At 62.3% G+C, this 115343-nt stretch carries 90 protein-coding genes, 2 tRNA genes and 1 riboswitch (2 of these 93 running past the window's edge); of the genes, 40 read left to right on the forward strand and 52 right to left on the reverse strand.

Annotated elements, in window-relative coordinates; translation table 11 throughout:
• Window positions 1–613 carry the 5' portion of a 23S rRNA (guanosine(2251)-2'-O)-methyltransferase RlmB gene (gene rlmB / locus H7995_RS00975; protein ID WP_095169564.1) on the reverse strand. It extends 155 nt beyond the left edge of the window, so 613 of the gene's 768 nt are visible here — the first part of the coding sequence; it begins with the start codon at window positions 611–613; its stop codon lies off the left edge, out of view.
• Window positions 610–3240, reverse strand: a complete 2631-nt coding sequence (gene rnr, locus H7995_RS00980; protein ID WP_166589839.1) for a ribonuclease R — start codon at window positions 3238–3240, stop codon at window positions 610–612. The genes rlmB and rnr overlap by 4 nt, the downstream gene beginning before the upstream one ends.
• 225 nt (window positions 3241–3465) lie before the next feature.
• On the opposite strand from rnr, the gene H7995_RS00985 reads away from it, so the two are divergent.
• The 4 genes from H7995_RS00985 to H7995_RS01000 all read left to right on the forward strand — a co-directional run bounded on the left by H7995_RS00985 (window position 3466) and on the right by H7995_RS01000 (window position 6601).
• A tRNA-Leu gene (locus H7995_RS00985) sits at window positions 3466–3552 on the forward strand.
• Window positions 3553–3717: 165 nt separating this feature from the next.
• Window positions 3718–3804: transfer RNA gene (locus H7995_RS00990), tRNA-Leu, on the forward strand.
• A gap of 221 nt (window positions 3805–4025) precedes the next feature.
• Entirely contained in the window at window positions 4026–5036 is a 1011-nt protein-coding gene (locus tag H7995_RS00995) for an extracellular solute-binding protein (RefSeq protein ID WP_166589838.1), read from the forward strand.
• A complete protein-coding gene (locus tag H7995_RS01000) occupies window positions 5036–6601 on the forward strand; it encodes an ABC transporter permease (protein ID WP_166589837.1) in 1566 nt (521 codons plus the stop codon). The genes H7995_RS00995 and H7995_RS01000 overlap by 1 nt, the downstream gene beginning before the upstream one ends.
• A 65-nt stretch (window positions 6602–6666) precedes the next feature.
• Here the strand turns inward: H7995_RS01000 and H7995_RS01005 are convergent, their stop codons facing one another.
• The 12 genes from H7995_RS01005 to H7995_RS01060 all read right to left on the reverse strand — a co-directional run bounded on the left by H7995_RS01005 (window position 6667) and on the right by H7995_RS01060 (window position 21029).
• Window positions 6667–8601: a methyl-accepting chemotaxis protein gene (locus tag H7995_RS01005; protein ID WP_166589836.1), complete on the reverse strand. Its 1935-nt coding sequence runs from the start codon at window positions 8599–8601 to the stop codon at window positions 6667–6669.
• Between the two features lie 138 nt (window positions 8602–8739).
• Window positions 8740–10029, reverse strand: coding sequence for an adenylosuccinate synthase (locus H7995_RS01010; protein WP_166589835.1), 1290 nt, complete (start codon window positions 10027–10029; stop codon window positions 8740–8742).
• 54 nt (window positions 10030–10083) lie between these two features.
• The gene (locus tag H7995_RS01015; RefSeq protein ID WP_185817832.1) at window positions 10084–11271 is read right to left on the reverse strand and encodes an ATP phosphoribosyltransferase regulatory subunit; all 1188 of its coding nucleotides are present in this window, start codon (window positions 11269–11271) and stop codon (window positions 10084–10086) included.
• 306 nt (window positions 11272–11577) lie between these two features.
• Entirely contained in the window at window positions 11578–12447 is an 870-nt protein-coding gene (gene hflC / locus H7995_RS01020; RefSeq protein ID WP_095169571.1) for a protease modulator HflC, read from the reverse strand.
• Window positions 12447–13613: an FtsH protease activity modulator HflK gene (gene hflK / locus H7995_RS01025; RefSeq protein ID WP_166589833.1), complete on the reverse strand. Its 1167-nt coding sequence runs from the start codon at window positions 13611–13613 to the stop codon at window positions 12447–12449. Before hflK ends, hflC begins: the two co-directional genes overlap by 1 nt.
• A gap of 96 nt (window positions 13614–13709) precedes the next feature.
• A complete protein-coding gene (gene hflX / locus H7995_RS01030) occupies window positions 13710–15011 on the reverse strand; it encodes a ribosome rescue GTPase HflX (RefSeq protein ID WP_166589832.1) in 1302 nt (433 codons plus the stop codon).
• Between the two features lie 12 nt (window positions 15012–15023).
• Window positions 15024–15284, reverse strand: a complete 261-nt coding sequence (gene hfq / locus H7995_RS01035) for an RNA chaperone Hfq (protein ID WP_010221594.1) — start codon at window positions 15282–15284, stop codon at window positions 15024–15026.
• Window positions 15285–15380: 96 nt separating this feature from the next.
• Window positions 15381–16352 carry a tRNA (adenosine(37)-N6)-dimethylallyltransferase MiaA gene (miaA, locus tag H7995_RS01040; protein WP_182344654.1) on the reverse strand — a complete coding sequence of 324 codons (972 nt, stop codon included), beginning with the start codon at window positions 16350–16352 and terminating at the stop codon, window positions 15381–15383.
• Window positions 16352–18274: a DNA mismatch repair endonuclease MutL gene (gene mutL, locus H7995_RS01045; RefSeq protein WP_206684434.1), complete on the reverse strand. Its 1923-nt coding sequence runs from the start codon at window positions 18272–18274 to the stop codon at window positions 16352–16354. Before mutL ends, miaA begins: the two co-directional genes overlap by 1 nt.
• Complete coding sequence (locus H7995_RS01050; RefSeq protein WP_198422822.1) at window positions 18271–19707, reverse strand: N-acetylmuramoyl-L-alanine amidase; 1437 nt, start codon at window positions 19705–19707, stop codon at window positions 18271–18273. Before H7995_RS01050 ends, mutL begins: the two co-directional genes overlap by 4 nt.
• Before the next feature lie 3 nt (window positions 19708–19710).
• Window positions 19711–20181, reverse strand: coding sequence for a tRNA (adenosine(37)-N6)-threonylcarbamoyltransferase complex ATPase subunit type 1 TsaE (gene tsaE / locus H7995_RS01055; protein ID WP_095169577.1), 471 nt, complete (start codon window positions 20179–20181; stop codon window positions 19711–19713).
• The gene (locus H7995_RS01060) at window positions 20169–21029 is read right to left on the reverse strand and encodes an NAD(P)H-hydrate dehydratase (RefSeq protein ID WP_182343266.1); all 861 of its coding nucleotides are present in this window, start codon (window positions 21027–21029) and stop codon (window positions 20169–20171) included. The genes tsaE and H7995_RS01060 overlap by 13 nt, the downstream gene beginning before the upstream one ends.
• Window positions 21030–21092: 63 nt before the next feature.
• On the opposite strand from H7995_RS01060, the gene queG reads away from it, so the two are divergent.
• A complete protein-coding gene (queG, locus tag H7995_RS01065; RefSeq protein WP_185817833.1) occupies window positions 21093–22163 on the forward strand; it encodes a tRNA epoxyqueuosine(34) reductase QueG in 1071 nt (356 codons plus the stop codon).
• Here queG and H7995_RS01070 read toward each other — a convergent pair.
• Both H7995_RS01070 and orn read right to left on the reverse strand, forming a co-directional pair.
• On the reverse strand, window positions 22145–22756 hold the full coding sequence (locus H7995_RS01070; RefSeq protein ID WP_166589826.1) for a trimeric intracellular cation channel family protein: 612 nt from the start codon (window positions 22754–22756) through the stop codon (window positions 22145–22147). The two genes, queG and H7995_RS01070, sit on opposite strands and share 19 nt — an antisense overlap.
• An 89-nt stretch (window positions 22757–22845) precedes the next feature.
• Window positions 22846–23388 (reverse strand): oligoribonuclease, encoded by a 543-nt coding sequence (gene orn, locus H7995_RS01075; protein ID WP_166589825.1) that lies wholly within the window; start codon window positions 23386–23388, stop codon window positions 22846–22848.
• Window positions 23389–23495: 107 nt separating this feature from the next.
• Here orn and rsgA point away from each other — a divergent pair, with 107 nt between their 5' ends.
• The 4 genes from rsgA to H7995_RS01095 all read left to right on the forward strand — a co-directional run bounded on the left by rsgA (window position 23496) and on the right by H7995_RS01095 (window position 26599).
• Window positions 23496–24527, forward strand: a complete 1032-nt coding sequence (gene rsgA / locus H7995_RS01080) for a small ribosomal subunit biogenesis GTPase RsgA (RefSeq protein ID WP_166589824.1) — start codon at window positions 23496–23498, stop codon at window positions 24525–24527.
• Window positions 24528–24738: 211 nt separating this feature from the next.
• Entirely contained in the window at window positions 24739–25146 is a 408-nt protein-coding gene (locus H7995_RS01085) for a TIR domain-containing protein (RefSeq protein ID WP_166589823.1), read from the forward strand.
• Between the two features lie 2 nt (window positions 25147–25148).
• Window positions 25149–26108, forward strand: a complete 960-nt coding sequence (locus H7995_RS01090; protein WP_166589822.1) for a caspase family protein — start codon at window positions 25149–25151, stop codon at window positions 26106–26108.
• Window positions 26108–26599, forward strand: coding sequence for a toll/interleukin-1 receptor domain-containing protein (locus tag H7995_RS01095; RefSeq protein ID WP_166589821.1), 492 nt, complete (start codon window positions 26108–26110; stop codon window positions 26597–26599). The genes H7995_RS01090 and H7995_RS01095 overlap by 1 nt, the downstream gene beginning before the upstream one ends.
• A gap of 51 nt (window positions 26600–26650) precedes the next feature.
• Here the strand turns inward: H7995_RS01095 and motB are convergent, their stop codons facing one another.
• Complete coding sequence (gene motB, locus H7995_RS01100) at window positions 26651–27679, reverse strand: flagellar motor protein MotB (RefSeq protein ID WP_166589820.1); 1029 nt, start codon at window positions 27677–27679, stop codon at window positions 26651–26653.
• 3 nt (window positions 27680–27682) lie between these two features.
• The gene (gene motA / locus H7995_RS01105; protein ID WP_166589819.1) at window positions 27683–28534 is read right to left on the reverse strand and encodes a flagellar motor stator protein MotA; all 852 of its coding nucleotides are present in this window, start codon (window positions 28532–28534) and stop codon (window positions 27683–27685) included.
• Between the two features lie 166 nt (window positions 28535–28700).
• On the opposite strand from motA, the gene H7995_RS01110 reads away from it, so the two are divergent.
• The 16 genes from H7995_RS01110 (at window position 28701) to asd (ending at window position 46889) form a co-directional block, all read left to right on the forward strand.
• A complete protein-coding gene (locus H7995_RS01110; protein ID WP_185817834.1) occupies window positions 28701–30230 on the forward strand; it encodes an HDOD domain-containing protein in 1530 nt (509 codons plus the stop codon).
• Window positions 30231–30378: 148 nt separating this feature from the next.
• The gene (locus H7995_RS01115) at window positions 30379–31665 is read left to right on the forward strand and encodes a lipopolysaccharide biosynthesis protein (RefSeq protein ID WP_182343263.1); all 1287 of its coding nucleotides are present in this window, start codon (window positions 30379–30381) and stop codon (window positions 31663–31665) included.
• A 172-nt stretch (window positions 31666–31837) separates the two neighbouring features.
• On the forward strand, window positions 31838–32893 hold the full coding sequence (locus tag H7995_RS01120; RefSeq protein ID WP_166589816.1) for a GDP-mannose 4,6-dehydratase: 1056 nt from the start codon (window positions 31838–31840) through the stop codon (window positions 32891–32893).
• Between the two features lie 43 nt (window positions 32894–32936).
• Window positions 32937–34400 carry an exopolysaccharide biosynthesis polyprenyl glycosylphosphotransferase gene (locus H7995_RS01125; protein WP_185817835.1) on the forward strand — a complete coding sequence of 488 codons (1464 nt, stop codon included), beginning with the start codon at window positions 32937–32939 and terminating at the stop codon, window positions 34398–34400.
• Window positions 34390–35361: a glycosyltransferase family 2 protein gene (locus tag H7995_RS01130; RefSeq protein WP_185817836.1), complete on the forward strand. Its 972-nt coding sequence runs from the start codon at window positions 34390–34392 to the stop codon at window positions 35359–35361. Before H7995_RS01125 ends, H7995_RS01130 begins: the two co-directional genes overlap by 11 nt.
• Entirely contained in the window at window positions 35358–36194 is an 837-nt protein-coding gene (locus H7995_RS01135; RefSeq protein ID WP_182343260.1) for an NAD-dependent epimerase/dehydratase family protein, read from the forward strand. Before H7995_RS01130 ends, H7995_RS01135 begins: the two co-directional genes overlap by 4 nt.
• Window positions 36194–37153: a glycosyltransferase family 2 protein gene (locus H7995_RS01140; protein ID WP_182343259.1), complete on the forward strand. Its 960-nt coding sequence runs from the start codon at window positions 36194–36196 to the stop codon at window positions 37151–37153. The genes H7995_RS01135 and H7995_RS01140 overlap by 1 nt, the downstream gene beginning before the upstream one ends.
• A complete protein-coding gene (locus H7995_RS01145) occupies window positions 37143–38618 on the forward strand; it encodes an O-antigen ligase family protein (RefSeq protein ID WP_166589811.1) in 1476 nt (491 codons plus the stop codon). Before H7995_RS01140 ends, H7995_RS01145 begins: the two co-directional genes overlap by 11 nt.
• Complete coding sequence (locus H7995_RS01150) at window positions 38615–39850, forward strand: glycosyltransferase family 4 protein (RefSeq protein ID WP_166589810.1); 1236 nt, start codon at window positions 38615–38617, stop codon at window positions 39848–39850. The genes H7995_RS01145 and H7995_RS01150 overlap by 4 nt, the downstream gene beginning before the upstream one ends.
• Complete coding sequence (locus H7995_RS01155) at window positions 39847–40968, forward strand: acyltransferase family protein (RefSeq protein ID WP_185817837.1); 1122 nt, start codon at window positions 39847–39849, stop codon at window positions 40966–40968. The genes H7995_RS01150 and H7995_RS01155 overlap by 4 nt, the downstream gene beginning before the upstream one ends.
• A gap of 21 nt (window positions 40969–40989) precedes the next feature.
• Window positions 40990–41610, forward strand: coding sequence for a P-loop NTPase family protein (locus H7995_RS01160; RefSeq protein ID WP_166589808.1), 621 nt, complete (start codon window positions 40990–40992; stop codon window positions 41608–41610).
• A gap of 148 nt (window positions 41611–41758) precedes the next feature.
• A complete protein-coding gene (locus H7995_RS01165) occupies window positions 41759–42433 on the forward strand; it encodes a polysaccharide biosynthesis/export family protein (RefSeq protein ID WP_166589807.1) in 675 nt (224 codons plus the stop codon).
• Complete coding sequence (locus H7995_RS01170; protein ID WP_166589806.1) at window positions 42420–43562, forward strand: glycoside hydrolase 5 family protein; 1143 nt, start codon at window positions 42420–42422, stop codon at window positions 43560–43562. The genes H7995_RS01165 and H7995_RS01170 overlap by 14 nt, the downstream gene beginning before the upstream one ends.
• Before the next feature lie 12 nt (window positions 43563–43574).
• Window positions 43575–45092 carry a GumC family protein gene (locus tag H7995_RS01175; RefSeq protein ID WP_166589805.1) on the forward strand — a complete coding sequence of 506 codons (1518 nt, stop codon included), beginning with the start codon at window positions 43575–43577 and terminating at the stop codon, window positions 45090–45092.
• 102 nt (window positions 45093–45194) lie between these two features.
• Window positions 45195–46010 carry a thiosulfate sulfurtransferase gene (gene rhdA / locus H7995_RS01180; protein ID WP_166589804.1) on the forward strand — a complete coding sequence of 272 codons (816 nt, stop codon included), beginning with the start codon at window positions 45195–45197 and terminating at the stop codon, window positions 46008–46010.
• An 18-nt stretch (window positions 46011–46028) separates the two neighbouring features.
• The gene (gene asd, locus H7995_RS01185) at window positions 46029–46889 is read left to right on the forward strand and encodes an archaetidylserine decarboxylase (protein ID WP_166589803.1); all 861 of its coding nucleotides are present in this window, start codon (window positions 46029–46031) and stop codon (window positions 46887–46889) included.
• A gap of 59 nt (window positions 46890–46948) precedes the next feature.
• On the opposite strand, the gene serB is transcribed toward asd, so the two are convergent.
• Window positions 46949–48163, reverse strand: coding sequence for a phosphoserine phosphatase SerB (serB, locus tag H7995_RS01190; protein WP_166589802.1), 1215 nt, complete (start codon window positions 48161–48163; stop codon window positions 46949–46951).
• A 134-nt stretch (window positions 48164–48297) separates the two neighbouring features.
• On the opposite strand from serB, the gene H7995_RS01195 reads away from it, so the two are divergent.
• Window positions 48298–49833 (forward strand): AhpA/YtjB family protein, encoded by a 1536-nt coding sequence (locus tag H7995_RS01195; protein WP_182343253.1) that lies wholly within the window; start codon window positions 48298–48300, stop codon window positions 49831–49833.
• Window positions 49834–50174: 341 nt separating this feature from the next.
• Here H7995_RS01195 and H7995_RS01200 read toward each other — a convergent pair whose 3' ends face one another.
• The 9 genes from H7995_RS01200 to H7995_RS01240 form a co-directional block, all read right to left on the reverse strand.
• The gene (locus H7995_RS01200) at window positions 50175–50888 is read right to left on the reverse strand and encodes a PqiC family protein (protein ID WP_166592036.1); all 714 of its coding nucleotides are present in this window, start codon (window positions 50886–50888) and stop codon (window positions 50175–50177) included.
• 175 nt (window positions 50889–51063) lie between these two features.
• Entirely contained in the window at window positions 51064–53328 is a 2265-nt protein-coding gene (parC, locus tag H7995_RS01205) for a DNA topoisomerase IV subunit A (protein ID WP_159993410.1), read from the reverse strand.
• Between the two features lie 10 nt (window positions 53329–53338).
• A complete protein-coding gene (locus tag H7995_RS01210) occupies window positions 53339–53860 on the reverse strand; it encodes a retropepsin-like aspartic protease family protein (protein WP_166592037.1) in 522 nt (173 codons plus the stop codon).
• Complete coding sequence (locus H7995_RS01215) at window positions 53857–54840, reverse strand: esterase-like activity of phytase family protein (RefSeq protein WP_185817838.1); 984 nt, start codon at window positions 54838–54840, stop codon at window positions 53857–53859. Before H7995_RS01215 ends, H7995_RS01210 begins: the two co-directional genes overlap by 4 nt.
• A complete protein-coding gene (gene parE / locus H7995_RS01220; RefSeq protein ID WP_166592039.1) occupies window positions 54840–56744 on the reverse strand; it encodes a DNA topoisomerase IV subunit B in 1905 nt (634 codons plus the stop codon). The genes H7995_RS01215 and parE overlap by 1 nt, the downstream gene beginning before the upstream one ends.
• Before the next feature lie 42 nt (window positions 56745–56786).
• Window positions 56787–57395: a YqiA/YcfP family alpha/beta fold hydrolase gene (locus H7995_RS01225; RefSeq protein ID WP_166592040.1), complete on the reverse strand. Its 609-nt coding sequence runs from the start codon at window positions 57393–57395 to the stop codon at window positions 56787–56789.
• Window positions 57396–57528: 133 nt separating this feature from the next.
• Window positions 57529–58344: a 3',5'-cyclic-AMP phosphodiesterase gene (gene cpdA / locus H7995_RS01230; RefSeq protein WP_185817839.1), complete on the reverse strand. Its 816-nt coding sequence runs from the start codon at window positions 58342–58344 to the stop codon at window positions 57529–57531.
• A 106-nt stretch (window positions 58345–58450) separates the two neighbouring features.
• Window positions 58451–58903 (reverse strand): DUF1249 domain-containing protein, encoded by a 453-nt coding sequence (locus tag H7995_RS01235; protein WP_159993402.1) that lies wholly within the window; start codon window positions 58901–58903, stop codon window positions 58451–58453.
• Window positions 58894–59511, reverse strand: a complete 618-nt coding sequence (locus tag H7995_RS01240; protein WP_166592042.1) for an NUDIX domain-containing protein — start codon at window positions 59509–59511, stop codon at window positions 58894–58896. Before H7995_RS01240 ends, H7995_RS01235 begins: the two co-directional genes overlap by 10 nt.
• 226 nt (window positions 59512–59737) lie before the next feature.
• On the opposite strand from H7995_RS01240, the gene H7995_RS01245 reads away from it, so the two are divergent.
• A complete protein-coding gene (locus H7995_RS01245; protein WP_185817840.1) occupies window positions 59738–60484 on the forward strand; it encodes an RsiV family protein in 747 nt (248 codons plus the stop codon).
• Here H7995_RS01245 and cytX read toward each other — a convergent pair.
• Together cytX and thiC are read right to left on the reverse strand one after the other, a co-directional pair.
• Window positions 60453–61745 carry a putative hydroxymethylpyrimidine transporter CytX gene (cytX, locus tag H7995_RS01250; RefSeq protein ID WP_185817841.1) on the reverse strand — a complete coding sequence of 431 codons (1293 nt, stop codon included), beginning with the start codon at window positions 61743–61745 and terminating at the stop codon, window positions 60453–60455. The two genes, H7995_RS01245 and cytX, sit on opposite strands and share 32 nt — an antisense overlap.
• A 115-nt stretch (window positions 61746–61860) precedes the next feature.
• Entirely contained in the window at window positions 61861–63750 is a 1890-nt protein-coding gene (gene thiC / locus H7995_RS01255) for a phosphomethylpyrimidine synthase ThiC (RefSeq protein ID WP_182343243.1), read from the reverse strand.
• 148 nt (window positions 63751–63898) lie between these two features.
• A riboswitch (TPP riboswitch) is annotated at window positions 63899–64004 on the reverse strand.
• Window positions 64005–64199: 195 nt separating this feature from the next.
• Between thiC and H7995_RS01260 the strand changes: the two genes are divergently transcribed.
• Entirely contained in the window at window positions 64200–65633 is a 1434-nt protein-coding gene (locus H7995_RS01260) for a TolC family outer membrane protein (RefSeq protein ID WP_166592046.1), read from the forward strand.
• A gap of 62 nt (window positions 65634–65695) precedes the next feature.
• On the opposite strand, the gene waaA is transcribed toward H7995_RS01260, so the two are convergent.
• Together waaA and H7995_RS01270 are read right to left on the reverse strand one after the other, a co-directional pair.
• Entirely contained in the window at window positions 65696–66976 is a 1281-nt protein-coding gene (waaA, locus tag H7995_RS01265) for a lipid IV(A) 3-deoxy-D-manno-octulosonic acid transferase (protein WP_166592047.1), read from the reverse strand.
• Between the two features lie 23 nt (window positions 66977–66999).
• Entirely contained in the window at window positions 67000–67890 is an 891-nt protein-coding gene (locus H7995_RS01270) for a LysR family transcriptional regulator (protein ID WP_166592048.1), read from the reverse strand.
• Between the two features lie 103 nt (window positions 67891–67993).
• On the opposite strand from H7995_RS01270, the gene H7995_RS01275 reads away from it, so the two are divergent.
• The 4 genes from H7995_RS01275 to H7995_RS01290 all read left to right on the forward strand — a co-directional run bounded on the left by H7995_RS01275 (window position 67994) and on the right by H7995_RS01290 (window position 71396).
• Window positions 67994–68326 (forward strand): DMT family transporter, encoded by a 333-nt coding sequence (locus tag H7995_RS01275; RefSeq protein ID WP_166592049.1) that lies wholly within the window; start codon window positions 67994–67996, stop codon window positions 68324–68326.
• A gap of 76 nt (window positions 68327–68402) precedes the next feature.
• Entirely contained in the window at window positions 68403–69578 is a 1176-nt protein-coding gene (locus H7995_RS01280) for an NAD(P)/FAD-dependent oxidoreductase (protein WP_166592050.1), read from the forward strand.
• Entirely contained in the window at window positions 69575–70387 is an 813-nt protein-coding gene (locus tag H7995_RS01285; RefSeq protein WP_166592051.1) for an aldo/keto reductase, read from the forward strand. The genes H7995_RS01280 and H7995_RS01285 overlap by 4 nt, the downstream gene beginning before the upstream one ends.
• 43 nt (window positions 70388–70430) lie before the next feature.
• Window positions 70431–71396, forward strand: coding sequence for a metal ABC transporter ATPase (locus H7995_RS01290; RefSeq protein ID WP_166592052.1), 966 nt, complete (start codon window positions 70431–70433; stop codon window positions 71394–71396).
• Between the two features lie 44 nt (window positions 71397–71440).
• On the opposite strand, the gene hldE is transcribed toward H7995_RS01290, so the two are convergent.
• The 3 genes from hldE to H7995_RS01305 all read right to left on the reverse strand — a co-directional run bounded on the left by hldE (window position 71441) and on the right by H7995_RS01305 (window position 76036).
• A complete protein-coding gene (gene hldE, locus H7995_RS01295; protein ID WP_166592053.1) occupies window positions 71441–72865 on the reverse strand; it encodes a bifunctional D-glycero-beta-D-manno-heptose-7-phosphate kinase/D-glycero-beta-D-manno-heptose 1-phosphate adenylyltransferase HldE in 1425 nt (474 codons plus the stop codon).
• 174 nt (window positions 72866–73039) lie between these two features.
• On the reverse strand, window positions 73040–74848 hold the full coding sequence (gene msbA / locus H7995_RS01300) for a lipid A export permease/ATP-binding protein MsbA (protein WP_166592054.1): 1809 nt from the start codon (window positions 74846–74848) through the stop codon (window positions 73040–73042).
• 15 nt (window positions 74849–74863) lie between these two features.
• Window positions 74864–76036, reverse strand: coding sequence for an O-antigen ligase family protein (locus tag H7995_RS01305; RefSeq protein ID WP_166592055.1), 1173 nt, complete (start codon window positions 76034–76036; stop codon window positions 74864–74866).
• 147 nt (window positions 76037–76183) lie between these two features.
• Here H7995_RS01305 and H7995_RS01310 point away from each other — a divergent pair, with 147 nt between their 5' ends.
• Window positions 76184–76750: a BUD32 family EKC/KEOPS complex subunit gene (locus H7995_RS01310; RefSeq protein ID WP_232534581.1), complete on the forward strand. Its 567-nt coding sequence runs from the start codon at window positions 76184–76186 to the stop codon at window positions 76748–76750.
• Here H7995_RS01310 and H7995_RS01315 read toward each other — a convergent pair.
• The 13 genes from H7995_RS01315 to glnE all read right to left on the reverse strand — a co-directional run bounded on the left by H7995_RS01315 (window position 76736) and on the right by glnE (window position 93888).
• Complete coding sequence (locus tag H7995_RS01315) at window positions 76736–77839, reverse strand: glycosyltransferase (protein ID WP_185817842.1); 1104 nt, start codon at window positions 77837–77839, stop codon at window positions 76736–76738. The two genes, H7995_RS01310 and H7995_RS01315, sit on opposite strands and share 15 nt — an antisense overlap.
• 109 nt (window positions 77840–77948) lie before the next feature.
• Window positions 77949–78905 carry a glycosyltransferase family protein gene (locus tag H7995_RS01320; RefSeq protein WP_166592058.1) on the reverse strand — a complete coding sequence of 319 codons (957 nt, stop codon included), beginning with the start codon at window positions 78903–78905 and terminating at the stop codon, window positions 77949–77951.
• A gap of 84 nt (window positions 78906–78989) precedes the next feature.
• A complete protein-coding gene (locus tag H7995_RS01325) occupies window positions 78990–80393 on the reverse strand; it encodes a PIG-L deacetylase family protein (protein ID WP_185817843.1) in 1404 nt (467 codons plus the stop codon).
• Between the two features lie 8 nt (window positions 80394–80401).
• Window positions 80402–81298, reverse strand: coding sequence for an antimicrobial resistance protein Mig-14 (locus H7995_RS01330; protein ID WP_166592060.1), 897 nt, complete (start codon window positions 81296–81298; stop codon window positions 80402–80404).
• Window positions 81298–82428: a glycosyltransferase gene (locus H7995_RS01335; protein ID WP_185817844.1), complete on the reverse strand. Its 1131-nt coding sequence runs from the start codon at window positions 82426–82428 to the stop codon at window positions 81298–81300. The genes H7995_RS01330 and H7995_RS01335 overlap by 1 nt, the downstream gene beginning before the upstream one ends.
• Window positions 82412–84169 (reverse strand): carbamoyltransferase family protein, encoded by a 1758-nt coding sequence (locus H7995_RS01340; protein WP_166592062.1) that lies wholly within the window; start codon window positions 84167–84169, stop codon window positions 82412–82414. The genes H7995_RS01335 and H7995_RS01340 overlap by 17 nt, the downstream gene beginning before the upstream one ends.
• 449 nt (window positions 84170–84618) lie before the next feature.
• Entirely contained in the window at window positions 84619–86061 is a 1443-nt protein-coding gene (locus H7995_RS01345; protein ID WP_185817845.1) for a lipopolysaccharide kinase InaA family protein, read from the reverse strand.
• Entirely contained in the window at window positions 86061–86813 is a 753-nt protein-coding gene (locus H7995_RS01350) for a lipopolysaccharide kinase InaA family protein (RefSeq protein WP_166592064.1), read from the reverse strand. The genes H7995_RS01345 and H7995_RS01350 overlap by 1 nt, the downstream gene beginning before the upstream one ends.
• Window positions 86813–87619 carry a lipopolysaccharide core heptose(I) kinase RfaP gene (gene rfaP / locus H7995_RS01355; protein ID WP_166592065.1) on the reverse strand — a complete coding sequence of 269 codons (807 nt, stop codon included), beginning with the start codon at window positions 87617–87619 and terminating at the stop codon, window positions 86813–86815. The genes H7995_RS01350 and rfaP overlap by 1 nt, the downstream gene beginning before the upstream one ends.
• Window positions 87619–88740: a glycosyltransferase family 4 protein gene (locus H7995_RS01360; RefSeq protein ID WP_166592066.1), complete on the reverse strand. Its 1122-nt coding sequence runs from the start codon at window positions 88738–88740 to the stop codon at window positions 87619–87621. Before H7995_RS01360 ends, rfaP begins: the two co-directional genes overlap by 1 nt.
• Window positions 88740–89801 carry a lipopolysaccharide heptosyltransferase I gene (gene waaC / locus H7995_RS01365; RefSeq protein WP_185817846.1) on the reverse strand — a complete coding sequence of 354 codons (1062 nt, stop codon included), beginning with the start codon at window positions 89799–89801 and terminating at the stop codon, window positions 88740–88742. Before waaC ends, H7995_RS01360 begins: the two co-directional genes overlap by 1 nt.
• Before the next feature lies 1 nt (window position 89802).
• The gene (gene waaF / locus H7995_RS01370; protein WP_166592068.1) at window positions 89803–90837 is read right to left on the reverse strand and encodes a lipopolysaccharide heptosyltransferase II; all 1035 of its coding nucleotides are present in this window, start codon (window positions 90835–90837) and stop codon (window positions 89803–89805) included.
• 111 nt (window positions 90838–90948) lie between these two features.
• Window positions 90949–93888, reverse strand: a complete 2940-nt coding sequence (gene glnE / locus H7995_RS01375) for a bifunctional [glutamate--ammonia ligase]-adenylyl-L-tyrosine phosphorylase/[glutamate--ammonia-ligase] adenylyltransferase (protein ID WP_185817847.1) — start codon at window positions 93886–93888, stop codon at window positions 90949–90951.
• Between the two features lie 382 nt (window positions 93889–94270).
• Here glnE and aceE point away from each other — a divergent pair, with 382 nt between their 5' ends.
• The 5 genes from aceE to msrA all read left to right on the forward strand — a co-directional run bounded on the left by aceE (window position 94271) and on the right by msrA (window position 103956).
• A complete protein-coding gene (gene aceE / locus H7995_RS01380; protein WP_166592070.1) occupies window positions 94271–96916 on the forward strand; it encodes a pyruvate dehydrogenase (acetyl-transferring), homodimeric type in 2646 nt (881 codons plus the stop codon).
• Window positions 96917–96927: 11 nt separating this feature from the next.
• The gene (gene aceF / locus H7995_RS01385) at window positions 96928–98571 is read left to right on the forward strand and encodes a dihydrolipoyllysine-residue acetyltransferase (RefSeq protein WP_182343227.1); all 1644 of its coding nucleotides are present in this window, start codon (window positions 96928–96930) and stop codon (window positions 98569–98571) included.
• Window positions 98572–98888: 317 nt separating this feature from the next.
• A complete protein-coding gene (locus H7995_RS01390) occupies window positions 98889–100313 on the forward strand; it encodes an alkaline phosphatase D family protein (protein WP_185817848.1) in 1425 nt (474 codons plus the stop codon).
• 191 nt (window positions 100314–100504) lie between these two features.
• On the forward strand, window positions 100505–103198 hold the full coding sequence (locus H7995_RS01395; RefSeq protein ID WP_185817849.1) for a sensor domain-containing phosphodiesterase: 2694 nt from the start codon (window positions 100505–100507) through the stop codon (window positions 103196–103198).
• 92 nt (window positions 103199–103290) lie between these two features.
• On the forward strand, window positions 103291–103956 hold the full coding sequence (gene msrA, locus H7995_RS01400) for a peptide-methionine (S)-S-oxide reductase MsrA (protein WP_166593086.1): 666 nt from the start codon (window positions 103291–103293) through the stop codon (window positions 103954–103956).
• A 73-nt stretch (window positions 103957–104029) separates the two neighbouring features.
• Here msrA and H7995_RS01405 read toward each other — a convergent pair whose 3' ends face one another.
• The 4 genes from H7995_RS01405 to putP all read right to left on the reverse strand — a co-directional run bounded on the left by H7995_RS01405 (window position 104030) and on the right by putP (window position 109026).
• Window positions 104030–104869, reverse strand: coding sequence for a 23S rRNA (adenine(2030)-N(6))-methyltransferase RlmJ (locus H7995_RS01405; RefSeq protein ID WP_182343221.1), 840 nt, complete (start codon window positions 104867–104869; stop codon window positions 104030–104032).
• A 68-nt stretch (window positions 104870–104937) separates the two neighbouring features.
• Entirely contained in the window at window positions 104938–105324 is a 387-nt protein-coding gene (locus H7995_RS01410; protein ID WP_166593087.1) for a hypothetical protein, read from the reverse strand.
• Between the two features lie 557 nt (window positions 105325–105881).
• Complete coding sequence (locus H7995_RS01415; protein ID WP_185817850.1) at window positions 105882–107294, reverse strand: PAAR domain-containing protein; 1413 nt, start codon at window positions 107292–107294, stop codon at window positions 105882–105884.
• A 247-nt stretch (window positions 107295–107541) separates the two neighbouring features.
• Complete coding sequence (putP, locus tag H7995_RS01420; protein ID WP_182343218.1) at window positions 107542–109026, reverse strand: sodium/proline symporter PutP; 1485 nt, start codon at window positions 109024–109026, stop codon at window positions 107542–107544.
• 460 nt (window positions 109027–109486) lie between these two features.
• Here putP and putA point away from each other — a divergent pair, with 460 nt between their 5' ends.
• Window positions 109487–113440 carry a trifunctional transcriptional regulator/proline dehydrogenase/L-glutamate gamma-semialdehyde dehydrogenase gene (gene putA, locus H7995_RS01425; protein WP_185817851.1) on the forward strand — a complete coding sequence of 1318 codons (3954 nt, stop codon included), beginning with the start codon at window positions 109487–109489 and terminating at the stop codon, window positions 113438–113440.
• A 261-nt stretch (window positions 113441–113701) separates the two neighbouring features.
• On the forward strand, window positions 113702–115343 hold the 5' portion of the coding sequence (locus H7995_RS01430; RefSeq protein ID WP_182343214.1) for an acyl-CoA dehydrogenase. The gene runs 161 nt beyond the window's last position; only the first 1642 of its 1803 coding nucleotides appear in the window; its start codon is at window positions 113702–113704; its stop codon lies beyond the right edge, outside the window.

Raw genomic sequence — 115343 nt, forward strand, 5'->3', positions numbered from 1 at the left:
GCATGCCACTGCCTTCGGCGCCCATGATCAGGATCGTCGGGCCGGTCATGTCCTGTTGGTACAGGCTCTGCTCGGCTTCGCCCGCCGTACCGACCACCCACAAGCCACGCTGCTTGAGTTTTTCCAGGGTGCGCGCCAGGTTGGTCACAGCCACCAACGGAATCACTTCCGCGGCGCCACAGGCTACTTTTCGTACAGTCGGGGTCAAGGTCGCTGACTTGTCCTTGGGCACGATCACCGCCAGCGCACCGGCCGCATCGGCCGAGCGCAGGCAGGCACCGAGGTTGTGCGGGTCGGTCACACCGTCGAGCACCAGCAACAGCGGCGCGCCTTCGGTACGGTCCAGCAGCTCGTCGAGCATGGCCTCGCCCCAGACCTGGCTCGGACTGACGTCCGCGACCACGCCCTGGTGCACGCCCTCGACCCAGGCATCCAGCTCACGACGCTCGGCCTGGCCGACCGCAACGCGGTTTTCGCTGGCCAGTTCGATCAGCGTCTGCACCCGCGGATCGCTGCGGCCTTCGGCCAGCCAGATCTGCTTGACGCGTTTCGGGTGGTGACGCAGCAATGCTTCTACCGCATGCACGCCGTAGATTTTTTCCAACTGACTCATGACTTGGCCTTAGGTTTACGTGCCCCGCCGCTTTTGGCTGGAGCCGAGCCCGCTTTTGGCGGACCCTTACGGTGTTTACTCGGTTTGGCTGGCTTGCCGCCGGTGGCCTTTTCAGGCGCCGACCGTCCGGTCTTTCCCCCAGACGCCGCTTTACCACCGCTTTTCGCTTCGGCCAGCAACGCCTGCTTCATTTCCCGGCTCTTGCGCACTTCGGCGTTTTTCGCCGCGGCATCGCTTGGGCGGTAGGCTTCGACGGCCTTTTCCTTGGCAGGACCACGACGACCGGTTTTCGCCGGTGCCGGCTCTGCGGCGGTCTTGGCAGCCGGAGCGGCGGTTTCGCTGCCACGCTTCTTGCGGCCGATCGGCGCGCTGATGGTTTTTTCCGCCATCTCGAAGTCGATCTTGCGCTCGTCCAGGTCAACCCGCATCACGCGCACTTCGACGGTGTCGCCGAGGCGGAAGCTGCGACCGGTACGCTCACCGGCCAGGCGGTGGTGCACGGGGTCGAAGTGGTAGTAGTCGCCCGGCAATGCGGTAACGTGGACCAGACCTTCGACATAGATATCGGTCAGCTCGACGAACAGGCCAAAACCGGTCACGGCAGTGATCACGCCCGGGAACGACTCACCTACGCGATCTTTCATGAACTCGCACTTGAGCCAGTTCACTACGTCACGAGTGGCTTCGTCGGCGCGGCGTTCGCTCATCGAGCACTGCTCGCCGAGCTGCTCCAGCGTCGCTTCGTCGTACGGATAGATCCGCGCTTTCGGAATGGTCATCGCGCCAGCACGCTTGACGTGCGGGGTGTTCATTTTCGAGTGGATGACACTGCGAATCGCCCGGTGCGTGAGCAGGTCCGGGTAACGGCGGATCGGCGAGGTGAAGTGGGTATAGGCTTCGTAATTCAGGCCGAAGTGGCCCTGATTGTCCGCGCTGTACACCGCCTGGCTCAACGAGCGCAGCATGACCGTCTGGATCAGGTGGAAATCCGGGCGATCCTTGATGCCGGCCAGCAAGGCCTGGTAATCCTTCGGCGATGGACCGTCCTTGCCTTTGTGCAGGGACAGGCCAAGCTCGCCGAGGAAGGCGCGCAGTTTTTCCAGGCGCTCCGGTGGCGGGCCATCGTGAACACGGTACAAGGCAGGAATCTCGTGCTTCTTGAGGAACTCGGCGGTGGCCACGTTGGCCGCCAGCATGCACTCCTCGATCAGCTTGTGCGCATCGTTACGCACAGTCGGGCGGATTTCCGCGATCTTGCGCTCGGAACCGAAGATGATTCGGGTTTCCTGGGTTTCGAAATCGATGGCGCCACGCACGTGACGAGCGGCCAGCAACACTTTGTACAGCGAGTAGAGCTGCTTGAGGTGCGGCAGGACGTCGTTGTACTCGCCGCGAAGCTGGCGCGCCTCGGAGAGTTTCGGCGTTTCCAGCATCGCGCTGACTTTGTTGTAGGTCAGGCGGGCATGGGAGTGGATCACCGCTTCGTAGAAGCAGTAGTCGGTCATTTCGCCGGACTTGGAGATGGTCATCTCGCAAACCATGGCCAGACGATCGACATGCGGGTTCAGGGAGCACAGGCCGTTGGACAGCTGCTCAGGCAGCATCGGGATCACGCGCTCGGGGAAGTACACCGAGTTGCCGCGAACCTGGGACTCGTTGTCCAGGGCCGAACCGATCTTCACGTAGCTGGAAACGTCGGCAATCGCCACGTACAACTTCCAGCCGCCGGAGAACAGACGCAGCTTGCCGGGCTTGGACTCGCAGTAGACGGCGTCATCGAAGTCGCGGGCATCTTCGCCGTCGATGGTGACGAACGGCAGATGGCGCAGGTCGATGCGCTTCTCTTTGTCCTTCTCCTCGACTTCTGGCTTGAGCTTGGCCGCTTCCTTGAGGACCGCCTCTGGCCAGACATGAGGAATGTCGTAGGTGCGCAGGGCGACATCGATTTCCATGCCCGGCGCCATGTAGTTACCCACGACCTCGACCACGTCGCCTTGCGGCTGGAAGCGTGGGGTTGGCCAGTGGGTGATCTTCACTTCAACGAATTGACCGATCTGGGCGTTGGCGTTGCGGCCCGGGGTCACCAGCACTTCCTGCTGGATCTTCGGATTGTCGGCGACGACAAAGCCAATGCCGCCTTCTTCGAAGTAGCGGCCGACGATGGTTTCGTGAGCACGCGACACCACCTCGACGATCATGCCTTCGCGACGCCCGCGACGATCCAGGCCGGACACGCGCGCCAGGGCACGGTCGCCGTCGAACACCAGGCGCATTTGCGCCGGGCTCATGAACAGGTCGTCACTGCCGTCATCCGGTACCAGGAAGCCGAAGCCGTCACGGTGACCGCTGATGCGGCCAAGGATCAGGTCTAGCTTGTCCACCGGTGCGTAGGTGCCACGACGGGTGTAGATCAGTTGAGCGTCGCGCTCCATGGCGCGCAAGCGGCGGCGCAGGGCTTCGATCTGGTCTTCCGTGGTCAGACCAAACTCTTCGACCAGTTGCTCGCGGTTAGCAGGCGAACCTCGATCAGCAAGGTGCTGAAGGATCAGTTCGCGGCTAGGAATAGGGTTTTCATATTTTTCCGCTTCACGAGCGGCCTCGGGATCGAGGGACTGCCAATCGGCCATTAGAGAGTTTTCACCTTGTCTATATGCGGGTTAGTTTGGCATAGGCGTAATGAAACGGGAAATTTCAGGCTACTGAACGCCGTAAATGCCCTTTCCTGCCGCCGGAATCCGACCACCCGGCAGTATTCGCAAAATTTTCCCTGTTTTTTTGATATCAGGGGTTTACAGTTAAAAGGACGCTCCGTATAGTGCGCGCCATCGACGACGTACAGCGTTGCCGATACTGCCCAGATGGTGAAATTGGTAGACACGCCAGCTTCAGGTGCTGGTGACCGCAAGGTCGTGGAAGTTCGAGTCTTCTTCTGGGCACCAATTACGAGCTTGAGATTAGTTCAATTTCAAGGCTCACACAAAAACCCGCGAAAGCGGGTTTTTGCATTTTAGCGGTTTGATTTAATTTTATTAAATCAGGGGTTTACAGATCAAACAGCGCTCCGTATAGTGCGCCACATCAACAGCGGCAACGTTGTCGATACTGCCCAGATGGTGAAATTGGTAGACACGCCAGCTTCAGGTGCTGGTGACCGCAAGGTCGTGGAAGTTCGAGTCTTCTTCTGGGCACCAATTCAAATTCAAGGTCGATGATCTTGAATCTCACAAAAACCCGCGAAAGCGGGTTTTTGCGTTTCCGGCCGTTGAAAACGCCCCGCGATCTCTGCGGCAGCGACCTCAGGCCGCCCCCCCCCCCTACCAGAGCCCCCATCTCCTCGCAAGGCGCACTTGAGAAACAATATCGTTTATGATTGTTTCAAGTTTTTGCAATGCGACAGTGAGGAACCCTGCGAATGATGCTTCGAAATACCCTGCGCCGCGGCCTGACCTTCACGCTGCTGGGGCTGGCCCTGGCCTGCCCACTTACCCAGGCGGCCGATCCGGTTTCCCTGACGCTTTACAACGGCCAGCACAAGGAAGTCGGCGATGCCGTCGCCAAAGCCTTCGAAGCCAAGACCGGGATTCACGTCAACGTGCGCAAAGGCAGCAGCAACCAGCTTGCCAGCCAGGTCGTGGAAGAAGGCGACCGCTCCCCCGCCGACGTGATCTACACCGAAGAATCGCCGCCGCTGAACAAGCTGGGCGAACAAGGCCTGCTGGCCAAGGCCGACGATGCCACGCTGGCGGTACTGCCCAAGGATTACGTGGCCAGCAATGGCACCTGGATCGGCGTCACCGCCCGCGTCCGCGTGGTGGCCTACAACCCGAAACTGATCGACGAAAAAGACCTGCCAAAATCGGTGATGGCGTTCTCCGATCCGAAATGGCAAGGCAAGGTCGGGTTCGTCCCCACCAGCGGCGCGTTCCAGGAGCAGGCCGTGGCGATCATCAAAGTGCACGGCATGGATGCAGCCGAAGAATGGCTCACCGGTTTGCGCGCGTTCGGCAAGACCTACAGCAACAACATGGTTGCCCTCAAGGCCGTGGAAAACGGTGAAGTGGCCACGGTACTGGTGAACAACTACTACTGGTTCGCCCTGCAACGGGAAAAAGGCCAGCTCGACTCGAAACTGTACTACTTCAGCGACGGCGACGTGGGCGGCCTGATCACCGTTTCCAGCGCTGCCGTGCTCAAGTCCAGCAAGCATCCGCAAGAAGCCCAGCAACTGCTCGCCTACATGGCCAGCGAAGAGGGCCAGCGCGTGATCACCCAGACCACCGCCGAGTACCCGCTGCATAAAGGCATGGCGTCTGACCGCGGACTCAAACCGTTCAACGAACTGCAAGCGCCGAAAGTCACCCCGGCCGACCTGGGCAATGCCGAGGAAGCCCTGGAACTGGAACGTGAAGTTGGCTTGAACTGATGAGCGCCTCCCTGCCCGCCTCCGCCTCGCGCGCAGCCTATGTACCGCGGCGCAAACGGCCTTCGATCTGGCTGCTGCTGCCGGTGCTGCTGTTGGTCTGCCTGAGCCTGTTGCCGCTGCTGTATGTCGGCCTCAAGGCCTGGCAGGCCGGCTGGGCGCAGGCGGTGCATCTGCTCTGGCGGCCCTATGTGTTCGGGCTGCTGCGCAACACCCTGCTGCTGATGATCGGCGTCACGCTGGCCTGCGCCCTGGTCGGCCTGTCGCTGGCCTGGCTGCTGGAGCGCAGCAACCTGCGGGGGCGGCGCGTATGGGGGGTGATTCTGTGCTTGCCGTTTGCCGTCCCGGCCTTCGTCAGCAGTTTTACCTGGGTCTCCCTGAGCTCCAGCTTTGAAGGCCTGGGCGGGGCGATCCTGGTGATGAGCCTGTCCAAGTACCCGCTGATTTTCCTGCCGGTGGCCGCGACTCTGCGCAATCTCGACCCCGCCCTGGAGGAATCGGCCCGCACCCTGGGCCTGAACCGCTGGGGCGTGTTCTTCAAGATCACCCTGCCCCTGCTCTGGCCCTCACTGCTGGCGGGCTCGCTGCTGATTGCCCTGCACATGCTGGTGGAATTCGGCGCCCTGTCGATCATCGGCCTGCAAACCTTCACCACAGCGATCTATCAACAGTTCGAGCTGGAATTCAGCAACGCCAACGCAGCCATGCTCTCTGCCGTGCTGCTGGCGCTGTGCCTGGTGCTGTTGTGGCTGGAGCTGCGGGTGCGTGGCAAGGGCCGTCACGTGCGGATCGGCCAGGGCGCGGCGCGGCATGCCGAGCAGGTTCGCCTGGGCGCCTTGGCACCGCTCGGCCAGCTTTACTGCCTGTTGCTGGCGATTGTCGGCAGCGGCATTCCCCTGGGCATGCTCGGGTACTGGCTGGCGGTGGGCTCCTCGGCCGCCTTCCCGATGGCGGCCATCAGCGAAGCGCTGCTGTCATCCCTGGCCCTGTCCCTGGGCGGCGCGGCGCTGTGCCTGGTGCTGGCGGTGCCCGTGGGTTTGCTGGTGGTTCGCTACAAGGGCCGCCTGGCGCTCTGGGCAGAACGCCTGCCGTACTTGCTGCACGCGCTGCCCGGCCTGGTGATTGCCCTGACGCTGGTGTACTTCGCCTTGCACTATGTGCCGGCGCTGTACCAGACCTCGGGGTTGCTGCTGATCGCCTATGCCTTGCTGTTCCTGCCGCTGGCCCAGGCGCCGATCCGCACGGCCCTGAACAAGGCGGCTCCGCAACTCGAAGAGGCCGCCCGCACCCTAGGCGCCTCCTCATTCAGCGCCTTTGTGCGAGTGACGCTGCCGATCATCTTCCCGGCGCTGGGCGCAGCCTTTGCCCTGGTGTTCCTCGATGCGATGAAAGAGCTGACGGCGACCCTGCTGCTCAGCCCGACCGGACTCAACACCCTGGCCACCGAGGTCTGGGCCCACACTGCGAATGTCGAATTTGCGGCAGCAGCGCCCTATGCGGCGCTGCTGATTCTGGTGTCGGGGTTGCCGGTGTATCTGCTGACTACCCGGATGTATCTGAGTCGCTGAGCCTGCCCTCGCGAGCAGGCCCGTGGGAGCCAGCCGCTAGCGATAGCGGCTGCCGATACCCGGCATCAAGCCCGGAACTGCCCCAAGCTGGCTTTCAACTGCGCCGCCAACCCATCCAGCACCTTGCCACTGGCCGTGGTCTCCACCACCGCCTGGGCCGCTTTCTCGGCCTGGGCATGGATGGTCTGCACCCGCCCACGCACCGCTTGCGCGCCCTTGGCCTGGTGCGCCGCCGCCTGGGTCGCCAGGCCGATGGCCGCATGCACCTGCTCGACAGAGACCTGCACCGACTGTTGCAGCCGCGCGCTGTCGCGCAATACCAGCAACCCTTCGTTGGCCTGGCGCCCCGCCTGACCGATCGCCGCCACCGCTTCACGGGCGCCCTGCTGCAAGGCACCGATGTGCGCCTGGATGTCGCCGGTGGAGCTTTGCGTCTTGCTCGCCAGCGCCCGCACTTCATCCGCCACGACCGCGAAGCCACGCCCGGTCTCACCGGCCCGCGCCGCTTCGATCGCGGCATTGAGGGCCAGCAGGTTGGTCTGCTCGGCGATCCCGTGGATCACTTCCAGGACCACCTCGATCTGCTCGCTTTGTTGGGCCAGCCGCTCGATCACCTTGGCTCCCGTATCGACCTGCCCGGCCAGCGCCTCGATCAGGCTGCCGACCTGAGCCGAGGTTCGGGTGTTTTCATCGGTCGCCTGGCGAATGTCCACCACCTGCTGCAAGGCTGCCTGCATGGCATGACTTTCAGCCTGCGCCTCGTCCGCCATCTGTGACAGCGCCCGCAGGCTCTCCGCCACTTCATCGCGCTGGGATTTCGCCGCGGCATCGGCCCCGGCGTTACGCTGGCTCATGGCGCCGATTTCCACGCCTGTGCGCTGGGCCACGTCGCCCGCCTCGCGAACGATCGGCTGCAACTTATCCACAAACCGATTGACCGCCGACGCCATGTCGCCAATTTCGTCCTGGCTGTTGATCTGCACGCGCTTGGTCAGGTCGCCCTCACCTGCCGCCAGGTCATCCATCGCCGCAATCAGTAACTTCAGGCGATTGACGACTCGCCGCCCGAGGACCACCGCGAGCAGCAGCAACACGCCACAGCCGACCAGGGCCAACGCCATGCCGATCCGCCAGCGCAGGGTCGCCGCGGCCTCTTGTACGGTGGTGGTGGTATTGGCCTGCATTTCGCTGGCAGTGGCTTGCGCCGACTGCAGGCGCGCGCGCATCGCTGTCGCACTGTCGGCCGCGGCGCCCTTGAGGCTGTCACCGACCAGTTGATCGCTGCTGGCGATCAGCGCCGAGAAGCGCTTGTCGAGCGCCGCCAGGTCCGCCTCGACCGAGGCCGTGGAAACGCCCATCAAGACCTTGCCGATTTCCACGCCGTTGGGGTTGATCGACGCCTCGACGTAGAACACCGACGGATCGTTTTTGGCCGCATCCAGCACTTTATCCAGGGCACGCTCGCCCTGGCCCTTTTCCAAAAGGGCCTTGTTGATCGGGTTTTCCCGGTTCAGGTAGCGGGTCAGGTGCTGGCCGGTGGCATCGTCGTACACCACAAACAGCACATTGGGATTGCGCTGGGCGCGCCGGGCGAACTCGGACAAGGTCGGAACATCGCTGTCCCACATGGCGCGAGGTGCGACCGAGGCCAGGAGCTGGGCCATGTCATTGGCCGAGTCCTTGAGGTCCTTTTCCAGGGTGGCGCGCAGCTGCGCCTGCTCATCCTCGAGTCGCGAAGACAAGCCGGCCGTCAGGCGCTGGCGGGTGCTGGTGGAGAGGTTGTCCAGGCTGGAAGTAACTTCGCGCCCAGCCTGCTCCAGCTCACCCGAAAGCTTCTGGCTATCGGCACCCAGACGCACCCCCAGATCCGCCTCCAGGGCGGTCACGGTGCTCCGGGTCAGGGCAACCGCTACCAGTACCTGCACCAAAAGGGCGATACCAAGGGTAACGAATACGGGCCGCAATAAACGGCTTTGTAACAGTGAGAGAACGGCCGACACAGAAAATCCCTCTACTTGGATGCTATTAAACTGATAGCACGCTCGAAGGGATATGCACAGCAAAGGTCATGCCGCCCGGCAGGCACAAACGACAAAGGGCCCTATCGAGGGCCCTTTGCTTTTTACATCAACAGCTTATTAAGCGAACGGGTGACGCAGAACGATGGTTTCGTTGCGGTCCGGACCGGTCGAAATAATGTCGATCGGCGCGCCGATCAGCTGTTCAACGCGCTTGATGTAAGCACGGGCGTTGGCTGGCAGCTCTTCCAGGGTTTTGGCACCCACCGTCGACTCGGTCCAACCTGGCACTTCTTCGTACACAGGCTGCAGGCCCAGGTAGCTGTCGGCGTCGGTCGGAGCAATGTCGTTGCCTTCTGCATCTTTGTAGCCAACGCAGATATTGATGGTTTCCAGGCCGTCGAGTACGTCCAGCTTGGTCAGGCAGATACCCGAGATGCTGTTCACATCGATAGCGCGACGCAGGATAACGGCGTCGAACCAGCCACAACGACGGGCACGGCCGGTAGTCGCGCCGAACTCGTGACCCTGTTTGGCCAGGTGCGCACCGACTTCGTCGAACAGCTCAGTCGGGAATGGACCCGAACCCACACGCGTGGTGTAGGCCTTGGTGATGCCCAGGATGTAGTCCAGGAACATCGGACCCACACCGGAACCGGTCGCAACGCCGCCGGCGGTGGTGTTGGAGCTGGTCACGTACGGGTAGGTGCCGTGGTCGATGTCCAGCAACGAACCCTGGGCGCCTTCGAACATGATGTCTTTGCCAGCGCGACGCAGGTCGTGCAGCTCGGCAGTCACGTCCAGCATCAGCGGGGTCAGCAGCTCAGCGTATTCCTTGCACTCGGCCAGGGTCTTGTCGAAGTCGATGGCTGGCTCTTTGTAGTAACCCACCAGCATGAAGTTGTGGTAATCCACCAGTTCACGCAGCTTGTCTGCAAAGCGCGGCATGTTGAGCAGGTCGCCCACACGCAGGCCACGACGTGCAACCTTGTCTTCGTAGGCTGGGCCGATGCCGCGACCGGTAGTACCGATCTTCAGCTCGCCACGGGCCTTTTCACGGGCCTGGTCCAGCGCTACGTGATACGACAGGATCAGCGGGCAGGAAGGGCTGACACGCAGGCGCTCGCGCACCGGTACACCTTTCTCTTCCAGCTTGGTGATCTCGCGCAGCAGGGCGTCTGGTGCAACCACCACGCCGTTGCCGATCAGGCACTGCACGCCTTCGCGCAGCACGCCCGAGGGGATCAGGTGCAAGACAGTTTTTTCGCCATCGATCACCAGCGTGTGGCCAGCGTTGTGGCCACCTTGGTAGCGCACTACGGCGGCAGCATGTTCGGTCAGCAGATCAACGATCTTGCCTTTGCCCTCATCACCCCATTGGGTGCCCAGGACTACGACATTCTTACCCATAACACTTGTCCTCATTCGCGCAAACTTGGTGCCGGCGGCGGCCGGCAGGAAAACTCAAGAAGCCAGCGGCAATACTTGCCAAAGCCCGTTCTGCTGAATCAATTGCCGGTCGCAGTCCGCGTCACGGGCGGCGGCCAATGGTTGCCCAGGCAATGCCTGGACGACACGCTGACCCTCACTGCGCAACTGGCAAACCTGCTGCCAGAGTGCCGCATCCGTACTGTCAGGCATCCAGATACCGCCAGACGGTAGCTCGATCTCAGCACGCCCCAGGGTCACCAGGGTTTTCAAATCAGTGGAGAAGCCGGTTGCCGGACGGGCGCGACCGAAGTCGGCGCCAATGTCGTCGTAACGACCGCCCTGGGCAATGGATTGGCCCACACCCGGCACGAACACCGCGAACACCACACCGGTGTGGTAGTGGTAGCCACGCAGCTCGCCCAGGTCGAAGTACAGCGGCAACTGCGGGAAACGCACGGACAGCCGCTCGGCAATCGCCAGCAGGTCGTCCAGCGCGGCCAGTACCGGCGCCGGCGCTTGGGCCAGGCGCTCACGGGCAGCCGCCAGCACTTCACGACCGCCACACAGGTCGACCAGCGCCCGCAGCATGCCCGCCAGGTCGGCAGGCAGGCCTTCGGTCAAGTTAATGACCTCGTCGATGGCCTTGCGCTGCAAAGCGTCAAACAGCTGCTGCTCGACTTCACCGGACAGACCGGCCGCACGGGCCAGGCCGCGGTAGATACCGACATGGCCCAGGTCCATGTGCACATCCGGCACGTCGGCCAGTTGCAACATGGCCAGCATCAGGCTGATGACTTCGACGTCACTGCTCGGGCTGGCATCGCCGTACAACTCGGCACCCAACTGGATCGGGCTGCGCGAAGTCGACAAGGCGCGGGGCTGCGCATGCAGCACACTGCCGGCGTAGCACAGGCGGCTCGGGCCTTCGCGACGCAGGGTGTGCGCATCGATGCGCGCCACTTGCGGCGTGATGTCGGCACGAAAGCCCATCTGCCGGCCCGACTGCGGGTCGATGACCTTGAAGGTGCGCAGATCCAGGTCCTGGCCCGCACCGATCAGCAGGGATTCCAGGTACTCGATATGGGGAGTCACGACAAACTCGTAACCCCAGCTCTGGAACAGATCCAACACCTGACGGCGCGCCACTTCAATGCGCGCCGCCTCTGGTGGCAGTACTTCTTCGATGCCATCTGGCAGCAGCCAGCGGTCTACCGTTGCCATTACGCCATTCCCCTTTGATCCGGGCGGCCAACCCTCGGCCGGCCTTGAGTGAAGCAGAAAATGTCTGGCCCATGCGCAGAATTTCACGCGCATGGACGACGTGGCGATCGGCCTGAATCCGGCCTCGCCAAACACTTTCCTCGAAAAACCTGTCGAGTTGTTCAACCCGACTGCACGCAATCAAACGTGCAGACGCAAAAAAGCCGGGAATTTCCCGGCTGCCGCATCATACACACGTTTTCCCAAAGGATCACCCCGCGAGAGGCTTTAGCCGCCCGGCGGGGTTCCTTTTGGATCAGTGTCGGATCAAGGCTTGGCTTTTTCCAGGTAACGGAAGAAGTCGCTGCTTGGATCCAGAACCATGACGTCGGATTTGTTCGCGAAGCTTTCACGGTAGGCGCGCAGGCTACGGTAGAACGCGTAGAACTCCTGGTCCTGGCCGTAGGCCTTGGAGTAGATCGAAGCGGCCTGGGCATCACCGTCACCGCGAACCTCTTCGGATTCACGATAGGCTTCAGCCAACAGTACGCGGCGCTGACGATCGGCGTCGGCACGGATGCCTTCTGCCAGCTCGTTACCCTTGGCACGGTGCTCACGGGCTTCACGCTCACGCTCGGTGCTCATACGCTCGAACACGCTGCGGTTCACTTCCTTCGGCAGGTCGATGGTCTTGACCCGAACATCGACAACTTCGATGCCCAGCTCTTGTTCCGCCATCTTGTTCAGCGAAGCCGTGATATCCGCCATCAGCGCATCACGTTCACCCGATACCACCTCGTGCAGGGTGCGCTTACCAAACTGGTCACGCAGGCCCGACTCCAGACGGCGGGACAAACGCTCGTCGGCAATCTGCTTGAGGCCGGATGTCGCGGTGTAGAAGCGCTCGGCATCTTTGACCCGCCACTTGGCGTAGGCATCGACCATCACGGCTTTCTTTTCCAGTGTCAGGAAACGCTGTGTCGGTGCATCCAGGGTCATCAGGCGTGCGTCAAACTTACGCACCTGGTTAACGTAGGGCACTTTCACATGCAGACCTGGCTGGACATCAGCCTGGACCACGCGACCGAACTGCAGCAACACCGCACGCTCGGTCTGAGCCACGATGTAGAAGCAGTTCCAGGCAGCGATCGCCACGACAACGCCGACAATAAGGGCGATCAGCGATTTATTGCTCATCAGCGACTCTCCCTGGTACGTGCCTGTTGCTGCAGATCTGCTGCCGCACGCGCATTCGCTTCATTGCTGCTGGCCGCGGCGCCGGTCGCCGGAGCGCTGGCAGGACGGCCACTGTCGATCATCTTGTCCAGCGGCAAGTACAGCAGATTGCTCTGGCCATTCTTGTTGCCGGTCACGAGAACCTTGCTGGTGTTGCTGAAGACTTCCTGCATGGTGTCCAGGTACAGACGCTCACGCGTGACTTCCGGAGCCTTGCGGTACTCGGCCACCAGCTTGGTGAAGCGGTCGGCCTCACCCTTGGCGCGCGAGACTGTTTCGTCACGGTAACCGTTGGCGTCCTCGATGATGCGCTGGGCCTGGCCACGAGCTTCCGGCACAACGCCGTTGGCATAGGTTTCAGCCTGGTTGCGCGAACGCTGCTCGTCTTCACGGGCACGAATCACGTCATCGAAGGCTTCCTGTACTTCACGCGGTGCCGCTGCGTTCTGTACGTTGACCTGGGTCACGGTGATACCGGTGCGATAGGTATCGAGGAAGCGTTGCAGACGCTCCTTGATTTCGCTGGCCATCAATTCACGACCTTCCGTCAGTACCTGGTCCATGGCGGTAGAACCCACCACGTGGCGCAGGGCACTGTCGGTTGCGTGCTGCAGGCTGACTTCCGGCTGATCGACGTTCAGCACGAAGTCCTGCAGGTTGCTGATCTTGTACTGCACGGTCAGCGGCACTTCGACGATGTTCTCGTCTTCAGTCAGCATTTGACCCTGCTTGGTATAGGCACGCTCACGCGTGACGTTTTCCATGTACTTTTTGTCGATCGGCGGGAGGTAGATGTTCAGGCCCGGGCCAACGGTCTCGTAGTACTTGCCGAAGCGCAGCACCACGGCTTGCTCCTGCTCGTCGACCACGTACACCGCGCTGTACAGCCACACGGCCGCCAGCACCACGAGGCCGATGCCGAGCAGGCCGTAACCGCCGCCCTTGCTCGAACTACCGCCATCGTCACCACGTTTCTTACCACCACCGAACAACCCATTCAGGCTTTCCTGCAGCTTTCGGAAGGCCTCGTCGAGATCTGGTGGCCCCTTGCGGTCGCCATTATTGCGGCGCTTACCACCCCAAGGATCCTGATTATTCGAGTTGCCACCCGGCTCATTCCAAGCCATAGCGCTCTCCATCTGATAAAGCAAAGACGCACCCACGGCGCGCCGACCAATGCTACAGAATGCCTGTCATAGCGGCACAACCGCTTTTTCAGGCTTTTATTGCAAAGTGTGTTGCTCGATAAATTCCAGCGGCTGCATTCCCTCGCGGCTCACCAGTCGATTGAGCTCGACCCGTGGCAAACGAACGTCCAGCAAACAGATGCCTTCTTCGTCGTGCTCTTCTTTCTGCACTGCGCCCAGCTCAAAGAACTGTGCACGCAATCGAGCGAATCGTTGCGGTAAACGCAATGTGCCCACAAACAAATCACTGCCCAACAACTCGGCGATGGCTTGCTCAAGCAATTCCAGGCCACTGCCATCACGCGCCGAGAGCCACACCCGTTGCGGTTTGCCATCGGCATCGCGCTGGATTTGTGGCTCAACGCCTTCAAGCAAATCGAGTTTGTTATAGACCTCGAGGATCGGCAAGTCCTGAGCCCCAATCTCACCCAGTACCACCATCACCTGCTCGATCTGCAACATGCGGTCCGGTTCGGCCGCATCGATCACGTGCAGCAGCAGGTCGGAGTTGCTCGACTCTTCGAGCGTAGACCGAAATGCCTCGACCAGCTTGTGCGGCAAGTGACGGATGAAACCCACAGTGTCCGCCAGAACAATCGGCCCCAGGTCGTCCAGTTCCAGACGGCGCAAGGTCGGGTCCAGCGTGGCAAACAACTGGTCGGCCGCGTACACGTCGGATTTCGTCACGTTGTTGAAGAGCGTGGATTTACCGGCGTTGGTATACCCCACCAGAGACACGGTCGGAATATCGGCACGCGATCGGCCCCGTCGCGATTGCTCGCGCTGGCTGCGCACTTTCTCCAGCCGCCCCTTGATCTGTCGCAGGCGAACCCGCAGCAGGCGGCGGTCGGTTTCCAGCTGGGTTTCACCCGGGCCACGCATGCCGATACCGCCACCCTGACGCTCAAGGTGAGTCCAGCCACGAACCAGGCGGGTGCTCATGTGGTCAAGCTGGGCCAGTTCGACCTGGAGCTTGCCTTCATGGGTACGGGCGCGTTGGGCGAAAATATCGAGAATCAGACCGGTACGGTCGATCACGCGACACTCGAAGACACGTTCGAGGTTACGTTCCTGACTGGGCGTGAGGATGTGATTGAAAATTACCAGATCAGCCTTTTCGGCATGGACCAGGTCGCGTAGCTCCTCGACCTTGCCGCTGCCAATCAGGAATTTGGCGGTTGGCCGATGACGCGGCACGTTAAAAAACGCAACGGTCTCGGCGCCCGCCGAATTAGCCAGTTCCTGAAACTCCTGCGGATCTTCGCGCGCCTCAGGGTCCTGTCCATCCAAGTGAACAAGGATCACTCGTTCACCACCACCGTGGCGCTCAAAGAACAAAGGAGACTCCTATCAGGCGTTACCTGGCTCAGCGTCACCTTGTTCGGATTCGGTTGCGCTAGGCAGACGAATTGGACGAACCGGTACCACTGTAGAGATAGCGTGCTTGTAGACCATCTGGCTGACGGTGTTCTTCAGCAGGATGACGAACTGGTCGAACGACTCGATCGTGCCTTGCAGTTTGATCCCGTTGACCAGGTAGATGGAAACCCCAACTTTCTCTTTACGTAAAGTATTCAAGTAAGGGTCTTGTAGCGAATGCCCTTTTGACATGTGCCGCACTCCTTTAAGGATTCAATAATAAAAAAATAGGTAAGCAGAAAGCTTTCAGCCGTCACACCCCCAAGGATAGACGGCAATTGCAAGGACTCAGCTCAATATGGAGACCGTTCCCAAGTATTTCAAGGCGCGTGGCAGATTGTCGCAATCAAGGCTGTCCAGCCAGTGTAAATCAGCCCAACTGCGCAGCCAGGTGAACTGGCGCTTCGCCAATTGGCGCGTGGCGATGATTCCACGTTCCTGCATCTCGGCTGACGTCAGCTTGCCATCCAGGTAATCCCAGACTTGTCGGTAGCCTACAGCGCGTATAGACGGCAACCCCGAATGCAGGTCACTTCTTTTACGCAGGGCTACGACCTCATCAATGAATCCCTGTTCCAACATTTGTGTGAATCTTTGTTTAATTCGCTCATGCAGCACCTGGCGATTTGCCGGGGCAATGGCCAAGTTTGCGACAGTATAGGGCAATTGTGGGCGTCCCGAAGCGCCTGCTTCAGTACTTTGCGCAGATTGTCGTGCGCGCAGCTCGGTCATGCTCTGGCCGCTGGCCCGATAGACTTCCAGCGCCCGGCTCAGACGCTGCGGATCATTGGGGTGAATGCGGGCCGCGGAAACCGGGTCGATCACCGCCAATTGATCGTGCAGGGCCTGCCAGCCAAGGCGGGCCGCCTGCGCCTCGATCTCGGCACGAATCTGCGGATCGGCGGCGGGCATCTCGGCCAGGCCGTCGATCAACGCCTTGTAATAAAGCATGGTGCCGCCCACCAGCAGCGGGATCTTGCCGCGCGCGGTGATGTCGGCCATGGCCTCAAGGGCATCGCGGCGAAAATCCGCGGCCGAATAGGCATCGGCCGGGTCGAGAATATCGATCAGGCGGTGGGGGAACTCGGCCAGCAAAGCCTTTGAGGGCTTGGCCGTGCCAATGTCCATGCCCCGGTAGACCAGCGCCGAGTCGACGCTGATCAGCTCGCAGGGCAGCACCTTGGTCAACTCGATGGCCAGGTCGGTCTTGCCCGCAGCGGTCGGGCCCATCAGGAAAATCGCTGGAGGGAGCTGGCTCATCAACGACCGCGCAAGAACAGTTTGTCCAGATCGTCCAGGCCCAATTGGGTCCAGGTCGGTCGGCCATGGTTGCATTGACCGCTGCGCTCGGTGTTTTCCATGTCACGCAGCAGACCGTTCATTTCCGGTACGGCCAGGCGCCGGTTGGCGCGGATCGCGCCGTGGCAGGCCATGGTCCCGAGCAACTCGTTGAGGTGCGCCTGGATCCGGTCACTGGTGCCGTACTCCATCAGGTCCGCCAGGACATCCTGCACCAGGCGGTTGGCCTCGGCCTGCTTGAGCAGCGCCGGGATCTGCCGGATACCCAGGGTTTCCGGACCCAGGCGCTGCAGCTCGAAGCCCAGGCGCTGGAACCAGCTGACGTGCTCTTCGGCACAATCGGCTTCGCGCTGGCTGACCGCCAGGGATTCGGGCACCAGCAACGGCTGGCCGCTCAGGCCTTCGCTGGCCATCGCCACCTTCAGACGCTCGTACATGATCCGCTCGTGGGCGGCGTGCATGTCCACCAGCACCAGGCCCTGGGCGTTTTCCGCAAGAATGTAGATGCCCTTGAGCTGCGCCAGGGCGTAGCCCAAGGGTGGAATGTCGTCCTGGCCTTCGGGCAACGCCGCGGCATTCGCCTCGGGCAAGGGCGCAAAGAACTCACGATAGGCCGCCTGGGCCTCAGCCACCGGCACGCTGGCACCCTGGGGCCGTGGCGTGTACTGGTACTGATAACCGGCACCGGCACCCGAGCCCGGCGCAGCGCCGGTATTGAATGTCGGCTGGCCCTGGGGTTGCTCAAGCAGCGCATTGGCGGCCAGGCGCATTTCCCCTTGCGGGCCGAATTCCCCGGCCTCGATCCCGGAGGGACGCACCATGCCGGCGACCGGCGCTGGCGTTGCCAACTGGTCCTCCGGACGCACATCGCCGAGGGCCCGGTGCAGAGTGCCATACAGGAAATCGTGAACCATGCGCCCATCACGAAAGCGCACTTCGTGCTTGGTCGGGTGCACGTTAACGTCGACCGCCGCCGGATCGACTTCGAAAAACAGCGCGAACGTCGGATGGCGCCCGTTGAACAGCACGTCGCGATACGCCTGGCGCACCGCATGGGCCACCAGTTTGTCGCGCACGGCACGGCCATTGACGAAGAAATACTGCATGTCCGCCTGGCTGCGGTTGAACGTCGGCAGCCCGACCCAGCCCCACAAATGCAGGCCATTGCGCTCGATTTCGATCGGCAAGGCCTGCTCCAGGAAACCCGAGCCGCAGATGGCTGCCACCCGCCGCGCACGGGCCGCATCATCATGGGCTTCGTGCAGGCTGAGGATGGTCTTGCCGTTGTGACGCAGGTGGAAGGCCACATCAAAGCGCGCCAGTGCCAGGCGCTTGATCACTTCTTGCAGGTGATCGAATTCGGTTTTTTCAGTCTTGAGGAACTTGCGTCGCGCCGGGGTATTGAAAAACAGGTCGCGCACTTCCACCGAGGTGCCCACCGGATGGGCCGCTGGCTGGACCCGCGCGGCCATGTCGCGGCCTTCGGTTTCGACCTGCCAGGCCTGGTCGGCATCCCGGGTGCGGGATGTCAGGGTCAGGCGCGCCACGGAACTGATGGAGGCCAGGGCCTCGCCGCGGAACCCCAGGCTCATCACCTGCTCGAGATCTTCCAGGTTGCGGATCTTGCTGGTGGCGTGACGGGCCAGGGCCAGGGGCAGGTCATCGGCCGGGATCCCCCGACCATCGTCGCGAACCCGCAGCAGCTTGACCCCACCCTGCTCGACATCGACATCAATGCGCCGAGCGCCGGAGTCCAGGCTGTTCTCCAGCAACTCCTTGATGACCGAGGCCGGGCGCTCGACGACTTCACCCGCGGCAATCTGGTTCGCCAGGCGCGGGCTGAGCAGTTCGATGCGCGCGCCGCTGTTCACCGAGTCGTTCATTCCTTGGCCGCCAGTTCGGTGCCTGGAATGTTCAGGTGCTGGCCGATCTTCAGCTCATCGGATTGCAGGTTGTTGGCGCTGCGCAAGGAGGCCGCAGACACCTGGTAACGCACCGCAATCATCGCCAGTGTCTCGCCGGGGCGCACGGTATGGTCGCGCGGGCCCTGGGCGATTTTCCCGGAATCACGCAGCCAGGCAATGTAGGTGCCCGGTGGCGGGTTTTGCTGGAAGAACTGCCGCACGCCGCTGCTGATGGAGCGCGCAAGGGCCTGCTGGTGGCTCGGGGCCGCCAGTTTCGAGGCTTCATTGGCGTTGGAGATGAACCCGGTTTCCACCAGGATCGACGGAATATCCGGGGATTTGAGCACCATGAACCCGGCCTGCTCGACGCGCTGCTTGTGCAGCGGCGTGACCCGGCCGATATTGCTTAAGACCTTCTGGCCAACGTTGAGGCTGGAGGTCAGCGACGCGGTCATCGACAGATCGAGCAGCACCCCGGCAAGCATCCGGTCCTTGTCGTCGAGGCTGACGTTGCCGGCACCGCCGATCAGGTCGGAACGGTTTTCGCTGTCAGCCAGCCAGCGCGCGGTCTCGGAAGTCGCACCACGGTCGGACAGGGCAAATACCGAGGCGCCGAAGGCGGCTTTCGACGGCGCGGCGTCGGCGTGGATCGAAACGAACAGGTCGGCGCCCTTCTTGCGGGCGATTTCGGTACGTCCGCGCAACGGAATGAAATAGTCGCCGGTACGGGTCAGTTCGGCGCGGAAGCCCTTGATGCCGTTGACCTGACGCTGCAGTTCACGGGCGATGGCCAGCACCACGTCTTTCTCACGCTGGCCACGCGAACCCGAGGCGCCCGGGTCTTCACCGCCGTGACCGGCGTCGATCACCACAATGATGTCACGCTTGCCGGGTGGGGCTGGTGGTGCAGGTGGCAGCTTGATTGCCGGCGCGGTCGGCGTCACCGGCACCGCCGGAATGGTCGCAACGCTAGGCGTCGGGGCCGGCGGCGGTGCGGCGTCGGCCGGGTTGTCGAACAGATCGACTACCAGGCGGTTGCCATACTGCGCATTGGGCGGCAGTACGAAGCTTTTCGGGGTCACCGCCTTTTTCAGGTCGATGACCACCCGCAGGTCGGTCGGCGTACGCTGGGCCGAACGCATCGAGGTAATCGGGGTGTTCGCGGTGGCGACGTTGAGCGGTGCGCCGAGTACGGCACCATTGATGTCGATCACCAGGCGATCTGGGGCCGTCAGGGTAAAAACGCTGTGCTGGACGGTGCCAGACAGGTCAAACACCAGTCGCGTGTTGTCCGGTGCCCGCCACAGGCGAACACTGTTGACCTTGGTCGCGGCCACAGCGTCAACGGCCAGTGCCGTAAGCAGCATTCCTACGACAGCAACCAACGCGCGAAAGCGCATACCTAACCCCATCATTTATTTGAATTCCAATGCCAAAGCGGCACACCAGGTCTCGCCACGCGGGCTCTGGGGCAACAAACTCAGCGAACGTCCGCTGTCATGCGGGCTAATGGTAATGGTCAGGTCGGGCTTTGGCAAAAAGCCTGCACCCTTCTGGGGCCACTCGATCAAGCACAACGCATCATCTTCGAGGTAATCACGAATACCCAGGTACTCCAACTCTTCCGGATCGACCAAGCGGTACAGGTCGAAGTGGAAAGCGCGGATCTCACCGATTTCGTAGGGTTCGACCAAGGTAAATGTAGGGCTCTTTACCGAGCCTACATGGCCCAGGCCGCGAATGATGCCCCGGGACAGGGTGGTTTTACCCGCCCCCAGGTCGCCGTCCAGAAACACGATGCCATGCCCCTGGGTCACTTGGGCAATACGGGTTCCCAGTGCCACCATGGCGTCTTCATCAGCCAGATACAGGGTTACTTCAGACACGGTGCTTGCTCCTCCAGCAACTGACGAATGGCGGGAATCAGATCACTGGCCGCCAGCCCTCGGCCCAATTTACCTTCACGCTCGCCCGCCGTGGCATGTAGCCATACCGCCAGCGCAGCGGCCTCGAACGCAGCCATCCCCTGGGCCAGCAACGCCCCCAGCAAACCGGCCAGGACATCGCCCAGGCCCGCGCTAGCCATGGCCGGGTGACCACGGTCGCAACGATAGACACGACCATCGGGGCTGGCGATCAGACTGCCCGCCCCCTTCAATACGGTGACCGCATCAAATCGCTGGCTCAACGCGCGCGCCACGCTAAGACGGTCTGCCTGAACCTCAGCTGTCGAAATCCCCAATAGTCGCGCCGCCTCGCCTGGATGCGGGGTGATCACACAGCCCTTGGGCAGGCTGACACCACCATGGGCCAACAGATTCAGCGCATCGGCATCCCAGACCTGGGGCAGCGCTGCGTTCGCGGCGGCCGACAACAGGCTGCGCCCCCAGGCGCCCTGCCCCAGTCCAGGCCCCACCACCAGCACTGACGCCTGCTCCAGCAGGCCCATCAACTGGTTCGCCGACGAGGTGCCCAGCGCCATGACTTCGGGCAACCGGGCCAGTGCCGCCGGCACATGCTCGCTACGGGTGGCCAGCGAGACCAGCCCGGCCCCACAACGCAGGGCGCTCTGGGCACTGAGCAGGATGGCGCCGCCAAACCCGCGGTCGCCGCCGATCAACAACACATGGCCAAACTGGCCTTTATGAGCGCTCGCCGAACGTGCGGCGAGCCTCGGCAAATGGCCGGGGTCCAGTGACTGAACGTCGGGTAAAGGGTGATTTGTCTGCGGCATGCGTCTTCGGGCTCCGATGTCTGGCAGAATTATACGCACCTCAGCTCCGGTTTCTCTTGTCTCATGCCCGCAATTACTACAGACCTCCCCGCACTCGCCCAATCGATCAAGGACTGGGGCCGCGAACTGGGCTTTCAACAAGTCGGCATCAGCGGTCTGGACCTGGCTGAGCATGAGCAGCACCTGGAGCGCTGGCTCGCCGCCGGCTACCACGGTGAAATGGAATACATGGGCGCCCACGGCAGCAAACGCTCCCATCCCGAGGAGCTGGTGCCGGGCACCTTGCGCGTGGTCTCGCTGCGCATGGACTACCTGCCCGGCGACACCCAGATGGCGCAGTTACTGGCCCAACCGGAAAAAGCCTACGTCTCGCGCTACGCCCTGGGCCGCGATTACCACAAGCTTATCCGCAAGCGCGTGCAACAACTGGCAGAAAAGATTCAGGCGGTGATCGGCCCGTTCGGCTATCGAGCCTTCGTCGACAGCGCGCCGGTCCTGGAAAAAGCCATCGCCGAACAGGCCGGCCTGGGCTGGATCGGCAAAAATACCCTGGTACTGAACCGCAAGGCCGGCAGTTACTTCTTTTTGAGCGAACTGTTCGTCGACCTGCCGCTGCCCGTGGACCCACCCCACAGCACCGAACACTGCGGGCGCTGCACCGCCTGCCTGGACATCTGCCCGACCAACGCCTTTGTCGGCCCCTACGTGCTGGATGCGCGACGCTGCATCTCGTACCTGACCATTGAACTCAAAGGCCCGATACCCGAAGAGTTGCGTCCGCTGATCGGCAACCGGGTGTTCGGCTGCGACGACTGCCAGATCGTCTGCCCCTGGAACCGCTTCGCCCGCCCCAGCGGCGAAAGCGACTTCAAGCCCCGCCACAACCTGGACAACGCCGGACTGGCCGAACTGTTCCTGTGGGATGAAGACAAATTCCTCAGCAGCACCGAGGGCTCGCCCCTGCGCCGCGCCGGTTATGAGCGCTGGCTGCGCAACCTGGCCGTGGGCCTGGGTAACGCGCCGTCGAGCATTCCAGTGCTGGAAGCCCTGAAGACGCGCGCGGACCACCCTTCAGAACTGGTGCGCGAGCACGTGCAATGGGCCCTCAAGCGACATCAGGCCTCGTCGTTGTAAACGAACTTGGGCATTTCCCAATGAAAGCGGATCGCCAGCAAGCGCAGCAGGAATCCGCCGAACAGGGTGATCAGGATCGCTTGCTCCCCCGGCAACTGCAGGTACAGGCAGAACATGTAGCACCAGGCAGCCGCAAACGAGACGCTGGCGTAAAGCTCGCGACGGAAGATCAGCGGGATGTCGTTGCAGAAGATGTCGCGCAGGATGCCGCCGAATACCCCGGTGATCACTCCGCTGACAGACGCCACCAGCATGCCGTGGCCCATTTCCAGGGCGGTCATGCAACCGATCAGGGTAAAGGCCACCAGCCCTACGGCGTCCAGCACCAGGAACAGCGAGCGCAGGTGGCGCATCCAGCGCGCGGTGAACACGGTGAACATCGCCGCCACCGATGTCAGCACCAGGTACTCCGGGTGCTTGACCCACGTCAGCGGGTAATGCCCCAGCAACACATCACGCACTGAACCACCGCCCAGGGCGGTGACGCAGGCAATCAGCACCACACCGAACCAATCCATGCCCCGACGGCCGGCAGACAACGCGCCAGTCATGGCTTCAGCGGTAATGGCAATCAGGTAGAGCATCAGCAACATGGTGGCGGTCCTTGCAGGAAGGCGCGCAGTCTAGCCATTTCGGATCGGCACCAAAAGAGGGCGTATGCTGATCAGCCTGCTTTGCTGGGTCAGGCTTTGATGAAGTGCTGGCGGTAGTGCTGCAACTCGGCGATGGATTCGCGAATATCGTCCAGCGCCAGGTGGGTGCTGCCCTTTTTGAAGCTGTCGCGCACCTCCGGTGCCCAGCGTGCGGCCAACTCTTTCAGCGTCGAAACATCCAGGTTGCGGTAATGGAAGTAGCTTTCCAGGGATTTCATGTGGGTATAAAGGAAGCGTCGGTCCTGGCAGATGCTGTTGCCGCAGATCGGCGACTTGCCCTTGGGCACCCACTGCTCCAGAAACGCGATCGTCTGGGCTTCGGCTTCGGCCATGCTGATGCGGCTGTCGCGCACGCGCTGGGTCAGCCCGGAACCGCCGTGTTGACGGGTGTTCCACTCGTCCATGCCGGCCAGGATCTCGTCGCTGTGGTGAATCGCGATCACCGGGCCTTCGGCCAGGGTATTGAGATTGCTGTCGGTGACAATGGTCGCCATCTCGATGATGACGTCGGTGTCCGGGTTCAGACCGGTCATTTCCAGATCGATCCAGATCAGATTCTGTGGGTTTTGCATGTGTCGGCTCCTAAGCAGTGTTGCGCAGTTTAGCCTAGGCAACCCCGTGGGCGTGCTAAACTCGCGGCCGTTTTACCTAATCGCTGCATTATCAACACGGAACACCCATGGCCAAACGCCAACTCAATCGTCGTCAAAACTGGCGCATCGAAAAGATTCAAGGCGAGCGCGCCGCCCGCGCCGCCAAACGCGAATCCAGCGCCGTGCAAGCGCTGGAAGGTGGCGACCTCGGTCCCGAGCAGACCGGCTTGGTCATCGCCCACTTTGGCGTCCAGGTCGAGGTCGAGGCTTTCGAAGGCGAACTGGCCGGCCAGGTGTTCCGCTGCCACTTGCGCGCCAACCTGCCTGCGCTGGTGACCGGCGACAAGGTCGTCTGGCGTGCCGGCAACCAGGGCATCGGGGTGATCGTCGCGCAACTGCCGCGCAACACCGAGCTGTGCCGTCCGGACAGCCGTGGCCAGCTCAAGCCGGTCGCGGCCAACGTCGACATGATCGTCATCGTCTTCGCCCCGCTCCCCGAGCCCCACGCCAACCTGATCGACCGCTACCTGGTAGCCGCCGAACACGCTGGCATCCGCCCGTTGTTGCTGCTCAACAAGTTCGACCTGATCGACGAGCACAACGCCCCGGCGCTCAACGCCCTGCTGGCGGTGTATCGCACCCTCGGCTACCCGGTGCTGGAAGTCTCGGCGCATCACGGTAACGGCATGGAAACCCTGCAACAGCAGCTGGACGGACGCATCAGCGTGTTTGTCGGCCAGTCCGGCGTCGGCAAGTCGTCGCTGGTCAACAGCCTGCTACCGGAAGTCGAAACCCGCGTCGGGCCGCTGTCCGAGCTGTCTGGCCAAGGCACGCATACCACCACCACCGCGCGGTTGTTCCACTTCCCAGGTGGCGGTGAGCTGATCGACTCCCCGGGCATTCGTGAGTTCGGCCTGGGCCACGTCAGCCGCGCCGACGTCGAAGCCGGCTTCATCGAGTTCAACGACCTGATCGGCACCTGCCGCTTCCGCGACTGCAAGCACGACCGCGAGCCTGGCTGCGCCCTGCTCAAGGCCCTGGAAGATGGCCGCGTGCAGCAGCAACGGATGAACAGCTACCGCTCGATCATCGCCAGCCTGCCCGAAACCAGCTACTAAACAGACGCACTCGCCGCTCCAACGCTGATGGAGCGGCGGGCCGTTCGTACTGCCCGACAAATCCCCTCACCTTTTAAACATCAGAAATTTCTGTAGGGCCCGCGCACGCCTGCTTGTAGGGCACTTCTCTTTCTCTTTGCCGGCCTTGCGACCCCCATTCAAGTGCATACATTCACTCTCTCTCGCATTCAGGCGATACCGAGGGAAACCCATGCAAACCTATCATCTGTTCATCAGCCACTCGTGGAACTACGCCGACAAACACGATCGGCTGGTGGAGTTGCTGACCGCACACCCGACCTTTTCCTTCAAGAACTTCTCGGTGCCGCCGCAAAATCCGATCGTCGGCGCCTTGAACGACATGCAACTGGAACTGGCCATCGAAAACAAGATCCGCCCCTGCTCTGCGGTGTTGATCATGGCGGGCGTGTATTCGACGTACAGCAAGTGGATCAACAAGGAAATCGAGATTGCCAAACGTCTTGGCAAGGTGATCATCGCGATCAGGCCTTTCGCCGCCGAGCGCATGTCGACGGTCGTGCGTGACGCGGCGCACGCCGAATGTGCGTGGAACACCGACAGCATCGTCAACGCGATCCGCCAGCACACGGCGGTATAACCATGCGCAAGGGATTGTTCATCGGCATCAACCACTACAACCACGTCACACCACTGAGCGGCTGCAACAACGACGCCATGGCCATGGCATCCTTGCTGGAGCGCCATGCTAGCGGCCGCCCCAACTTCAGCAACAAGATCATGACCTCCGCCGAAGAAATCCTGACCGGCCGGCTGTTGAAGCAGAGCATTCAAGAGTTGTTCTCCGGGGATTGTGATGTCGCCCTGTTGTACTTCGCCGGCCACGGACAATTTGACACGAGCATTGATGAGGGATTGCTGATCCCCCAGGATTTCGAACGCAGCGATGACGGCATCCGCATCAGCGACATCCTCCTCTGGGCCAGCAATGCCACCCAGATCAAAAACAAAATCATCATTCTCGATTGCTGCGAAGCCGGCGCGGCCGCCGATGTCCGCGGTTTAAGGGGTGGAAGCAGCATGATCGGTGAGGGCTTGACCATCCTCACCGCGTGCAAGAAAGAGCAGCCCGCCATGGAAAGGGCTGGCCACGGCGTTTTTACCGGCCTGTTACTGCAGGCATTACATGGCGGTGCGGCCAACGTACTGGGCAAAGTCACACCCGGCAGCGTCTACTCGTTTGTCGACAACGCGCTGGGCGCGTGGGAGCAGCGTCCAGTCTTCAAGACCAACGTGTCGCAATTCGTCGCCTTGCGCGAAGTCGCGCCGCTGATCGCCGAGGACACACTGCGAAAACTGCCCCATTGGTTCCCCGAGGCCAGTTTTGTCTTCCCTCTGGACCCCAGCTTCGAACCCACGGAAACGGCCTACAGCCCCGAGAACGGCGACATCTTTGCCCAACTGCAAAAGTGCAATCGCCACAGCCTGATCGAGCCCGTTGACGCCGAGCACATGTACTACGCCGCCATCCACTCCACCGGTTGCCGGCTCACCGCCCTCGGCGCCTATTACCGCGAACTCGCGATCAAGGGACACTTCTGATGCCCGTCTTTATCAGCTACCGCCACACCGACCGCCCCATAGCCATGACCATCAACGAACGGTTGAGCCAGGCTGGGATAAAAACCTATCTGGATGTACTGGATCCCGAATCGCAAACCACCGACGACATCACCGGGGTAATTACCCGCAACATTACCGAGTGCAGCCATTTGCTGGCAGTGGTGTCGGACAAAACCGCGCACTCCTGGTGGGTACCCTTCGAAATTGGCGAAGCGACCATCAGTGATCGGCGAATTTGCTCATTCAAGACCGGCGCCGGCGAACTGCCAGAGTACCTCGACAAGTGGCCAAAACTGTCGAGGATTGCCGACCTCGATTTCTTTATCGACGCCTACCGCGACGAGCAGACACACAGACGCGCAATGACGCTGGACTCGATCGTCAGCAACGAGTCGCTACGCGCGAACAACCGGACTAATGCAGATCGCTTCCATACCGAACTCAAGGCCAGGGTACGCCGCGGCTTTTAAAGCGAACGGCGAGCATAAAAAAGCCGACATCGCTGTCGGCTTTTTTATGGGTCACTGCTTGGGCGGCTCTGCCGGCTTGGGCAGCGGATCATCAAACAGATTCAAGCGCTCGCGCAGCTCATGGGCCGGCAGCGGTTGCTGGTCTGCGGGCAAGGCGTGCGGGTCGACCGGCACCGCCGGTACTTCGCCCGGGGCGCCCTGGCCCTGGGTGGGTACCGGTGCCGGTTCGGCGCCCTGCTCGCCTTCGATGGCACGCTGGGCTTTCTTGGTCAGGACCACAATGTCGATCCGGCGGTTGATCGGGTTGAACGGGTTCTTGCGGTCGAACATCGCCGACGACGCGTAGCCCACCACCCGCGCCACCTGGGTCTCCGGATAGCTGCCCGCCACCAGCGCCCGCCGGGCGGCGTTGGCACGGTTGGACGACAGCTCCCAGTTGCCGAATTCACCGCTGCCGGTATAAGGCTTGGCATCGGTGTGGCCGCTGATGCTGATCTTGTTGGGCACCGCCTTGATGGTGTCCGCCATGGCCAGCAGGATGTCTTCGAAGTACGGCTTCAGGCGTGCACTGCCGGAGTCGAACATTGGCCGGTTTTCCGAATCGATGATCTGGATGCGCAAGCCGTCCGGGGTGATCTCGAACAGGATCTGGTCCTTGAATTTCTGCAGTTGCGGGTTTTCTTCGACCTTGTTCTGCAGTTCCTGCAGCAGCAGCTCGAGGCGCTCCTGCTCGACCTGTTCGGCCATGCCTTCGGCCTGCTCGGTATCGACCGTCACCTTGTCCGGCTGTGGCTGGAATTTGGCCTCGGGGTTGAGGGTCTTGTCCGGCGCCAGCTCCGGCGAACCGCCAAGGTCGATGACGTACGGCGTACCGCTCTCGGTGAAGCCGATCGGGTCCTTGAAATAGCCGGCGATGGCGATCTTCTGCTCCGGCGTGGCGGTGGACAGCAGCCACAGCACCAGGAAAAACGCCATCATCGCCGTCGCGAAGTCAGCGAACGCGATTTTCCAGGCGCCCCCGTGATGCCCGGCCGCGATGCGCTTGACGCGCTTGATGATTATCGGCTGATTGTTTTCCATGACTCAGCGACCGCGAACTGCTTGTTCCAGCTCGGCGAAGCTAGGACGGTGCGCCGGGTACAGCACCTTGCGCCCGAATTCCACCGCCAGCGACGGCGGCATGCCGGAAGCCGAGGCCACCAGCGAGGCCTTGATGGCTTCGTAGACGTTCAGCTCTTCCTTGGCGTCGTGGGCCAGGGAATGGGCCAGCGGACCGAAAAAACCGTAGGCGGCGAGAATACCGAAGAAGGTCCCCACCAGTGCCGCACCGACGTGCAGGCCGATAGACTTCTGGTCGCCCTCGCCGAGCGAGGCCATGGTGACCACGATCCCCAGTACCGCCGCGACGATACCAAAACCGGGCATCGCATCGGCAATGCCGTTGACGGCATGGGAGGGGTGTTCCAGGTCTTCCTTGAGGCTGTACAGCTCCATGTCGAACAGGCCTTCGAGCTCATGGGGCGCCATGTTGCCGGAGGACATGATGCGCAAGTAGTCGCAGATGAACGCGGTCATGCGCTCATCCTTGAGCACCGTCGGGTACTTGGCAAAAATCGGGCTGGCGGCGGCGTCCTCGATATCCCCTTCAATCGCCATCATGCCTTCGCGGCGGCTCTTGTTGAGGATCTCGTAGATCAGGCCCAGCACCTCCAGGTAGAAAGCATGGGTGAAGCGTGTGCTGAACATGCTCAGGGACTTCTTGAGCACGTGCATGGTCATGTAGCTGGGGTTGGCCTGGAGGAATGCACCCAGGGCTGCGCCGCCGATAATCAGCACCTCGAAGGGCTGGATCAGGGCGGCAATCTTGCCATGGGAAAGCACGTATCCGCCGAGCACGCTCGCGAATACGACGATGATGCCGATAATTTTAGCCATAGGTAGAAGGTACTTACTTAAGTCGGGTTCAAGGTCATATTCGGAAGTTAAACAATCTCTTCTTCTACTTATCGGCAAAACTGCGCCAGACTATAGCCAGTTATGGCGAAAAGCCAATTTGCCCCGCCCCGGGCGTGTTTGAAGTCAACGATGATCGCGTCCGACCATGGTTAATGAAACGAACGTCCCAACGGCAATCCCCTCTACCCTGCAGGACTGGGTCCAGCGCCTCGACGCGGTGGTCTTGCCTGTCCCGCAGGCCAGCCATGACCGCGTGAGCAAAGCCATCAACAGCAGTCGCAGCTCCCTGCGCGATATCGCCGACTTGATGCAAGGCAGCCCGGCCCTGGCCCTGAGCGTGATCCGCGAAGCCAATCGTCACGCCCGCGGCAGCCTCAGCGAACCCTGTGAAAACCTGGAAGTAGCGCTCAATCGCCTGGGCCTCAAACGCACCGCCGAACTCCTGGCGCGCCTGCCCGCCATGCCCGAGCGCGATATCCCGCCGGCACTGCGCAAGCTGCAACTGATCAGCCAGCACGCCTCGCAACAGGCCAACGGTTTTTTTGCCAGCCGCCTGGCGCGCCTGTGGCAGGACATCCACTGGGGCAGCCTGTTGTTCCTGGCCCCTCTGTGGCCGCTGGCCCTGAGTCATCCGCAGTTGCTCCAGGAATGGGAACGCCGGGTGATCCACCAGGGCGAATCAGCGCGCAAAGTCGAAAAACAGCTGTTCGGGGTGCGCCTGCTGGAACTCTGCCAGGTGCTGGTAGAGCTGTGGCACCTGCCCTTCTGGGTCGCCCAGGGCTATCGCCTGCTGCTCACCGAACAACGCGAACTGGTGCAAGTGCTGCACATTGCCCGCGACGCCGACCATCCCCTGCGCCAGCAAAACCGCCTGGATGACGACCCGACCCTGCGCCGCTGGCTCAACCAGCCCGCCAACAGCGTGCTGCTGGCCAACGGCCTGGCCTTGTCGGCCCAACAGTCCTGGGTCGGCCTGCACACCCTGCGCTGGCAGTACCTGACCAGCCTTTACCTGCAGATGCCGATGGATGAGGTGCAACAGCAACAACACCAACAGGCCGTGCAAAGCGCGCGCAACCACGGGCAGCCCGACCTCTGGCACCCGGCCGAGGCGCTGCTGTGGCCCTGGGGAGAAGGCCAGGGCCGCGGCGAACAGACTCCCACTGCCCCCTCGGCCGAAGACCTGCAGCGCTGGCGCAAGCACTGCGCCCAACTGCTGGCCGAGCCGAGCCCGTTCAGCAACGCCCTGCACCTGACCACCTGCGCCCGGGACGCCCTGGCCGCCTGTGGCATGCGCCGGGTCATGCTGCTGATGGCCGACCGCACTCAGAGCAACCTGCGTGTCCACCAGACCTGGGGCTTGCCCAAGGACAGCGCCACCCTGCAACTGGCGGTTGGCCAGAGCAGCGTGCTGCAGCGCTTGCTCGCGCAACCGGCGCAATTGCGCCTGACCCCCGCCAACCATGCCCAGTTTTGCGCCCACCTGCCGCAGAGCCTGCGCGCGCTGTTCGACGGCGAGCACCTGCTACTGCGCTCTCTGGTCAACAAGGGCAAGGTGGTCATGTTGCTCGTCGCCGACCAGGGTGGCGGCGCGTTTGCGGACATCAGCGTCCAGGCCTTCGGCAAAACCGCGCAGTGCATCGAAAAGGCTCTCAATAGCTATAGCGCGCGCTGACCCCTCGCCCATCCGTTTTTCCGTCGGCGGATTTGCCAATCTGGCGAAGTGATACTAATCCTTACTCACCAGCGATCATTCTGCGCAGCCCCCCGAGCAACGGCGGGGGGCGTGATACGTCAACAGTCCCTCTCCAAGGACAGGAATTATGTCTGGAAGTCTTTCTTGGGCACGACTGGGCCGTCGTGGATATGGCGTTTTCTGGGTGATCGGCGGCCAGGCAGCGCAGAGCCTGACCAGCTTCCTCACAGGCCTGGTGCTGGGTCGCTGCGTCTCGCAAGAAGCCCTGGGCGCCTATGCCCTGGGCTTGAGCTTCTGCTTCCTGATCATCTCTTTGGGCGACACGCTGATCGCCACGCCCTACACCTATCTGCGCGCCAGCGGCGAAGGGGAGCCACACGCCCTGTTCAGCAGCGCCTTGTGGGGCAGCGCCGCGCTCGGCCTGGTGGTGGCGTTGGTCCTGACCCTGCTGCACCAGTTCGGCGCAGGCTTGCCCAGCGAGCTCTGGCCCGCCCTGCCCCTGGCCGTGATGGGCCTGGTGATGCGCGAGTTTCTGCGCCGGCATTTCTACGTGATCAACCGCTCCAGACAAGCACTGGTCCTCGACCTGACCAGTGCCGTGGGCCAGTTGGCCGCCCTCGGGGTACTGGCCTGGGCCGGATGGCTCAGTGCCGAAGCCGTGTTCTTTGCCATCGCCGGGGTGTGTGCCCTGTCCTTTGCGCTGAGCCTGCCTCAGGCCCAGGCGTCATTCTTCTGGCCACCCCTCAGGCAACTGGCGACCCAATGGCGAGCCTTCCTGGCCTACGGCGGCTGGCTGGTGGCCGGTGGGCTGTGCCATGTGGCCAGCGTGCAGCTGTATCCGTGGCTGGCGCTGCTGGGGGGCGGCCAGGCGATGGCCGGTCTCTACGCCGCCTGTATCGCGGTCACCAACCTGATCAATCCGTTGCTGATCGCCCTGACCAATCACTTCCGCCCACGCTTCATTGCGCACTATCAAGAGGCAGGCCGGGCACATTTGCTCCCTTATATGCTGCTGCGGGCGCTGCCATTCCTGCTCCCGGCCCTGGGGTTCGTGCTGCTGGCATGGCTGGCGGGCGAGCCGTTACTGGGCTTGCTGTACGGCCCCGATTTCAGCAAGGGCGGCCCGGCGCTGGTGTACCTGGCCTTCGGCCTGTTGGCCGTAGCGGCCGCCGCACCGATACAACTCGGGCTCCTGGCCTTGCGGGCGCCGGTGAGCAACCTGTTCTACCACGGCACCAACCTGACCGTGCTGGTGGTCATGGCCCTGATCTGGCACGACCGGCTGTCGCTAGAACTGCTGGCCCAATTCTATTGTGGCGCAAATGTTGCTGGCCTTTTGATGCTAGCGACTATGTTTCTGGTAATGGCAAAAAAAACTAATCGCTGCACTGGAGAAATACAGGCGAGTGACTAAAGTGACACTTCTGCCTAATGGCTATTAAGTATCAAAACGCCACAATTTCGCTGTTATCGCTGGAACTATCTGTAACAAGAAACACTTATGGGCCCTTGATCTGCGCAGTAGGGGCCGGCGAATGGATTGGACGTTTTATCAGACTCAGGTTTTTGGCCAAGGAGTTAACGTCATGCGCAAGATAGTAGTAACTGGCGGTGCCGGCTTTGCAGGCTCACATATTGTCGACGAAGTTTGCCGGCATTTCTCTGACGCCAAAGTTGTGGTCTTCGACAAGATGACTTACGCCGGTGATGTCCGAAATATTTCCCATCACTTGTTTCCCAACCGCGTCCAGTTGCTGGTCGGCGATGTTGCCGACCTGGATATGTGCCGCCGGGTGGTCAAGGACGCGGACTTGGTAATCCACGCCGCAGCCGAGAGCCATGTGGATAACTCGTTCGGCAACTCCCTGGAGTTCACCCGCACCAATGTGCTGGGCACCCATGCGCTGATGGAAGCCTGCCGCCAGGAGAAGGTCAGGAAGATCGTCCATGTCAGCACCGACGAGGTCTACGGCCAGGTCATGGAAGGCGCGGCCAGTGAAAACGAGGTCTTGCGCCCCACCAACCCCTACTCATCCTCCAAGGCCGCGGCCGAGATGATCCTGCAGGGTTACCTGCAGTCCTACCACGAACCCATCGTGATCATCCGGGCCAACAACCTCTATGGCATCCGCCAGTTCCCGGAAAAAATCATCCCGCGCTTTATCTGCCACATGCTGACCGGACGCAAACTGACCCTGCATGGCAATGGCACCAATCGACGGCACTACCTCAGTGCGCAGGACTTCGCCGAAGCAGTGGTATTCGTCGCTGAAAAAGGTGAAGTCGGCGAGGTCTACAACATCGGCACGACCGAGGAATATACCAACCTGCAAGTGGCCGAACTTATCAGCAAGGCCTTCGACAAACCCTCGCGCGAAGTCATTACCTATATCCCCGACCGGCCGTTCAACGACGGGCGTTACTCCGTGTCCTGGGACAAACTCATGCACATGGGTTGGAAGCCCAAAAACAACCTGAGCGACGATATCGGCATGTTAGTGGACTGGTACCGCGACAACTTCGCACGCTACCCGGAGTTGTTTGGCGAGTTGCCCGCGAGCGCTGCGGTCGAGGTCGAAGTCGCGGGCTTGCTGCCGGTGCAGGAAGTCTCCAACGGGCTCGCCAAAGGCCTTAGTTCCTGACTCAGCGTTGTTGTCACTTGCGCAGTTGAGGCGAGGATATTCCATGTCAGTTAGCGAAACGCTCCCGGGCGCAGCCCCGGACGCACAGGTGCAGGCTAGTCGCGCGAAAAAAAGGGCACGCCGTTTTGATGCCCCGGCCTTGGCTGGCCTGGAAATCCTCCTGACTCGGCTGGGCCGGGTGCTGGGAGGATTGCTCGCGATCGTACTGCTCAACGTGCATTACTGGTGGGTCATGGATCACGGGTGGGCCGATGCCGGGACGGTCGGCTTTGTGGTGGTCTGTGCCTCGGCGGTGATGCCCGTGCGGGTCTACAAAGGCTTTGCGCGCCAGGATCGCAGAGCCCTGCGCTGGGTCAGCTCGGTGCTCAACGGCGCACTGGTGACACTGCTGGTGCTGGTCTTCATGAAGATCGGCCAGATGCCAATGCTGGCTCCCGAGTACTACCTCGCGCTGTTCATCATGCTGGTGCTTTTTGCGCAAATGGCCGGTCTGTACGTGTCGCGCTATACCCGCTCCTGGGACCGCAAACTGCGCCTGGTCATCGTCGGTGCGGGCGAGCAAGGCGTGGCGATCGCGCGCTACCTGACCGCACGGGAACCGGAAATCGTCGTGATCGGTTTCATCGACGACCGCAGCTCGCGCATTGATACCTCCACCCTGCCGTTCCCCCTGCTCGCCGGCGGGACCGCGCAGTTGGACCAACTGCCACCGGACATCGACGGGGTGATCATCGCCCTGCCCAACCAGGCAGGCGACCGGGTCAGCTCGCTGGCCACCCGCCTGCGCGGGCAGATGGGCAACGTCTACCTCGCCCCCGAGGAGCCGGTGCTGGGCCATCCCTTCCTCAGCCGCCCGCACAGCGGACCCGGCAACATGTTGCTGCTGGGCATGAACCCCTTGCCCATCGAGGGACGGCTGCTCAAGCGGGTGTTCGACATCAGCTTCTCGGCGGTCGTGCTGTTGCTGTTCCTGCCCATTGGCCTGGTGCTGGCCGCCCTGATCCGCCTGGAGTCGCCTGGCCCGGCGCTGTTCACCCAAGGTCGTTATGGCCTGCGCAACCGGCTGTTCCAGATCTACAAGTTTCGCAGCATGCGCTTCGACCCCACGCCCGGCGAAATCCGCCTGAACCAGCGCCAGGATGCCCGCGTGACCCGGATCGGCAACTTCATCCGGCGCACCAGCCTCGATGAGTTCCCGCAGTTCATCAACGTGCTGCTGGGCGATATGTCGGTCATCGGCCCGCGCCCTCACCCGCCGGGCGTCAAGGCCGGCGACCGGACCTACGAAAACGTGGTGGTGGATTTTGTCGAGCGCTACAAGGTGCGCCCCGGTATTACCGGCTGGGCGCAGGTCAACGGCTCACGGGGCAATACCTTCACCGAAGAGTCGCTGACCGAGCGCTTCATCTATGACGTGCAGTACATCCAGAACTGGTCGCCAGAGTTGGACCTGTGGATCGTGATCAAGACCATCTTTGGTGGGTTGGGAGGCAAGAATGCATTTTGAGACCATGCCCGTCGCCTCCCCAAACGAGGTCGCCGATCTTGGGCTGCGCAGCAGCATCATCGTGCTGACCCTCAATGCCCAGGAACACCTCAAGGCCCTGCTGCCAGCCCTGGCGGCCCTGAAACAGGCACCTCGGGAGGTGGTGTTCATCGACTCCGCGTCCAACGACCTGACACCGCAGATGATCGAGGCCGCCGGGCACCGCCTGGTGACCATCCAGCGCAGTGAGTTCGGCCACGGCAAGACCCGCAACCTGGCGCTGCAGTTGTGCGCGGGCAGCGAGTTCCTGGTGTACCTCACTCAAGATGCCTGCCCCCAGGGCGATGATTGGCTGCAACGCTTGCTCAAACCCTTCACCGACCCACAGGTGGCCTTGGTCTATGGCCAGCAGTTACCGCGCCGGGAGGCCACCGACACCGAACGTTTCGCCCGCGAGTTCAATTACCCCGATCGGCATGAGCGCACGACCCAGGCTGACATCGCGCGTATCGGGATCAAGGCGGTGTTCTGCTCCAACTCCTTTGCCGCCTATCGTCGCGACGCACTGGAGGCCGTTGGCGGTTTCCCCACACAGCTGCCCCTGGGCGAAGACATGGCCGCGGCCATACGCCTGCTCGGCAAAGGGTATGCCCGGGTCTACGAACCCGCGGCCCGGGCCGTGCACAGCCACGACTACAGCATCAGTCAGGAATTCAAGCGCTACTTCGACATCGGCACCCTGATTGCCATGGACAGCGAACTGAGCAAGGCGCGCCTGTCGACGTCCGGCGAAGGCCTGCGCTTCGTCAAGGTCGAGATCCAGGCCGCACTCAAGCGTGGCCAGCCCCTGGCCGTTTTTTCCATCCTGCTGCGCACCGCCGGCAAGTACCTGGGCTACTGGCTCGGTGAGCGCTACCACCTGGTGCCACTGGCCTGGCGGCGGCGCATGAGCATGCATTCACTGTTCTGGAACCAGCCATGAGCATCGTCGTCGTCGGGGATACCAGCCTGATCGCCCAGGCCCTGCGCCAGGGCGGGCAGACCGCTGGCTGGCGTTTTATCGGCCACCGCGAAGCCCTCGCCGGCAGTGCCTGGCTCGACGGTGTCAGCCAGGTGCTGAACCTGGCGTACAACCCCGCCCTGCGCAACGGCTACGAGCACGCCCTGGACTTCGAGCTGGCGCTGGCCCGGCGCATTGAGCCGCTGGCGCAGGTGCGCTACATCATGGCCAGTTCGCGCCTGGTGTACGGCCCCGCGCTCAACGACCAGGCCTTGCACGAATCCCAGGAGCCTCAGCCGGTGGCGACCTACGGGATCGGCAAATTGATCACCGAACGGGCGATGACGCAGATGCTCGGCGAGCGCCTGACCATCGTGCGCATGAGCAATATCTTCGGCTACGAGCTTGAGCACACCCGGCGCAATTTCTTCGCCATCGCCTTGCGCAGCCTGCTGGGCGAGCAGCGCATCGTGCTGGACATGAGCCCCTTCGTCGAACGCGACTTCCTTCCGGTGGAGATCCTGGCCAGTTGGCTGGCGCGGATTGCCGAGAACCCGCAGCCCGGCATCTTCAACCTTGGCTCAGGCATAGGCACACCCACCGGACGCATTGCCCAGTGGCTGCTCGAAGGTTTTGGCCGCGGTGAGTTGCTGGTGACCAATCTGCGCGAATTCGACGCCTTCCGCCTGGATATGGGCGCCGCCCGTTCCACCTATGGCATCCCGGGCCTGACCAGCAACGCGCTCAGGCAGCATTGCCTGGCCCTCGGCGCCCGTCTGCATGAAGAGAGTCGATTGCTCCAGGGGTATGCGTGATGAAGTCGCTCACGGTTTCCATCGTCAATTACCGCACGCCGCAGTTGGTGGTCGAGTGCGTGGCCTCGCTCAAGCGATTCCCGCCCAGCCGGGCGACGCTGGCCATTGCCGTGGTCGATAACGCCTCGGGTGATGACAGCGTGTCGGTGATCGCCCGGCAGTGCCCGGACATCCAATTGATTGCCTCGCCGGACAACCTGGGTTTTGGCGGCGGCAACAACCTGATCCTGCGCGGCTTGCGCAGCGACTACGTGCTGCTGCTCAACAGTGATGCCCAGGTGGAGGCCGGCACCCTCGACCGGCTGATCGAAGTCCTGGAGCAGCAACCGAAGGTGGGCGCGGTCAGTGGCCGGGTGGTCAATGCCAGCGATGGCGCCGACCAGGATTTCCCCTGCCGCTTCCCCAGCCTGACCCAGATGGTCAAGCGCATGCTGACCGGCCCGCAGTTCCCGGCCGACGGCCAGTCGGCCCCCGTCAGCCTTGAGCGCCTGCATGGTGCCTGCATGCTGATCCGCGGCGAGCTGCTGCAAAGCGTCGGGCTGTTTGACGAAGGCTTCTTCATGTACGACGAAGACGTCGACTGGTGCGTACGGGCCCGCAACGCCGGCTGGGAGCTGCTGCTGGTGCCCGACGCGCGGATTCTGCACCACGGCGGCAGCTCCTCCGGACGCGCCCCCGCGGGCCAACGCCGCCAGGCACCGAGTGAAACCGCGCTGCGCATGCGCTATGAACTGCGCCGCAGCCGCTATCGGCTGTACCGCAAGCACCGCAGCCTGGCCGAAGTGCTGCTGCTCAAACTGTTGACCGACCTGGTGATGCTGGCCGCCAGTGCCAAGACACTGTTGGCCGCCGTCCTGCAGCCGGCGCGGCGCGAGGAAGCCCGAGCGTTGCTGCGGGCCAATGCCCGGGTGATGTCGATCAACCCCCTGCGCATCGAGGTAGCAGACCATGGCGTTTGAGCCCTCACCCTACGAGCCCCTCGATGACCGGACTCAGCGCCGGGGCGTGGTGCTGGCCGGGGTCCTGGGGCTGGTGGTGGCGTTCACCACGGTCTACATGCCCCTGGCGGGCATGGCCTTGTCGCTGGCCTTCGGCGGCGTCCTGCTGCTGGCCCGCCGGCCGCAATGGTTGTTCCTGGGTTTTGTGATCAGCCTGGCTATCCCGATCCAGAAAACCGTCGGTGGTATTCCACTGAACGCCGCCGATGCGATTGTCGTGCTCTGGGCGCTGCTCTGGCTGTTCATGCTGCAACGTCCCCAGGCGCCGCACCTGGGACGAATGCGCGTACCGTTCCTGATCCTCGCCATCACGCCCTTCCTGATCGCGGTGTTCCTCGCACAACTGGGCTCCATCGCCCCCGGCGCCAGCATCAAGCAGTCATTGCGGGTCGTCGAATGGTTCGTACTGTTGCCGGTGCTGTTGATGGTATTCCGCCCGGATCAAGGCTTCTGGCGCTTCGCCGCGATCACCCTGATCTGCACGCCAGCCTTCTTTGCCATCGATGGCCTGGTGGAATATGCCACCCATGGCCACACCCTCACGGGCATGCTCGGCATCCCGGTGCCTGGCCCCAGCGGTGATGAACCGGCGATTCACCACACCTTCGATGTCTCCGGTCGGGCGGGCAGTTCCTTTGGCGGGGCGCAGGGCCTGGCCATGTACCTGGTGATGCTGCTCAGCATTTCCCTGGCCCATCTGCTGAATTCACGCAACGGTGGCCTCAGGGTCCTGGCGGGCCTGGGGATCGTCATCAGCATCGCCGGGATGATCGCCGCCCAATCCCGAGGCGGGCTGCTCGGGGGGCTGGCGTGCCTGTTGGCGATCTGCCTGATGCTGCGCCCGCAGTTGTGGAAACTCCTGGTGCTGGGGCTGATCGCGGTGGCCGTGATCGCGCCCATTGGCCTGGGCCTGTGGCCCAGCTGGGATGGCACCCTCAGTGGCCTGGTGCCGGGTCGCCCGGATGCGGTGATTGACCGCCTGACCATCTGGGGCGTGGTGCGTGACGTGTGGTTCGACAACCCGTTGATCGGGGTCGGGCTGGGCAATTTCCGCGATGAATTCTACGCCCGCGGCGTGACCCTCAACGTCGAACTCGGCTACCAGTCGACGCATGCCCACAACACTTACCTGGAACTGCTCGCCGACACCGGCGCCCTGGGGCTGCTCAGCTACCTGGCCTTCATTGTCATGGTCTTTCGGCAGTTGATCCGGCGCTGGCGCCGCAGCGTTGGCGACCCTGGCGACACCTTCACCCTGGCGGCGGTGGGCACCCTGACCGCGTACTGCGTGTTTGCCATGGTCGACATGCTGCTGTTGCAAAACATGCACTTCACCCTGGTGCTGCTGCTGAGCCTGGGGCTGACCGACAGTACCGCCCGCGCCCTGGGGCTGACCGGCGTCAAGACTCAAGAGGATGCTGGATGAAGATCATGCTGCTGGTCGAGGAACTGGGCATCGGTGGCCTGCCCAACTATGTGCTGGACCTGGCCCGGGCACTGAACGCCCAGGGCGACCGCACCCTGGTGGCGCACCAGGGGCAACAGGTTCCGGCGCACCTGGATTGCACCGGGGTGCAATTGCTCGGCCTGGGGGATGCCGATTCGCCCGGCCAGGCCCTGGAACGCATCCTGGCCTGGGAGCCGGATCTGGTGCACGTGCACCTATGCAGCGACAGCGACCTGCTGGCGGCACTGACCGACAGCGGCCTGGCGCTGATGCGCTCGTTCCATGACTACACCTCGATGTGCCTGCGCCGCGGTCGTCGGCGCTTTCCGGGGGATCGTTGCCAGCGTCCGCTGGGCTGGTCCTGCGCCTTGAATGGTTGCCTGATCGGCCCGCCCAAAGCCGGTGGGCGCGTACCGCGCTTGATGGACCTGGCGGGCAAACTCAACGAACGCGGGATGTACCAGCGCTTTCGCGGGGCCGTGGTCGGCAGCCAGCACATGGGCCGGGTGCTGCGGATCAATGGTTTCAGCGAACAGCGGATCCATGTGGTGCCTTACTTCAGCCGGTTCGACCAACAGGCCCAGCAGCCCCAGGCCACCGGCAAGCCTGCGCTGCAAGGACGCCCCCTGCAGTTGCTGTTTGCCGGCCAGGCCGTCAAGGGCAAGGGCCTGGAGGTGCTGGTCAAGGCGCTGGCCGAGATCCAGGGTGACTGGCGCCTCGTCGCCGTCAGCAGCGGTCCGCGCCTGGCTTCGGCACGCGGGCTGGCGGAGAAACTGCAACTGACCTCGCGCATTACTTTCATCGACTGGCTGGCCCCCGAGGAACTGGCCGGGCACTACCGTGGCGCCGACCTGTTCGTCCTGCCTTCGGTGTGGGACGACCCCGGTCCCTTGGTGGGGATTGAAGCGATGGCCTTCGAGACGCCGGTGCTGGCATTCGCGGTCGGTGGCATTGCCGACTACGTGCGCGATGGCCAGACCGGCCTGCTGGTTACCGACGTCAGCGTCAAGGGCCTGGCCGCCGGCCTGCAGCGCGCCCTGGATGAACCCGAGCGCCTGGCGGTGCTGGGCCGCACAGCTCGTGAGTGGGTCAAGGCCCACCACAGCCGCGACGGTCACATCCGCGCCTTGCGCACGTTGTATGAGCAGTGCACCCACAACTTACAGGCCCATCCGCCCCTGGGACTGATCTGCGGGAGTGTGAATGTATGACCGTATTGCGCCAGTTTGCCGGGTTCTACAGCAAGGCGATTGCCCCTTGGGCCGTGGCCAAGGGTGAGCTGCTCAGCGTCCAGCGCCTGCGCGGTTTGGCGGTGCTGATGGTGTTGGTGGTGCACGTCGAAGACATCGGCCGCAAGCTGCCGGTGATGGCCGACTTTCACAGCACCTACGCCATGCGCGTGGGGTATTCGGCCCCCGACCTGTTCTTTGTGATCAGCGGTTTCATCATGACCTACGTCTCGGCAGGCGGCACGTTCCAGCCCAAGCGCTGGGTGCTGAGCCGGGTCTTTCGGATCGTGCCCCTGTACGTGCTGTTTACCGGGCTGGTGGTGCTGATGTGGCTGTACAGCCCGAGCATGACCATGGGCTCGGGCAGCCACGACTGGGCCAGCGCGCTGAAGTCGATGCTGATGCTGCCGCAAGCCGGCCTGCCGATCCTGTTCGTGGGCTGGACGCTGGAACATGAGATCGTGTTCTACACCATTGTCTTCCTGGTCATGCGCTTCAGCACGCTCAACGCCTTGCCATGGGTGATGGTGACCCTCTCGGTGCTGGCCCTGGCCAAGTGGGCGCTGCGGGTCTACGGCGGGATCGACTTCTGGGACTACCACCTGTTTTCGCTGTTCATCATCCAATTCACCATCGGGGTCGGCGTCTTCAAGATCTATGAGCGGGCCCGGGCCTGGGGCTTCTGGCCACCCTTCGTGGCGGGCTGTGTCCTGCTGCTGCTGGCGTCGATCTTCGCCGATTCCGGGCAACTCAACCGCGAACAACCGGTCCGGGTCCTGAGCTTTGGCCTGGCCTATGGCGCCTTCATGCTGGCCGGGCTGACCCTGGAATGGCAAAGCCGCACCAACGGCCATGTGCCCACGCGCCGGGACTGGATGGTGCAGATCGGCGATGCCTCCTACGCCATCTACCTGACACACCCGTTCGTGCTCGCCAGTTTCGGTCGGTTGTTCAAGGTGGTCAGCGTGACCCCCTTCGGCGCGGTCGGGGTGGTGATCCTGGCGGGCCTGACTACGATTGGGGTGGGGTATGCCGTGCATGTGTTGCTGGAAAAACCGGTCATCGAGATTGGCAAACGAATCACCCGAGCCATTGCATAAGCGACTAAGGAAGAATCAATCATGAATGCGATCAGTCATCCCATCGTGCCCTCAGCGGGTGTAGACGAGGCAAGACTGAGGTTTCCGATGCAGGAAATCATGGCCAGGGTCCTGCGCGACGCCACAGACGAGGCACTCACGCAACTGATGTTCATCGGTGTGGCGCGCAAGGTCGGCACGACCTTTGTCGCGCAGCAGGCCGCCAGCCACCTGGCCGCCGCCTTTGGCAGCGTGCTGGTGATCGAAGTCAGCGCCAATGTCGACGACAGCGAAATGCTCGCCGGCGACCTCAAGCGCCTGCGGGTGCCGAACCATTCGGTGGTGCGCATCAGCCTGTCGGTCAACAGTTGCCTGAAGCTGCTGGGCCACGGCGGTGAATCGCCGGCGGCACTGGCCGAGCGCCTGCGCGAGCATTTTGATCTGGTGCTCTGGGACATGCCCTCGCCGACCTTCGCCCCCGTGTCGATCGTTGCCGCTCGCCACATGAATTCGATTGTGCTGGTCGCACAGGCCAACAAGAGCCGACGCCATGCCGCCAAGTACGTTTGCGACCGCCTTGAGGACAGCGGCGGCAACATTCTGGGCGTGGTGCTCAATCGTACCCTCAACTTTATTCCGGAGTGGTTGTATCGCTGGTTGTAACCGTGGCCAAGAAAAACATGAATTTCATCTGGGGATAAGAACGGACATGGCGATCATGGACTGGTGTGGGGCGAGCGCGAAGTTTCTGCTAACCGCTGTACTGATGGGGGGCCTGCTGAGTGGTTGTACAACGATCAAGACCGAACAGATGGCTGGGTCGCAGACTTTGCCGCTGCTAGGCAAGGATGGGGTGGTGCCCGGCGGAAAATACCTGATCCGTCCCGGTGATGACCTGGACATCAAGTTCTACACCGCCAAGGACTACGACGAGGCGATCCCGGTGCGGCCCGATGGCTTCATCAGCATGCAGCGGGTCTCGGACATCAAGGCCGCCGGGTTGACGCCCGACGAACTGAGCGCGGCCATCAGCAAAGCCTACACGGGCAAGCTCAGTGATTCGAGCGTGTCGGTGATGGTCAAGTCCTTCAAGGGCTTTCGCGCATACATCGGCGGCGAAGTGGCCAAGCCCCAGGTCATCCCCATGGAGGGTGGCATCACGGTGATGCAGGCGATCTACCGTGCCGGGGGCCTGCGTTACACCGCGCACCCGGAATCCGTGGTGCTGATCCGCAAGCAGGAAAATGGCGAGCCCAAGAGCTACCACCTGGACCTGAGCGACCAGGCCATCGAACTGGGCAAGAACGACATGGCCGTGGCCTTGAACCCCTACGACGTGATCTATGTCCCGCGTTCGCCGATTGCCAATGCCAACCTGTGGGTGACGCAATACATCACCGACCTGCTGCTGTTCAAAGGCATCAACTTCGGCTTCTCGGTCAACCGCAACTACAACAGCGGGGACAGTTCGGATGGCACCTTCTAATCCACGCGTGAGGCTCTGGAGCAGCCTGCTGCTGGGGTTGCTCGCCTGTTTGCTGGTGCCCGTGGCGCAGGCCGAGATGAAATACGGGATCAACGCCAAATGGGGCGGCGGCGGCTACGATGAGCTGGTCGCACGCTTTGCCCTGGCCCGCTCCCTGGGCGTCAAGCAGGTGCGTATCGACTGGGAGTGGCGCCTGGTGGAAGGCCAGAAAGGCGTCTACGACTGGACCCCGATGGACAACCTGGTCAAGGCCGCCGCCGAGCAGGATATCGAGCTGTTGCCGATCGTCCACTACGCGCCGAACTGGGCCCTGCCCATGCTCGCCTTCAAATCCAGCGGCACCTTCGAGTTGGCGCCTTCGAGCGACTACTACGACAACTTTGCCGCCTTCGTCAAAGCCTGTATTGAACGCTACGGGCCCGCCACCCAGGCGGGAATCACCTACTGGCAAATCTGGAACGAGCCCAATACCCCGCAATTCTGGGGGCCGTCGCCCAAGCCCAAGGACTTCGTCAAAATGATGAAAGCCGTGAGTCACGCAGTGGCGGAGCAACGGGCGAGCATCAAGCTGGTACACGCCGGTATTTCGCGCAATGACATCACCTACCTGTGGATGCTCTGGGACATCGACCCTTCCTACGGCGACTACTTCGACATCCTGGCGGTGCACCCGTACCTGTTCAACAAGGATGCCAGCGGCATCAACGCCCCCCAGGACATGGACGCCGACGAAAGCAGCCTGGCCAAGATGGGGTTTGTGGGCAGCAAGGAAGACAACACCTACCTGGGCAAGCTCTTCAACCTGCAACTGTTCATGCACCTGCGCCAGTCCAGCAAGCCGATCTGGATCACCGAGCTGGGCTATGTGGTGGCAGCCCCGCCCCTGGGCGTGACCGAGGCAGAGCAGAGCGCCAAGACCAAGGCCACCCTGGACTACATCAACCAGCACCTGAGCGGCAAAAGCTTCGGCAAGGGCTTGCGCGGCGACCTGTCGGCCGATGTCGAGCGGGTCTACTGGTTTTCACTGGAGGACTACGAGTCCCCCGATGGCCTGGGGAACTTCGGCCTGATTCGTGCGGACGGTACCGAGCGGCCCGCCGCTGCCGTGTATCGCCAATACGCCCAATAAAAGGGGATGAACATGAGTATCCGCGACGTTCTTAATATTCTCTTCAAGCGGCGTTATGTCGCGATCTGCTTCTTTCTGGCGGTGTTGATCGGTGGTTTTGTCGGGCTCAAGGTGTACCCGGCAACCTACGACGCGACCGCCCGCCTCCTGGTGCGCCTGGGCCAGGAAGACATCTACATGCCGGTGCTGAGCAGCAGCCAGTTCCGCACCCCCATGATGTCGGTGGTGCGCGAAGAACAACTGCACTCCGAAGCCGAGATCATCACCAGCGAGGGCCTGTCCGAACAGGTGGTCGACAAGCTGACGCCGCAAGTGCTGTTTCCCGGTATCGACATCGACCATCCCTGGTACACCCCCAAGGGCTGGCTACAGATGGCCACCCAGGCCTACGCCGGTCTCGAGAGTTTCTTCTTCCCGCAATCAGGCAACCGCGACCTGCGCAGCAAAGCCATCTCGCGCTTGCAGAATGACCTGAGCGCAGAACCGGTCAAGAGCTCCAACATCATCGAGGTCACGCTCAAAAGCAAGTCGCCGCAGGCCGCCGCCTTGGGGGTCAACGAACTGGTCAAGCACTACCTCACCGAACGGGTCAGGGTCTACCAGCGTGAGCAGACCGGCTTTATCTCCACCCAACTGGAAGAGCTCGACGGTCAGATCAAGGGCATCGAAGCCACCCTGGAACACTTTCGCAATGACCGGCAGATCATGGATGTCGACCTGCAACGCAGCATGCAGATCGAGAAACTCAAGGACGCGCGCAAAAACATCGATACCACTTCATTGATGGTCGAGCAGACCGACAAGCAGATCGGTGTGCTGCGCAGTCAGTTGAGCGGCCTGCCCCAAGTGACCGAGCTCGACGGCCAGCAAGGCTCCAACAGCTACGCCCTGAGCGAGATGAACAAACAACTGACTGACCTCAAGCGCCAGGAGGCCGACACCATTGCACGGTTGTCGCCGAGCGATCCGAAGGTCAGTTCATTGCGTGAACAAATCACCGTGGTCGAACGCGGGATCGCCGAACAGCGCGGCCAGCGCGACACCAACTCGCGGCGCGGTATCAACCCGCTCAACGCCCGCGTGCGCGATGACCTGATGAAAAGCGAGGCGGCCATGGCCGGTTACCGCCAGGGCCTGGCCACCCTCAAGGAGCAGGAGGCCGCGGATGTCGCCCGGCTCAACGAAATCAACAACGTCGAAGCCCAGTTCAAGGAACTGGAGCAGAAACTCGGGGTGCTGCGCGACAGCCGCAAACTGTACCTGGAGAAACTCGAGGAGACCCGCTTCCTCAACGAGCAGGCCAGTTCGCAGATCGGCAACGTCTCGGTGGTGAGCTGGGCGACCGTCAATACCAAACCGGTCAGCCCGAAACTGTGGATGGTGTTGATTGGTGTGCTGGTCGGTGGCTTGCTGGGCGGGATCGGCCTGGCCTTCGTGATCGAGTTCTTCGATGACAGCCTCAAGTCCGACTCGGATGTGCGCCGCTACCTGGGCCTGCCGGTGATCGCCAAGGTGCCAAACCTGGGATGACCCCTGGGGGGCGAGCCTGCTCGCCCCCCTCCCTCATTGATCACAAGCCCTCTGTTGGTGCTTGCGCTACAATCGTCTCCCTTTGTGCTCTGGAGACCTCACATGCCTGACTTCTCTGGCTTGCCGTTGGTGATCGAGCCGGGCGACCTGCGCGCTCGCCTCGACGCCCGCGAACTGATCCTGGTGGACCTGACCAGCAGCGCCCGCTATGCGCAAGGGCATATCCCCGGCGCACGCTTCGTCGACCCCAAGCGCACCCAACTGGGCCAGCCGCCAGCACCGGGCCTGATGCCGCCACAGGCGGCACTCGAAGCCCTGTTCGGCGAGCTGGGGCATAACCCCGATGCGGTCTACGTGGTGTACGACGACGAAGGTGGCGGTTGGGCCGGGCGCTTCATCTGGCTGCTGGATGTCATCGGTCACCGCCGCTATCACTACCTCGACGGTGGGTTGCTGGCCTGGCAGGCCGAAGGCTTGCCGCTGTCTGGCGAGGTTCCGGCGGCAGTCGGCGGCCCGGTCGGGCTGACCTTGCACGAGGGCCCCACGGCCACCCGCGAGTACCTGCAAAGCCGCCTCGGCGCCGCCGACCTGGCGATCTGGGATGCACGCGGCCCGCTGGAGTATTCCGGGGAGAAAGTCCTGGCGGCCAAGGGCGGGCATATTCCCGGCGCGATCAACTTCGAGTGGACCGCGGGCATGGATCAGGCGCGTCAGCTGCGCATCCGCAGCGACATGGCGCAGATCCTCGAGCAGCTTGGCATTACCCCTGACAAAGAAGTGATTACCCACTGCCAGACCCACCACCGCTCTGGCTTCACCTACCTGGTGGCCAAGGCGCTCGGTTATCCGCGGGTCAAAGGCTACGCCGGTTCATGGGGCGAATGGGGCAACCATCCCGATACGCCCGTTGAGATTTAAGGTTTTTAAGGACAGTTAATGAAAAAGCGTTTGTTTATCCTCAGCCAGTACCTGCTGCCCCACCACCTGCTCTCGCGTCTGGCCGGCTGCATTGCCGAATGCCGCGTGCGCTGGTTCAAGAATGCCTTCACCGCCTGGTTCGCCAAGCGTTACCAGGTCGACATGTCCCAGGCGCTGGTCGAAGACCTGACCGCCTACGAGCACTTCAACGCGTTCTTCACCCGCGCCTTGAAAGACGGTGCCCGCCCCCTGGACCAGACCCCGGGCGCGATCCTCAGCCCGGCCGACGGTGCGGTCAGCCAGCTCGGCCCGATCGAGCACGGCCGGGTGTTCCAGGCCAAGGGCCACAGCTTCAGCGTGCTGGAACTGCTGGGCGGTGACGCCGCTAATGCCGCGCCGTTCATGGGCGGCGACTTCGCCACCATCTACCTGTCGCCCAAGGATTACCACCGCGTGCATATGCCGCTGGCCGGCACCCTGCGCGAAATGGTCTACATCCCGGGACGGATCTTCTCGGTCAACCAGACCACCGCCGAAAACGTACCGGAGCTGTTTGCCCGTAACGAACGCGTCGCCTGCATTTTCGACACCGAGCGTGGCCCGATGGCCGTGGTCCTGGTGGGTGCGATGATCGTTGCCTCGATCGAGACCGTCTGGGCTGGGCTGGTCACGCCACCCAAGCGCGAACTGAAAACCTTCCGCTACGACGAAGCCGCCCGCGCACCGATCCACCTGGAAAAAGGTGCGGAGCTGGGTCGTTTCAAGCTGGGTTCGACGGCGATAGTGCTGTTTGGCCCGGATCAAGTGCAGTGGGCTGAAGAACTGGCAGCGGGTTCGCCAGTGGTGATGGGCCAAGGTCTCGGCTCACCAAAAGCCTAAAGTCCACGCTGTACCTTGTAGGAGCGGGCTTGCCCGCTCCCACATTTATAGGTGGTGTATCAGAGTTGACCGTCGCGGTCGCGGAAGCCCAGCAGGTACAGCACACCATCCAGCCCCAGGGTGGAAATGGCCTGTTTGGCCGACTGCTTGACCAGCGGCTTGGCACGGAACGCCACGCCCAACCCGGCAATCGCCAGCATCGGCAGATCGTTGGCCCCGTCACCGACCGCAATGGTCTGTTCCAGACGCAATCCTTCCTTGTGTGCCAGTTCGCGCAGCAGATCCGCTTTGCGCTGGGCGTCGACAATCGGCTCGACCGCCACCCCGGTGACTTTGCCGTCGATCACTTCCAGCTCGTTGGCAAACACGTAGTCGATGCCCAGCTTGGCTTGCAGCTGCTTGGCAAAGTAGGTGAAACCGCCAGACAGGATCGCCGTCTTGTAACCCAGGCGCTTGAGCTCGGCGAACAGGGTTTCGGCACCTTCGGTCAGGCGCAGCGAGGCACCGATGGAGTCCAGCACACTGACATCCAGGCCCTTGAGCAAGGCCAGGCGTTCCTTGAAGCTGGCACGGAAATCCAGCTCGCCGGCCATGGCCCGCTCGGTGATTTCAGACACCTGCTCACCCACCCCGGCCGCCTTGGCCAGTTCGTCGATGACTTCGGCTTCGATCAGCGTCGAGTCCATGTCAAACACCGCCAGGCGACGGTTGCGGCGGAACAGCGAGTCTTCCTGGAACGCGATATCGACGTTCAATTCCTGGGCCACGCTGAGGAACTCGGCCCGCAGCGCTTGTGGATCAGCCGCTTCGCCGCGCACCGAAAACTCGATGCAGCCCTTGCCCTTGTCGGCCGGAGTGTCCAGGGGCATGCGCCCGGACAGGCGGTCGATGTGGTCGATGTTCAGGCCGTACTTGGCCGTGATCGAGCTCACGCTCTGCAATTGCTCGGCCGTCACTTTGCGTGTCAGCAGGGTCACGATGTGGCGTTTTTTACCCTGGTTGCCGACCCATTGCTGGTAGTCCTCTTCGGAAACCGGGGTGAACCGCACCTGCTGATCGAGCTTGTAAGCCGTGAACAGGATGTCCTTGAGCACCGACTTGCCTTGCTCGGTGTCGGGAATTTCAACCAGGATGCCGAACGACAGGGTGTCGTGGATCACCGCCTGGCCGATGTCGAGAATGTTCACACCACCCTGGGCCAGAACACCGGTAATGGCCGCAGTCAGACCCGGACGGTCGACTCCCGTGATGTTTATCAGGACGATTTCGCGCAAGGCGCACCCCCGCAAGTGGAAAAAAACCGCATTCTACCCACATTCAGTGACCATCGGGCACAGCGAGCGCTTTGCCGGTCTGGGGGCTATCGCTATACTGCGCGTCAACTCCACGGACAAAAGAGCCGAGCTCAGTGAACCGGCCCACGCCAGTCAAACCCGATAACTTCTTCCTGCTGATCTTCCGTGCACTGCGCCACCGCCGTGTACCGATTGCATTGCGCATTGCCAGCCATAACGTGATCCTGGTCGCACTGGCCCTGGTGATCTACGCCTGTGTGATGGGTCTGCAGTTCAAGCAGGCGATGCACGAACAGGCCGATGCCCTGGGTCAGAGCCTGACCACCCAGACGGCAACCTCGGCCACCGAGCTGCTGGTGTCCAACGACATCCTCAGCCTCAACGTGCTGCTGAACAACCTGACCAAGAACCCATTGGTGGCCCACGCCGCTATTTATAGCGTGGACAACCGGATTCTGGCCGAGGCCGGGCAACGTCCCAAACAGGGCCTGCTGGGTGAAACCCAGGGCATGTACGAGAGCAAGATCACCTTCCAGGACGTGACGGCCGGGCAACTGCGCATCAGCCTGGACATGCAGCAGTTCGAACAACCGATGACCATCAGCCTGCAGAGCATGGGCATTCTCAGCGCCATTCTGCTGGCCCTGTCCTTGGCCCTGAGCCTGCGCCTGGGTCGCCACATTTCCACGCCACTGCTGCAATTGCGGGTGTGGCTGCGTGACATCGACGAACACACCCCGGCCACCCAGCGCCAGGACGAGATCGGCGACCTGGCCCGCCAGCTGCACGCCAGCTTTGCCCCTGAGCCGGTAGCGCCGGTGGCGGTTCCCGAGCCGGAAATCGACGAACTCGACGATGCCGAAGACGATGAGCCAGCCTTCGAAGTGCGCAACCTGCGGGACCCGAGCTTCGATGAAAGCGCCCCGGTGGCCAGCCTGAAAGCGGCACCCCGGCATGTCATCAGCGCCGAAGAAGACGAAACGGACGATGATGAAGACCCGTTCGCCGACGTTCGTGACAGCGCCACCAGTGCCGTGGTCGTCAAGCCACAGCCCAAGGCCGCCGCCTCCAGCCAGCCGCAGTTCAGCGCCGTACTCGCCGTGCAGCTTGGCGCACAGGAGCAACTGCGACGCCTGCCACGGGCGCGCCTGACCGAACTGCTGGACCGCTACCGCGACTGCCTGGACCAGGCGGCGTCGCTGTACGAAAGCGAGCTGCATACCCTCAACGATGGCAGCACCCTGATGCTGTTCCACACCCAGGACAGCGGCGAAGACTACCTGACCAATGCCATCTGCTGTGGCGAACTGTTGCGCGCCCTCGGCCATCAGTTGCAGATCGAAGTCGCCGACAGCGGCATCACCCTGCAATTGCAGCTGGGCCTGACCCTGGGCGAAGAGCTCTTCGGTCTGAGCCAGATCGACCTGCTGTTGACCGAAACCGCCCAGGACGCCCTCGCCCTCTCCCAGCACAGCCGCAACCTGCTGCTGGTCGAGCGCAAGATCAGCGACGACACCTTGATCCGCCAGCGCGCCCGCATCCGCCCGATCGCCAGCCCTGAAGGCGCCTGTTGCGTCGAGCGCCTGATGGAGCCCTACCCTTCGATGCTGGAACGGCAACTGGCGCGCATGCACGAGACGCGCGCCTAAGCCCCAGCCCGCCACCCCCAAGCCCGCAGCCGAGTGATCGCCTGCGGGCTTTTTGTTGCCCCCGCCCGTCTCCATCCCCACCATCCCCGCGAGGCTGCGTTCGAGGACGCCGTCCTCGCCCGGTCGGTCATCGTTGGATCTGGCGGCTGCTACAGGGGGGAAATGCCATTCAGGTAGGAGCGAGCTTGCTCGCGAAGAACTCAAGAGCAACCCATTGCTTCAGATAATGCACGTCATCGTTAACGCCCATCGCGTGAAACCTCGGAGCCGCTACAGGGGTTCGGGGTTGGCAGAAACAACAAAGCCCGCACTGGGCGGGCTTTGTGGGGATGGCGTGCGGCTTAGAAGCGGAACACTTCCATGTCGGTGCGAATAGGCGCGGCCATCGGGATCTTCGGCTGCTTCTCGCGCTCGGCGGGGGCCGTGGGTTTTGCCGCAGCAGGCTTGCGCGGAGCTTCGACAACCGGCGGCTGATTGGCCAGCGGCTTCAGGGCCACCGACAACTGCTCGGCCAGACGCTGCAGCAGCACGCCCTGGGCCTGGACCTGCGCGGCGGTGCTACCGGCATGTTGCTCTTGCAGGTGAATGATGCGGTTATCACGGACCTGGCCGCGACGGTCGATCAAGCGCCACTGGGCATCCAGCACCGCCGGCTGCGACTCGCCGGAGTCCAGGCGGGTAATCGACAGCAGTACCTGCACGTCCGGGGTGAAGCCCAGGGTCGCCGGTGCCAGGACGACGCGCTGGCTGTCCAGTTGACCCGCGACCTGACGCAGCAGCAATTGACTGATGTCCGAAGACAGGCTGCCCGCCCAACGACCGTCGGTCGACGCTTGCAGGCTGCCGTCCGGTTGACGCTGCAACAGGGTTTCACGCTGCAGGTAATCAGCAATCAATACCGGACCCAGCAACACCGCCATGCCCGAGCTTTGCGCAGGCTGCGCCGGGGTGCCACTGTCCAGCTGATACAGCGACACCGGCTGGTGAACGCTGCAACCCGCCAGGCCAAGAACGCCAGCGAGCAACAAAATTAGAGGAAAGCGCAGAACAGTCATCATCCCATCCAGGTGACGGCCACAAGGCCAGCCACTGTGAAAATACTCAATAATATGAAGAACGCTCGACCACGCCGGCGCTTGAAAGGCCATATCATCCGTGAATATGCACGGCGACTCCAGCGCGAAAGCATCGATCTACGCGTTAAATCGTAGATCGAGCGCTCTAGACCGCTTAATTGAGAGTTTCTACCAATAGTGCATCGACCCGTTGGAAGCCCCGCGGCAGTTTATTGCCCCGGCGTCCACGCTCACCTTTGTAGTGCTCCAGGTCATCGGCCTTGAGTGACAGTGTGCGCTTACCCGCCTGCAATACCAGCGTCGCGCCTTCCGGCAGCACCGCGATATCCGTGACATATTCCTCGCGGTTAGCCACACGTTCGCCGGGGATACCGATGATTTTGTTGCCTTTACCCTTGCCCAGCTGCGGCAGGTCGCTGATTTTGAAGATCAGCAGGCGACCTTCGGTCGTCACCGAAGCCAGCCAGTTCTCGTCACGGTCCGCAACCGGACGCGGCAGGATCACCTTGGCGTTGTTCGGCAGGCTCAACAGCGCCTTGCCCGCCTTGTTCTTGGCTTGCAGGTCCTCGCCCTTGACCACGAAGCCGTAACCCGCGTCGGAGGCGATCACGTACAGGCCGTCGTCCTCTGGCATCAGGACACACTCGAAGGTCGCACCCGGTGGCGGAGTCAGGCGGCCGGTCAACGGCTCGCCCTGGCCACGGGCCGACGGCAGGGTATGGGCCGGCACCGAGTAACTGCGCCCGGTGGAGTCGATGAACACCGCAAACTGGTTGGAACGACCGGCTGCGGCGGTCTTGAAACCGTCCCCGGCCTTGTAGGAAAGGCCAGTCGCGTCGATATCGTGGCCCTTGGCCGAGCGTACCCAGCCTTTTTCCGACAGCACCACCGTAACTTTCTCGTTCGGCAGCAGATCATGTTCGGTCAGTGCCTTGGCTTCAGTGCGCTCGACAATCGGCGAGCGACGGTCGTCGCCATAGGTCTCGGCATCCTTGAGCAGCTCGGTGCGCACCAGCTTCTTGAGCTTGGCTTCGCTGCCCAGCAGGGCTTGCAGCTTGGCCTGTTCCTTGAGCAGCTCGTCTTGCTCGTCGCGCAGCTTCATCTCTTCCAGGCGCGCCAACTGACGCAGGCGTGTGTCGAGGATGTAGTCAGCCTGGATTTCGCTCAGGGCAAAACGCTCGATCAGCTTGGCCTTGGGGTGTTCCTCGGTGCGGATGATGTGGATCACTTCATCCAGGTTGAGGTAGGCAATCAACAAGCCGTCCAACAGGTGCAGGCGGCGCTCGACCTTGTCCAGGCGGAACTGCAGGCGGCGACGCACCGTACGCACCCGGAACTCCAGCCACTCGACCAGCAAGGCGCGGAGGTTCTTCAGCTGCGGCTTGCCGTCCAGGCCAATGATGTTGATGTTGACCCGGTAGGTGGATTCCAGCTCCGTGCTGGCGAACAGGTGCTGCATCAGGGCTTCATGATCGACCCGGCTGTTGACCGGAATGATCACGATCCGGCACGGGTTCTCGTGGTCGGACTCATCACGCAGGTCGGCGATCTGCGGGGCCTTGGAGGGCTTGGCCTGCATCATCGCGGCAATCTGCTCCAGCACCTTGGCACCGGAAACCTGGTGCGGCAGCGCGGTGACAATGATGTCGCCGTCTTCGACGTGGTACACCGCGCGCATGCGCACCGAGCCCTTGCCGGTCTCGTACATTTTCAGCAGGTCGGCGCGCGGCGTGATGATTTCCGCCTCGGTCGGGTAGTCCGGGCCCTGGATGTGCTCACACAGCTGCTCGACCGTGGCCTTGGGCTCATCGAGCAAACGCACGCACGCCGTGGCGACTTCCCGCAGGTTGTGCGGCGGGACGTCGGTGGCCATGCCCACGGCGATGCCGGTGGTGCCGTTGAGCAGGATGTTCGGCAAGCGCGCCGGCAACACCAGCGGCTCATCGAGGGTACCGTCAAAGTTAGGCCCCCAGTCGGCCGTGCCCTGCCCCAGTTCGCTGAGCAGCACTTCGGAATAACGCGACAGCCGCGCCTCGGTGTAACGCATGGCGGCGAAGGATTTCGGATCATCCGGCGCACCCCAGTTACCCTGGCCGTCCACCAGCGTGTAGCGGTAGCTGAACGGTTGGGCCATCAGCACCATGGCTTCGTAGCAGGCGGAGTCGCCGTGGGGGTGGAACTTGCCGAGCACATCACCGACGGTACGCGCGGATTTCTTGTGCTTGGAGTCTGCGTCCAGGCCCAACTCGCTCATGGCGTAGACGATACGTCGCTGCACCGGCTTCAGGCCGTCGCCGATATGCGGCAGGGCCCGGTCCATGATCACGTACATGGAGTAGTTGAGGTAGGCATTTTCGGTGAAGTCGGCCAGTGAGCGGCGTTCTACGCCGTCCAGGCTGAGATCCAGGGAGTCGCTCATGCGGGCCTCATCATTTCGTGGTCTGGCGCAGCAGCAAGGTGCCGCCGCGCTGGGTAAATTCGAGTTGTTTCAGGGCGCTCATGCCCAGCAGCACTTGATCGCCGCTCAAGCCTGGCGCCACCAGGGCGCGCACGTCATGCAAGACAATGTCGCCCAGTTTCAGTTGTTGCAGTCGAGTCCGGTAGCCCTGGCTGCGGCCATTGGCCGTACTCAGGGTGACCGTGGCACCTTTTTCCAGGTTCAGCCGCTGGGCCAGGCCGGCCGGGATCGACACATCGGTCGCCCCGGTATCGAGCATGAAGTTCACCGGCTGGCCGTTGATCTGGCCATCGGCAACGAAGTGTCCCTGGCCGTTGCCCACCAGCTTCACCTCGATAAACCCCTCCCCCTGCTGCGAGCTGACCTGGGTATTGGGGTTTTCCTGACGCTTTTCCCAGGCGCCGAAAAACTGCGTCGCCAGGTACAGCCCGGCACACCAGGCGAGCACCAGCAACACCCGACCGGCGCGCTTGCCCGGCGCCTGCTGACTCATGGCTTGCTGCTCCAGCCACCCTGCGGCGCTGCGAAGCGCCAGACGATCGGGCGGACTTCGCCGTCAGCGCGGACGCCGTTGTTGTTGTCGATACCGATCCAGGCTCCCGTGGCGTCGATCACCAGCGCCTCGGCCAGGCCGTAGGCTTGTGGATAACGCCGCGGCGCCTGCAAGGCATCAGCGGCAAACGACCAGCAACGCTCGACCTTGGCCGTCACCACGTCACGGCGGCAGATTTCATAGGCGTTGCGTTCCAGGGTAAAGAGCTTGCCATCGAACCACGCCAGGTCGGCGAAGTCCCGGGAGACCGGCCGGGCATGGGGAAACTGCGCCGGCTGCATCTGCGTGCCGGCTTCGCTGAGCAGTACGCAGGCGCCGTCGCAATCCCACACGGTCTGTTGCCGCTTGAGCCGCAACAGCCCGCGCCGCTCGCGCTCGGCCGCCAGCCACAGCTGGCCACCCTCAGGGTCGACAGCCAGGCCCTCGAACAGCGCATTGAAGTGCAGCAACATGCCACTGGCCCGGGCTTCGCGCACCAGCATCGGGGAAATCTTCAGCCATTGCGCAGCGCCCGTCGGCGGCACCTGCAACACGGCCGCATGGGCCTCGCTGACGATGTAGCGATTGCCAGCCTTGTCGCAGCTGATGCCCTCGAAGTCGAGGTTGCCACCGCGCACGATCGATGACGCCCAGGTGCGCGACTTCAGGCCCCAGGGCAGGCCGCTGTCCGGCACCGGTGGCACGTCGATGGGCACCGCTTCGGCCTGCCAGACGCCCTCACCCGTGGCGAGACGATAGAGCTGCCCATCGTCGCGATCAGAAACCGTCCACAGGTCATTGCCGCATTGCGCCAACCCCGACAGATTGCCGCCGTGCATGCCTTGCACGGCATGCTCGGAGAGCATTGTCAGCTCAGGCGCCGGCTGCGCAAACGCAGCACCCGACAGCAGCAACCATGGGAGGGCGAAACCGCTCCGCATCAGGCCAGAACCTCGGCCAGGTTGCCCTTGGACTCCAGCCAGGACTTGCGATCACCGGCACGTTTCTTCGCCAGCAGCATGTCCATCATTTCCGACGTGGCGGCAAAATCATCCAGGGTCAATTGCACCAGGCGCCGGGTGTTCGGGTCCATGGTGGTTTCGCGCAATTGCGGCGGGTTCATTTCACCCAGGCCTTTGAATCGGGTGACCTGGGGCTTGCCGCGTTTCTTCTCGGCCACCAGGCGATCGAGGATACCGTCGCGCTCGGCTTCGTCGAGGGCGTAGTAGATTTCCTTGCCGAGGTCGATCCGGTACAGCGGCGGCATCGCCACGTAGACGTGACCGGCATCCACCAGCGGACGGAAATGCTGGACGAACAAGGCGCAGAGCAAGGTGGCGATGTGCAGACCATCGGAGTCGGCGTCGGCGAGGATGCAGATCTTGCCGTAGCGCAGCTGGCTCATGTCCGCCGCGCCCGGATCGACACCAATGGCGACGGCAATGTTGTGCACTTCCTGGCTGGCCAGCACTTCGCTGCCGTCCACTTCCCAGGTGTTGAGGATCTTGCCGCGCAGCGGCAGGATCGCCTGGAACTCTTTGTCCCGCGCCTGTTTGGCCGAGCCGCCGGCGGAGTCACCTTCCACCAGGAACAGTTCGGAGCGCATCGGGTCCTGCCCGGCGCAGTCGGCGAGCTTGCCCGGCAGGGCCGGACCGGAGGTAATGCGTTTACGCTCGACTTTCTTGCTGGCCTTGAGGCGACGGCCGGCGTTGTTGATCGCCAGCTCCGCCAGGAGCATGCCGGTTTCCGGGTTGGCGTTGAGCCACAGGCTGAACGCGTCCTTGACCACCCCGGAAACAAACGCCGCCGCCTCGCGGGACGACAGGCGTTCCTTGGTCTGGCCGGAGAATTGCGGTTCCTGCATTTTCATCGACAGGACAAACGCGATGCGCTCCCAGACGTCTTCCGGCGCCAGCTTCACCCCACGGGGCAACAGGCTGCGGAATTCGCAGAACTCGCGCATCGCATCAAGCAGGCCCTGACGCAGGCCGTTGACGTGGGTGCCGCCCTGCGCCGTGGGGATCAGGTTGACGTAGCTTTCCTGCACGCTGTCGCCGCCTTCGGGCAACCACAGCAGCGCCCAGTCGACCGCTTCCTTGTTACCGGCCAGGCTGCCGCAGAACGGCTCGTCCGGCAGGCGCTCGAATTCGCTGACCGCGTCCACCAGGTAGGAACGCAGGCCGTCTTCGTAATGCCATTCGACTTTTTCGCCGCTGGCCTTGTCTTCAAAACTGACCAGCAACCCCGGGCACAACACGGCCTTGGCCTTGAGCACGTGCTTGAGGCGGCTGATGGAGAATTTCGGCGAATCGAAATACTTCGGATCCGGGGCAAAGAACACGCTGGTGCCGGTGTTGCGCTTGCCGACACTGCCGACCACTTCCAGCTCGGTCTTCTTGTAACCGTCGGCGAACGTCATCTGGTATTCGTTGCCGTCACGCTTGACCCGCACCCGGACCTCGGTCGACAGGGCGTTGACCACCGAAATGCCGACCCCGTGCAAACCCCCGGAGAACTGGTAGTTCTTGTTGGAGAACTTGCCGCCGGCGTGCAGCTTGGTGAGGATCAGTTCGACGCCCGAGACACCCTCTTCCGGGTGGATATCCACCGGCATGCCGCGGCCATCATCGCTGACTTCCAGCGAGTGGTCGGCGTGGAGGATGACCTGGACCGATTTGGCGTGCCCGGCCAAGGCCTCGTCGACACTGTTGTCGATGACTTCCTGGGCAAGGTGGTTCGGCCGACTGGTGTCGGTGTACATGCCGGGGCGTTTACGCACCGGGTCGAGGCCCGAGAGGACTTCGATGGCGTCTGCGTTATAAGAGCTAGCGCTGGGAGTGGCCATGGGGTCTCGTCGTCAGTCGTTCATGAAAATAGGGGCAAGGGTTCACAATGCTGTGAAATCGATCGCCTGGTACACATCTGCGCCAATGCCGGCAAAACTCAACAGGGCCGGCATCTGCCCGGCAAATCCCTGGAAACTATGGTCGCCGCCGGCCTGGATGCGCAACGCACAGGCTCGGTAATACTGTTGGGCGAGGCGATAGTCCAGCGTTTCGTCGCCGGTCTGCAGCCACACCTGGTAGCGCTGTGGGTCCCGGGGCGCCGGCACTTCCAGCTCGGCCAGGGCCGTGATGTGGTCGTGGGTCAATTCCCAGGTTTGTTCGGTATACAGGTTCTGCTGCGTCCCCAGGTAGCCGTCGAACATCCGGTGCGGGCTGACGGCAGGGTTGACCAGCAGGGCCTTGAGGCCATGGAGCTCGGCCAAGTGAGTGGCATAGTAGCCGCCGAGTGAGCTGCCGACCAGCAGTGGCCGTCCCAGCTCGGCAATCGCCTGCTGTAACTGACCGATGGCCTCACGCGGGTGATGATGCAGGGCCGGAACGCGCAATTGGTCAGCCAGCCCCAGACGTTCCATCACGCCGATCAACTGGCTGGCCTTTTTCGACGAAGGCGCGCTGTTGAAGCCATGGATGTAGAGGATCGAACCGGACATTTGAGCTCCCTGGCGGTCGGCAAAAAAAAGCGCAGTTTACAGGGAGTCGGGCATATCGCGAGCAGGCTCGCTCACACATGTGCTGGGTGTCTACAAGATGTGCGGGCCGCCAGATTTACTTTCAGAGGAAAGTTCAGTAACCGTCAGAACCGTAATCGACCGTGAAATCGAACCCGATGACCCGCTCCACACCGGTCTCCAGCCGCCCATCGGGCAACAGACGCAGCCAGCGATAGCCGGGTGCCAGGGTATCGACCCGGAAGTCTTCGCTGCCGGGTTCGAACTGGATACAGGTCGAAGGCGATGCCAGCAACCGCACGTTGTTGCGCAGTTGATCGACTTCCTGATGCACATGCCCCCATAACACGGCACGCACCTGGGGAAAGCGGTCGAGCACGGCAAACAGCGCTTCAGGATTGCGCAAGCCGATTGGTTCCATCCACGGACAGCCAATGAGCACCGGGTGATGATGGAAACACACCAGATGATGGCGTTCGGGTGCTTCGCTCAGGGCGCGGGCGAGTAATTGCAGCTGGTCGTCCTGCAGGTACCCCGGTACCGAGCCCGGCACGGCCGAGTCGAGCAAGGTGATCCGCCAGTTGCCGATGTCCAGCAATGGTTCCAGCAGCGAACTCTGCACTGCCGCCTGGGCCATGACCTGCGGCTCGTCATGGTTGCCCGGAATCCAGCGGGCAGGCGCGTCGATCTGCTCGCTCAAGTGGCGAAACAGCTGATAGGAGGCCAAGGTGCCGTCCTGGGACAGGTCACCCGTGGCGATCACCAGGTCCACCCGGGGCTGTTGCGCCCGCACCAGTTCGATCACCGCCGTCAGGCTGTCGCGGGTGTTCATGCCCAGCAGCGTGCGGTCAGCCTCGGCGTACAGATGGCTGTCGGAAAGCTGCACCAGCAGAACCGGGTCGTTGGCGGTCAGAGTCGATACGCTCGGCAAGGCGTTCTCCCAAGGCGCGATCACGCGGGTGGATAAGTGGCGCAATTATGCTGGGGCATGGGTAAAAGAGGAAAGCCGTGAACCGGACACAGTTCACATCTGCCGCTTAACGCACCACTTCGTATTCGTGCCCGCACGCCAGGCAGTGGCTCAGCCATTCGCCGAGGAAGACGTTGAGCTGGGACTTTTCGTCAGGCTGGTGCATGAAGGCATTGGGGTAAGGATAGATGCCGCGAAAACGCCGCGCATGTTCGGCGCTGACCACTTCGGCCATGCGCGCATCGTGATAGACCTGCACCTCCAGTTGCGGCACCGGCAGCCAGGGCAGGCTGTGTTCCTGGCGCACGCGCAGGGTGGTGGTGTAGGGACAGGTCAGCAGGACCTCGAGGGTCAGCACCCCGAGCATCTGGTCGCCCTGGGTCATGGCGATGCGCCGCGCCGCCGGCGTATTGCGCATGTCCGGCAGCAGCCGCAGCAAGCGGGCATAGTTGGCCTCGCAGGCGCTTTGCAGCCCCACCAGGTCGACCCGATAGCGGTCGCGTTGCTTGTTTACGACCATAGCCCCCTCACTTCAACGCGGTTCAAAGCCAGCCATTGCAAGGCAATAATGCTCGCCGCGTTGGAAATCCGCCCATCACGCACGGCCTGCAGGGCATCTTCAAAGTCCCAGACTGTGACGCGAATATCTTCTGCTTCCTCCAGCAACCCGTGCAGGCCGCCAGCCCCCGTGCTGTCACACCGCCCCAGGTACAGGTGCACGTATTCGGTGCTAGCGCCTGGCGACGGGAAATACTTGAGCATCGGCCACAACCCCGTGAACTCAAGCCCAGCTTCCTCCTGCGCTTCACGGTGAGCAACTTCTTCCGGTTGTTCGTCCTTGTCGATCAGACCGGCGACCAGTTCGATCAACCACGGGTTGTCGGTCTTGCTCAATGCCCCCACGCGAAATTGCTCGATCAACACCACTCGGTCGTGCTGCGGATCGTAGGGCAGGACGCAGACTGCATCGTGGCGCACGAACAGTTCGCGATTGATTTCCCGGCTCATGCCACCGGCAAACAGCTCATGGCGCAGGTGCACCCGGTCGAGCTGGTAGAAGCCCTTGTGGCAGTTCTCGGTGCGCACGATGTCAACGACAGTCGGGGTGGCATTGGCAAAATCAGTCATCTCAATCCTCGTCTACTGCAGATCCGCTACGAGGCTCCAACCTCGACTTCGCGCCATCCTAACGCGCTCGCCACCTTTGATGCAGCCCCTTTGCAGTTGCCGGGATAGACGGCAGGGGGGCAAACCTACTCTAATTGACACTATTGAGCTTAGTGGCGAACTGACCGCCCCGCTGGCAGTCGAAGCCGGTAACTTTTTGCTTACCCTTGATCCATGAAGGACGCCCATGTCACTTTTGAAAATCGCCTCCGTGGCCTGCATCGCCCTGACCCTGGGCGCCTGCCAAAGCCTGTTCGAGCCTAGCTACAAAGCGCCGCTGGAAACCCTGCGCGACACCGCCGAGACCGTCAAGCAAGGCTGCAGCGGTGCCGAGTGCCCGCTGGTCAACATCGACACCGTGCGCTTCCCCGGCGAGCCGCAACTGGATGGCATCATCGAACGACGCCTGCTGCAAATGACCCGCAGCACCGCCGATGCACCGCTGCCCGCCTCGCTGGCGGCCTATCGCGAGCAGTTCCTGCGCGATGCCGCCCCGCGCAACAGCAGCTACTTGCAGGCCAAGGTACGCGAGCAGCATGACGGACTGGTGATCATCGAGCTGTCCAGCTATCTGGACAACGGCACCGCCACGGGCAAGCCGGGACGCGGCTTCATCAACTACTCGCGCCAGGAGCACAAAGTGCTGACCCTGGCCGACATGCTCAAGCCGGGCGAGGAACAGGCGTTCTGGAAAGCCGCCCAGGTGGCGCACAACAGCTGGCTGATCAGCACCCGCCTGGATCAGGAAGCGGAATTCCTCAAGGCCTGGCCGTTCAAGCAAACCCCCAACGTGGCCCTGACCACCGCCGGGGTGATGCTCAAGTACGACGTGAACACCATTGCGCCTTACGCCCTGGGCCACGTCGAGTTGAAGATTCCGTACTCGCGCCTGGGTGGCATCCTCAAGCCCGAGCTGTTTCCCGCCCGAAAGTAACGATACGGCCCAGCACCAGCTGCAACAGCCCTGCCAGGATCAGCGCCGGCAGGGTTGCCCCAAGCTCAGGGTAAAGATTGGCCAGCAAGTGATAGGTGACCACCCCGCCCAACCAGGCGCACAGGGCCGACCCGCGCAACGCGGCTGAGGTGGCCTGGGCACCGCGCTTGCGCAGGATGAAGTGATCCACCAGTACCACGCCGAACAAGGGCGCGAACACCGAGCCGATCAGCAGCAGGAAGTTCTGGTACTGGGCCAGTGGCGCCAGCAGGGCGATCAGGGTGCAGATCACACCGATGGCCAATGCCAGGTGCTCGACCTTGAGCCGTGACAGGGTCGCGCTGGACACCGCCGCCGAGTGAATGTCGGCAAAGGCGTTTTCCGACTCGTCGAGCAGGATCAACAACAGCGGAATCCCCAGGCCGGCACCGGCCAGCGCCAACAGCAAGGCATTCACGTCACCGCTGGGGGCAAACGCCAGGGTGTAGGCCACGCCCAGGCTCATCAGCCAGAAGTTACCGATGAAAAAGCCCAGCGCCGTGCCGCCGAAGACATTCTTCGCGCGCTTGCCGAACCGCGAATAGTCCGCAATCAGCGGCAACCAGGACAGGGGCATGGCGATCGCAATGTCGAACCCCACGGCAAACGGCATCGATCCATCACCGGCCTGGGCCCACAACGCGGCCAGGTCAGCCTTGGCCAGCAGGTTCCAGGTCAGCCAGATGCATGCTGCCAGCAATAGCCAGATGCCCCACTTGCGCAGGATCTGCCGCACGAACGTCAGCGGGCCGCTCACCGCCAGCAGGGTCGCCAGGGCGCCGAAGAACAGGGTCCACATCAGCGGATTGGCCATCAGGCTGCCCTCGCTGAATCCGCGGGCGCCCAGCAAGCTGGCGGCATCGCGCATGACGATGATTTCGAACGAGCCCCAACCGATCAGTTGCAGCAGGTTGAGCAGCGCCGGCAGGCTTGCGCCCTTGCTGCCCAGGCTCAATTTGAGCGCGGCCATTGACGACAGGCCGGTGTCGCTGCCGATCACGCCGACGGCCGCCAGCAGCAGCACGCCAACCAGGGTGCCGAGGAAAATCGCCAGCAGCGAACCCGACAGGCCCAGACCCGGTGCGAGCAAGGCGCCGGTCTGCAGGACCATCAGGCCGATGCCGAGGGAAAACCACAGGGAAAACAGATCACGCCCGCCGAAGACACGTTTGTCGGTCGGCACCGCGATATCGGGGGAGTACGTGCTGGGTTGAATGCTCAAGGGTGTTATCTCGAAGAGGGGCAGAAAAAAGCTACGAGCTGCAAGCTGCAAGTTAGAAGCGGTACGCGGACAGCTTCTAGCTTGTAGCTTGCCGCTTGCAGCTCGTAGCTCGTAGCTAGACTTTCTTGTACAGCTGGCTGCCTTCCTGCTTGAAGCGCTCGGCCTGGTCGGCCAGGCCTTGGGCAACGTCCACGTCCACCGCGTCGATCCGCTGGTTGGCCGCATACTCGCGGACTTCCTGGGTGATTTTCATCGAGCAGAATTTCGGCCCGCACATGGAGCAGAAGTGCGCGACCTTGGCCGAGTCCTTCGGCAGGGTCTCATCGTGGTACGAACGGGCGGTGTCCGGGTCCAGGCCGAGGTTGAACTGGTCTTCCCAGCGGAACTCGAACCGCGCCTTGCTCAAGGCGTTGTCGCGGATCTGTGCGCCCGGGTGGCCCTTCGCAAGGTCGGCGGCGTGGGCGGCGATCTTGTAGGTGATGATCCCGGTCTTCACGTCATCCTTGTTCGGCAGGCCCAGGTGCTCCTTGGGCGTGACGTAGCAGAGCATGGCGCAGCCGAACCAACCGATCATGGCGGCACCGATGCCCGAGGTGATGTGGTCGTAACCCGGGGCGATGTCAGTGGTCAGCGGGCCGAGGGTGTAGAACGGCGCCTCGTCGCAGCACTCCAGCTGCTTGTCCATGTTCTCCTTGATCAACTGCATCGGCACGTGGCCCGGGCCTTCGATCATGCACTGCACGTCGTGTTTCCAGGCAATCTTGGTCAGCTCGCCGAGGGTTTCCAGCTCACCGAATTGGGCGGCGTCGTTGGCGTCGGCAATCGACCCCGGACGCAGGCCATCGCCCAGCGAGAAGCTGACGTCGTAGGCCTTCATGATTTCGCAGATGTCTTCGAAATGGGTGTAGAGGAAGTTTTCCTTGTGATGCGCCAGGCACCACTTGGCCATGATCGAGCCGCCACGGGAGACGATGCCGGTCACGCGCTTGGCGGTCAGCGGCACATAGCGCAGCAACACGCCAGCGTGGATGGTGAAGTAGTCGACGCCCTGCTCGGCCTGTTCGATCAGGGTGTCGCGGAACAGCTCCCAGGTCAGGTCTTCGGCGGCGCCGCCGACTTTCTCCAGGGCCTGGTAGATCGGCACGGTGCCGATGGGCACTGGCGAGTTGCGGATGATCCATTCACGGGTTTCGTGAATGTGCTTGCCGGTGGACAAGTCCATGACCGTGTCCGACCCCCAGCGAATGCCCCAGGTCAGTTTCGCCACTTCTTCTTCGATGGACGATCCCAGGGCGCTGTTGCCGATGTTGCCGTTGATCTTCACCAGGAAGTTACGGCCGATGATCATCGGTTCCAGTTCGGTGTGGTTGATGTTGGCCGGGATGATCGCGCGACCGCGGGCGATTTCCTCGCGCACGAATTCCGGGGTGATGATTTTCGGCACGCTGGCGCCGAAGCTGTGGCCGGCGTGTTGCTGATCCAGCAGGCCGGCGGCGCGGGCCACTTCCAGCTTCATGTTTTCGCGGATGGCGACGTATTCCATCTCGGCGGTGATGATGCCTTGGCGGGCGTAGTGCATCTGGCTGACGTTGGCCCCGGCCTTGGCGCGGCGCGGGTTGTTGACGTGGGCGAAGCGCAGCTTGGTGAGTTCGGCATCGGCCAGGCGTTCCTGGCCGAAGTTGGAGCTCAGGCCGGGCAGGCGCTCGGTGTCGCCACGGGCTTCGATCCACGGCGAACGCACGTCGGCGAGGCCTTTGCGCACGTCGATGATGACGTTCGGGTCGGTGTAGGGGCCGGAGGTGTCGTAGACCACGACAGGCGCATTGATTTCACCGCCGAAGTCGGTCGGGGTGACATCCAGGCTGATTTCGCGCATCGGCACCAGAATGTCCGGGCGAGAGCCCTGGACATAAATTTTTTGCGAGCGGGTAAAGGGCTGCACCGATTGTTGATCGACCTTGGCCGATTCACTCAGGTGGGTCGCATTTTTTAGTTTTGTGGTCATCACGGGCTCTCCAGACAGCATCCAGGCAGTGGATTGTCGGAGCAGAACCTGAAAGGCACGGAGGCACCAGGAATGGTGCTGTGCATCATCTCGCGAAGCGTTCGATTGTCGAACAATATCCCGGACGAAGCACAAGAGGACTCGCCGGGTGACGAGAAATCTTGTTCCCTACGCAGGCGCTAACCTGATCAGGTTCAACGGGATCCGAAATTATTCGATCTCAGCCTCATAGCAAGGCACCCCGACAAGAACCCGGCCAGTCTAGACATAACCACCCAAGAACGCCAACCCCGGATTAAACAGCGTGATGAATGGCGCAATTGCACGATTGTTGCTCCAGATCACCACCACTACACTCGCTACGCCCTGCCGCGCCTTGACGCTGACGGGCCCGCGCCGTAGCTTGGCGCTCTATTTCTTGTCGCATTTTCACTTCTAGGGATCGCCTCATGCTGCGCAAACTCTCACTGGCTCTCGCCGTGTCTTGTGCGTCCAATGGAATGGCCTGGGCAGCAGACACGCCCCTGTCGACCAAGACCGACCTGGTCAGCGTCTATCAGGAGGCAGTCGACAACAACGCCGACCTCGCGGCGGCCCGCGCCCAATATGGCGCGCAAAAGGAAGTCGTGCCCCAGTCGCGCGCCGGCTTGCTGCCGAACCTCTCCGGTGGTGCGGAAATCGCCAACGTGCGGACCGACATCGACACCCCGGCCGCCATCGCCAACCGCAACGCGCATTTCTACCAGGCCACCCTGGCCCAGCCGCTGTTCCGCGCCGACCGCTGGTTCCAGTTCCAGGCGGCCAAGGACGTCAACGAACAAGCCGCACTGCAGCTCTCGGCCACCGAGCAGGACCTGATCCTGCAGACCGCCCAGACCTACTTCAACGTGCTGCGTACCCAGGACAACCTGGCCTCGACCAAAGCCGAAGAAGCCGCCTTCAAGCGCCAACTGGACCAGTCCAACGAGCGCTTCGACGTGGGCCTCTCGGACAAGACCGACGTGCTGCAGTCGCAAGCCAGTTATGACACGGCCCGCGCCAACCGGATCCTCGCCCAGCAACAGGTGGATAACGCGTTCGAGGCCCTGATCACCCTGACCAACCGGCAGTACAACTCGATCCAGGGCATCGTCCACACTTTGCCGATCCTGCCGCCGACGCCCAATGACGCCAAGGCCTGGGTCGACACCGCCGCGCAGCAGAACCTCAACCTGCTGGCCAGCAACTACGCGGTCAGCGCGGCCGAGGAAACCCTCAAGCAACGCAAGGCCGGGCATGCCCCGACCGTCGATGCCGTGGCGCAGTACAAGAAAGGGGACAACGACGCCTTCGGCTTCAGCAACCCAAGTGCGTTCGGCCAGCCCTACAGTGGCGACGTCACCCAGACCACCGTCGGCCTGCAACTGAACATTCCGATCTACAGCGGCGGCCTGATCAACTCCCAGGTCCGCGAGTCGTATGCCCGCCTGGACCAGAGCGAGCAACAACGTGAATCGCTGCGCCGCCAGGTGGTGGAGAACACCCGCAACCTGCACCGCGCGGTCAACAGCGATGTCGAGCAGGTGCAAGCGCGCCGCCAGTCGATCATCTCCAACCAGAGCGCGGTGGAAGCCACTGAAATCGGTTATCAGGTGGGGACACGCAATATCGTCGACGTGCTCGACGCCCAGCGCCAGCTGTACACCTCGGTGCGCAACTACAACAACAGCCGCTACGACTACATCCTCGACAACCTGCGCCTGAAACAGGCGGCCGGCACCCTGAGCCCGGGCGACCTGCAAGACCTCAAGCGCTACCTCAAGGCCGACTACAACCCGGACAAGGACTTCCTGCCCCCGGACCTGGCCAAGGCTGCGGCCGAGCAGTTGAAAGCCCGGCCTTGAGCTAGCACTCAAACCCTTGTAGGAGCGCCGCCCGGCCCGCTCCCACAAGGGGCTCGGTGTATTCAGGACCTATCGAGCAAGCGCCCCAACCCATCCAGCAAACGCTGCAAGGCGCCCTGGTTGGCGCGCATCACGGTCAGCCCGGCCTCGGCCATTTGCTGCGCATCGCGGGGCAGTTCGAACAGGCGCTGCACGGCCACCGCCAGTCCGTGGGCGTCCTCCACTTCCTGCAGGGCCTTGGCATTGCGCATCAACGCTGCGATCTCGAGGAAGTTGAACAGGTGCGGGCCACTGAGTACCGGCTTGGCCAATGCCGCCGGCTCCAGCAGGTTATGCCCGCCGTTCGGCACCAGGCTGCCACCGACAAACGCGCTGTCCGCCAGGGCATAGAGAAACAACAGTTCACCCATGGTATCGCCGAGCAGCACCGAGGTAGCGGCGCTGACCGCTGCCCCGCTGGAGCGACGGACCGTGTTGAATCCCTGTTGCTGACACAGCTCGAACACCGAGTTGAAGCGCTCCGGATGACGTGGCACCAGAATCAGCAATGCGTCCGGATGGCTGGCGAGCAACTGCCGATGAGCTGCCAGCACGACCTCGTCTTCACCCTCGTGGGTGCTCGCGGCGATCCACACCGGCCGCTGGGTCGCCTGCCATTGCTCGCGCAAATCACTGGCACGTTGCAGCAAGCTGGGGTCGATACTCAGGTCGAATTTGATCGAACCCGTCACCTCGACCGTTTCCGCCCGCGCGCCCAGTGCCCGGAAGCGCTCGGCTTCGGCTTCGGTCTGCACCGCAAACAGGCTCATTTCGGCGAGCATCGGCTGTGTCAGGTTGCGAAAACGCCCGTAGCCCTTGGCCGAGCGTTCGGAGAGCCGGGCATTGGCCAGCGCCACGGGAATCCCGCGCTTGGCGCATTGATGGATGTGGTTGGGCCACAACTCGGTTTCCATGATCACCGCCAGCTTGGGCTGGACCCGGTCGAGAAAACGCGCGGCGGCACAGGGCAAGTCGTACGGCAGGTAGCAGTGCTGGATTCGCGGTTGATTGGCAAACAGCGCCTGGATTCGCTCCGAGCCGGTCGGCGTCATGCAGGTGACGGTAATCGGCAGCTGTGGATAACGTTCCAGCAGCGCCCGAATCATCGGCGCGGCGGCAATGCTTTCGCCCACCGACACGGCATGCACCCAGATCCCGCCGGGCGCCATCGGCGGCAGGCCGATGGAAAATCGCTCGCCGATACGCTTGGCGTAGGCTGGCGCCTTGCGCGAGCGAAGCCACAGCCGAATCGCCACCAACGGCAGCCCCAGGTAAAACAATGCGGTATAGAGGGTTCTGTTCATGGGGGCGGAGTTTATCGGCTTTTTCAGCCAATCGCCTGCAACTGCACGGCAAAACGTTCGGCCAGCCAACGTGCCGCCGGCCCCAGCGTCTCATCGCGGCGCCAGACCAGTTCCACCACCAGCGCCGGCGGGGTCCACTCGCTGACCAACTCGACCATCTGCCCCTGGTAAGCGGGGTACTGCACCACGTGCCGGGGCAACCAGCCCCAGCCCAGACCACGCATCAGCCACTCCGCCAGCACGTAGAAGCTGTCGGCGCGCCAGACCTGCGGACTGGCCTGTTCACTGCCGGGGTAGACGCTGGAGTGGGTGGCCATCAACAGTTGCCGGTGCTGGGCCATTTGCTGGCAATTGACCTGGCCGCCCGCCGCCAGCGGGTGCCCCACGCCACACACGGTGACCATCTCGACACTGCCCAGCACTCGGCGCTCCAGCGCTTCAGGGATCTGCTCGTGATAAAACAGCAGGCCCAGGTCGGCCTGGCGCTGCACCAGTTTGCGCGCCACATCGCCCTGGGCGGCACTGGCCAGTTGCACCTCCAGGCTGGGGAATTGCTCGGCCAGCGCTTCCAGGCTGTCGAGCACCGGCTGGTAAGGCATTGCCTCGTCCTGGGCCAGGCGCAGGCGCGCCTCCTGGCCACGCATCAAGGCCTGCGCCCGACCGTTGAGGCGCTCGCACTGGCGCAACACTTCCCGCGCCTCTTCCAGCAAGGCGCTGCCGGCCTCGGTCAGCCGTGGCTGGCGGCCGCTGCTACGCTCGAACAGGCTGACACCCAAGTCCGCCTCCAGCAGCGCAATCGAACTGCTGACCGCCGACTGCGCCTTGCGCTGGTCGCGGGCCACGGCGGAAAACGAACGCTGCTCGGCGACGCTGACGAACAACTGCATCTGTTCCAGGTTCCACTGAATACTCATGCTGCAACCCATCTTCACATCAGATAGGTAATGACTTTACCGCATCTGAGGAAACACTAGAATGCCGACCTCAGAAAGCAGCACTTCATACGAGGATTGACCCATGACCGCCTACTACTACCTGGCCATCGCCATCTGCGCCGAAGTGATTGCCACTGTTTCGATGAAAGCGGTCAAAGGCTTCAGCACGCCCCTGCCCCTGACACTGGTGATCGTCGGCTACGGCATCGCCTTCTGGATGCTGACCCTAGTGGTGCGCACCGTTCCCGTAGGCGTGGCGTATGCGGTGTGGGCCGGCATGGGCATCGTGATGGTCAGCGTCGCCGCGTTGTTCATCTACGGGCAGAAGCTCGATGTTCCGGCCATGCTGGGCATGGCGCTGATCGTGCTGGGGGTGGTGGTGATCCAGCTGTTCTCGAAAACGGCCGGGCACTGAGCCACGGCAGCGGCTACATAGCGCTCGGCATGAATCTGTATACTGCGCCCCTCGTCTTGAACACTGAGGTCGCCGCATGCCATCCGTTATTTCCACCGACGTACTGATTGTCGGCGCTGGGGTTGCCGGGCTCTGGCTGAATGCACGCCTGCGCCGCCAGGGGTTTTCCACCGTGCTGGTGGAGAGCGCCAGCCTCGGCGGCGGGCAGAGTGTCAAATCCCAGGGCATCATCCATGGCGGCGCCAAGTACGCGCTGCATGGCGCCCTGACAGGCGCCTCGGAAGCCATCGCCGACATGCCCCGCCGCTGGCGCGAGGCCCTGGCCGGTGATGGCGAGCTGGACCTGACTGGCGTGCGCCTGCTCTCCGAAGCCCATTACCTGTGGTCCCCCGGCACCCTGGCCGGCAACCTCACCAGCTTCTTCGCCAGCAAAGCCGTGCGCGGGCGGGTCGACCAGGTCAAGGGCGAGCAATTGCCGCCGGCCCTGCAAGACAAACGCTTCAAGGGCAAGGTCTATCGCCTGGCCGAACTGGTGATCGATGTACCGAGCCTGATCAGCCGCCTGGCGCAACTGGCCGGTGACGGCTTGCTGGCTGCACAGCAGATCGAGCCGTTGCTGGAGAATGACCAGTTGGTCGGCCTGCAGGTCGACGGGCGGGAAATCCGCGCGCAACGCATCGTCCTCAGCGCCGGCGCCGGCAATGCCGACCTCCTCGCCGCCCTGGGCCTCAGCCAGCCAGCCATGCAATGCCGGCCGCTGCACATGGTCCTGGTCAAAGGCCCGAGCCTCAAGCCGCTGTACGCCCATTGCCTGGGCGGCGGGCCAAAACCGCGGATTACCGTCACCACCCATCCGGCAGCTGATGGCCAATGGGTCTGGTACCTGGGCGGCGATATCGCGGAAGCCGAAGGGGTGGCGCGCGAACCCGCTGCGCAAATCGCCGCCGCGCAAAAAGAACTCGGGCAGTTGCTGCCGTGGATCGACCTCAGCCAGGCCCAGTGGGCAACCTTGCGCGTCGATCGCGCCGAGCCTCAGCAGTCAGGCCTGAGCCGTCCCGACAACGCCTTCCTCGCCGAGCAGGACCGCCTGCTGGTGGGCTGGCCGACCAAGCTGGCACTGGCCCCGGACTTTGCTGACCGGGTAATCGCCGCCCTGCAGCGCGATGGTATCCAGCCGAGCCACCCGGCGCCCCTGCCCGACTTGCCCAAACCACCAATGGCAGTACCGGCCTGGGAGCAACTGCTGCCATGAGCCAGGCCACTCTGCACGATTTGCACCGCCCGCTGGGCAGCACCGGCCTGCAGGTATCGCCGCTGGGCCTGGGCACCGTAAAACTCGGTCGTGATCAAGGGGTGAAGTACCCCAACGGTTTCCAGATTCCGGACGACGACGAAGCGCGCATGCTGCTCAAGCTGACCCGCGACCTGGGCATCAACCTGATCGACACCGCCCCTGCCTATGGCCGCAGCGAAGAACGCCTCGGCCCGCTGCTGCGTGGCCAACGCCAGGACTGGGTGATTGTCAGCAAGGTCGGCGAAGAGTTCGCCGATGGCCAGTCCCGCCACGACTTCAGCGCCGCCCATACCCGTTTCTCGATCGAGCGCAGCTTGCAACGTCTGGAAACGGATTTTATTGACCTGGTGCTGGTGCACTCGGACGGCAACGACCTGGCAATCCTTAACGACAGCGAGGTCTACCAGACCCTCGCCGCGCTCAAGGCCGAGGGCAAGATTCGCGGTTTCGGCTTTTCCGGAAAAACCGTCGAAGGCGGTCTGAAGGCTCTGGAACAGGGCGATTGCGCCATGGTCACCTACAACCTCAACGAACAGGCCGAGCGACCGGTGATCGACTACGCTGCTGCCCACGGCAAAGCGATCCTGGTGAAAAAAGCCTTGGCCAGCGGTCACGTGTGCCTCAGTCCAGGGGTGGACCCGGTGCGTGCCAGCTTCGAGTTGTTGTTTGCCCAACCCGGGGTTGCCAGTGCTATTGTCGGGACCATCAATCCGCTGCACCTCGCCCACAATGTGGCGACCGTTGCTCAAGTCCTAGCCAGTCGTTGAACCGCCGCCGAGGCGGCCGACCCCGACGCAAGAAGGAGCCGACATGCCGCGAACGCTCATAAGAAAGAACCCCAGCAACTTCAAGACCCTGCCGTTGTACGTCGAAGCGACTCCCGAAGGCCTGAGCTACCAGAGCGTCGGGATGCCGCTCAACTTCTCCCAGACCCTGCAGCGTCGACGCCCGGTCACGGTGGCCAATGCCGAACACTTTGCCCTGGAGTTGGCCAACCTCGGCGTGTCAGTGCGCCTGACGCTGCACTGGCAGAATCGCGACTATTGGGTGTTGGTGCGCCAGCGCCGTCAGGACCGTGGCGATGTGGTGCTCAAGCTGATTTCCGGCTACGTGCCGGCCCACGAGCTGAATTTGCCGCTGCACACGGCGATTCAGGAGATCGCCGAAGAATGCCTGCTGGAAACCCCGGAAGGCTGGCTTGGCGGTCGGTTCAACGACACCTGGCTGCCCGCGCCCTACGCCAGCGCCCTGCATTACCGCGAGGCCATGCCGTTTCGCCTGACCCCGGAGTCGGGCGCGGCCCGTCCGGTGCGCTGCGCCAACCTGCAATTGATCGAGCGCCCACGGGCCTACGTGCACCTGCCCACGGCGTCGCTGCAGCTGATTTACGATCTGCGCCTGGATGTGCCCAAGGAAGCCAAGTCCCTGAGCCTGTTCCATGTCGACGAGCGCCTGGAAGGCGATCAGTTGGTCGCCCGCCTGGATCGCAAGCGCCCGGACCTGTACCTGATGCCCCTCAAGGACGGTCAGCCGCTGCCCGAGCTCTATACCCTGAAAAAGGATCAGTTGTACCCGGCAAGCACGCGCGGCCTGTACCTGGCCGAGAGTTTTGCCCGGCAGGAAGGCTGGCTGGTACGCGATGAGCGAATCAAATGGAAGGACTGGCTCAAGCAACAAGGCTTGTGCCAGCCAGGCAAGCCGTCAGGCTTGAGCCGCCTGACCGGCAAGGCCAGGCAACTGCTGAAGAAAATCGTGCCGCGCAAGGCGACCCGATAAACGCGGGCGGGAGCGAGGGAGCAAGCCCTCGCACCGGCTCACCCTTACTCGGTCTTGCGGATCTTCTCGACGATGGCAGTGGTCGAGCTGTTTTCCACCAGCCCCAACACCTTCACCGTGCCGCCATAGGCGCTGACGATATCGGCGCCGACCACCTGGTCGATCCCGTAGTCGCCACCCTTGACCAGCACATCCGGCTTGACTTGGGTCAGCAGGTTTTCCGGGGTGCCTTCAGGGAAGCTGATCACCCAGTCCACCGCGCCCAAGCCCGCCAGTACGGCCATCCGTCGATCAACGCTGTTGATCGGGCGGCCAGGGCCCTTCAAGCGGCTCACCGAGGCGTCGTCGTTGACCGCGACGATCAAGCGATCGCCCTGGGCCCGCGCTTGTTCCAGGTAGGTCACATGGCCGGCGTGGAGAATATCGAAGCAACCGTTGGTAAACACGATCGACTCGTTGTGCGCACGCGCATCGTCGACGGCCAGCAGCAGTTGCTCGAGCCCCAGTACGCCGCGCTCCGAGCCTTCTTCACGTTGGATCGCCCGACGCAATTCCGGGGCACTGATGGCCGCCGTACCCAGCTTGCCGACCACAATGCCGGCCGCGAGGTTGGCCAGGGCCACTGCGTGAGGCAGTTCTTCGCCCGCCGCGATCGCCGCTGCCAGGGTCGAAATCACCGTATCACCGGCACCTGTCACGTCGAACACTTCCCGAGCCCGCGCCGGCAGGTGCAGCGCCGGATGATCGGGACGCAACAAGGTCATGCCGTGCTCGCCACGGGTCACCAGCAACGCGCCGAGATCCAGGTCGTGCATCAGCTTGGCACCCTTGCTCACCAGGTCGTGCTCATCGATGCAACCGCCGACGATGGTTTCGAACTCGCTGAGGTTAGGGGTGATCAGGCTGGCGCCGCGATAGATCGAGAAGTCCTTGCCCTTGGGATCGGCCAGCACCGGAATGCCACGGGCACGGGCCGCCTGGATCAGCACCTGGTGGTTCCTCAGCGCGCCCTTGCCGTAGTCGGACAGGACCAGCACCTTGATGCCTTCCAGCAAATTCTCGACCTCGGCACCGAGGGCCAGGGCGTCGGTGGCGAAGGGTTCTTCGAAATCGATGCGCAGCAGTTGCTGGTGACGACTCATGACCCGCAGCTTGACGATGGTCGGCTGGTGGGCGATACGCTGGAACAATGCCCGCACGCCTGCGCCCTTGAGGCTGTTGGTCAGGCTGTCGGCCGCCTCGTCGTCACCGGTCACACCGACCAGGGACGCTGGCGCGCCGAGCGCAGCAATGTTCAACGCAACGTTGGCGGCACCGCCCGGGCGGTCTTCGATTTGCTCGACCTTGACCACCGGCACCGGTGCCTCAGGAGAAATCCGTGAGGTACCACCATGCCAATAACGGTCGAGCATGACATCGCCGACCACCAAGACAGGGGCTTGATCGAATCGCGGCATGGACAACTTCATGGTGCAACCCACATACAAAATGAACAGGGGCGCGATATTAGCACAGGGTGAACGCTGGCTAGTTCGAGAGCTTCATCGGCTGTGATGCAGACTGTGAAATTGTTTATTTTTTAAACAATTCAGACAAATAGAGGGGCGCGCACGAGGTGAGCCAGGCTCACCCCGCTGTCGCTATCAGGCAATACCGGCCGAAGTGGGCTCATCCAGGCCCATGGCGTGCAGGCGGGAGTAGTACCCGCCCTGGGCCAGCAACTGGGTGTGGGTACCGCGCTCGACGATCTCGCCGTGATCCATGACCAGGATCAGGTCGGCTTTCTCGATGGTCGACAGGCGATGGGCAATCACCAGAGTGGTGCGGCCCTTCATGACTTTATCCAGGGCCGCCTGAATATGGCGCTCGGACTCGGTATCCAGGGCCGACGTCGCCTCGTCGAGGATCAGCAATGGCGCGTTTTTCAACAGGGCTCGGGCAATGGCCAGGCGCTGGCGCTGACCACCGGAGAGCAGCACGCCGTTTTCCCCGACTTCAGTGTCCAGGCCCTGGGGCAACTGGGAAATGAAGTCCATGGCATAGGCGTCTTCGGCGGCCCGCTCGATGTCCTCGCGAGGCGCGCCGGCCAGGTCGCCGTAGGCGATGTTGTTGGCGACCGTGTCGTTGAACAGGGTCACATGCTGGGTGACCTGGGACACGTGCTTGCGCAGGTTGCGCAGGCGATAGTCTTCGATCTCGACCTCATCGAGCAGGATCTTGCCGCTTTCGTGATGGTAGAAGCGTGGGATCAGGCTAGCCAGTGTCGATTTGCCGCTGCCCGAACGCCCCACCAGCGCGATCATCTGCCCGGGGGCTGCGCTGAAGCTGATGTTTTTCAACACCTCCCGATCGGTACCCGGGTAGGTGAAGCTCAGGTTGTGCACATCCAGGCGACCGCTGATGCGCTCGCGCTCGACTGTGCCGCTGTCGACTTCAGGCTCGACGTCCAGTTGTTCAAAGATGCTTTCAGCACCGGCGACACCCTTCTGGATGGTCGAGCTGACTTCCGACAGCTGGCGGATCGGCTTGGGCAACAAACCGGCAGCCGTGATGTAGGCCACCAGGTCACCGGCGGTGGCATCACCGCGCAGGAACAGCACCAGGAACATCAGCGAGGCCATTGCGGTATAGATCACCAGTTGCAGCGCCGGGGTGTAGATGGCGCTGGTGCGGGTCATGCGCAGCTGTTTGTCGGTATTGCTCTGGCTGGCCCGGGCAAAACGCTGCTCTTCGTAGCTTTCGCCACCGAAGCTGCGGACCACGCGATAGCCTTGAATGGTTTCGGAAGCGACATGGGTCACGTCCCCCATGGCCACCTGGATTCTTTTGCTTTGCTTGCGGAATTTCTTGCTGGTGTTGCCGACCATGAAGGAAATGATCGGCAGGATCGCCAGCATCACCAGGGTCAGTTTCCAGTTCATCCACAACAGGTAGGCAAACAGGAAAATCACGGTCAGGCCTTCACGAATCACCACCTTGATGGCGTCGGTCGCTGCCCCGGTGACCATGGTCACGTTGAAGGTGATGCGGGAAATCAGATGCCCGGAGTTATGGGTATCGAAATAGCGGTTAGGCAACACCAGCAGCTTGTTGAACAGCTCGACCCGCAGGTCGTGCACCAGCCCCAGGGAAACCTTGGCCAGGTAATAGTTACTCAGGAACGAACCCAGTCCCTGCCACGCCGCGATCAGAATGATCAGCAGGGGCACGGCCACCAGCAACTGCAGGTCCTGGAGGAACGGCACATTGGGGAAGAGCACGGCTTCGGGGTTGCTCAAGCCATCGACGAAGTACTTGAGAATCCCGGCCAGCATCGGTTGAGTGGAGGCAAATATCACAAAGCCCAGGATACTCAACAGGAAAATGCCTACGTAGGGTCTTACATACCCCAGCAGTCGAAAATAGATTTTCAGGCTTGAATCCTGTTCCGCATTGGGCGGTGCTGCACTCATCGTAGAGCTCACTTCTTAGGTAGAACGCGGAATTTTATCACAGGCTTTGAACTTGGCCTGTGTCCATACCAAAACGCTGGCCAGGCCCACCGGCAACCAACTGATGAACCACTCTGCACGCGGGCTGCCACTGATGCTCGCCGCGTCGAATTGCATGGCCAGGAACGAGAACATCCAGATCCCGATGATGCCACGGCCATATACCGTATCACGTGCCCGCCACGCCTCGCGCAGCACGGCAAACCAGACCACGCACCACAGCAGCAGCCCAGGCAGCCCCAGTTCGATGGTGATGTGGGTAAACAGGTTGTGGGCGTGATCGAACTCATGGCCTTCGGTAAACACCGAGTACGCCGAACCCAGGCCCAGGCCACGCCACGGGTGCTGGGCAATCATGTCCAGGCTCGCCATCAGGATTTGCGGGCGGAATGAGGCGCCCCGAGCCATCACCAAAGGCTCCAGCAGCCAGAATGCGAACATCGCCATGGTCAGTGCGCCGACCGCGATCAGACGACTGTGGCGGTCGCGACTCCAGATCGGCATGCTGACGAACGTCAGCAACAGGGCCAATGCCGCGCCCCGACTCTGGGACAGCACGACAAACCCGCACAGGAACGCCAGCGCCACCACCCAGACCGCCTGTTTCCAGCGCTCCTGCGGAATCCAGTGCGCCAGCCACACGGCGGCCAGGCCCAGCACGTAACCGCCCAGAATCGGATGAGCCAACTGGCCCAGGCCGACCAGGCGCGCAGTCCAGAGGTTATCGTCGATCAGGTAGAACTTGATGGCCGCCAGCACCGCCGTCAAGGCCAGCCCCAGGCCGCCCCACTGCATGACGCGAATCACCCGCTCGGGGCGGGCATTGGCAAGTACCGGGAAAAACAGCAGGAAGACGATGACGTACAGCGCGCGCTTGGCACCGCGCGAAGGATCGGGGTCCTGGGTCCAGAGCAAGGTCAGCAACGCCCAGGCACCCAGCGCCAGGACTGCCAGGCACAGCAACCGCTGCGCTTGCCACAGCTCAGCTAGCCGAGCCCGCGCCGACCAGGCCAGAAACAGGGTCGGCAACCACAGAAACGCGACCAGCCCTTGCTGATAAATCTTGTTGGTCGGAGCAAATGCGATAGCCAGCAAAAACCATAGAAGACCTGTCGCCAGCCAAACCTGCGCCCAACGCGTTTCCCGCATCTACCCGCTCCCGCAAAAAATCCAACTGCCAACACGGCATGGTTAAAACAACAAGTTTTCGGCATCATTGATCGCACATACGCCCCATTTTTCTACAAGGCTTCCTACATGCAATGCTTCCGGCTTCCACACGCCGCTTTAACTCAAATGGTTGAAGGCGCCAGAGTACTAGAAGCCGACAGCTTCGGCCCGAAAGTATTCCTTCTGCCGGACGGCAACATTCTTAAACTGTTCCGCCGCAAGCGACTGCTCTCCTCGGCCCTGTTTCGCCCGTACTCGAAACGGTTTATCGATAACGCCGCCCAGCTCGAAAAACTGGGGATCCCGACCCTGCAGACGCTGAAATTCCATCAACTGGAAACGCCTGGCATGACGGCAGTCCTCTACCGTCCCTTGCCTGGCGAAACCTTGCGCCAGATTGCAGCCAAGGCCGGATTCGACTGGCAACAGGCCTTGCCCGCCTTGACCCTGTTCATTCGCCAACTGCACAGCGCCGGGGTCTACTTCCGCTCGCTGCACCTGGGCAACATCGTGGTCACGCCCGACAATCAGTACGGCTTGATTGATGTCGCCGACATGCGCTTCACCCGCGGGCCGCTGCCACCGCATCTAGTCAAGCGCAACCTGCAACATTTCGCGCGCTATATTGAGCGCGAAAAGCTGAACGAGAGCTTTCCAATGCAGACTCTCGAGCAATCCCTACTGCCGGCATGACAACAGGGTCCGGGCCGTCTGGCTGAACTCCTGCCATCCGCGGTCCGCAGACAATACCGCCGATTGCGCCTTGGCAATCTGCTCGGGAGCGACGCTGAACGTCTTGATCAGCGCCTCGCTCCAGGCTTGGGCATCCTCTGTCGCGGCGTACCACCCCGCCTCCGCCAACTGCTCGCGGAACACCGCAAGCTCGCTGCTCAATACCGGCACACCGGCCAGCACCGCCTCCTGCAGAATCAGGCCCAGGCCTTCTTCCAGCGACGGGATCGCTACCCAGTCGAATGCTCGATACAGCCTTGCCACATCGTCCAGGTGCCCTGGCAGCGAGATACTCCCCTGCAGGCCGAGCTGGTTGATCCGCTCCTGCAGGGCGGCGCGGGCATGGCCTTCCCCCACAATCACCAGGTGCAGGCGGGGACGTTCGATCCGCGCCGCGGCAAACGCCTCGATCAGGCAGGCAAAGCCCTTGTTACCCACCAGACGCCCTACCGCGCCCACCACCGGGGTGTCATCGGTGGGCAGGTGCAGTCGGGTTCGAGCCTGCTCGCGAGACAGCAGGCGGGAGCGAAAGTCGACGGGATCAAGCGCACTGCGCAGCGTGACGACCGGTAGACGCAACGCACTCGCCAGTGAGTCGGCGAGGGTGTTGGAAACCGCCGCCAGGGTCAGCCGCGCCCCGTCGAACCCTGCCAGCAGCTCACGATCGGCGGCCCTGATCCGGGTCTCCCCATGGAACAGCACCACCGCACGCAGGGACGGCAATTTTTCCAGGACCGGCAACAACGCGCGGGCAGTGCCCAGGCCATCGAGCAACACCACCTGTGCATCTGTGTCTTTGAGGGCGCGGTAAAACTGCGCACGCATCCTGCCCTGCAGTAGTTTCCAGACGTGTTTTCCCTTGAGCTGGCTGGAGGACAGGCGCCATTCCCGGGTTTGCCCGATATCGGCGACACAGCCTTGCTTATCACCGCACAGCAGCCAGGTATTGACCGCGATAGTCGGGTCCACCTGGCTCAGAATCTGCCGATGAACCTTGTGGATGGAGGCAAAGGCAGAGCCACCGGACCACATGACATTGAGGATACTCATCGAGCGGGGCACCCTTTTCCACATCGGCGTGAGGCACTGTTGGACCCCAACAGTGCCGGGTCATTGCCAGTTATAGTTTCAAATCCGCTCAAACGCTTGGAATACCGAGTCAAATACCCAGCTTCAGGCGCAGTCGTTCGACCAGGCTCAAGTCGGCGCGTGGTCTTAGCGGGGGTTGGAGCTCTTCGACGATCCGCTGGCCGACCCGGGCAAAACTGAACTGGCTGACGGCCAGGTCCCGCCCATTGCGGGCAATGCTGGCGGCCAGCCCGGGATCGGCACGCAGCAGCGCGAGCTTTTCCTGCAACTGCGCGATGTCGCGGTAGAACACGATGTTGTGCATGTCCTGCAGGCCCAGCGCGCGGCTTTCGGCCTCGCCCTGATCGAAGGCCAGGAGCACGCAGCCACAGGCCATGGCTTCGAAATTCTTGATCATGAACTCGCCCATGCCGACATCGGCACTGACGAAAAAGCGGATTCGATTGAGCGTATCGCGATACTCATCACCGGACTTGGTGCGCGTCACCACCAGCGGTTCGACACTGGCCAACTCATCGAGCAATGCCTTGCGCCCACTGTAGGCAACGCTGTTGGTACTGCCGACGAAGGCCAGCTCGATGTCGCGCTCCCGGCCCTGGTCCTGCAACAGGCTCTGGTCATAGCCCTTGGGCACGAATACCGCATCGAAGCCCTCCTGGCGCAAGCGCTCGGCGACCACGAAGCCGGAACTGATGACCCGTGCCCACGGCAGGCGGCGGTAGTGCGCGCTGAACTTGCCGGTGTATTTGCAAGGAATGTAGTTCTGGTAGGCGTCGTGCTCGAGGATCACCAGGTTGGGGATAGTGCGGATAAAACTCGCCTGGCGAATCTCCTGCTTGAACCGCAGGAAAAACACGATGCGGTCATAACGCGTCACATCCACTTCACGACGGAAGTAGCGGCGCAGGTTGCGCTGCTCGTCACTGCTCAGCCACCGCAGGTCGCATTCGCAATGATCGGCCACGCCTTCATACAAGCGGTCGAGAATCGCCCGCTGTTCTTTCTGCACCAGAAATAGAACCTTCATCGTTTTCCTTGCAGTGCCCGCCAGCCAAAAAAAGTGCAGAGATTAACCCACGATCTCAATCGAAAGATGTCACGCAATACATAATTACAAACGCCAGAGCAGCTCGTGGCGACGCACTGCCTTGCGGAAAAACTCGTTCTCGCCATAAGGCGAAGCCCGGCGCCCCGCCAGCCAGCGCTGCAAGCCACGGCGCAAGCGCCGCTTGAACGGTGCGCGGGGCTGCAGGTCATGCATCATGCCAAGGGCCATGGCCTTGTCCCGCTGCTGCTCGAGCGACAGGCTCAAGCAGTACGGCTGCAGCACCTGCGTCCCGTCGAACACCGGCGGCAAGGCAATCCCGGCACCAGAGTCGCCCATGGGCCAACGATCGTTGTCATGCAGGTGATTAGCGTAGCCGAGCAGCACCGAGGGCTGCCACTCAAGCCCCTGCAACGCCTCCAGCACTGCTTGCTGGGCACAGATGTGGTCGGGATGGGGATCGAGCGAACTGTGGGGCAGCACAATCACTTCAGGGCGCGCCTTGAGCAGGACTGCGCGCAGATCGGCCAGCAGATTGTTCCAGGTCGGCAGGCCGTCGAGGTCGCCTGGCAAGGCAAACGGGTTGAGCCGGCGGAACGCGCGGATATCGCCCAGTTCGGCCTCGCGGGAGGCCACCGGCTGTTGCGGCGCTGCCTGCATGGCAGGCAACTGCAGGCAGAAATACCCCAACTGCACGCAGTGCGCCTCAGGCACACCGGCCCAACGGGGCACCGCAATACTGTCCCAGGCACGCAGACGGCCCTTGAGCCGTGATGCCTCGACCTTGTCCAGGCCCATCGCCTGATAGTGTTCGGCTTCGATTTCACCGGCCGTCAGCGTGACGATCCAGGTCTCGGCAGCCTGGCTGTACAGGCCAAATGCAGCGAGCTCGGCATCATCGGCATGGGGCGCAATCACCATGACCCGTTGCTGGCGGTAGTCCGGCTGTTCGATCGACCACAGCAGCGGCTCCCCGGCCAGCCGGCAGAAATGCCCACGCACGCGCAATTGCCCGGCAGACAGCACCTGCGCCTGGCCACTGAGGTTGAGGTAACGCAGGCCGCTGACCCCGCGCTCGAACACTTGCCGATCCGGCTGATCCCCCCCCGCCAGCTCGACCACCGGGTCGAAAAAGCGCCCCAGCCAGGTGCTCTTGACCTGCACAGCCAGGACCAGCGTGGTGTCGTCCGCCAGGATCACGCCCTCGTCCAGCAACAGCCGGTCCCCGTCCAGCCGAACCTTGGGCTGCGGGGTGTACGGCGGGAAGCTGTAGTGGTAATCGTCCTTGGGCGAATAGAACAGATGGTCGGCGAACCAGGCCTCGTGGGCGACCCAGGCCAGCACCGCCAGCACCAGCGGCACCCACCAGGCCAGCAGCACGCCGACCCCGATCAACAGCGCCAGGGTAATCAACAGGCCGATGCGTTTGTTGCGTCGATGACGCTTGAGCAGTTGCTGCTTGCGACTCATGGGCTGGCTCATACAGTGAAGACGGGCACGGGATTGCACCAACGGTCCTTGTATTCACGATCGGCGCGACCAAACGAAAAGCGCAGCGGCTTGTCGAGTGCCCGCGCCTGCTCCCAGGCACTTTGCGTGTTGAGAAAGCTCAGCACACTACCGGGGCTGAATTCGCGGGTCTCGGGGTCGACCCCGCCGTTGATGTACTCGACGCTGATCCACTGCGGCGCTTGCACCCGGTACACCAACTGGATCGCAATCGGCGCATCGTTGAGGAAGATCACCGAACCGATCAACAGCTCGTGCAGCAACTCCAGCACCTCGCTCATGCGCGCCGCCCCCGTGGCCGGGAAACCCCAGCGACGCTGGAACAGATCGCAGTAGATAGCGGCCAGTTCGCCACTGGAGAACTCGCTGACCGGCCGCACCACGCCGCCGGCCTCTTCCAGCAAGCGCAGCTCACGGCGCTGGTTGTAGCGGAATTTCTTCGACAGCTCTTCGGGCGTGCGCGCCATTGCCAGTTGTTCGGTCTGCAGCTTGAGGCCGGTGAAACGCCCCTCATTGAGCGCCGACAAGTAGCGGGCACGATGGCGCAGCACGGCCTGGGCATCGGGGGCGGCCGGCAGAATCAATTCGGCATTGCCGAGATCAAACAGACCTTTCTTGCCATGTCGCTTGAGCACGTCCTTGGACAAGGCCAGGTCGCGGCCCCAGGTCGGGATCGCTGCTTGCAACTCGCCGCCCTGTTCCCACGCCAGGTAACGCACCGGGATGCCGGCCAGGTCAGCCAGGCGCTCGACCACCAGCGGGTGAGTCGCGACGCTGCCCCCCCAACGTTGCCAGGCGTCGCTATAGGTCGACGCGTCGACAACGGACCAGCCGCGTTCGCGCCAGCCTTGGAATCGGTTGAGCATCAAGCCCTCGTCGTCAGTTCAATGACAGGCGGCAGACGCCAGAACGCCTCGCGTACCGCGCGATCGGAAAATTGCTGGCGCAGGCGCTCGAGCATCAGCTCGGCACACAACTGGCGCTCACGCTGGTCCATCCGGGCCAGGTGTTGCAGCCCTTGCGCCAGGTGTTCGGCGTCCCCCAGGGGAAACAGGATACCGACGCCTTCGACCACTTCCTTGGCCCCGCCACACGCCGTGGCCAGCAACGGCACACCGGCCGCCATGGCTTCGAGTAGCACCATGCCGAAAGGTTCATGGTCGGAGCTCAAGGCAAACACATCAAAGGCACGGAAGTAGCGACGCGCCTCGGGCACCTGGCCGAGGAACAACACCCGATCGCCGATCCCCAGTTCGCGGGCCAGCTCCTTGAGGTCCTGCTCCAGGCGACCGGTGCCGAGAATCGCCAGTTGGCTGTCGACCGGCAACCCCGGCAAGGCCTGGGCAAAGCCATGGAGCAGCGTGGCCTGGTCCTTGTCCGGGTGCAGGCGGCCAACGTTGCCGACCACCCAGGCATCCGGCGACAGGCCCAACTCGTCCCGCGCCTGGGCGAAGGACAGCTGGCTGGCCTGCAAGGCGTCGACATCGATGCGGTTGTAGAGCGTCTGGATACGTGTCGCCGGCCATATCGGCAGGCAGCGACGCATGTCGTCGCGCACCGCGTCAGAGACCCCGAGCAGGCTCAGACGCTTGCGGAAAATCTGCGCAAACAGCTTGCGCGTGCGCCGTTGGTAGTCGCCAAAGGCGTGGTGCACACCGATCACCGGCAGCGCCGTGGCGAGCAAGGCGATGTAGATCGGCTTGAACCGGTGGGCAATACAGAAACTGAACTGGCGCGACTGGGCGATCTTGCGCAGATCGGCAATCGCCCCCAGCTTCAGGCCACGAATGGCCTTGGAGCTGTATTCCATGAACAGCACTTCGTCAGACGCGCAGCCGGCTGCCACTTCGGCATCGGCCACCCCGGTGAGGAACACCGTGGTCACGCGATAACCGGAGCCCGCAAACAGGCTGGCGTACTGTCGGGCGCAGTCCAGGAACGGCCCGTCATAGCCGTGACAGAACTGCAGGACATGGCGCTCAGCCGAGCGTGTCATAAGCGTCCGCGCCGTCTTTGACCACGAGAATGTCTTCCATGATCAAATACTGTAGATCGGAACCGAAGAACATGTTCAGCGCGTCGGTCGGCGAGCAGATCATCGGTTCGCCACGACGGTTGAGCGAGGTGTTCAGCGACACACCGTTGCCGGTCAGCACTTCCAGGGCTTTCATCATGTCGTAGTAGCGCGGGTTGTACTCGCGCTTGAGCACCTGGGCACGGGAGGTGCCGTCTTCATGGACGACTTCCGGCACGCGGGTCTTCCACTCTTCAGCCACTTCGAAGGTGAAGGTCATGAAGGGGGCCGGGTGATCGATCTTGATCATCTGTGGCGCCACGGTGTCGAGCATCGACGGGCAGAAAGGCCTCCAGCGCTCGCGGAACTTGATCTGGTGGTTGATCCGGTCAGCCACGCCAACGGCGCTCGGGCAGCCGATGATCGAACGACCACCAAGGGCACGCGGACCAAACTCCATGCGCCCCTGGAACCAGGCCACCGGGTTGCCATCGACCATGATCTTGGCGATGTTCTCCGGCATGTTCTCAAGCTTGCGCCAGGTCGGCTTGCTCGGGTGACGGGCGCAGGCGGCGATCACGTCTTCGTTGCTGTACGACGGGCCGAGGTAGACGTGTTCCATCTTCTCCACCGGCACACCACGAGCGTTGGACACGTAGGCCGCAGCCCCCACCGCAGTCCCGGCATCACCGGAGGCCGGCTGGACGAACAGTTCCTTGACGTCATCGCGGGCGATGATTTTCTGGTTGAGCTTGACGTTCAACGCACAGCCGCCGGCGTAGGCCAGCTTGCCGGTTTCCTTGAGCACGTCGCCCAGGTAGTGGTCGATCATCTGCAGCGCAATCTTTTCGAACAGCGCTTGAATGCTGGCGGCGTAGTGAATGTAAGGCTCGTCGGCGATATCGCCTTCACGCTTTGGACCCAGCCACTCGATCAGCTTCGGCGAGAAGTAGTAACCCTTGCCCTTCTCTTTGTAGCGGCGCAGGCCGATGACGTTGGCGTAGTCGGTGTTGATCACCAACTCGCCATTTTCGAACGAAGCCAGGCGCGAGAAATCGTATTTGCTGGCATCGCCATACGGCGCCATGCCCATGACCTTGAACTCACCGTCGAGCATGTCGAAACCGAGGAACTCGGTAATCGCACCGTACAGGCCGCCGAGGGAGTCCGGATCGAAGAATTCCTTGATCTTGTGGATCTTGCCGTTTTCGCCGTAGCCGAAGAAGGTCGTGGCGTACTCGCCCTTGCCGTCGATCCCCAGGATCGCGGTTTTCTCTTTGAAACCGGAGCAATGGTAAGCGCTGGAGGCGTGGGCCAGGTGATGCTCGACCGGCTCGATCTTGATTTTCTTCGGATCGAAGCCCAGTTGCTCAAGGCACCAGACAATCTTGTTGCGGTAGCGCTTGTAGCGACGGTTACCCATCAGGATCGCGTCGAGCGCGCGGTCCGGGGCATACCAGTAACGCTTGGCGTACTGCCAGCGGGCTTTGCCGAAGATACTGATCGGAGCGAACGGGATCGCGACCACGTCAACGTCGGACGGCTTGATGCCCGCCTGCTCCAGGCAGAACTTCGCCGACTCGTAAGGCATGCGGTTCTTTGCATGTTTATCGCGTACGAAGCGCTCTTCTTCAGCAGCCGCGACCAGCTTGCCGTCGATGTACAGCGCTGCGGAAGGATCATGGCTAAGGGCGCCGGACAGGCCAAGAATCGTCAATGCCACAGGGGTCTAGCCTCTTTAGTCTGCATGCAGGCGACACGCGCCTGGAAATAATGTGTCCCCGCACCAAGGCGAGAAACAGCTAAAGGGCGAGATTATAGCGTAAAGATGACGGGCGGCGAGGACTGCGTCCTCGAACGCAGCCTCGCGGGCTCGGCAGCGGCTACGGGGGTTGGGGTATTGCCGGGATCTGTGGTGTAGCGCAGATCGCCATCGCGGGCGCCCGCTCCCACAGGGGAAATTCGTACACCAGGAAAAAGCAGGCCGGCCGGTAGGCCGCTTCGCCCGCCCTTACCACTCGACAGGCCGAGCGTTAGCTCGCCTGCAGCTTTTGATCCTCCCGCCCCATCGGCAGGCGATGCCCCCGGATGGATGCCGTAGCGAGGGGCCGTACGTCAGGGCGGTACCCTAAGCCGCCATCACCGCAGCAACGGATATGCCCCCAAAAAGAGTCACTCCACCTGCCTGGGCAACCGCTGATCAATCACCCGATAAAGCGCCGACCCCTCACCCCAATTGCGCATAAACCGCGCCCGATCCCGCGCATAAGCCGGCGCAAAGCTACTGAGCGAGGCGTGCTGGCACATCGAATCCAGGTCAATCAACGACCAGCGATCCTTGTCCCAGAACAGGTTATGCCCCTTGAAATCCCCATGACTGATGCGCTCGGCAATCAACTCGGCGAACAACTGATCCAGCGCCACCAGCTCAGCCTCAGGCGCCTCGCCACTTTCCACATAGGGCGCAAAACGCTCAATGATGTCCGGCCCCGGCAGGTACTCGGTGATCAGGTAGGCCCGGCTGCGCAACCAGAAAAAACGCTTTTCCAGCAACGCCAACGGCTTGGGCGTGGCAATGCCGAGGAACGCCAGGCGATTGCCCTCGCGCCAGGAATGCCAGGCACGGCTCGGACGCCAGAAGCGTTTGAGCCAGTGGGCAAACCCCTTGATGTTGTAGCGCTTGACCACCAGCGTCCGACCACCCACCTCGACCTTGCCCACGCTCGCCGCGCCGCCGGTCTTGTACAGGTGACCCTGGTCGAGCAAGGCATCAGCCTGCTCCAGCACCGGCAGCATGGCGGCCTCTTCGTCGCGACGAATCGCGCGCAAGCCAAAGGCCCCGCGCTGCACGGCGAACAGCGAGCACTCGCGCCCGACCTTGACCAGGTAATCCTTCAAGCGCCAGCTACGAATCTTGCGCACCTGCTTTTGCAAGGCTTCAAGCGGTAACGCGTGCTCGCCATTGCTCAGCAGGTAATGCACCAGCAACTCTTCGGTGAACGGCTCCAGCGACTTGGGCAACTGGGCAAAAAACACCCCGAGGTTTTCCAGGACCTTTTGCCGCGACAACGGTTGCCCCGCGGTTTCGGCATGGATCCCGGCGCCGTCGATCAAATACAGCCGGCCACCGTGGCGCAGCAGGTTGTCCAGGTGCAGGTCCGACTGCCACAGGCCTTTGCTGTGCATCTGGCCGATGGCGGCCAGCGCCTCGGCCAGCACTTCGGTTTGCTCGTCTGCCAGGACTGGCAGGGCTTCGACCTGTTGCCAGGCGTCGCCCAGGCTGTGGGCGCCTTCGAGCAGTTCGAACAGCAGCCAGCCGCCCTCGCCTTCTTTCAGGCCGTCGGCCAGCAACAATGGGGTCGTCAGGCCTTGGGCCGCGAGCAGGCGTACACCGTCCAGCTCACGCTGAAAATGCCGCGCCGCCTTGCGGCCCACCAGCAACTTGGCCAACACCGGCCGCCCGCGCCAGACCCCGGCACCGACATAGCGCTGGCCGGGCAGCACCCGCAGCAGGCTGAGCAGTTGCAACTGCGCCGGGCCCGCGGCATCGGCCAATTCCAGGCTCAACGGCAGTTGTGGCGTGCGTCCGGCGTTTTTTAGTTCAGACAAACGCATCAACGCACTCCCTTATGGCTGCGTCGAGCGGACAAGCGCTGCAGCCAGGCATCCACCAGCGTGCTGTCGGCCGGTTGATCCAGGTAAGCCGCCAGCAAGCTGCGCACATTCTCGGTGCTCCAGATCGGTGCTCGGCGCAACAACGGCTCCAGATCCTTGACCCGGTCACGCTGGCCAAACAGCAGCGGGCGGGTTTTCTCCAGGTCGATCAATTGCGCCCGGTAGCCTTCGCCCTCGGCCTGCAAAAAGATGTGCTTGGGATAAAAACAGCCGTGCACCTGGCGCGCACCGTGCAGCCGGCGCGCCAGCAAGCCGCAGGCGCGCAGGATCGCCGCCTGCTGCACGGCACTGAGCTGTGGCCATTGCTGCAGCAGGGCATCCAGGTCGTTCCAGCCGTCCAGCGCCCGCGTCAGCAGGATCGCGCGCACTTCGCCGGCGACTTTGCGCTCGCCAAAGAACACGGCCTCCAGCGCTGGAATGTCCATCTGCCGGTAACGGCTGATGTTGCGGAATTCGCGAGCAAAGCTCGGTTCGCCGAATGGCCGGTGCAGCGTGCGGGTCAGGTAGTTGCTCTGGCGCTTGAGGTAATACCCCTGGCCGTCCAGATCCAGGCGGAACACGCTGCTCCAGCCCCCACCCGAGGTGTTGGGCTCGTCCACTGCTTCCAGCTCCCGCGCCCACAGCGCGTCGAACGTGGCAAGCCCGTGGCGTTCGAACCGCTCGCGGTCCTCGGCGGCCAGAAAATCAGTCATCAGAGCGCATCCCCATAGCGCTGTTTGCGCTCGTACAGTTTGTTCGCCTTGCCCTCGAGCCAGGCCAGCAGCGAGGCTTCTTCGCGCAGGATCTGGCGCAGCGGCAGCAGGAAATAGCCCTTGAGGAAACGCAACTTGTCGCGGCGAGTCAGGCCAATGTCCAGTGCCGAGAAATACAACGCAGCCAAGTCTTTGTTGCGCCAGCGCCGAGTGATCGCCGGGCGGGTCTGGGCCCGGTGCAGGTCGATGATCGAGAGCTTGAAGTTCTCGGCCGTGACCGGCTTGTCGGTGTGCAGCAGGAAATGGCAGATGTAGCAGTCACGGTGATTGACGCCGGCGCGGTGCATCATCCCGGTCATGCGCGCCACTTCGGCGATCAGTGCGCGCTTGAGCCTGAGGTCCGGCGCTTGCCGGGCCCAGTCGATGCTGAAGTCTTCGAGACTGACGGTCGGCGCCAGCTCTTCGGTGACGATGAACGAGTGCTGGTCAGCGGGGTTGCTGCCTTTCTCGCCATAGGCCACGGCGGTCATGGTCGGCACTGCGGCCTCGTGCAAGCGCTGGATCGCCCGCCATTCCTGGCCCGCGCCAAGCACCGGCAGCTTGGCCGTGAGCAGGTTCTTGAAGATCTCGCCCCAGCCGATACCCCGGTGAATCTTCACGAAGTAGCCGTTGCCGGCGACTTCGGTGCGCAGGGTGCGGCGCGCTTCGAGCTCACGGTAAACCTCGCCCTCCAGGCCTTCGACGGCGCTGAACGCATCGCGTCCGGCCCACAGGCTCTTGAACGGTTCGGCCAGAATCAACTTCATCAGTGTCGCTCCGCCAGAATCACATCCGCCGCGTGCTGCGGCATGCTGTAAAGGTCGGCCGTGTCAGCGAAGGCCAGGCCGTTACGGCTCCAGGCCGCACGCGCGGCATCATCGCTCAACATGGTCGTCAGGTACTGCGTGAGTTGCGCCTGCTCGAAGGGTTCGTCCAGTACCAGGCCACAGTCGGCCTCGGCGATGTAATGGGCATAACCGCACACCGCGCTGACCAGCACCGGCAACCCGGCCACCAGCGCTTCGAGCAGCACCGTACCGGTGTTTTCGTTGTACGCCGGGTGGATCAACAGGTCGGCACCGAGCAGGAACCGCGGGATATCACTGCGCCCCTTGAGGAACTGCACGCTATCACCCAAGCCCAGCGTGGCACTCTGCAATTGGAATACTTTGGGGTCATCCTGGCCAATTACAAACAGCCGCGTGCGTTTACGCAATTCGGCCGGCAGTGCGGCAAGGGCCTTGAGACTGCGGTCGACGCCCTTGGTCTTGAACCCCGAGCCGATCTGCACCACCAGCAACTCGTCGTCGCCCAGGGAGAACTCGCGGCGAAATTCCGCGCGAATTTCAGCAGCGTTCGGCGGCGCGCGTCGGTCTTGGGCAATGCCCGGTGGCAGCAGGTGGAAGCGCTCCAGCGGCGTGTCGTAATGCTTGATGAACAGCGGCTGCTGGACTTCGGAGATCATCAGCACTTCGGTTTTCGCGTCCTTGGCGAACACCGCGCGCTCATACTCGGCGAAGTGCCGGTAGCGGCCCCAGCGCCGGTACAGCGAATTGCGCAGGTTCTGCGCCTTGTCCTCGAAGCAACCGTCGGCGGCGTAATAGACGTCCAGGCCAGGCATCTTGTTGAAACCGATCAGGCGATCCACCGGGCGCTTGGCCAGGTCCTCGGCCATCCAGGCGCTGAGCTTTTCGTTGCGCCGATGATTGAAGATCGCTTTCACCGGCGCCACCAGCACTTCAAAGCCCGGCGGCACGTCGCCCTCCCAAATCAGCGTGTAAACGCGGATCTGGTGTCCACGCTGCTGGCATTCCAGGGCAATGCGCATGAAATCACGCTGCAGGCCGCCAAACGGGAAATATTTGTACAGTACAAAAGCCAATTGCATCAGCGCAGCTCCTCAGCCATTAACAACGTGCTCAGTCGGCTCGCGACACGCTCGGGGTTCAGGCGAGTGAAGCACAGTGGCCACTCGCGCTTGAGATCAAACCGACGCTGGTCTTCAGCCGTCGGTTGGTAGGTACATTTCTTTTGCAGGCACGGCGCACAGGAAAAATCACTCGCCATGTGCACCTGGCTACGGCCATAGGCGCCCGTCAGGCCCGGGTTGGTCGGGCCGAACAGCGACACCGTCGGCACGTCCAGCGCGGCGGCCAGGTGCCCGAGGCCGGTATCCACCGCCACGCAGGCTTGCGCGCCAGCCAACACCTTGGCGACACCCGCCAGGTTCAACCTGGGCAGCACCTCGGCGTTGCGCAGGCCCTGGGCGATACGCTCGGCACGGGCTTTCTCGGCCGGACTGCCCCACGGCAACTTCACCGCCATGCCCAGGTGTCCCATGCGCTCGGCCAGTTCGCGCCAATAGGCTTCCGGCCAGTGCTTGGTGTCCCAGGTGGTGCCGTGCAGGAACAGCACATACGGATTCTTGCGCGGCAACTCCACCAGGCGCTCGACGTTCAGGCCGTAATCGCCCAGGCCCTTGGGCAAGTCGTAACCCAGGGCCACGGCGAACAACTGGCGCAAGCGCTCCACCGCATGTTGCCCACGGGCCACCGCCAGGCGCCGCGAATAGAAGCGCGCCGCCAGCGGCTCACGCGCCGAATGTTTGTCCAGGCCAGCCACCGGGGCCCGCACGTAACGCGTCAGCAAGGCGCTTTTGAGCAGGCCCTGGGCATCGATCACCAAGTCGTACTTGGTCGCCTGCAGGTTTTGCTTGAAGCGTTTGAACTCGCCGCTCTTGATGGTCTGCCAGAGGTTCTTGCGCCAGCGCCGGATCGCCACGGGAATCACCTTGCCCACCGCCGGATGCCAGGTGGGGATTTCGGCGAAGCCTTCTTCCACTACCCAGTCGAACTGGATGCCGGGGATCGCCCGTGCAGCGTCGGTCAGCGCGGGCAGCGCATGAATCACATCGCCCAGCGACGAGGTCTTGATCAACAGTACCCGCAACTTAACGAACCTCGACCACAGAGCCCTGCAACCGCTGCAAGGCGTCGTTCACCGCTTGCGGCATCAACTGGCGCAAGCAGTTGTAATGACCGAAGCGGCAGGTGCGATCAAAACACGGGCTGCATTCGATGCCCAGGCGCACGATTTCGACGTGCTCGGCCAGCGGCGGCGTAAAGCCCGGCGAGGTCGAACCGTAGACTGCCACCAGCGGACGGTTCAGCGCCGCGGCCACGTGCATCAGCCCGGAGTCGTTGGACACCACCGAGTCGGCGCACGACAGCAAATCGATGGCCTCGGCCAGCGACGTGCCGCCACTGAGGTTCATTGCCTCTTCACGCAGCCCGGGAATCAACCGGGAGCGGATTTCTTCGCCGACCGCGTGATCATTCTTCGAACCAAACAGCCAGACCTGCCAGCCCTCGCGAATCTTCGCCTCGGCGACCTTGGCGTAATGCTCGGAAGGCCAGCGCTTGGCCTCGCCGAACTCGGCCCCCGGACACAACGCCAGCACCGGGCGATCGAGGGTCAGGCCGAACTTGGCCAATGCCGCCTCGCGGGTCACAGGATCGATTTGCAGGCTGGGCCGTGGGTAAGGGGTCGGCAGTTCGGCAGCGGGTTCATAGGCCAAGGCCATGAAACGCTCGATCATCAGCGGGTAGCGCTCTTTATCCAGCGTGCGCACATCGTTGAGCAGGCCGTAACGAAACTCGCCACGCCAGCCCGTGCGCTTCGCGATGCCAGCAAAAAACGGCACCAGCGCCGACTTCAACGAGTTGGGCAGCAGAATCGCCTGGTCGTACTGGCCGGCCAGGGACTTGCCGATCCGCCGCCGCGTTGCCAGTTCCAGCGCACCGTGGCCGAGCGGAAAGCTCAAGGCCCGGCGCACTTGGGGCATGCGCTCAAGGATCGGCCGGCTCCACTCCGGGGCCAGCACGTCGATTTCGCACTGTGGATGACGCTGCTGCAGACACATGAACAGTGTCTGCGCCATCACCATGTCACCGACCCAACTGGGCCCAACGATCAGAATTTTCATAGTTATCCACAAACGAATAGGGGAGGCACATGCCTCCCCCACTTCGGTAATTACTGTGGGAGCGAGCGAGCCCGCTCCCACAGGGGGTGTCAGGTGCTGCAAATTCCCGTGTCAGCTTAGCCCCAACTCGCGCCAGATTCGCAACACCTGCTGGCGCTCATCGACAAACTGGTTGCCTGCCACCACCCCGGCCTCGTTCTGCAAGGCCTGGCGGTGAGCGGCGGCGCGGTAGGCCTTGTAGACCTCACGCATCAGGCTGGCATCGGCCGCGGGCATCAAGCCTTCGTGCTCCAGCTCTTCCAGAATGCGGATGTTGTCCGTCCAGCGCAGCAACGGCGGATGCGTCTGGGACCACGCCAAAGCCGCGTATTGCACCATAAATTCAATATCGACGATACCACCGGCGTCCTGCTTGAGGTCGAACGGCACCGTGGCTTCGAAGGCATTGGCCGCTGTCCCGGCACCGGTAATCCTGGTTCCCAGGTTATCGCGCATCTTGGCGCGCATCTCGCTGACTTCCTGGCGCAACTTGGGCAAATCGCGGGCTCGACCCAACACCTTGGCGCGGACTTTCTCGAACGCCTGGCCGACATCCTGGCTGCCCACCAGCACACGGGCGCGCACCAGCGCCTGATGTTCCCAGGTCCACGCTTCGTTCTCTTGATAGCGCTCAAACGCCCCCAGCGAACTGACCAGCAGCCCCGAGGCACCGGACGGCCGCAGGCGCATATCGACTTCGTAGAGCTGGCCGGAGTTGGTCTGGGTGGTCAGCAAATGAATAATGCGCTGGCCCAGGCGGGTGAAGAACTGCGCGCCATCGATCGGCTTGGGCCCGTCGGTTTCCGCCTGCGGGTCACCGTCGTGGATGAACACCAGGTCCAGGTCGGAGCCATGGCCGAGCTCCAGCCCACCGACCTTGCCGTAGCCCACAATCACAAAGCCTGGGTCACACAAGGTGCCGTCGGGACGCTGTGGCGAACCATACTTGGCGGCGGTCTGGCGCCAGGCCAGGGCCAGGACTTGCTCCAGGATCGCCTCGGCCAGCCAGGTCAGGTAGTCGCTGACCTTCATCAAGGGCAGGCTGCCGGCGATTTCCGAGGCCGCGACCCGCAGGCGGTGCGCCAGCTTGAAGTGCCGCAGGGCCTCCATCTGCTGCTCCAGGTCATCCTCGGGAATGCGTGTCAGGCGCTCGCGCAATTCCGCCGCCAGTTCCGGTGCCAGGGGCGGCTTGAACAGGCGCCCTTCGTTGAGCAACTCATCGAGCAACAGCGGGAAGCGGGTGATCTGTTCGGCAATCCACGGGCTGGCTGCGCACAGGGTCAACAGGCGACGCAGCGCACCCGGGTTTTCCGTGAGCAGCACCAGGTACGCCGAGCGCCGCGCCACGGCCTCGACCAACGGCAGCACCCGCTCCAACACCAGGTCCGGGTTGGCGTGCTCGACGGCCTGGGCCAGCAAGCGCGGGATAAAGGCGTCCAGGCGCTCGCGCCCCAGACGCTGCATTGCCCGCAACTGCGGACTGCCACGCAGACCGGCCAGGGCCTTCAGGGCTTTCGGCGCATCGGCAAACCCGCCTTCGTGCAACTGACGGCACGCGGCTTCTTCGTCCTGGGCTTCTTCCCACAGCGGCAACCATTCGCCACCGACCACCACTTCGCTTTCTGCCCCCTCCTCTTCGTCAGGGTCGGCGATCACTTGACGGAAATGCCAGTCGACCCGGCCCCGCCAATACATCAACTGCGCATGGAAGGCCGGCCAGTCGGCAAAACCCAGCATAAAGGCGATGCGCGCCTGATCCTGTTCGTTGTCCGGGAGCATTTGTGTCTGTCGGTCGGCAATCGCCTGGATCGCATGCTCGGTGTAACGCAGAAACTCATACCCCTCGCGCAATTCGCCAACGACCGCCGGCGGCAGGTAACCCTGCCCTTCCAGCGTACTCAGCACCTTTAATAAAGGACGCTGTTGCAGGCTCAGGTCGCGACCGCCGTGAATCAGCTGGAAGGCCTGGGCGATGAACTCCACTTCGCGGATACCACCGGAACCCAACTTGATGTTGTCGGCCATGCCCTTGCGCCGCACTTCCTGCTGGATCAACTGCTTCATGGTGCGCAGCGCTTCGATCGCCGAGAAATCCAGGTAGCGCCGGTAGACGAACGGGCGCAGCAGGTCGAGCAATTGCGCCCCTGCGACCTGGTCGCCGGCCACCACCCGCGCCTTGATCATGGCATAGCGTTCCCAGTCACGGCCCTGGTCCTGATAGTACTGCTCCAGGGCATTGAAGCTGAGCACCAGCGCGCCGGACGAGCCGTACGGACGCAGGCGCATGTCGACGCGGAATACAAAGCCGTCGACCGTCATGGGGTCCAGCGCCTTGATCAGCCGCTGGCCCAGACGAATGAAGAACTCCTGGTTATCCAGCGCACGCTTGACGCCGACGGTCTCACCGCCTTCGGGGTAGGCGAAGATCAGGTCAATGTCCGAGGACAGGTTGAGTTCCACCGCGCCGAGCTTGCCCATGCCCAGGATGACCATCTGCTGCGGCTCACCGCTGCGCCGTCCGGTAGGCGTGCCGAACTGCTGGCAGTGACGCAGGTACAGCCACTGATAGGCTTGGTCGATGCTGGCATCGGCCATGTCCGAGAGATCGCGGCAGGTCTGGATCAGGTCGGCCTGGCGGGTCAGGTCGCGCCAGATGATGCGCACCTGGTGACGGTTACGCTGGCGGCGCAGCGCCCGGGCCAGTTCGTCATCGGTGGTCGCACCCTGCGCGGCCGTGGCGATCTGCGCACAGAGCTCGCCCGCAGCGAAGGGCCGGTCCAGCTCGCCGGACTGCACCAACGCCAGCAACATCAGGGGGTCACGCACACATTGCTCAGTGACAAAGTCGCTGGCGCCCGTCACGCGGGCCCATTGCGCCCAGCGTTCAGGCGTCCAGATGGACAGGCCATGATCATCGTCAAGGGCCGCCACGGCCGCGCGCAACGATTGCTCGGCACGGCTGACAAACGGCTGGAGAATGGCGGGCAGTTGGGCAAGCGAAGGCAGGCTCATGGTCTATCCTTGATCGGCGTAGAAAGGGCGGTCTGTAGTGAACCCAGCAATTGCACTACGCAAACGACTGTCGAACAAAAGTTAGAAATAGCTGAAATTTCATTTTTTTTGGTAGCCAGCATCACGCTTGACCCTATTCTGGTTGGCTAAAGACCAAGAGTAACGATTATTCTCACAACACAGCAGGAGGCCACAAGCCGTTCTTCTGTAGTTTTACTACTCGTATATACATTCGAAAGGCTGAAATGCCCGATGATTTGTAGTAAAACTACACGCCGCCGAATCAACCTCCGGCATTCCAAGAATTTATAACGTCTGCCCACAAGGCCAGTCGCTAACTCAGGCAACCGATTCTGGTAGCCTTTCCGCCCTGGAGCAAGCCATGCAAGACCTCGATCCCGTCGAAACCCAGGAATGGCTGGACGCCCTGGAATCGGTTCTCGACAAAGAAGGCGAAGACCGTGCTCACTATCTGATGACCCGTATGGGCGAACTCGCAACCCGTAGCGGTTCGCAACTGCCTTACGCCATCACCACGCCGTACCGCAACACGATCCCCGTTACCCACGAAGCACGCATGCCTGGCGACCTGTTCATGGAACGCCGCATTCGCTCGCTGGTACGCTGGAACGCGATGGCCATGGTGATGCGTACGAACCTGAAAGATTCTGACCTGGGCGGTCACATCTCCAGCTTCGCCTCCAGCGCAACCCTGTACGACATCGGCTTCAACTATTTCTTCCAGGCCCCGACCGACGAACACGGCGGCGACCTGATCTACTTCCAGGGTCACACCTCGCCAGGCGTCTACGCCCGTGCGTTCATGGAAGGCCGCATCACCGAAGAACAAATGAACAACTTCCGCCAGGAAGTCGACGGTCAGGGCCTGTCGTCCTATCCGCACCCTTGGCTGATGCCTGACTTCTGGCAGTTCCCGACCGTTTCCATGGGTCTGGGTCCGATCCAGGCGATCTACCAGGCACGTTTCATGAAGTACCTGGAAGCCCGTGGCTTCATCCCCGAAGGCAAGCAGAAAGTCTGGTGCTTCCTGGGCGACGGCGAGTGCGACGAGCCGGAATCCCTGGGCGCAATCTCCCTGGCTGGCCGCGAGAAGCTGGACAACCTGATCTTCGTCATCAACTGCAACCTGCAGCGCCTCGACGGCCCGGTTCGCGGCAACGGCAAGATCATCCAGGAACTCGAAGGCGTGTTCCGTGGTGCTCAGTGGAACGTGACCAAAGTCATCTGGGGCCGTTTCTGGGACCCACTGCTGGCCAAGGACGTCGACGGCATCCTGCAACGCCGCATGGACGAAGTCATCGACGGCGAGTACCAGAACTACAAGGCCAAGGACGGCGCGTTCGTCCGTGAGCACTTCTTCAACACGCCAGAACTCAAGGCGATGGTTGCCGATCTGTCCGACGACGAGATCTGGAAGCTCAACCGTGGCGGCCACGACCCGTACAAGGTCTACGCGGCGTACCACGAAGCGGTCAACCACAAAGAACAACCGACCGTTATCCTGGCCAAGACCATCAAGGGTTATGGCACCGGTGCCGGCGAAGCGAAAAACACTGCGCACAACACCAAGAAAGTCGACGTCGACAGCCTGAAGTTGTTCCGTGACCGCTTCGACATCCCGGTCAAGGACGAAGAGCTGGAGAACCTGCCGTTCTTCAAGCCGGAACCCAACAGCGCCGAAGCCCGCTACCTGAGCGAGCGCCGCACCGCATTGGGCGGTTTCGTACCACAGCGTCGCGCACAGAGCTTCAACATCCCGACGCCGCCACTGGACACCCTCAAGGCGATCCTGGACGGCTCGGGCGACCGTGAAATTTCCACCACCATGGCGTTCGTGCGGATCCTCGCGCAACTGGTCAAGGACAAGGAAATCGGTTCGCGCATCGTCCCGATCATCCCGGACGAAGCCCGTACCTTCGGTATGGAAGGCATGTTCCGTCAGTTGGGCATCTACTCCTCCGTCGGCCAGCTCTACGAGCCAGTCGATAAAGACCAGGTGATGTTCTACAAGGAAGACAAGAAGGGCCAGATCCTCGAAGAAGGGATCAACGAAGCAGGTGCCATGAGCTCCTTCATCGCGGCCGGTACTTCGTACTCCAACCACAACCAGCCCATGCTGCCGTTCTACATCTTCTACTCGATGTTCGGCTTCCAGCGCATCGGCGACCTGGCCTGGGCGGCCGGCGACAGCCGTACCCGTGGCTTCCTGATCGGCGGTACCGCTGGCCGGACCACGCTGAACGGCGAAGGCCTGCAACACGAAGACGGTCACAGCCACATCCTGGCTGCCACCATCCCGAACTGCCGCACCTTTGATCCAACCTACGGCTACGAGCTGGCGGTGATCATCCAGGACGGCATGAAGAAGATGACCGAAGAGCAGCAGGACGTTTTCTACTACATCACCGTGATGAACGAGTCCTACCAGCAGCCAGCCATGCCGGCCGGTGTGGAAGAAGGCATCATCAAGGGCATGTACCTGCTCGAAGAAGACAACCGCGAAGCGGCACACCACGTACAGCTGATGGGCTCCGGCACCATCCTGCGTGAAGTCCGTGAAGCGGCGAAGATTCTGCGTGAAGAGTTCAACGTCGGCGCTGACGTCTGGAGCGTTACCAGCTTCAACGAACTGCGTCGCGATGGCCTGGCCGTGGAGCGCAGCAACCGTCTGCACCCAGGCCAGAAGCCTAAGCTGAGCTACGTCGAAGAGTGCCTGAACGGCCGTAAAGGTCCGGTGATTGCCTCTACCGACTACATGAAACTGTTCGCCGAACAGATCCGTCAGTGGGTACCGTCCAAGGAATTCAAAGTCCTGGGCACCGACGGTTTCGGTCGCAGCGACAGCCGCAAGAAACTGCGTCATTTCTTCGAAGTTGACCGTCATTTCGTGGTGTTGGCAGCCCTGGAAGCACTGGCTGACCGTGGTGACATCGAACCTAAGGTTGTGGCTGAAGCCATCGCCAAGTTCGGTATCAACCCGGAAAAACGCAACCCACTGGACTGCTGAGGAGATTTTCCGTGAGCGAACTCATTCGCGTACCTGACATCGGCAGCGGTGAAGGTGAAGTAATTGAACTGTTTGTGAAGGTCGGCGACAAAGTCGAAGCCGACCAGAGCATCCTGACCCTGGAATCGGACAAGGCGAGCATGGAAATCCCTGCTCCCAAGGCCGGCGTGGTCAAGAGCCTGAAAGTGAAGCTGGGCGACCGCCTGAAAGAAGGCGACGAACTGCTGGAGCTGGAAATCGAAGGTGCCGCTGACGCGGCCCCTGCGCCAGCCGCTCCTGCTGCGGCTCCTGCCCCTGCTGCTGAAAAGCCTGCCGCTGCTGCCCAGGCCCCTGCGGCCCCGGCGGCTGCCCCTGCCGCCGCCACTGTGCAGGACATTCATGTCCCGGACATCGGCTCGTCGGGCAAGGCCAAGATCATCGAACTGCTGGTCAAGGTCGGCGACACCGTCGAGGCTGATCAGTCGCTGATCACCCTGGAATCCGACAAGGCCAGCATGGAAATCCCTTCGCCGGCTGCCGGCGTCGTGGAAAGCATCGCGGTCAAGCTCGAAGACGAAGTCGGCACTGGCGACTTTATCCTCAAGCTCAAAGTCCAGGGCGCAGCAGCTGCAGCCCCTGCACCTGCTCCGGCGGCAGCTCCAGCGGCCAAGGCTGAAGCGGCACCTGCCGCTGCCGCCCCTGCGCCTGCTGCAAAAGCTGCGGCCGCACCGGCCCCGACGGCTGCGCCAGCGCCAAGCGGTGCCAAGGTTCACGCAGGTCCGGCGGTACGCCAACTAGCCCGTGAATTCGGCGTCGAGCTGAATGCGGTGAGCCCTAGCGGCCCGCACGGTCGTGTGCTCAAGGAAGACGTGCAGGTTTACGTCAAGGCCATGATGCAGAAGGCCAAGGAAGCCCCGGCCGCCGGTGCTACTGGCGGCGCTGGCATCCCACCGATTCCGGTCGTGGACTTCAGCCGCTTCGGTGAAACCGAAGAAGTGCCGATGACCCGCCTGATGCAAATCGGCGCGTCGAGCCTGCATCGCAGCTGGCTGAACATTCCGCACGTGACCCAATTCGACTCGGCGGATATCACCGAGCTGGAAGCGTTCCGCATCGCCCAGAAAGCTGTGGCCGAGAAGGCTGGCGTCAAGCTGACCATCCTGCCACTGCTGCTCAAGTCCTGCGCGCACCTGCTCAAGGAGCTGCCGGACTTCAACAGCTCCCTGGCGCCAAGCGGCAAAGCGATCATCCGCAAGAAATACGTGAACATCGGTTTTGCGGTTGATACCCCAGACGGCCTGCTGGTTCCTGTGATCAAGAACGTTGATCAGAAGAGCTTGCTGCAACTGGCTGGCGAAGCCGCTGCGCTGGCTGCCAAAGCCCGCGACAAGAAGCTCACGGCCGACGACATGCAAGGCGCCTGCTTCACTATCTCCAGTCTCGGCCACATTGGCGGCACCGGCTTTACGCCGATCGTCAACGCACCGGAAGTGGCGATCCTCGGCGTGTCCAAGGCAACCATCCAGCCCGTCTGGGACGGCAAAGCCTTCCAGCCGAAACTGATGCTGCCACTGTCGCTGTCCTACGACCACCGTGTGATCAACGGCGCCGCTGCGGCCCGTTTCACCAAGCGTCTGAGCGACCTGCTGGGCGACATCCGCACCATCCTGCTGTAAGACGCAGGGCCCTTCCTCCACGAAGGGCCCCGCGCGCTCCACGTTTTCCGAGCGCCACGCTCGTACCTCAACCCCGCCAATTGGCGGGGCTTTTTTTGCCTGCAAAACAGTGCCCATCGCGACTGGCACTGGGGCAAAGCTAGTAAGAATTCCTACCCGCCCTATCCCCCAAGACCACGCCAACAGTTGACCTGGACCACATCCACGGTCCGCTTCCCCGCCAATATTTAAATGCCCCCCGGCCCTACGATGAATCGCCAAACGCACATACCGTGCTGGCCGCGACTTCCCTCGCCGCACTTCGAATGGATTCGAACATGCTCAAGCCTACTGTCGGCCCGATTGTTGGCCACACCACCTTTCACGACACCCGCCTGTTTCTGCGGGGCGCCCCAGTGACCAACGCCAGGGCATTCGCCGGGCTGCGTTATCGCCGCACGGGCGATACCGACTGGTCCCAAGGGCACTTCGCCGAGCTGACGGCCGCTCGCGACATGTCGGCGGTGATCGCACTGCACGGCCTCGCCAGCGATACCGAATATGAGTACCAGGCAGGCTGGTTCAACACTCGCGATACCCGACCAGCGCTGGAAACCCTTGACCCGCTGCAACTGCAATGGCCCCTGGAAACCTACCGCTTTCGCACTGCGTCCAGTGAACCCTGTACCCCCCGCAGCTACATCGTCGGCTCGTGTCGCTACCTGCGCATGACCCTGGGTATCGCGTCATTGCCCGCCAAGGGCGACCGGATCTTCGCAGCGATCAAGCGGCTGGCGCAGACCGCCTCGCCACCGATCAGCGCCCTGGTGATGACCGGTGATCAGGTGTACGTGGACGACATGAACGCCGTCGTCCCGGACCGCGATTACCCGGATATTCTCGCCAAGTACCGCGCGGCCTTTTCTCAGCCCCATATCCAGGCGTTGATGGCCTCATTGCCGACTTACATGATTCTCGACGACCACGAAATAGAAGATAACTGGCCCGCGAACGCCAGCCGCAACGACAGCCGCCTGTATCACAACGCGATGGCCGCGTACGAAATCTATCAAGCCAGCCATGGACCGGCGCATGAACGGGGGCCTGGCGAGCAACCCGCTGACCAGCCGCCACATTACTGGTACCAGTTTGCTCAGGGGGACATCGAATGGTTTGTCATGGACACCCGAACCCGGCGCAACCTGTCGGCCGACGATCGACGCATCCTCGATGCCGATCAGGAGCACGCGGTGCTCAAGTGGCTGATCAACAGCCCGGCGCGGGTCAAATTGCTGGTCACCGGCGTCATGCTGTTCCCCGACAGCAAAAGCAATGACGGTGACACCTGGAAAGCCTTCCCCGAACAGCGCCTGCGCATCCTCGAAAGTATCCGCCTGCACAAGATCAGGAATGTGGTGATCATCTCGGGCGACGTCCACGGCTCGCTCTCCTCGCGCCTACGCCACACAGCAGACCCGGACTTCGAGGTGCAAACCATCGTCTCCTCGCCGTTTTGCAACAGCCTCTGGCTGCCCTACGCCAAGGCCTCGTCGTTCATCCTTGACCAGCCACTGGCGAAAACCGCGGCCGGTGACTATTACCTCGAATGGACAAGCAAGGTGATCAGCCAGGACAACTTCGCCCACCTGACGGTGCACACCGAGTACATTCGCGTGGAGTACCGTGACCCGAATGGCGATTACCTGTATTCGGCCAACCTGCCACTGCACCCTCCCCAGCCGTCTCTGCCATCTGCTGTGTAGGTGCTTGCTTGCGGAATCCCACAAATTACGCGCAGTTTTCCTACAGAAATTCGTATTTATGCCGATAAAGACCTATAGCACTTAGCCTTCATCCTCTATTGTCAGCCAGGGCGGCATCATGCAACCTTGCCGCTGGCAACACAGAGGGCGTGAGCCCGTCGCGTTCAGCATTTTCGAAGCGAGTTTCTTCCATGAAAAGCCATCCCGATGCCACCAGCCGAATGGTGGCCGAGGTAGTGACGCAATTGCCTGTGCCCTCGCGGCTCGGCATGCTGCGTTTCGAGCGGCTGAATGAAGCAAGCTGGGCCCTGCTGTTTCTCGACCCCAACTGCGAACGCCAGTTCGGCCTGCCCGCGGTAGAGCTTTGCGCCCTGGTCGGCTCGCCCTACGCCAGCCTGATGGAGCCGGAGGCGCGCTATCAGTTGCACGACACGATCCAGCAGCAACTGAGCCAAAGCCCCCATTACCTGATCCGCTACACCCTGCACACGGCCCAGGGCTCCCTGAGCCTGCTGGAAATGGGCGAAGCCTATAAACAACACAATCGCCACCTGCTACGCGGTTATCTGCTGGTGGTCGACGGCCTGTTCGAAGACGACCCCCTGCTGCCGGCGCTCGACCTGGAAACCCAGAATTCGCGCCTGCAGATTGCCCTGGAGCTGAACCAGCGTGCCCAGCAGGAACAGCTCCAGCACCTGGAGCGCGTGCGCGCCCAGCAAGAGTTGATCCTGCTGCTGACGCGCCAGCGCTACAGCTCCGGCAATTCGTTGCGCGAAGCGGCGGAACTGATTACCCGCAGTGCCTGCGATATCTACCAGATCGACAGCGCCAGCCTGTGGAACCTGGAAAACCGGCAACTGCTGCCGATCTCCGCCTACCATCGCCCTTCGCAGGAACACCGGCTACCGGACGTGATCGACGCCAGCGGCTTCCCCGATTACCTGGAAGCCCTGCACTCGAGCCGGGCCATCGATGCCCACAACGCCATGCATGACCCGCGCACCCGGGAGATGGCCGAGAGCCTTCGCCCGCGGGACGTCAACGCCATGCTCGATGCCAGCATCCGCGTGGACGGCCAGGTGGTTGGCGTCCTGTGCCTGGAACAGACCGGCGTGACCCGTGCCTGGCAATCGGACGAAATCGCCTTCGCCGGCGAGCTGGCCGATCAGTTTGCCCAGGTCATCAACAACCACAACCGGCGCACCGCCACCAGCGCCCTGCACCTGTTCCAGCGTGCGGTCGAGCAAAGTGCCAATGCCTTTTTGCTGGTCAATTGCGACGGCGTGGTCGAGTACGTCAACCCCAGCTTCACGGCGATCACCCAGTACAGCACCGAAGAAGTCCACGGTCAGCGCCTGTCGGAACTGCCGGCCCTGGAAAATCTCAGCGAACTGCTGTTCGACGCGCCCTCCAGCCTGGCCAAGAGCAACAGCTGGCAAGGTGAATTCAAGAGCCGGCGCAAGAACCTGGAGCCCTACTGGGGCCAGTTGTCGATTTCCAAGGTGTATGGCGACAACCGCGAGCTGACCCACTACATCGGCATCTACGAAGACATCACCCAGACCAAGCTCGCCCAACAGCGCATCGAGCGCCTGGCCTACACCGACAATCTGACCAACCTGGGCAATCGCCCGGCGTTCATCCGTAACCTCGACGAACGTTTTGCCCGCGACAGCGACAGCCCGATCTGCCTGTTGCTGGTGGACATCGACAATTTCAAGCGGATCAACGACAGCCTCGGCCACCAGACCGGCGACAAGCTGCTGATCAGTCTGGCCCGCCGCCTGCGCAACAGCCTGAGCCCGAGCGGCAGCCTGGCGCGCTTTGCCAGCAACGAATTTGCGGTACTGCTGGATGACGCCAGCCTGAATCTCGGCCAGCAAATGGCCAGCCAGCTGTTGATGACGCTGGACAAGCCGATGTTCGTCGATAACCAATTGATCAGCGTCACCGCCTCCGTCGGCGTGGCCTGTGCGCCGCTGCACGGGCGCGACCCGCAAACACTGATGCGCAACGCCGGGCTGGCCCTGCACAAGGCCAAGGCCAATGGCAAACATCAGGTCCAAGTGTTCACCGAGGCCTTGAACGCCGAGGCCAGCTACAAGTTGTTCGTGGAGAACAACCTGCGCCGCGCCCTGACCCAGAACGAACTGGACGTGTTCTACCAGCCCAAACTGTGCCTGCGCTCCGGGCGCTTGCTGGGGATGGAGGCGCTGCTGCGCTGGAACCACCCGGAAAAGGGCATGATCCGCCCCGACCAGTTCATCAGCGTCGCCGAAGAGACCGGCCTGATCATCCCCATCGGCAAATGGATCGCCCGCCAGGCCTGCCGCATGAGCATCGAACTGAGCGCTGCCGGGCTGGGCAACCTGCAGGTGGCGATCAACCTGTCGCCCAAGCAGTTCTCCGACCCGGACCTGGTGTCCTCGATTGCCAACATCCTCAAGGAAGAAAAGCTGCCCGCCCACCTGCTGGAGCTCGAACTGACCGAAGGCCTGTTGCTGGAAGCCACCGAAGACACCCACCTGCAACTCGACCAGCTCAAGCGCCTGGGCCTGACCCTGGCCATGGACGACTTCGGCACCGGTTACTCGTCCCTTAGTTACCTGAAGAAATTCCCGATCGACATCATCAAGATTGATCGCAGCTTCATTCATGAGATCCCGGATAACCAGGACGACATGGAGATCACCTCGGCCGTGATCGCCATGGCCCACAACCTCAAACTCAAAGTGGTGGCCGAGGGCATCGAGACGGCCGAGCAACTGGCCTTCCTGCGGCGCCATCGCTGCGACGTCGGCCAGGGCTACCTGTTCGACCGGCCGATCCCGGGGGCCGAGCTGATCGACAAGCTCAAACGCTACCCACGCGGCCCAATTGCCTGACTGAGTCATCCCTGAGGGCGCTCGCTCCCACGGGGATTATTCGGCACACTGGCGGTCTGACTACTTACATACTCTGACTGAGAGGACTGATCATGGTCTTGCGCTCGGAAATTCTGGTGAACAAAAACGTGCTCCCAACTAAAGAACAAGCCCTGCCCGGCCGCGAAACGCCGATCACCGTGCCGGAGAAACACTTCGTCAACAAGGACCAGTACATGCTGGGTCCCTTCATCGGCAATGTGGAGTTCGCGATCTTCGGCCTGGGCTGCTTCTGGGGCGCAGAACGCAAGTTCTGGCAGCGTGAAGGCGTGGTCAGCACGGCGGTGGGTTATGCCGGCGGCTTCACCCCCAACCCGACCTACGAGGAAGTCTGCTCGGGCCTGACCGGCCACACCGAAGTGGTCCTGGTGGTGTATGACCAGGACAAGGTCAGCTACAAAGAACTGCTGGCGATGTTCTGGGAGCTGCATAACCCAACCCAGGGTATGCGCCAGGGCAACGACATCGGTACCCAGTACCGTTCGGTGATCTACGCGGTCAAACCTGAACAACTGGACGAAGCCAAGGCCAGCGAGAAAACGTTCCAGGCAGAACTGACCAAGGCCGGACTGGGCACCATCACCACCGAAATCGAACAGGCCCCGACCTTCTACTACGCCGAGGCCTATCACCAGCAGTACCTGGCAAAGAACCCGGAAGGCTACTGCGGGATCGGCGGCACGGGCGTGTGCATGCCACCGAGCCTGGCGGGGAATTAATCCTTAAAAGCATCGCGGGCAAGCCGAGCGCCGCCCGCGATGGCGTCCGATCAGACGCCGTCAAAACGGCTGATCAACTCTCGGCAATCAACCAATCCATCTGCCACCCACCCTGGGTCTGGCCAAGCTTCTGCGCCAGCCAGGGCAGCAGCTCCCGCAACTCCTCTTCCAGCCCCCACGGCGGATTGGCAATCGCCAGCCCGGAGCCGTTCAGGCTGTTGGGCGTATCCAGCGGATGCACCAGCAGTTCCACCCGCAACAACTTTGGCGCCCCCGTACCGGCCAGGTCCTGATAGAAGCGGCGCAACAGGCGCTGGTCCTTCACCGGGTACCAGATCGCAGCCACGGTTTGGCGCATGCGGCCAATCGCTTCTTTGAGCGCTGCAGCACAGCGCTGCATCTCATCGAGTTTCTCGAACGGCGGATCGATCAGCATCAAGCCGCGTTTCTCGGGCACCGGCAGCATCGCCCGGGGCACATGCCAGCCTTCGCCCAGGTGCACTTTGACCCGGCGATCACCCTTCATGTTGTCCTTGAGCAGCAAACCGTCTTCGGGGTGCTTCTCGTTGAGCAGGACCCGATCCTGTGGACGGGTCAGACGCCGCGCCAGCTCCGGCGAGCCCGGGTAATAGCGCAACTGGCCATCCGGGTTCATCTCGTGCAGCACCTGCATGTAGTCGGCCGTCAGCACCGGCAGATCCGGCTCGCCCCACAATCGCGCGATACCCTCCAGGTACTCACCGGTCCGGCTGGCCTGATCGCCCTGCAGGTCATACAGACCAATGCCGGCGTGGGTGTCGAGATAGGCAAACGGCTGCTCCTTGCGCGACATCAGGGCGATGAGGCGGGTCAAGGTCAGGTGTTTGAACACGTCGGCGTGATTGCCGGCGTGGAAGGCGTGACGATAATTCATGGCTGCTCCTGCGAAGGAGGCGAAGTTTACCTTTTACCGGCCAGCAAGTCAGGGGTTCGCCCTCCAAATCAGACAACATCCAGCTCAGCTAGCAACGCGAGACAAAGCATAACAACCAACAAAATTATACCAACCCACTGCAAAGCGATTAGTTTTTGTTTGAGAGGAACAGGTAGCTCTTTTAAATCGTCAGGATTGAGAAGTCCGCGCTTAATGTAAAAGGTAGAGAAGGCCACACAACCTGATATACGACCAATCATCATTATTCTTCCCCACACCCCGCTATATTCAAAGGCACTCCCCTCCGTAACGCCCCAGCTGTTTTTAAAACATCGCTGAAGAATATCCATTTTTGTGTTTGCTAGAAAAAGCATGTAGCCAATTCCCGCGAACAACCCTGCAATGTCAATAATTCCTACGACAAGGAATAATGTATCAGCGGTGCTCAGGGTCAATTAAGAGACTCATATATTGTTTCGGTTGCACCTTCACCAGCCTTCCCTCCGGTATAGCTTGCTGAAAGTAAAAAAATGAGGACTGATTTATTTTCACCAAAAATTCTTTTCACCAAAACCCTCTTAAACGAGTGGCATACACTGCAATTAACTGCGGCGTCATCGCGTCTTGGCCAGCTATTTGAGCGCTCCGGATTTCCATAACGCGACCAGTAAGAGCATAGCAGTGAATGACACGATAACACTCCATTGCAGCACAACTAACTTCCATCTTAGCGGACGAGGAAAGCCTGCAAAGTCCTGAACACTTAGAATACCGTGCTTAATGAAAAAACTTGGAAAAGCAAGAACCATACAAGCGCTTCCCACGAGCTGAAGCCTACCCCAATAACCCTTATGTATGCGTGCAGCATTAGATATGCTTGGGGAGCTATTCTTGAAATGTCCCAATAAGAACTCTCTTTTCGTATACCCCAAGTGCAATGCGAAACAGTTGCCGACAAGTACGAATACGAACGCCAAGCCACACAAACCGCCAGCAATCATTTCTGCAGTAGTCATTTCGTCGACTCGTAAATCGCTTCGCCTATGAACTCGCCGCTCATTTCTCCCAACGTACCCCCCGCATACGAGCCAGCGCCCACAGCAACGATACTGCAAGCAAGCGTTAAAAAGCCGCCTGTTGGAACTCCCAGAGCAACGCACAGGCCTCCGACTACCGGCGCGGTTAATATCCTGCCTGTGGCCATGCCAGCAGCCACTCCTACCGTGAAACTCCCTGACTCAGTAAGCCGGATTCGTCTACACGCTTCGCTATTTCCTGCAGCACACACATCCTGAACCTTCGCAGCAGAAGCTCCTCCGCCGACGGCAGTCCCTAACCAACCGCCGTACTGGACGTATTTTGAAGCCCTCGCTACTCCTTCAAGATGTGTGGCATGCCCCGGTATTTGCCCCGCTGGGCTGGCATTAGTCCAATGGTGGACCAGGCTTTGACTGGAGATACCCAGCATTTTTTTCAAATTGATGTGCTGGGGAAATCCAATGCCCTTGCGGGTCAGTGCCGTCATATGGCTGTTCAGTTGAGCGAGCAACCGCTGGCGTTCTGCAAAAAAAGCCGGCGAGCGCAGGTGCCCATCTCTTTGGAGCGTCGCCTGTTGCAACACTTCAATATCCCTCAAAGCACTGCCTACGTTATCCAGATTGCTCTTGAAAATGCTCGCGCCGACACCGATAGCGCCAGAGCCATAGCTCAGGAAGGTCTGGATTACATCCCGGTGTTGCATCATGAAATCCGCTTCTTGCGGGCTAAGCGTTTCAAGCACCTGGTTGGTCCTGGCTGCCACATCCATGAGCAGCGCTTCTTCACGGCTGCACTGGAAGTTATTGGGATCGCTCAGTACGATCATCGAGCCGGCCTTGACGTCCCGCAGATTGGGATTGAGCAGTTTGAATTTGCCCATTACCGCCGGGTCGCGCAGGGTGAACAACGAAGCCTCGAGTTGTTCGCCGGTGGTGCTCCTGGGCACGATGTAGAACCCAGGGTCTGCTGGTTGTGCGTTGTTGCCATGCATTGGCACCTGAGGATTCGGCGCAGGCATGAAGCCGGATGAATGTGGCGTTGTAGGGTGGCTGGTGGCGGATGCGACCGGCTGGACAGGGGCCATGGCGGCACGCTGTGCCGCACCTCGCGCGGGCTCGTAAGAGACGCTGGTCAATGAGGGAATCAACTCTGCTTTACAGGGGCAGCTACTGAGGCTATCCAGCGACCCCGCGACAATCCTGCCGTGGCTGGTGATGTGTGAGACGCCACCTGCAATCACGTAGGTTTCATTGTCCTTTCCGCAAGAAACCCGGTCGCCATCCCGCGCATGGGCGAAGCCAAACAGCGTGACGCGAGTATCTGCCTCCAGAACCTCGCCACCACAACTGGTCTTGTCACCTTTACGAATGAAATATCCCTTCGTCATTGCTTGAACTCCTTGTCTGCTGGCTGCGCACTTGCACGGGGCTAGCGCAAAGTACGTGGCCGCAGAGGAAACTCAAGACAGGGCATCGCGAATGGGAAATCTCCCACGAACAACCCAGAAACAGGAGACAAAAACCACCGTTGAGCCCATGACCGACTCAAACAGGGCCCACAAAAAAACGGCCCGCATCCATCAGGCTGCGGGCCGTTCTTTGATCAGCGATTGATCAGGGCATTGGCCCTGGCAATTACTTGTTCAGGTGGAAATCTTTCTCTGCTGCGGCAAAGCGCTGCAGCATGCCAGCCGTTGGTTCGCCCATCTTGCTGACCAGGAAGATCGCCAGGCTGGCGAAGATGAAGCCTGGGATGATTTCGTACAGACCCAGCAGTTCGAAATGCTTCCAGACGATCACGGTAACCGCACCCACCACGATACCGGCCAGTGCGCCGTTACGGGTCATGCCTTTCCACAGTACCGAGATCAGCACCACCGGACCGAAGGCGGCACCGAAGCCGGCCCAGGCGTAGCTCACCAGGCCCAGTACGCGGTTTTCCGGGTTGGCTGCCATCGCGATGGCCACCAGCGCAACCGCCAGAACCATGGCGCGGCCGACCCAGACCAGCTCGACCTGGGAAGCATTCTTACGCAGGAAAGCCTTGTAGAAGTCTTCGGTCAGGGCACTGGAGCACACCAGCAGTTGGCAGCTCAGGGTGCTCATGACCGCCGCCAGGATGGCCGACAGCAGCACGCCAGCGATCCATGGGTTGAACAGCAGCTTGGCCAGTTCGATGAACACACGCTCAGGGTTCTCAGTCACGGGACCGGCTACTTCCGGGTGCGCCGAGAAGTAGGCGATGCCGAAGAAGCCCACGGCCACGGTGCCGCCCAGGCACAGGATCATCCAGGTCATGGAGATGCGACGCGCCTTGGCGATCGACTTCACCGAATCCGCCGCCATGAAACGCGCCAGGATGTGCGGCTGGCCGAAGTAGCCCAGGCCCCAGCCCATCAGCGAGATGATGCCGATGAAGGTGGTGTTCTTCAGCATGTCGAAGTTGCTTGGATCTTGCGCTTCGATGGCCAGGAAGGTGGTGTCGACGCCGCCAGTGGCCAGCAGCACGATGATCGGCGTCAGCAACAGGGCGAAGATCATCAGTGTGGCTTGTACGGTGTCAGTCCAGCTCACTGCCAGGAAACCACCAACGAAGGTGTAGGCAATGGTCGCCGCAGCACCGGCCCACAGCGCGGTCTCGTAGGACATGCCGAAGGTGCTTTCGAACAGACGGGCACCGGCCACGATGCCGGAGGCGCAATAGATGGTGAAGAACACCAGGATCACCACGGCAGAAATGATCCGCAGCAGACCGCTCTTGTCTTCGAAACGGCTGGAGAAGTAGTCCGGCAGCGTCAGTGCATCACCGTTGTGCTCGGTCTGTACCCGCAGGCGACCGGCCACGAACAGCCAGTTCAGGTAGGCACCGATGATCAGGCCGATGGCGATCCAGCTTTCCGACAGGCCCGACATATAGATGGCGCCTGGCAGGCCCATCAACAACCAGCCACTCATGTCCGAGGCGCCAGCGGAAAGCGCGGTCACGACGCTGCCCAGGCTACGGCCACCGAGAATGTAGTCAGACAGGTTATTGGTGGAGCGATAGGCCATGAAGCCGATCAGCACCATTGCTGCGATGTAGATCACGAACGTGATCAGGGTTGGATTGCTTGCACTCATTGAGTTACGCCCTGGCTTTGTTTTTATGTAGCGGCGGTCTGTTGAACCGCCACCAAACGATTACGTTTGAAAGACGATTGGAGAATCCGCGCATTTATGACTGATGTTTCCCCAGGAAAGCCATCAGCCGATGAACCGTCTCGTGGATGGTTGCACCTTGGGCGCGAATGCTATTCAACAAAGCAAATGAGGTGCAACCTGTTTCGTCCGAATAAGTTGCACCCAGTCGGAAATTTATTTTAGAGGACAGTTTTTGCTCCTTTTCGGAGCAAGAAACTCAATGGACTGGGACAAAAAGCACCAAGCAGGAGCGACCGGCACTTGCTTGAATTTATTTCCTGACGAACTGCCGTTAATTCCGGCAAAAAAAGGGTTGCACCCGGTTGCACCTCATTCGGCGCGCGGCTAATCTTGCCGCCAGCTGATGCCACGCGGTCGTGGCAAACATGAGGATAAAAATATGGCTACCACCACCCTTGGGGTCAAACTCGACGACCCGACCCGCGAGCGCCTCAAAGCCGCCGCGACCTCGATTGATCGCACGCCGCACTGGCTGATCAAGCAGGCGATTTTCAATTACCTGGAAAAACTCGAGGGTGGTGCAACCCTGACCGAGCTCAACGGTTTGACCCGTGCCGAGGCCGACGACAGCGCTGACGTACACGTCGACCACGCGCACCAGTGCTTCCTTGAGTTCGCTGAAAGCATCCTGCCGCAATCGGTCCTGCGCGCCTCGATCACTGCCGCCTACCGTCGCCCGGAGCCGGAAGTGGTGCCGATGCTGCTGGAGCAGGCGCGCCTGCCAGCACCGATGTGCGAGGCCACCAACAAGCTGGCCGCCTCGATTGCGGAAAAACTGCGTAACCAGAAGAGCGCCGGCGGCCGTGCAGGCATCGTCCAGGGCCTGCTGCAGGAATTCTCCCTGTCGTCCCAGGAAGGCGTGGCCCTGATGTGCCTGGCCGAAGCGCTGCTGCGGATTCCCGACAAAGGTACCCGCGATGCCCTGATCCGCGACAAGATCAGCACCGGCAACTGGCAGCCGCACCTGGGCAACAGCCCGTCGTTGTTCGTGAACGCCGCGACCTGGGGCCTGCTGCTGACTGGCAAACTGGTCTCCACCCATAACGAAGCCGGCCTGACTTCGTCCCTGAGCCGCATCATCGGCAAAAGCGGCGAACCGATGATCCGCAAGGGCGTCGACATGGCCATGCGCCTGATGGGCGAGCAGTTCGTGACCGGTGAAACCATCGCCGAAGCCCTGGCCAACGCCAGCAAGTTCGAAGCCAAGGGCTTCCGCTACTCCTACGACATGCTCGGCGAAGCAGCACTGACCGAACATGACGCTCAGAAATACCTGGCGTCCTACGAGCAAGCCATCCACTCGATTGGCAAGGCTTCCCACGGCCGCGGCATTTACGAAGGCCCGGGCATCTCCATCAAGCTGTCGGCCCTGCACCCACGCTACAGCCGCGCCCAGTACGAGCGCGTGATGGACGAGCTGTACCCGCGCCTGCTGTCGCTGACCCTGCTGGCCAAGCAATACGACATCGGCCTGAACATCGACGCCGAAGAAGCCGACCGCCTGGAACTGTCGCTGGATCTGCTCGAGCGCCTGTGCTTCGAACCACAACTGACGGGCTGGAACGGCATCGGTTTTGTGATCCAGGCCTACCAGAAGCGTTGCCCGTACGTGATCGACTACGTGATCGACCTGGCTCGCCGCAGCCGTCATCGCCTGATGATCCGCCTGGTAAAAGGCGCGTACTGGGACAGCGAAATCAAGCGTGCCCAGGTCGAAGGCCTGGAAGGCTATCCGGTCTACACCCGCAAGGTGTACACCGACGTTTCCTACATCGCTTGCGCACGAAAACTGCTGTCGGTACCGGAAGTCATCTACCCGCAGTTCGCGACCCACAACGCCCACACGCTGTCGGCCATCTACCATATTGCCGGTCAGAACTACTACCCGGGCCAGTACGAGTTCCAGTGCCTGCACGGCATGGGTGAACCCCTGTACGAACAAGTCGTGGGCAAGGTTTCCGAAGGCAAGCTGAACCGTCCGTGCCGCGTGTACGCACCGGTCGGCACCCACGAAACCCTGCTGGCGTACCTGGTACGTCGCCTGCTGGAAAACGGCGCCAACACTTCGTTCGTCAACCGTATCGCCGACCAGTCGATCTCCATCCAGGAGCTGGTAGCCGATCCAGTGAACCAGATCGAGCAGATGGCGACGCTGGAAGGCGGCTTCGGCCTGCCGCACCCGCGTATCCCACTGCCGCGTGACCTGTATGGCAGCGAACGCGCCAACTCCAGCGGCATCGACATGGCCAACGAACATCGCCTGGCTTCGCTGTCCTGCGCCCTGCTGGCGAGCGCCCATAACAACTGGAAAGCCGCGCCGATGCTCGGCTGCGCCTCCAGCAGCGAAACCCCGGCCCCGGTCCTCAACCCGTCGGATCATCGCGACGTGGTCGGTCATGTCCAGGAAGCCACCGTCGAAGACGTCGACAACGCCATCCAGTGCGCCCTCAACGCCGCACCGATCTGGCAGGCCACCCCGCCCGCCGAGCGCGCGGCGATCCTGGAGCGTGCCGCCGACCTGATGGAAGGCGAGATCCAGCCGCTGATGGGCCTGCTGGCCCGCGAAGCCGGCAAGACCTTCGCCAACGCCATCGCCGAAGTGCGCGAAGCCGTGGATTTCCTGCGTTACTACGCGGTGCAGGCACGCAACGATTTCAGCAACGACGCCCACCGCCCACTGGGTCCGGTGGTGTGCATCAGCCCGTGGAACTTCCCGCTGGCAATCTTCAGTGGCCAGGTTGCCGCTGCGCTGGCCGCCGGTAACCCGGTACTGGCCAAGCCGGCCGAACAAACCCCGCTGGTCGCGGCCCAAGCCGTACGCTTGCTGCTCGAAGCCGGGATTCCGGAAGGCGTCCTGCAACTGCTGCCGGGCCGTGGTGAAACCGTGGGTGCTGGCCTGGTCGGCGACGATCGCGTCAAAGGCGTGATGTTCACCGGTTCCACCGAAGTGGCGCGCCTGCTGCAACGCAACATCGCCGGGCGCCTGGACTCCCAGGGCCGTCCGATCCCACTGATCGCCGAAACCGGTGGCCAGAACGCCATGATCGTCGACTCCTCGGCCCTCACCGAACAGGTGGTAATCGATGTGGTGTCCTCGGCCTTCGACAGCGCCGGCCAGCGTTGCTCGGCACTGCGGGTACTGTGCCTGCAGGAAGATTCGGCAGACCGCGTGATCGAAATGCTCAAGGGCGCCATGGCTGAATGCCGCCTGGGCAACCCGGAGCGCCTGTCCGTGGACATCGGCCCGGTGATCGACGCCGAAGCCAAGGCGGGCATCGAGAAGCACATCCAGGGCATGCGCGACAAAGGTCGCAACGTGTACCAGGTGGCAATCGCCGATGGCGAGGAAGTCAAACGCGGCACCTTCGTCATGCCGACCCTGATCGAGCTGGAAAGCTTCGACGAGCTGCAACGGGAGATCTTCGGCCCGGTACTGCACGTGGTGCGCTACAAGCGTAAAGACATCGACCTGCTGATCGAGCAGATCAACGCTTCCGGCTACGGCCTGACGCTGGGCGTGCACACACGCATCGACGAGACCATCGCCAAGGTGATCGACAACGTCAATGCCGGTAACGTCTACGTCAACCGCAACATCGTGGGTGCCGTGGTCGGCGTGCAACCGTTCGGCGGCGAAGGCCTGTCGGGTACTGGCCCGAAAGCCGGTGGCCCGCTGTACCTGTACCGCCTGCTGTCGACTCGCCCAAGCGACGCGATCGAGCAATCCTTCGCCCGCGCCGATGCCGAGACAGCGCCGGACGTGCGCCTGCGTGATGCCATGCGCAAACCGCTGACCGCCCTGCAAACCTGGGCCGCCAGCCAAAAGCTCAACGACCTCAGCGCCCTGTGCGTGAAGTTCGCCGAGCAATCGCAAAGCGGTATCACCCGCGTCCTGGCCGGCCCGACCGGCGAGCGCAACAGCTATGCGATCCTGCCGCGTGAACACGTGCTGTGCCTGGCAGACAGCGAAAGCGACCTGCTGACACAACTGGCTGCGGTCTTGGCCGTGGGCGGCTCGGCAGTGATGCCGGAGAACGAGCTGAGCAAGGCACTGCTGGCACGCCTGCCAAAAGAAGTGCAGGCGCGTATCCAGCGGGTTGCAGACTGGACCAAGGATGAAGTGGTGATTGATGCCGTGCTGCATCACGGTCACTCCGACCAGTTGCGTGCGGTCTGCCAGCAAGTGGCAACCCGTGCCGGCGCCATCGTCGGGGTCCACGGCCAGGCACCGGGTGAAACCGGGATTGCGCTGGAGCGCCTGGTGATCGAGCGCGCACTGAGCGTCAACACCGCCGCGGCGGGTGGCAATGCAAGCTTGATGACTATTGGCTAAAACCGATAAGCCGGGCATCTGCAACAGATGCCCGGTCAAGCAACAATCCCTGTGGGAGCTGGCTTGCCAGCGATAGCGATGTGTCAGTCACCATTAATGTTGACTGATCTGCCGCCATCGCTGGCAAGCCAGCTCCCACAGTGGTTTGTGGTACGTGTGTTAAGTCACCGCTCTTCCCCACCATCACGCTCATCAATCATCCTGTTCAGCCTCCTATTCCCACGCCTAGACTCGGTCCACTCCAATCAAAGGTAGGCCGCCATGTCCGAGACGCTGCTCAGTTCCCGCAATCTGGCTTTCGAGCTGTACGAAGTCCTCGATGCCGAGGGTTTGACCCAGCGCGAGCGTTTCGCCGAGCACAACCGCGAGACCTTTGACGCGGCCATAGGCACCGCCCGCAGCATTGCCGAGAAGTACTTTGCGCCCCATAACCGCAAGGGCGACGAGAACGAGCCGCGCTATGAAGACGGCAAGGCGATCCTGATCCCGGAAGTCAAACCCGCCGTGGACGCCTTCCTCGAGGCCGGTTTTCTCAATGCCGCCCGTCGTTTCGAGGCCGGTGGCATGCAGTTGCCGACCCTGCTGTCGCAAGCCTGCTTCGCCCACTTTCAAGCCGCCAACGCAGCCACCACCTCCTACCCGTTCCTGACCATGGGCGCGGCCAACCTGATCGAGAGCTTTGGCACCGACGAACAGAAACGACGCTTCCTGCAGCCCATGATCGACGGTCGGTTTTTCGGCACCATGGCCCTCACCGAGCCCCACGCTGGCTCGTCGCTGTCGGACATCCGCACCCGCGCCGAACCGGCGCCTGACGGTACTTATCGTCTCAAGGGCAACAAGATCTTTATTTCCGGCGGCGACCACCCGCTCTCGGAAAACATCGTGCATATGGTGCTGGCCAAGCTGCCGGGCGCACCCGCCGGGGTAAAGGGCATCTCGCTGTTTATCGTGCCCAAGTTCCTGGTCAACGACGATGGCAGCCTGGGTCCGCGCAACGACGTAGTGCTGGCAGGCCTGTTCCACAAGATGGGCTGGCGCGGCACCACTTCGACTGCGTTGAACTTCGGCGATAACGGGGAGTGTGTCGGCTATCTGGTAGGCAAGCCGCACCAAGGCCTGGGCTGCATGTTCCAAATGATGAACGAGGCGCGGATCGGCGTCGGTATGGGCGCGGTGATGCTGGGGTATGCCGGCTACCTGTACTCCCTGGAATATGCCCGCGAGCGCCCGCAAGGTCGTCTGCCGGACAGCAAGGACCCGAACACCGCCCCGGTCTCGATCGTCCAGCACGCCGACGTCAAGCGCATGCTGCTGACCCAGAAAGCCTATGTGGAAGGCGCATTTGATCTGGGCCTGTATGCCGCGCGATTGTTCGATGACACCACGACGCTTGAGACCGAAGCCGAGCGCAAAAAGGCGCACGAACTGCTGGACCTGCTGACCCCCATCGTCAAATCCTGGCCGTCGGAGTTCTGCCTCAAGGCCAACGAACTGGCGATCCAGATTCTCGGCGGCCACGGCTACACCCGCGAGTACCCGGTGGAGCAGTATTACCGCGACAACCGCCTGAACCCGATCCACGAGGGCACCCACGGCATTCAGTCGCTGGACCTGTTGGGGCGAAAATTGGCGCAAAACGGCGGCGCGGGCCTGAAACAGTTGATCCGCCTGGTCGCCGACACCGCCGAACGTGCCCAGGCATATGAATCGCTGACGCCGTTACGTGAACCGCTAGAAAAACTGGTGGCGCGCCTGCAAACCGTGACCATCGGCCTGCTCACCGACCTGGGCCAAGGCAAGGTCAACAGCAGCCTGGCCAACTCGGCGCTGTACCTCAAGGCATTCGGTCACACGGTGATTGGCTGGCGCTGGCTGGAACAGGCGATCCGCGCCGAAGAAG

The sequence above is a fragment of the Pseudomonas kielensis genome, assembly GCF_014236655.1.
Lineage (GTDB): Bacteria > Pseudomonadota > Gammaproteobacteria > Pseudomonadales > Pseudomonadaceae > Aquipseudomonas > Aquipseudomonas kielensis.

Coding starts and splice junctions, on each gene's coding strand:
- H7995_RS01165 (WP_166589807.1), top strand. CDS start 41,759: ATGGCTGGGTCGCAGACTTTGCCGCTGCTAGGCAAGGATGGGGTGGTG.
- hflC (WP_095169571.1), bottom strand. CDS start 12,447: ATGAGCAATAAATCGCTGATCGCCCTTATTGTCGGCGTTGTCGTGGCG.
- H7995_RS01140 (WP_182343259.1), top strand. CDS start 36,194: ATGAAGTCGCTCACGGTTTCCATCGTCAATTACCGCACGCCGCAGTTG.
- waaA (WP_166592047.1), bottom strand. CDS start 66,976: ATGAACAGAACCCTCTATACCGCATTGTTTTACCTGGGGCTGCCGTTG.
- H7995_RS01390 (WP_185817848.1), top strand. CDS start 98,889: ATGCTCAAGCCTACTGTCGGCCCGATTGTTGGCCACACCACCTTTCAC.
- H7995_RS01335 (WP_185817844.1), bottom strand. CDS start 82,428: ATGACACGCTCGGCTGAGCGCCATGTCCTGCAGTTCTGTCACGGCTAT.
- miaA (WP_182344654.1), bottom strand. CDS start 16,352: ATGAGCCAGCTCCCTCCAGCGATTTTCCTGATGGGCCCGACCGCTGCG.
- rhdA (WP_166589804.1), top strand. CDS start 45,195: ATGCCTGACTTCTCTGGCTTGCCGTTGGTGATCGAGCCGGGCGACCTG.
- motB (WP_166589820.1), bottom strand. CDS start 27,679: ATGGAAAACAATCAGCCGATAATCATCAAGCGCGTCAAGCGCATCGCG.
- H7995_RS01060 (WP_182343266.1), bottom strand. CDS start 21,029: ATGCCGCAGACAAATCACCCTTTACCCGACGTTCAGTCACTGGACCCC.
- H7995_RS01315 (WP_185817842.1), bottom strand. CDS start 77,839: ATGAGTATCCTCAATGTCATGTGGTCCGGTGGCTCTGCCTTTGCCTCC.
- H7995_RS01350 (WP_166592064.1), bottom strand. CDS start 86,813: ATGACTGATTTTCTGGCCGCCGAGGACCGCGAGCGGTTCGAACGCCAC.
- H7995_RS01225 (WP_166592040.1), bottom strand. CDS start 57,395: ATGTCCGGTTCGATCCTCTACATCCATGGCTTCAACAGCGCGCCTTCG.
- H7995_RS01405 (WP_182343221.1), bottom strand. CDS start 104,869: ATGAATTATCGTCACGCCTTCCACGCCGGCAATCACGCCGACGTGTTC.
- parC (WP_159993410.1), bottom strand. CDS start 53,328: ATGAGCGACTCCCTGGATCTCAGCCTGGACGGCGTAGAACGCCGCTCA.
- H7995_RS01260 (WP_166592046.1), top strand. CDS start 64,200: ATGCTGCGCAAACTCTCACTGGCTCTCGCCGTGTCTTGTGCGTCCAAT.
- asd (WP_166589803.1), top strand. CDS start 46,029: ATGAAAAAGCGTTTGTTTATCCTCAGCCAGTACCTGCTGCCCCACCAC.
- H7995_RS01095 (WP_166589821.1), top strand. CDS start 26,108: ATGCCCGTCTTTATCAGCTACCGCCACACCGACCGCCCCATAGCCATG.
- H7995_RS01285 (WP_166592051.1), top strand. CDS start 69,575: ATGAGCCAGGCCACTCTGCACGATTTGCACCGCCCGCTGGGCAGCACC.
- mutL (WP_206684434.1), bottom strand. CDS start 18,274: ATGAACGACTCGGTGAACAGCGGCGCGCGCATCGAACTGCTCAGCCCG.
- H7995_RS01320 (WP_166592058.1), bottom strand. CDS start 78,905: ATGAAGGTTCTATTTCTGGTGCAGAAAGAACAGCGGGCGATTCTCGAC.
- H7995_RS01245 (WP_185817840.1), top strand. CDS start 59,738: ATGTCACTTTTGAAAATCGCCTCCGTGGCCTGCATCGCCCTGACCCTG.
- H7995_RS01275 (WP_166592049.1), top strand. CDS start 67,994: ATGACCGCCTACTACTACCTGGCCATCGCCATCTGCGCCGAAGTGATT.
- rfaP (WP_166592065.1), bottom strand. CDS start 87,619: ATGAAGTTGATTCTGGCCGAACCGTTCAAGAGCCTGTGGGCCGGACGC.
- H7995_RS00995 (WP_166589838.1), top strand. CDS start 4,026: ATGATGCTTCGAAATACCCTGCGCCGCGGCCTGACCTTCACGCTGCTG.
- H7995_RS01415 (WP_185817850.1), bottom strand. CDS start 107,294: ATGACGAAGGGATATTTCATTCGTAAAGGTGACAAGACCAGTTGTGGT.
- H7995_RS01090 (WP_166589822.1), top strand. CDS start 25,149: ATGCGCAAGGGATTGTTCATCGGCATCAACCACTACAACCACGTCACA.
- H7995_RS01305 (WP_166592055.1), bottom strand. CDS start 76,036: ATGCGGGAAACGCGTTGGGCGCAGGTTTGGCTGGCGACAGGTCTTCTA.
- H7995_RS01155 (WP_185817837.1), top strand. CDS start 39,847: ATGACCGTATTGCGCCAGTTTGCCGGGTTCTACAGCAAGGCGATTGCC.
- H7995_RS01150 (WP_166589810.1), top strand. CDS start 38,615: ATGAAGATCATGCTGCTGGTCGAGGAACTGGGCATCGGTGGCCTGCCC.
- msrA (WP_166593086.1), top strand. CDS start 103,291: ATGGTCTTGCGCTCGGAAATTCTGGTGAACAAAAACGTGCTCCCAACT.
- H7995_RS01050 (WP_198422822.1), bottom strand. CDS start 19,707: ATGGGGTTAGGTATGCGCTTTCGCGCGTTGGTTGCTGTCGTAGGAATG.
- H7995_RS01000 (WP_166589837.1), top strand. CDS start 5,036: ATGAGCGCCTCCCTGCCCGCCTCCGCCTCGCGCGCAGCCTATGTACCG.
- putP (WP_182343218.1), bottom strand. CDS start 109,026: ATGAGTGCAAGCAATCCAACCCTGATCACGTTCGTGATCTACATCGCA.
- H7995_RS01280 (WP_166592050.1), top strand. CDS start 68,403: ATGCCATCCGTTATTTCCACCGACGTACTGATTGTCGGCGCTGGGGTT.
- H7995_RS01210 (WP_166592037.1), bottom strand. CDS start 53,860: ATGAGTCAGCAGGCGCCGGGCAAGCGCGCCGGTCGGGTGTTGCTGGTG.
- H7995_RS01360 (WP_166592066.1), bottom strand. CDS start 88,740: ATGCAATTGGCTTTTGTACTGTACAAATATTTCCCGTTTGGCGGCCTG.
- H7995_RS01015 (WP_185817832.1), bottom strand. CDS start 11,271: ATGGCAACGGTAGACCGCTGGCTGCTGCCAGATGGCATCGAAGAAGTA.
- H7995_RS01175 (WP_166589805.1), top strand. CDS start 43,575: ATGAGTATCCGCGACGTTCTTAATATTCTCTTCAAGCGGCGTTATGTC.
- parE (WP_166592039.1), bottom strand. CDS start 56,744: ATGGCCACTCCCAGCGCTAGCTCTTATAACGCAGACGCCATCGAAGTC.
- H7995_RS01325 (WP_185817843.1), bottom strand. CDS start 80,393: ATGAGTCGCAAGCAGCAACTGCTCAAGCGTCATCGACGCAACAAACGC.
- H7995_RS01110 (WP_185817834.1), top strand. CDS start 28,701: ATGGTTAATGAAACGAACGTCCCAACGGCAATCCCCTCTACCCTGCAG.
- H7995_RS01240 (WP_166592042.1), bottom strand. CDS start 59,511: ATGACTGATTTTGCCAATGCCACCCCGACTGTCGTTGACATCGTGCGC.
- H7995_RS01170 (WP_166589806.1), top strand. CDS start 42,420: ATGGCACCTTCTAATCCACGCGTGAGGCTCTGGAGCAGCCTGCTGCTG.
- H7995_RS01070 (WP_166589826.1), bottom strand. CDS start 22,756: ATGTTGCTGATGCTCTACCTGATTGCCATTACCGCTGAAGCCATGACT.
- H7995_RS01235 (WP_159993402.1), bottom strand. CDS start 58,903: ATGGTCGTAAACAAGCAACGCGACCGCTATCGGGTCGACCTGGTGGGG.
- rnr (WP_166589839.1), bottom strand. CDS start 3,240: ATGGCCGATTGGCAGTCCCTCGATCCCGAGGCCGCTCGTGAAGCGGAA.
- H7995_RS01215 (WP_185817838.1), bottom strand. CDS start 54,840: ATGCGGAGCGGTTTCGCCCTCCCATGGTTGCTGCTGTCGGGTGCTGCG.
- H7995_RS01130 (WP_185817836.1), top strand. CDS start 34,390: ATGCATTTTGAGACCATGCCCGTCGCCTCCCCAAACGAGGTCGCCGAT.
- thiC (WP_182343243.1), bottom strand. CDS start 63,750: ATGACCACAAAACTAAAAAATGCGACCCACCTGAGTGAATCGGCCAAG.
- H7995_RS01135 (WP_182343260.1), top strand. CDS start 35,358: ATGAGCATCGTCGTCGTCGGGGATACCAGCCTGATCGCCCAGGCCCTG.
- H7995_RS01290 (WP_166592052.1), top strand. CDS start 70,431: ATGCCGCGAACGCTCATAAGAAAGAACCCCAGCAACTTCAAGACCCTG.
- glnE (WP_185817847.1), bottom strand. CDS start 93,888: ATGAGCCTGCCTTCGCTTGCCCAACTGCCCGCCATTCTCCAGCCGTTT.
- H7995_RS01200 (WP_166592036.1), bottom strand. CDS start 50,888: ATGACTGTTCTGCGCTTTCCTCTAATTTTGTTGCTCGCTGGCGTTCTT.
- queG (WP_185817833.1), top strand. CDS start 21,093: ATGCCCGCAATTACTACAGACCTCCCCGCACTCGCCCAATCGATCAAG.
- motA (WP_166589819.1), bottom strand. CDS start 28,534: ATGGCTAAAATTATCGGCATCATCGTCGTATTCGCGAGCGTGCTCGGC.
- H7995_RS01160 (WP_166589808.1), top strand. CDS start 40,990: ATGAATGCGATCAGTCATCCCATCGTGCCCTCAGCGGGTGTAGACGAG.
- H7995_RS01310 (WP_232534581.1), top strand. CDS start 76,184: ATGGTTGAAGGCGCCAGAGTACTAGAAGCCGACAGCTTCGGCCCGAAA.
- H7995_RS01085 (WP_166589823.1), top strand. CDS start 24,739: ATGCAAACCTATCATCTGTTCATCAGCCACTCGTGGAACTACGCCGAC.
- rsgA (WP_166589824.1), top strand. CDS start 23,496: ATGGCCAAACGCCAACTCAATCGTCGTCAAAACTGGCGCATCGAAAAG.
- H7995_RS01330 (WP_166592060.1), bottom strand. CDS start 81,298: ATGCTCAACCGATTCCAAGGCTGGCGCGAACGCGGCTGGTCCGTTGTC.
- H7995_RS01270 (WP_166592048.1), bottom strand. CDS start 67,890: ATGAGTATTCAGTGGAACCTGGAACAGATGCAGTTGTTCGTCAGCGTC.
- hfq (WP_010221594.1), bottom strand. CDS start 15,284: ATGTCAAAAGGGCATTCGCTACAAGACCCTTACTTGAATACTTTACGT.
- msbA (WP_166592054.1), bottom strand. CDS start 74,848: ATGAGTGCAGCACCGCCCAATGCGGAACAGGATTCAAGCCTGAAAATC.
- H7995_RS01145 (WP_166589811.1), top strand. CDS start 37,143: ATGGCGTTTGAGCCCTCACCCTACGAGCCCCTCGATGACCGGACTCAG.
- H7995_RS01120 (WP_166589816.1), top strand. CDS start 31,838: ATGCGCAAGATAGTAGTAACTGGCGGTGCCGGCTTTGCAGGCTCACAT.
- H7995_RS01115 (WP_182343263.1), top strand. CDS start 30,379: ATGTCTGGAAGTCTTTCTTGGGCACGACTGGGCCGTCGTGGATATGGC.
- H7995_RS01395 (WP_185817849.1), top strand. CDS start 100,505: ATGAAAAGCCATCCCGATGCCACCAGCCGAATGGTGGCCGAGGTAGTG.
- putA (WP_185817851.1), top strand. CDS start 109,487: ATGGCTACCACCACCCTTGGGGTCAAACTCGACGACCCGACCCGCGAG.
- hflK (WP_166589833.1), bottom strand. CDS start 13,613: ATGGCTTGGAATGAGCCGGGTGGCAACTCGAATAATCAGGATCCTTGG.
- hldE (WP_166592053.1), bottom strand. CDS start 72,865: ATGAAGTTGTCCATGCCGCGATTCGATCAAGCCCCTGTCTTGGTGGTC.
- H7995_RS01345 (WP_185817845.1), bottom strand. CDS start 86,061: ATGCGTTTGTCTGAACTAAAAAACGCCGGACGCACGCCACAACTGCCG.
- orn (WP_166589825.1), bottom strand. CDS start 23,388: ATGCAAAACCCACAGAATCTGATCTGGATCGATCTGGAAATGACCGGT.
- aceE (WP_166592070.1), top strand. CDS start 94,271: ATGCAAGACCTCGATCCCGTCGAAACCCAGGAATGGCTGGACGCCCTG.
- waaF (WP_166592068.1), bottom strand. CDS start 90,837: ATGAAAATTCTGATCGTTGGGCCCAGTTGGGTCGGTGACATGGTGATG.
- H7995_RS01010 (WP_166589835.1), bottom strand. CDS start 10,029: ATGGGTAAGAATGTCGTAGTCCTGGGCACCCAATGGGGTGATGAGGGC.
- H7995_RS01125 (WP_185817835.1), top strand. CDS start 32,937: ATGTCAGTTAGCGAAACGCTCCCGGGCGCAGCCCCGGACGCACAGGTG.